This window comes from Uliginosibacterium silvisoli (assembly GCF_036017035.1).
GTDB classification, from domain to species: Bacteria; Pseudomonadota; Gammaproteobacteria; order Burkholderiales; family Rhodocyclaceae; genus Viridibacterium; species Viridibacterium silvisoli.
The window spans coordinates 1,979,429-2,094,771 of sequence record NZ_JAYXHS010000001.1 but is presented as its reverse complement, the minus strand read 5'-3'; the positions used below and the strand labels follow the sequence as shown (position 1 = coordinate 2,094,771).

96 protein-coding genes and 1 tRNA gene (2 of these 97 running past the window's edge) are annotated in these 115,343 nt (G+C 61.4%); 58 read left to right on the top strand and 39 right to left on the bottom strand.

Annotated features, from left to right (window positions below; genetic code table 11):
• The 4 genes from VVD49_RS09495 to VVD49_RS09480 all read left to right on the top strand — a co-directional run.
• Nucleotides 1-351, top strand: the 3' portion of a protein-coding gene (locus tag VVD49_RS09495; RefSeq protein WP_327598901.1) for a DNA polymerase III subunit chi. It extends 81 nt beyond the left edge of the window; only the last 351 of its 432 coding nucleotides appear in the window; its start codon lies off the left edge, out of view; its stop codon occupies nucleotides 349-351.
• 50 nt (nucleotides 352-401) lie between these two features.
• The gene (locus tag VVD49_RS09490; protein ID WP_327598900.1) at nucleotides 402-1,145 is read left to right on the top strand and encodes a FliH/SctL family protein; all 744 of its coding nucleotides are present in this window, start codon (nucleotides 402-404) and stop codon (nucleotides 1,143-1,145) included.
• 94 nt (nucleotides 1,146-1,239) lie between these two features.
• Nucleotides 1,240-4,062: a valine--tRNA ligase gene (locus VVD49_RS09485; RefSeq protein WP_327598899.1), complete on the top strand. Its 2,823-nt coding sequence runs from the start codon at nucleotides 1,240-1,242 to the stop codon at nucleotides 4,060-4,062.
• A gap of 212 nt (nucleotides 4,063-4,274) precedes the next feature.
• Nucleotides 4,275-5,828: a pectate lyase family protein gene (locus VVD49_RS09480; RefSeq protein WP_327598898.1), complete on the top strand. Its 1,554-nt coding sequence runs from the start codon at nucleotides 4,275-4,277 to the stop codon at nucleotides 5,826-5,828.
• Nucleotides 5,829-5,898: 70 nt separating this feature from the next.
• On the opposite strand, the gene VVD49_RS09475 is transcribed toward VVD49_RS09480, so the two are convergent.
• Both VVD49_RS09475 and VVD49_RS09470 read right to left on the bottom strand, forming a co-directional pair.
• Nucleotides 5,899-7,530 carry a methyl-accepting chemotaxis protein gene (locus VVD49_RS09475; RefSeq protein WP_327598897.1) on the bottom strand — a complete coding sequence of 544 codons (1,632 nt, stop codon included), beginning with the start codon at nucleotides 7,528-7,530 and terminating at the stop codon, nucleotides 5,899-5,901.
• A gap of 166 nt (nucleotides 7,531-7,696) precedes the next feature.
• Nucleotides 7,697-8,974, bottom strand: coding sequence for a GGDEF domain-containing phosphodiesterase (locus tag VVD49_RS09470; protein WP_327598896.1), 1,278 nt, complete (start codon nucleotides 8,972-8,974; stop codon nucleotides 7,697-7,699).
• A gap of 188 nt (nucleotides 8,975-9,162) precedes the next feature.
• Here VVD49_RS09470 and folD point away from each other — a divergent pair, with 188 nt between their 5' ends.
• From folD to VVD49_RS09425, 9 genes are all read left to right on the top strand, one after another.
• Nucleotides 9,163-10,017 carry a bifunctional methylenetetrahydrofolate dehydrogenase/methenyltetrahydrofolate cyclohydrolase FolD gene (folD, locus tag VVD49_RS09465; RefSeq protein WP_327598895.1) on the top strand — a complete coding sequence of 285 codons (855 nt, stop codon included), beginning with the start codon at nucleotides 9,163-9,165 and terminating at the stop codon, nucleotides 10,015-10,017.
• A 3-nt stretch (nucleotides 10,018-10,020) separates the two neighbouring features.
• On the top strand, nucleotides 10,021-10,521 hold the full coding sequence (gene purE / locus VVD49_RS09460; RefSeq protein WP_327598894.1) for a 5-(carboxyamino)imidazole ribonucleotide mutase: 501 nt from the start codon (nucleotides 10,021-10,023) through the stop codon (nucleotides 10,519-10,521).
• A gap of 19 nt (nucleotides 10,522-10,540) precedes the next feature.
• The gene (locus VVD49_RS09455) at nucleotides 10,541-11,698 is read left to right on the top strand and encodes a 5-(carboxyamino)imidazole ribonucleotide synthase (RefSeq protein WP_327598961.1); all 1,158 of its coding nucleotides are present in this window, start codon (nucleotides 10,541-10,543) and stop codon (nucleotides 11,696-11,698) included.
• 136 nt (nucleotides 11,699-11,834) lie between these two features.
• Nucleotides 11,835-12,680: a dienelactone hydrolase family protein gene (locus VVD49_RS09450; RefSeq protein ID WP_327598893.1), complete on the top strand. Its 846-nt coding sequence runs from the start codon at nucleotides 11,835-11,837 to the stop codon at nucleotides 12,678-12,680.
• A 10-nt stretch (nucleotides 12,681-12,690) separates the two neighbouring features.
• The gene (locus VVD49_RS09445) at nucleotides 12,691-13,659 is read left to right on the top strand and encodes an L-threonylcarbamoyladenylate synthase (protein ID WP_327598892.1); all 969 of its coding nucleotides are present in this window, start codon (nucleotides 12,691-12,693) and stop codon (nucleotides 13,657-13,659) included.
• Between the two features lie 502 nt (nucleotides 13,660-14,161).
• Entirely contained in the window at nucleotides 14,162-14,971 is an 810-nt protein-coding gene (locus VVD49_RS09440; protein ID WP_327598891.1) for a formate/nitrite transporter family protein, read from the top strand.
• 73 nt (nucleotides 14,972-15,044) lie between these two features.
• Complete coding sequence (locus tag VVD49_RS09435; RefSeq protein WP_327598890.1) at nucleotides 15,045-16,778, top strand: bifunctional protein-serine/threonine kinase/phosphatase; 1,734 nt, start codon at nucleotides 15,045-15,047, stop codon at nucleotides 16,776-16,778.
• Nucleotides 16,779-16,892: 114 nt separating this feature from the next.
• A complete protein-coding gene (locus tag VVD49_RS09430) occupies nucleotides 16,893-17,816 on the top strand; it encodes an ABC transporter ATP-binding protein (protein WP_327598889.1) in 924 nt (307 codons plus the stop codon).
• A complete protein-coding gene (locus VVD49_RS09425) occupies nucleotides 17,813-18,583 on the top strand; it encodes an ABC transporter permease (RefSeq protein ID WP_327598888.1) in 771 nt (256 codons plus the stop codon). The genes VVD49_RS09430 and VVD49_RS09425 overlap by 4 nt, the downstream gene beginning before the upstream one ends.
• 15 nt (nucleotides 18,584-18,598) lie before the next feature.
• Here VVD49_RS09425 and VVD49_RS09420 read toward each other — a convergent pair whose 3' ends face one another.
• The gene (locus tag VVD49_RS09420) at nucleotides 18,599-19,135 is read right to left on the bottom strand and encodes a hypothetical protein (RefSeq protein WP_327598887.1); all 537 of its coding nucleotides are present in this window, start codon (nucleotides 19,133-19,135) and stop codon (nucleotides 18,599-18,601) included.
• 208 nt (nucleotides 19,136-19,343) lie between these two features.
• Between VVD49_RS09420 and VVD49_RS09415 the strand changes: the two genes are divergently transcribed.
• Nucleotides 19,344-21,305 carry a DUF4914 family protein gene (locus tag VVD49_RS09415; protein ID WP_327598886.1) on the top strand — a complete coding sequence of 654 codons (1,962 nt, stop codon included), beginning with the start codon at nucleotides 19,344-19,346 and terminating at the stop codon, nucleotides 21,303-21,305.
• A 107-nt stretch (nucleotides 21,306-21,412) separates the two neighbouring features.
• The gene (tyrS, locus tag VVD49_RS09410) at nucleotides 21,413-22,687 is read left to right on the top strand and encodes a tyrosine--tRNA ligase (protein WP_327598885.1); all 1,275 of its coding nucleotides are present in this window, start codon (nucleotides 21,413-21,415) and stop codon (nucleotides 22,685-22,687) included.
• 71 nt (nucleotides 22,688-22,758) lie between these two features.
• On the opposite strand, the gene VVD49_RS09405 is transcribed toward tyrS, so the two are convergent.
• Nucleotides 22,759-23,757, bottom strand: coding sequence for an alginate lyase family protein (locus VVD49_RS09405; protein WP_327598884.1), 999 nt, complete (start codon nucleotides 23,755-23,757; stop codon nucleotides 22,759-22,761).
• 182 nt (nucleotides 23,758-23,939) lie between these two features.
• Between VVD49_RS09405 and VVD49_RS09400 the strand changes: the two genes are divergently transcribed.
• A complete protein-coding gene (locus VVD49_RS09400) occupies nucleotides 23,940-24,842 on the top strand; it encodes a LamG domain-containing protein (protein ID WP_327598883.1) in 903 nt (300 codons plus the stop codon).
• A gap of 59 nt (nucleotides 24,843-24,901) precedes the next feature.
• Here VVD49_RS09400 and VVD49_RS09395 read toward each other — a convergent pair whose 3' ends face one another.
• From VVD49_RS09395 to VVD49_RS09385, 3 genes are all read right to left on the bottom strand, one after another.
• Nucleotides 24,902-25,831, bottom strand: coding sequence for a hypothetical protein (locus tag VVD49_RS09395; protein ID WP_327598882.1), 930 nt, complete (start codon nucleotides 25,829-25,831; stop codon nucleotides 24,902-24,904).
• A gap of 82 nt (nucleotides 25,832-25,913) precedes the next feature.
• The gene (locus VVD49_RS09390; RefSeq protein ID WP_327598881.1) at nucleotides 25,914-26,723 is read right to left on the bottom strand and encodes a carbon-nitrogen hydrolase family protein; all 810 of its coding nucleotides are present in this window, start codon (nucleotides 26,721-26,723) and stop codon (nucleotides 25,914-25,916) included.
• Between the two features lie 34 nt (nucleotides 26,724-26,757).
• Nucleotides 26,758-30,840 (bottom strand): YhdP family protein, encoded by a 4,083-nt coding sequence (locus VVD49_RS09385; protein ID WP_327598880.1) that lies wholly within the window; start codon nucleotides 30,838-30,840, stop codon nucleotides 26,758-26,760.
• Nucleotides 30,841-30,952: 112 nt separating this feature from the next.
• On the opposite strand from VVD49_RS09385, the gene glnE reads away from it, so the two are divergent.
• The 18 genes from glnE to VVD49_RS09295 all read left to right on the top strand — a co-directional run bounded on the left by glnE (nucleotide 30,953) and on the right by VVD49_RS09295 (nucleotide 55,362).
• On the top strand, nucleotides 30,953-33,637 hold the full coding sequence (gene glnE, locus VVD49_RS09380; RefSeq protein ID WP_327598879.1) for a bifunctional [glutamate--ammonia ligase]-adenylyl-L-tyrosine phosphorylase/[glutamate--ammonia-ligase] adenylyltransferase: 2,685 nt from the start codon (nucleotides 30,953-30,955) through the stop codon (nucleotides 33,635-33,637).
• A gap of 426 nt (nucleotides 33,638-34,063) precedes the next feature.
• Complete coding sequence (nirB, locus tag VVD49_RS09375; RefSeq protein WP_327598878.1) at nucleotides 34,064-36,514, top strand: nitrite reductase large subunit NirB; 2,451 nt, start codon at nucleotides 34,064-34,066, stop codon at nucleotides 36,512-36,514.
• A 112-nt stretch (nucleotides 36,515-36,626) separates the two neighbouring features.
• A complete protein-coding gene (nirD, locus tag VVD49_RS09370; protein WP_327598877.1) occupies nucleotides 36,627-36,938 on the top strand; it encodes a nitrite reductase small subunit NirD in 312 nt (103 codons plus the stop codon).
• Nucleotides 36,939-36,982: 44 nt separating this feature from the next.
• Nucleotides 36,983-37,822 (top strand): type IV pili methyl-accepting chemotaxis transducer N-terminal domain-containing protein, encoded by an 840-nt coding sequence (locus tag VVD49_RS09365; protein WP_327598876.1) that lies wholly within the window; start codon nucleotides 36,983-36,985, stop codon nucleotides 37,820-37,822.
• Nucleotides 37,823-37,992: 170 nt separating this feature from the next.
• Nucleotides 37,993-39,207, top strand: coding sequence for a nitrate/nitrite transporter (locus VVD49_RS09360; RefSeq protein ID WP_327598875.1), 1,215 nt, complete (start codon nucleotides 37,993-37,995; stop codon nucleotides 39,205-39,207).
• A 70-nt stretch (nucleotides 39,208-39,277) separates the two neighbouring features.
• Nucleotides 39,278-40,978, top strand: a complete 1,701-nt coding sequence (locus tag VVD49_RS09355) for a bifunctional protein-serine/threonine kinase/phosphatase (RefSeq protein WP_327598874.1) — start codon at nucleotides 39,278-39,280, stop codon at nucleotides 40,976-40,978.
• A 578-nt stretch (nucleotides 40,979-41,556) separates the two neighbouring features.
• Entirely contained in the window at nucleotides 41,557-42,699 is a 1,143-nt protein-coding gene (locus VVD49_RS09350; protein WP_327598873.1) for a methyl-accepting chemotaxis protein, read from the top strand.
• 106 nt (nucleotides 42,700-42,805) lie between these two features.
• Nucleotides 42,806-43,174: a response regulator gene (locus tag VVD49_RS09345; RefSeq protein WP_327598872.1), complete on the top strand. Its 369-nt coding sequence runs from the start codon at nucleotides 42,806-42,808 to the stop codon at nucleotides 43,172-43,174.
• Between the two features lie 46 nt (nucleotides 43,175-43,220).
• Nucleotides 43,221-43,538: an STAS domain-containing protein gene (locus VVD49_RS09340; protein WP_327598871.1), complete on the top strand. Its 318-nt coding sequence runs from the start codon at nucleotides 43,221-43,223 to the stop codon at nucleotides 43,536-43,538.
• A 2-nt stretch (nucleotides 43,539-43,540) separates the two neighbouring features.
• A complete protein-coding gene (locus tag VVD49_RS09335; protein ID WP_327598870.1) occupies nucleotides 43,541-45,712 on the top strand; it encodes a chemotaxis protein CheA in 2,172 nt (723 codons plus the stop codon).
• A gap of 258 nt (nucleotides 45,713-45,970) precedes the next feature.
• Nucleotides 45,971-48,262 carry a methyl-accepting chemotaxis protein gene (locus tag VVD49_RS09330; protein WP_327598869.1) on the top strand — a complete coding sequence of 764 codons (2,292 nt, stop codon included), beginning with the start codon at nucleotides 45,971-45,973 and terminating at the stop codon, nucleotides 48,260-48,262.
• A gap of 14 nt (nucleotides 48,263-48,276) precedes the next feature.
• On the top strand, nucleotides 48,277-48,831 hold the full coding sequence (locus VVD49_RS09325; protein WP_327598868.1) for a chemotaxis protein CheW: 555 nt from the start codon (nucleotides 48,277-48,279) through the stop codon (nucleotides 48,829-48,831).
• A gap of 72 nt (nucleotides 48,832-48,903) precedes the next feature.
• Nucleotides 48,904-51,117, top strand: coding sequence for a HAMP domain-containing methyl-accepting chemotaxis protein (locus VVD49_RS09320; RefSeq protein ID WP_327598867.1), 2,214 nt, complete (start codon nucleotides 48,904-48,906; stop codon nucleotides 51,115-51,117).
• Between the two features lie 37 nt (nucleotides 51,118-51,154).
• Nucleotides 51,155-51,961: a CheR family methyltransferase gene (locus VVD49_RS09315; protein ID WP_327598866.1), complete on the top strand. Its 807-nt coding sequence runs from the start codon at nucleotides 51,155-51,157 to the stop codon at nucleotides 51,959-51,961.
• Between the two features lie 11 nt (nucleotides 51,962-51,972).
• Nucleotides 51,973-52,515 (top strand): chemotaxis protein CheD, encoded by a 543-nt coding sequence (locus tag VVD49_RS09310; RefSeq protein WP_327598865.1) that lies wholly within the window; start codon nucleotides 51,973-51,975, stop codon nucleotides 52,513-52,515.
• Nucleotides 52,512-53,585, top strand: coding sequence for a protein-glutamate methylesterase/protein-glutamine glutaminase (locus VVD49_RS09305; protein WP_327598864.1), 1,074 nt, complete (start codon nucleotides 52,512-52,514; stop codon nucleotides 53,583-53,585). The genes VVD49_RS09310 and VVD49_RS09305 overlap by 4 nt, the downstream gene beginning before the upstream one ends.
• On the top strand, nucleotides 53,575-54,804 hold the full coding sequence (locus VVD49_RS09300; protein ID WP_327598863.1) for an EAL domain-containing response regulator: 1,230 nt from the start codon (nucleotides 53,575-53,577) through the stop codon (nucleotides 54,802-54,804). The genes VVD49_RS09305 and VVD49_RS09300 overlap by 11 nt, the downstream gene beginning before the upstream one ends.
• Nucleotides 54,805-55,026: 222 nt before the next feature.
• Nucleotides 55,027-55,362, top strand: a complete 336-nt coding sequence (locus VVD49_RS09295) for a hypothetical protein (RefSeq protein ID WP_327598862.1) — start codon at nucleotides 55,027-55,029, stop codon at nucleotides 55,360-55,362.
• Nucleotides 55,363-55,417: 55 nt separating this feature from the next.
• On the opposite strand, the gene VVD49_RS09290 is transcribed toward VVD49_RS09295, so the two are convergent.
• The 8 genes from VVD49_RS09290 to VVD49_RS09255 form a co-directional block, all read right to left on the bottom strand.
• Nucleotides 55,418-57,034: a methyl-accepting chemotaxis protein gene (locus VVD49_RS09290; protein WP_327598861.1), complete on the bottom strand. Its 1,617-nt coding sequence runs from the start codon at nucleotides 57,032-57,034 to the stop codon at nucleotides 55,418-55,420.
• A 103-nt stretch (nucleotides 57,035-57,137) separates the two neighbouring features.
• Nucleotides 57,138-57,599, bottom strand: a complete 462-nt coding sequence (locus VVD49_RS09285; RefSeq protein WP_327598860.1) for a cache domain-containing protein — start codon at nucleotides 57,597-57,599, stop codon at nucleotides 57,138-57,140.
• Nucleotides 57,600-57,899: 300 nt separating this feature from the next.
• Nucleotides 57,900-58,691: an ABC transporter ATP-binding protein gene (locus VVD49_RS09280; RefSeq protein WP_327598859.1), complete on the bottom strand. Its 792-nt coding sequence runs from the start codon at nucleotides 58,689-58,691 to the stop codon at nucleotides 57,900-57,902.
• A 15-nt stretch (nucleotides 58,692-58,706) separates the two neighbouring features.
• Nucleotides 58,707-59,648, bottom strand: coding sequence for a nitrate ABC transporter permease (gene ntrB / locus VVD49_RS09275; RefSeq protein ID WP_327598858.1), 942 nt, complete (start codon nucleotides 59,646-59,648; stop codon nucleotides 58,707-58,709).
• Between the two features lie 92 nt (nucleotides 59,649-59,740).
• Nucleotides 59,741-60,934 (bottom strand): CmpA/NrtA family ABC transporter substrate-binding protein, encoded by a 1,194-nt coding sequence (locus tag VVD49_RS09270; RefSeq protein ID WP_327598857.1) that lies wholly within the window; start codon nucleotides 60,932-60,934, stop codon nucleotides 59,741-59,743.
• Between the two features lie 397 nt (nucleotides 60,935-61,331).
• A complete protein-coding gene (locus VVD49_RS09265) occupies nucleotides 61,332-61,910 on the bottom strand; it encodes an ANTAR domain-containing response regulator (RefSeq protein ID WP_327598856.1) in 579 nt (192 codons plus the stop codon).
• 199 nt (nucleotides 61,911-62,109) lie between these two features.
• Nucleotides 62,110-62,186: transfer RNA gene (locus tag VVD49_RS09260), tRNA-Pro, on the bottom strand.
• A 46-nt stretch (nucleotides 62,187-62,232) separates the two neighbouring features.
• Nucleotides 62,233-63,171: a polyprenyl synthetase family protein gene (locus VVD49_RS09255; protein WP_327598855.1), complete on the bottom strand. Its 939-nt coding sequence runs from the start codon at nucleotides 63,169-63,171 to the stop codon at nucleotides 62,233-62,235.
• Nucleotides 63,172-63,392: 221 nt separating this feature from the next.
• Here VVD49_RS09255 and rplU point away from each other — a divergent pair, with 221 nt between their 5' ends.
• Both rplU and rpmA read left to right on the top strand, forming a co-directional pair.
• Nucleotides 63,393-63,704 (top strand): 50S ribosomal protein L21, encoded by a 312-nt coding sequence (gene rplU / locus VVD49_RS09250; RefSeq protein ID WP_327598854.1) that lies wholly within the window; start codon nucleotides 63,393-63,395, stop codon nucleotides 63,702-63,704.
• Between the two features lie 16 nt (nucleotides 63,705-63,720).
• Complete coding sequence (gene rpmA, locus VVD49_RS09245; protein WP_327598853.1) at nucleotides 63,721-63,987, top strand: 50S ribosomal protein L27; 267 nt, start codon at nucleotides 63,721-63,723, stop codon at nucleotides 63,985-63,987.
• Here the strand turns inward: rpmA and VVD49_RS09240 are convergent.
• The gene (locus VVD49_RS09240; protein WP_327598852.1) at nucleotides 63,984-64,154 is read right to left on the bottom strand and encodes a hypothetical protein; all 171 of its coding nucleotides are present in this window, start codon (nucleotides 64,152-64,154) and stop codon (nucleotides 63,984-63,986) included. The genes rpmA and VVD49_RS09240 overlap by 4 nt on opposite strands.
• Nucleotides 64,155-64,165: 11 nt before the next feature.
• On the opposite strand from VVD49_RS09240, the gene cgtA reads away from it, so the two are divergent.
• Entirely contained in the window at nucleotides 64,166-65,314 is a 1,149-nt protein-coding gene (gene cgtA, locus VVD49_RS09235; RefSeq protein ID WP_327598851.1) for an Obg family GTPase CgtA, read from the top strand.
• Nucleotides 65,315-65,334: 20 nt separating this feature from the next.
• Nucleotides 65,335-66,450: a glutamate 5-kinase gene (gene proB, locus VVD49_RS09230; RefSeq protein WP_327598850.1), complete on the top strand. Its 1,116-nt coding sequence runs from the start codon at nucleotides 65,335-65,337 to the stop codon at nucleotides 66,448-66,450.
• Nucleotides 66,451-66,483: 33 nt separating this feature from the next.
• Here the strand turns inward: proB and VVD49_RS09225 are convergent, their stop codons facing one another.
• The 4 genes from VVD49_RS09225 to VVD49_RS09210 form a co-directional block, all read right to left on the bottom strand.
• On the bottom strand, nucleotides 66,484-68,115 hold the full coding sequence (locus tag VVD49_RS09225; RefSeq protein ID WP_327598849.1) for a tetratricopeptide repeat protein: 1,632 nt from the start codon (nucleotides 68,113-68,115) through the stop codon (nucleotides 66,484-66,486).
• Nucleotides 68,116-68,294: 179 nt separating this feature from the next.
• Entirely contained in the window at nucleotides 68,295-69,482 is a 1,188-nt protein-coding gene (locus tag VVD49_RS09220) for a porin (protein ID WP_327598848.1), read from the bottom strand.
• A gap of 265 nt (nucleotides 69,483-69,747) precedes the next feature.
• Nucleotides 69,748-70,911 carry an oligogalacturonate lyase family protein gene (locus VVD49_RS09215; protein ID WP_327598847.1) on the bottom strand — a complete coding sequence of 388 codons (1,164 nt, stop codon included), beginning with the start codon at nucleotides 70,909-70,911 and terminating at the stop codon, nucleotides 69,748-69,750.
• A 272-nt stretch (nucleotides 70,912-71,183) separates the two neighbouring features.
• Nucleotides 71,184-72,662 (bottom strand): DEAD/DEAH box helicase, encoded by a 1,479-nt coding sequence (locus VVD49_RS09210; RefSeq protein ID WP_327598846.1) that lies wholly within the window; start codon nucleotides 72,660-72,662, stop codon nucleotides 71,184-71,186.
• A gap of 625 nt (nucleotides 72,663-73,287) precedes the next feature.
• Here VVD49_RS09210 and VVD49_RS09205 point away from each other — a divergent pair.
• The 4 genes from VVD49_RS09205 to VVD49_RS09190 are packed head-to-tail and all read left to right on the top strand — an operon-like array spanning nucleotide 73,288 to nucleotide 78,499.
• Nucleotides 73,288-74,100, top strand: coding sequence for a transporter substrate-binding domain-containing protein (locus tag VVD49_RS09205; protein WP_327598845.1), 813 nt, complete (start codon nucleotides 73,288-73,290; stop codon nucleotides 74,098-74,100).
• Nucleotides 74,101-74,111: 11 nt separating this feature from the next.
• Nucleotides 74,112-74,978, top strand: coding sequence for a transporter substrate-binding domain-containing protein (locus VVD49_RS09200; protein ID WP_327598844.1), 867 nt, complete (start codon nucleotides 74,112-74,114; stop codon nucleotides 74,976-74,978).
• Nucleotides 74,975-76,000, top strand: coding sequence for a TRAP transporter substrate-binding protein (locus tag VVD49_RS09195; protein ID WP_327598843.1), 1,026 nt, complete (start codon nucleotides 74,975-74,977; stop codon nucleotides 75,998-76,000). The genes VVD49_RS09200 and VVD49_RS09195 overlap by 4 nt, the downstream gene beginning before the upstream one ends.
• Nucleotides 76,001-76,006: 6 nt before the next feature.
• Entirely contained in the window at nucleotides 76,007-78,499 is a 2,493-nt protein-coding gene (locus VVD49_RS09190; protein WP_327598842.1) for an ATP-binding protein, read from the top strand.
• Nucleotides 78,500-78,610: 111 nt separating this feature from the next.
• Here VVD49_RS09190 and VVD49_RS09185 read toward each other — a convergent pair whose 3' ends face one another.
• Nucleotides 78,611-79,519 carry a pirin family protein gene (locus VVD49_RS09185; protein WP_327598841.1) on the bottom strand — a complete coding sequence of 303 codons (909 nt, stop codon included), beginning with the start codon at nucleotides 79,517-79,519 and terminating at the stop codon, nucleotides 78,611-78,613.
• A 92-nt stretch (nucleotides 79,520-79,611) separates the two neighbouring features.
• Entirely contained in the window at nucleotides 79,612-80,211 is a 600-nt protein-coding gene (locus VVD49_RS09180; RefSeq protein ID WP_327598840.1) for an FMN-dependent NADH-azoreductase, read from the bottom strand.
• Between the two features lie 144 nt (nucleotides 80,212-80,355).
• On the opposite strand from VVD49_RS09180, the gene VVD49_RS09175 reads away from it, so the two are divergent.
• Nucleotides 80,356-81,366 (top strand): LysR family transcriptional regulator, encoded by a 1,011-nt coding sequence (locus VVD49_RS09175; protein ID WP_327598839.1) that lies wholly within the window; start codon nucleotides 80,356-80,358, stop codon nucleotides 81,364-81,366.
• Here the strand turns inward: VVD49_RS09175 and VVD49_RS09170 are convergent.
• Entirely contained in the window at nucleotides 81,363-81,719 is a 357-nt protein-coding gene (locus tag VVD49_RS09170; RefSeq protein WP_327598838.1) for a hypothetical protein, read from the bottom strand. The two genes, VVD49_RS09175 and VVD49_RS09170, sit on opposite strands and share 4 nt — an antisense overlap.
• A 212-nt stretch (nucleotides 81,720-81,931) precedes the next feature.
• Here VVD49_RS09170 and VVD49_RS09165 point away from each other — a divergent pair, with 212 nt between their 5' ends.
• The 3 genes from VVD49_RS09165 to eutC are packed head-to-tail and all read left to right on the top strand — an operon-like array spanning nucleotide 81,932 to nucleotide 85,282.
• Nucleotides 81,932-83,017, top strand: a complete 1,086-nt coding sequence (locus tag VVD49_RS09165) for a response regulator transcription factor (protein ID WP_327598837.1) — start codon at nucleotides 81,932-81,934, stop codon at nucleotides 83,015-83,017.
• A 34-nt stretch (nucleotides 83,018-83,051) separates the two neighbouring features.
• Nucleotides 83,052-84,485, top strand: coding sequence for an ethanolamine ammonia-lyase subunit EutB (locus tag VVD49_RS09160; protein WP_327598836.1), 1,434 nt, complete (start codon nucleotides 83,052-83,054; stop codon nucleotides 84,483-84,485).
• Nucleotides 84,482-85,282 carry an ethanolamine ammonia-lyase subunit EutC gene (gene eutC / locus VVD49_RS09155; protein ID WP_327598835.1) on the top strand — a complete coding sequence of 267 codons (801 nt, stop codon included), beginning with the start codon at nucleotides 84,482-84,484 and terminating at the stop codon, nucleotides 85,280-85,282. The genes VVD49_RS09160 and eutC overlap by 4 nt, the downstream gene beginning before the upstream one ends.
• A gap of 8 nt (nucleotides 85,283-85,290) precedes the next feature.
• Here eutC and sodC read toward each other — a convergent pair whose 3' ends face one another.
• From sodC to VVD49_RS09130, 5 genes are all read right to left on the bottom strand, one after another.
• Nucleotides 85,291-85,815 (bottom strand): superoxide dismutase [Cu-Zn] SodC, encoded by a 525-nt coding sequence (gene sodC, locus VVD49_RS09150; RefSeq protein ID WP_327598834.1) that lies wholly within the window; start codon nucleotides 85,813-85,815, stop codon nucleotides 85,291-85,293.
• Nucleotides 85,816-86,030: 215 nt separating this feature from the next.
• Nucleotides 86,031-86,645: a trimeric intracellular cation channel family protein gene (locus VVD49_RS09145; RefSeq protein WP_327598833.1), complete on the bottom strand. Its 615-nt coding sequence runs from the start codon at nucleotides 86,643-86,645 to the stop codon at nucleotides 86,031-86,033.
• A gap of 8 nt (nucleotides 86,646-86,653) precedes the next feature.
• The gene (locus tag VVD49_RS09140) at nucleotides 86,654-87,157 is read right to left on the bottom strand and encodes a heme-degrading domain-containing protein (protein ID WP_327598832.1); all 504 of its coding nucleotides are present in this window, start codon (nucleotides 87,155-87,157) and stop codon (nucleotides 86,654-86,656) included.
• Nucleotides 87,158-87,298: 141 nt separating this feature from the next.
• On the bottom strand, nucleotides 87,299-88,654 hold the full coding sequence (locus VVD49_RS09135) for a TldD/PmbA family protein (RefSeq protein ID WP_327598831.1): 1,356 nt from the start codon (nucleotides 88,652-88,654) through the stop codon (nucleotides 87,299-87,301).
• A complete protein-coding gene (locus tag VVD49_RS09130; RefSeq protein ID WP_327598830.1) occupies nucleotides 88,651-90,081 on the bottom strand; it encodes a TldD/PmbA family protein in 1,431 nt (476 codons plus the stop codon). Before VVD49_RS09130 ends, VVD49_RS09135 begins: the two co-directional genes overlap by 4 nt.
• A gap of 148 nt (nucleotides 90,082-90,229) precedes the next feature.
• Between VVD49_RS09130 and VVD49_RS09125 the strand changes: the two genes are divergently transcribed.
• Both VVD49_RS09125 and VVD49_RS09120 read left to right on the top strand, forming a co-directional pair.
• On the top strand, nucleotides 90,230-91,006 hold the full coding sequence (locus VVD49_RS09125) for an alpha/beta fold hydrolase (protein WP_327598829.1): 777 nt from the start codon (nucleotides 90,230-90,232) through the stop codon (nucleotides 91,004-91,006).
• Nucleotides 91,007-91,107: 101 nt separating this feature from the next.
• Nucleotides 91,108-91,491, top strand: coding sequence for a GNAT family N-acetyltransferase (locus VVD49_RS09120; RefSeq protein ID WP_327598828.1), 384 nt, complete (start codon nucleotides 91,108-91,110; stop codon nucleotides 91,489-91,491).
• 243 nt (nucleotides 91,492-91,734) lie between these two features.
• On the opposite strand, the gene VVD49_RS09115 is transcribed toward VVD49_RS09120, so the two are convergent.
• From VVD49_RS09115 to VVD49_RS09090, 6 genes are all read right to left on the bottom strand, one after another.
• Nucleotides 91,735-92,445, bottom strand: a complete 711-nt coding sequence (locus tag VVD49_RS09115) for an alpha/beta hydrolase (protein ID WP_327598827.1) — start codon at nucleotides 92,443-92,445, stop codon at nucleotides 91,735-91,737.
• 203 nt (nucleotides 92,446-92,648) lie between these two features.
• Entirely contained in the window at nucleotides 92,649-93,911 is a 1,263-nt protein-coding gene (locus tag VVD49_RS09110) for a tetratricopeptide repeat protein (protein ID WP_327598826.1), read from the bottom strand.
• A gap of 366 nt (nucleotides 93,912-94,277) precedes the next feature.
• Nucleotides 94,278-95,048 (bottom strand): class I SAM-dependent methyltransferase, encoded by a 771-nt coding sequence (locus tag VVD49_RS09105; protein WP_327598825.1) that lies wholly within the window; start codon nucleotides 95,046-95,048, stop codon nucleotides 94,278-94,280.
• Nucleotides 95,049-95,373: 325 nt separating this feature from the next.
• On the bottom strand, nucleotides 95,374-95,748 hold the full coding sequence (locus VVD49_RS09100) for an HPF/RaiA family ribosome-associated protein (RefSeq protein WP_327598824.1): 375 nt from the start codon (nucleotides 95,746-95,748) through the stop codon (nucleotides 95,374-95,376).
• A gap of 378 nt (nucleotides 95,749-96,126) precedes the next feature.
• Nucleotides 96,127-97,125, bottom strand: a complete 999-nt coding sequence (locus tag VVD49_RS09095; RefSeq protein WP_327598823.1) for an SdiA-regulated domain-containing protein — start codon at nucleotides 97,123-97,125, stop codon at nucleotides 96,127-96,129.
• 37 nt (nucleotides 97,126-97,162) lie between these two features.
• Nucleotides 97,163-97,837, bottom strand: coding sequence for a lamin tail domain-containing protein (locus VVD49_RS09090; protein ID WP_327598822.1), 675 nt, complete (start codon nucleotides 97,835-97,837; stop codon nucleotides 97,163-97,165).
• A 378-nt stretch (nucleotides 97,838-98,215) separates the two neighbouring features.
• Between VVD49_RS09090 and VVD49_RS09085 the strand changes: the two genes are divergently transcribed.
• The 3 genes from VVD49_RS09085 (at nucleotide 98,216) to VVD49_RS09075 (ending at nucleotide 100,860) form a co-directional block, all read left to right on the top strand.
• Nucleotides 98,216-98,914 carry a pirin family protein gene (locus VVD49_RS09085; protein WP_327598821.1) on the top strand — a complete coding sequence of 233 codons (699 nt, stop codon included), beginning with the start codon at nucleotides 98,216-98,218 and terminating at the stop codon, nucleotides 98,912-98,914.
• A gap of 106 nt (nucleotides 98,915-99,020) precedes the next feature.
• Nucleotides 99,021-99,299, top strand: a complete 279-nt coding sequence (gene grxC / locus VVD49_RS09080) for a glutaredoxin 3 (RefSeq protein WP_327598820.1) — start codon at nucleotides 99,021-99,023, stop codon at nucleotides 99,297-99,299.
• 337 nt (nucleotides 99,300-99,636) lie between these two features.
• On the top strand, nucleotides 99,637-100,860 hold the full coding sequence (locus tag VVD49_RS09075) for a porin (protein ID WP_327598819.1): 1,224 nt from the start codon (nucleotides 99,637-99,639) through the stop codon (nucleotides 100,858-100,860).
• Between the two features lie 93 nt (nucleotides 100,861-100,953).
• Here VVD49_RS09075 and VVD49_RS09070 read toward each other — a convergent pair whose 3' ends face one another.
• Nucleotides 100,954-102,165 (bottom strand): AraC family transcriptional regulator, encoded by a 1,212-nt coding sequence (locus VVD49_RS09070; RefSeq protein WP_327598818.1) that lies wholly within the window; start codon nucleotides 102,163-102,165, stop codon nucleotides 100,954-100,956.
• A gap of 347 nt (nucleotides 102,166-102,512) precedes the next feature.
• Here VVD49_RS09070 and VVD49_RS09065 point away from each other — a divergent pair, with 347 nt between their 5' ends.
• Together VVD49_RS09065 and otsB are read left to right on the top strand one after the other, a co-directional pair.
• Complete coding sequence (locus VVD49_RS09065; protein WP_327598817.1) at nucleotides 102,513-104,699, top strand: alpha,alpha-trehalose-phosphate synthase (UDP-forming); 2,187 nt, start codon at nucleotides 102,513-102,515, stop codon at nucleotides 104,697-104,699.
• Nucleotides 104,700-104,747: 48 nt separating this feature from the next.
• Entirely contained in the window at nucleotides 104,748-105,506 is a 759-nt protein-coding gene (gene otsB / locus VVD49_RS09060) for a trehalose-phosphatase (RefSeq protein WP_327598816.1), read from the top strand.
• Between the two features lie 4 nt (nucleotides 105,507-105,510).
• On the opposite strand, the gene VVD49_RS09055 is transcribed toward otsB, so the two are convergent.
• Nucleotides 105,511-107,718 (bottom strand): diguanylate cyclase domain-containing protein, encoded by a 2,208-nt coding sequence (locus VVD49_RS09055; protein WP_327598815.1) that lies wholly within the window; start codon nucleotides 107,716-107,718, stop codon nucleotides 105,511-105,513.
• Nucleotides 107,719-108,090: 372 nt separating this feature from the next.
• Between VVD49_RS09055 and VVD49_RS09050 the strand changes: the two genes are divergently transcribed.
• On the top strand, nucleotides 108,091-108,387 hold the full coding sequence (locus tag VVD49_RS09050) for a hypothetical protein (RefSeq protein ID WP_327598814.1): 297 nt from the start codon (nucleotides 108,091-108,093) through the stop codon (nucleotides 108,385-108,387).
• A gap of 68 nt (nucleotides 108,388-108,455) precedes the next feature.
• Here VVD49_RS09050 and VVD49_RS09045 read toward each other — a convergent pair whose 3' ends face one another.
• Nucleotides 108,456-110,672, bottom strand: coding sequence for a RelA/SpoT family protein (locus VVD49_RS09045; RefSeq protein ID WP_327598813.1), 2,217 nt, complete (start codon nucleotides 110,670-110,672; stop codon nucleotides 108,456-108,458).
• Nucleotides 110,673-111,021: 349 nt separating this feature from the next.
• Between VVD49_RS09045 and VVD49_RS09040 the strand changes: the two genes are divergently transcribed.
• Nucleotides 111,022-111,429 (top strand): host attachment protein, encoded by a 408-nt coding sequence (locus tag VVD49_RS09040; protein ID WP_327598812.1) that lies wholly within the window; start codon nucleotides 111,022-111,024, stop codon nucleotides 111,427-111,429.
• Between the two features lie 75 nt (nucleotides 111,430-111,504).
• Here VVD49_RS09040 and ispF read toward each other — a convergent pair whose 3' ends face one another.
• Together ispF and ispD are read right to left on the bottom strand one after the other, a co-directional pair.
• Nucleotides 111,505-111,999: a 2-C-methyl-D-erythritol 2,4-cyclodiphosphate synthase gene (gene ispF, locus VVD49_RS09035; protein ID WP_327598811.1), complete on the bottom strand. Its 495-nt coding sequence runs from the start codon at nucleotides 111,997-111,999 to the stop codon at nucleotides 111,505-111,507.
• 71 nt (nucleotides 112,000-112,070) lie between these two features.
• The gene (gene ispD, locus VVD49_RS09030; RefSeq protein WP_327598810.1) at nucleotides 112,071-112,808 is read right to left on the bottom strand and encodes a 2-C-methyl-D-erythritol 4-phosphate cytidylyltransferase; all 738 of its coding nucleotides are present in this window, start codon (nucleotides 112,806-112,808) and stop codon (nucleotides 112,071-112,073) included.
• 146 nt (nucleotides 112,809-112,954) lie between these two features.
• Between ispD and VVD49_RS09025 the strand changes: the two genes are divergently transcribed.
• The 3 genes from VVD49_RS09025 to VVD49_RS09015 all read left to right on the top strand — a co-directional run.
• Nucleotides 112,955-113,671: a dienelactone hydrolase family protein gene (locus VVD49_RS09025; protein ID WP_327598809.1), complete on the top strand. Its 717-nt coding sequence runs from the start codon at nucleotides 112,955-112,957 to the stop codon at nucleotides 113,669-113,671.
• A gap of 79 nt (nucleotides 113,672-113,750) precedes the next feature.
• A complete protein-coding gene (locus VVD49_RS09020) occupies nucleotides 113,751-114,896 on the top strand; it encodes a pectinesterase family protein (protein WP_327598808.1) in 1,146 nt (381 codons plus the stop codon).
• Nucleotides 114,897-115,181: 285 nt separating this feature from the next.
• Nucleotides 115,182-115,343, top strand: the 5' end (the start) of a protein-coding gene (locus VVD49_RS09015) for a hypothetical protein (protein WP_327598807.1). The gene runs 834 nt beyond the window's last position; 162 of the gene's 996 nt are visible here — the first part of the coding sequence; it begins with the start codon at nucleotides 115,182-115,184; its stop codon lies beyond the right edge, outside the window.

Sequence of the window (115,343 nt, the reverse complement as noted above, 5' to 3'; positions counted from 1 at the left end):
GGGCATCGCGTACTGGTGCACGCACCGGATCCGTCACTCGCCCAGCGTTTCGACAGCCTGCTGTGGACGGCACAGCCGCTCTCCTTCGTGCCGCATGTCGCCGCAGACTCTCCGCTCGCAGCTCGCACGCCCGTGGTCATCGCCTCGCGACTGGACAATCCGCCTCATACGGACGTATTAGTGAACTTGAGCGACGATCCTGTGCCGGAAGCGTTCAAGCACTTCGGCATGCTGGTTGAAATCGTCTCCACGCAGGAAGGTGATCGCCAGCAGGCACGGCAACGCTGGCAGGCCTTCAAGGAGCAAGGCCATGTCATTACGGCATTCGACCTTGCGAAGAAGCCTGACTGAAACAACGAGACACATTCTGAAAACACGGCAAGAACACCGACCCTGACAAGATGAACCCGATTTCCTCGCTGAACGAGGCTGACCTCTCCGACGAATTGCTCACCAAGGCCGATGCGCTGATCAAGCGCAACCGGCCCGATGGCGTCAATTCCGAATCTGAGGAGCTGCCCATGCTCACCGAGGTGATCGACGACCTGCCTGAGCTCACCGACGTGATGGACGTCATGGAAGTGCCAAAGGTCATGGCGCTCGAAGACGAGGAAGACCAGCCGGCCACGAGTGGCTTGTCTTCCGAACAGGTGAACATCCTCATCAACGACGCTATCGAGCGCACCCAGCGCGAGATGCTCAAGAACCAGGACAGGGCGATCCAGGACGCGCTCGACCGCGCCCGCCTCGGCAATCCACTCGCCGTCCAGAACGCCCTCGCTCAAGGACGCAAGGAAGGCCGCGACGAGGCCTACAAGGAAGGCTTCGCGCAGGGCATGTCGCAAGGCCGCGTGGAAGGTCGCAACGAAAGCCTGACGCAGCACCAGCTCGCGCTTGAGTCAACGCGGCGCGAAACCCACCACGACGTCGTGCTGCAATTCTCCGAGCAGCTGATCGAGCTGGACGCCTATATCTCGCAATCCATCGATGCCTGGCTGGCACGCGAGCTCCCCCAGGTCATCGCCGGCGCGCTGGACAATGTCGCGGAGCGCATCCGCATGCAGACCTCGGCGCACATGCGCGCGACCCTGCTTCCCGAGCTCTCCAACAAGCTCTCGACACTGCTGGATACGAAGCCACAGTAGTCCGGCAGCCATCGGCCTGCCGCCTCGCGGTCCTGTATGCGCGTTGCGCCGGTATAATCACCGGCTCTCCAGCATTCACACGCATCCAGCAAAAATGGAACTCGCCAAGAGCTTTGAACCGGCCGACATCGAATCGCGCTGGTATCCGAAATGGGAACAGTCCGGCTATTTCGCCGCCGGTCTCGACACCAGCAAGCCCGCCGACCAGTCTTTCTGCATCCTGCTGCCACCGCCGAACGTCACCGGCTCGCTGCACATGGGTCATGGCTTCAACCAGACCATCATGGATGCGCTGACGCGCTATCACCGCATGCTCGGCGTCAACACGCTGTGGCAACCGGGCACGGACCACGCGGGCATCGCCACGCAGATCGTCGTCGAACGCAAGCTCGAAGGCGAAGGCATCAAACGCCTCGATCTCGGTCGCGAGAAATTCCTCGAGAAAGTCTGGGAGTGGAAAGAGTATTCCGGCGGCACCATCACCAAGCAGATGCGCCGCCTCGGCACCTCGCCCGACTGGAAGCGCGAGCGCTTCACGATGGACGCGGGCTTATCCAAGTCCGTCACCGAAACCTTCGTGCGCCTCTACAACGAAGGCTTGATCTATCGCGGCAAGCGCCTTGTTAACTGGGACCCGAAGCTCGGCACGGCCGTGTCCGACCTCGAAGTGGAATCGAACGAGGAAGACGGTTCGCTGTGGCATCTGCGCTATCCCCTGGCTGATGGCTCAGGCCATCTGGTCGTTGCGACGACGCGTCCCGAAACCATGCTTGGCGATACCGCCGTCATGGTGCATCCGGAAGACGAGCGCTATGCGCACCTCATCGGCAAGATGATTGCGCTGCCGCTGTGCGATCGCGAGATCCCGATCATCGCCGATGACTATGTCGACAAGGAGTTCGGTACGGGCTGCGTGAAGGTCACGCCGGCGCACGACTTCAACGACTACGCCGTCGGCCAGCGTCACAAGCTGCCGATGATTTCGGTATTGACGCTGGACGCGAAGATCAACGGCAACGCGCCGGAGAAATATCGCGGCCTCGACCGCTTTGAAGCACGCAAGCAGATCGTCGCTGACTTCGAAGCGCTCGGTCTGCTCGACTCGATCAAGCCACACAAGCTGCAAGTGCCGCGCTGCGAGCGCACCAACGAAATCGTCGAGCCGATGCTGACGGACCAGTGGTTCGTCGCAGTCAACAAGCCGGGCGCGGATGGCAAGAGCATCGGCCAGAAGGCCATCGAAGTCGTCGAATCCGGCGAAGTGAAGTTCGTGCCGGAAAACTGGGTGAACACCTACTACTCGTGGATGCGCAACCTGCAGGACTGGTGCATCTCGCGCCAACTCTGGTGGGGCCACCAGATACCCGCATGGCATTCAGACGACGGCCGCTGCTGGGTTGCGCACGACGAAACCGAAGCGAAAACGCTGGCCGCAAAAGACGGCTACACAGGCGCGCTCAATCGCGACAATGACGTTCTCGACACCTGGTACTCGTCCGCGCTGTGGCCGTTCTCGACGCTCGACTGGACGCCTGACTATCCGGCGAAGAGCAACCCCGCCCTCGACCTGTACCTGCCCTCCTCCGTGCTCGTCACGGGCTTCGACATCATCTTCTTCTGGGTCGCCCGGATGATCATGATGACCAAGCACATCACCGGCAAGATTCCGTTCAAGCACGTCTATGTGCACGGCCTGATCCGCGATGCGGAAGGCCAGAAGATGAGCAAGTCGAAGGGCAATGTGCTCGACCCGATCGACCTCATCGACGGCATCTCGCTCGAAGACCTCGTCGCCAAGCGCACCACCGGCCTGATGAACCCGCGCGACGCGGCGAAGATCGAGAAGAAGACGCGCAAGGAATATCCCGAAGGCATTCCCGGCTTCGGCACCGATGCGCTGCGCTTCACCTTCGCCTCGCTGGCCTCGCCCGGCCGCGACATCAAGTTCGACATGAACCGCTGCGAGGGCTATCGCAACTTCTGCAACAAGCTGTGGAACGCCACGCGCTTCGTGCTGATGAATTGCGAGGGCAAGGATTGCGGTCTGGACAGCCACACGCAGGCTGACTGCGTCGGGGGCTATCTCGACTTCTCGTTTGCCGACCGCTGGATGACCAGCCGTCTGCAACGTGTCGAGGGCGAGATCGCGCAATTCTTCGCCGACTACCGCCTCGACCTCGCCGCGCGCGCCGTCTATGAACTGGTATGGGACGAGTACTGCGACTGGTATCTCGAACTGGCCAAGGTGCAGTTGCAGAACGGTTCCGATGCGCAACAACGCGCAACGCGTCGCACGCTGGTGCGCGTGCTCGAAACCATCCTGCGCCTCGCTCATCCGCTGATCCCGTTCATCACGGAAGAGCTGTGGCAGACGGTGTCGGTCGTTGCGGGTCGCAAGAGCCAGGACTTCATCGGCACGACCAGCTACCCGACGATGGAAACTTCACGCATCGACGAAGCGTCGGAAGCGAAGGTTGCGCAGCTCAAGGACATGATCAATGCATGCCGCAGCCTGCGCAGCGAGATGAACCTGTCGCCTGCTACCAAGGTGCCGTTGCTGGTGTCGGGTGACGAAGCGACAGTTAAAGCCATCGCGCCGTACCTCGCCGCGCTCGCCAAGCTCAGCGCAGTCACCGCCGTCGGTGCCGAGCTGCCGCAATCGCCCGCGCCGGTTCAGGTCGTCGGCGAGTTCCGCATGATGCTAGAGATCGAAGTCGACATCGGCGCCGAGCGCGAGCGCATCGGCAAGGAAGTCGCGCGCATCGAAGGCGAAGTCGGCAAGGCCCAAGCCAAGCTTGGCAACGAAGGCTTCGTCGCACGCGCCAAGCCGGAAGTGGTCGAACAGGAGCGCAAGCGCCTGGCCGATTTCACGTCGACGCTGGAGAAGCTGCGCGATCAGCTTGCACGATTGGGCTGAGCCTGATTGTGATAAGAAAGGGCCGCAAGTCGCGGCCCTTTTTCTTTGGCGCTGCGCCAGGCGGGAATTCGATTCTTCTTGCCTACGCGAAGCTGTCTGCCTACAAAGATGCACGGACCGTCGAGTTTCTTCCGTCATCGAGAGGGAACGGGATCCGGCCTGGCGTCGCAGTGCACCGCAGCGACAGCACAATAATTCCAAGGAGACACTTCATGCGTAATTCCCGCTTCCTGCTGGGCTTCGCCGCATTGGCGCTGACCAGCACCGCCTTCGCGGCCAACCGGCCCGCCGGTTACACGACGCTCTGTACCGAAGGCAAGACCTGCACAGTCACCTCGGCCACCAGCGTGGCCTATGGTCGCTCCGACAAGTTCACCTACAAGACACTCACCGGCAGCTTCGTCTGCGGTGAAGTCACGTTCGGCGCCGGCACAAAGGTTGCCGGCGGCACGAACGAGTGCTCGGTACCGAACGGCACCAGTACCAGCTCGGCCAGTTCATCGAGCTCCAGCAAGTCCAGCTCTTCCAGCAGTTCGTCATCCTCATCGAGTGCGCCCTCCAGCAGCTCATCATCTTCGAGCGCACCGTCGAGCTCGTCATCCAGCTCCTCCTCGATAACGCCGCCAAGCGGTGACGGTGTCATGGGCTGGGCGACGAAGGCCGCAGGTGGATTCCCGACCGGTGGCGCAGGCGGCCAGTCCTGCACGGCAACCTCGATGGCCACGCTGACTTCATGTATCGCGACGGCTAGCAGTGGCGCCAACAAGGCGATCCCATGGACGATCTATGTGAAGGGCTTCATCAACGGCGCGACCACTGCGGATGGCACGGGCTTCACCGAGCAACGCATCTCGCGCCCCAACACCTCACTGATCGGCATCGTCGAGAACGGCGCAATCCCGACGCTGAACGCGGTGTGGATCCACATCAGCGGCCAGAACAACATCATCGTGCGCAACGTGCGATTCATCAACGGCAAGGACGCCGGCTGGGCCTATGAAGATTTCGGCAAGTGCACCTATGTCGACAAGGACTATTGCCCGTCCAATGCCGAGCCGGATGGCCTGACGTTGCAAGGTGTGACACGTGGCTGGGTGGATCATTGCGAATTCACCGATGGCGCGGATTTCAACGGTGTGAATCCGAACAAGGCCTTTTACAAGATGTACGACGGCCTGCTCGACATCAAGTCGGGCGCGGACTACATCACCCTGTCGTACAACAAGTTCAGCAATCACGACAAGAGCATTCTGATCGGCTCCAGCGACGTGAATGACGGCGAGTACCGCATCACTTTCTACCGCAACTACTTCCAGTACACAGGCCAGCGCACGCCACGCGTGCGCAACGCCCACGTGCACATCCTCAATAACCTGTACGAGAACGTGAAGAAGACGGAAGAAACGCATCCGTACTACTCCAGCTACGCGATCGGCCTCGGCTTCAATGGCAAGGCCTACTCGGAGCGCAATGCCTTCGACATCTCCGGCGCAGTAGCGACAGATCTGCTGTCGGCCAACTTCGATGCGTGGAGCCAGTACTTCACGGATGTCAGCTCGTGGCTGAATGGCGCGGTAGTCGACCTCAACGCAGCTGCAGCGACGGTGGTGAACGCCACGAACGCAGTAAAGAACTCCGGCAAACCATTCATCGGTCTTGTTGATTGGGCGCCTTCGGCGTATTACACATATACGCCGCTGACGACGCCCGATGCCGTGCGCTCAACCGTGAAAGCCAATGCAGGAGTCGGCAAGATCGCGCCATAACGCAGCAACAGCGCAAGAAAAAGCCCGTCCGGTTTTCCGGGCGGGCTTTTTTATTGGTTGCAGAAACGCGCTAGACCGTAAATCGCTTGATCGTCGAATCCAGTCGCTCAGCCACGCCGAACAGCGAGCTGGAGTGACGTTGCGCTGAGGATGCGGTCTCGCGGTTCTGCTCGCTGACGCTGGCAATGCGCTCGATGTGCGTAGCGATCTGGTGGCTTGCGTGGCTTTGTTCGTCGATGGCGCTGGAGATGTCGGCGATGTGCGAGGCGGTGTTCTGCGACAGCGCTTCGATGTTGCGCAGCGACTCGGCGACTTCCTGCGAGCAGCGCACGCCGCTGACGACGATTTCGCTTGCTGTTGTCATGCCTTGTGCGGCAGCGCCGGTTTCGCGTTGAACGGCTTCGATCTTTTCATTGATCTGAGTCGTTGCCAGCGTGGTGCGTTCGGCGAGCTTGCGCACTTCGTCGGCCACCACGGCAAAGCCACGGCCCTGCTCGCCTGCGCGTGCGGCTTCGATGGCGGCATTCAGCGCGAGCAAGTTGGTCTGGTCGGCAATTTCCTTGATGACCATGACAATCTCGCCAATTTCACCGGAGCGCTGATCGAGCACGCGAATCACTTCGGTGGATTGCGTAATGGCCTCCGCCACCTTCTGGATTTCATCCGCGGCACGACGTGCAGCTTGCGCACCATTGCCTGCAGTTTCGGAGGCGTGTGCGGTCTCATGCTGCAGCGTGCGAGCGCTGTCGGCAATATGCGAGACGCTGCTCGTCATTTCCTGCACGGCGGCAGCCGAGGAGGCAGCCGCGTCGGATTGAGAGATGGACGCCGAGGCAATGCGGTCGGCAGCGCCATTGAGTTCGCGCGCGACCTGCAAGAGCTCGGTGGAATTGCCGGTCGCGGCGCCGATGATCTGGCTCATGCCTTCGAGAAGATGGTTCACCGCTGCCGAGGTCTGGCCGATTTCGTCTTGCGCGCCGACCGGCATGCGCTTGCTGATGCGGCCGGTCTTGCTGATCTCGAGAATCGCGGCCTGCATCTGCGACAGCGGGCTGCGGATGCTGGCGATGATGCGCCATGCGGCGATTACGCCAACGGCCAGGCCTGCCAGCATGAGCACGACGGCCCAGGTCGATGCACTCGAACGAATGGCGGCGAGCTGCCCGTCAATGGCCTGCACGCGTGCCTCGGCCGCCTTGGAGAGCTCGTTCACTGAACGCAGCGCATCCTGCATGAGCTTCTTCTGCGGCTCGAAAGCCATATTGGCGTCGTTTGCCGTCTTGTAGCTGCCGTCATTGATCTTGCTGACGGTGTCCTCCATGCCACTGAAGTAGCCTTTGAACTTGTCATCGAGGTCGGTGAGCTTGCCACGCTCCTCGTCACTGGCTTTCTTGCGGATGTCGCCGATGATGTCGATCACGCCGTCGTAGGACTTGCCCCACTTTCCGCGGTATTCCTTGATCTTGTCGGCAGCCCCCACGGACAGGAACACGTCCTTCTCGTCGCGGCGCATCTTGGAGATCTTCATCTGCGCATCAAGCATGGTCAGGTGCATGTCAAGATCGCGTGCCAGCAGGGACTTCACCTGCTCGTACTGACGGTTCAGGCCGATCAGGCCAACCACGCCAACGGCGATCATCAAGACCAGCATGAACGCGAATCCAAGACCCACGCGCTGGGCGACGCTATTGCTTGAGGGCATTACTTACTCCTGAGGAAGATCGGGGCGCGCAGGAAAAAGCCGCGGCAAGATATGCAACTAGGGGAATTAACGTCCGCAAGGCACAAACATGAAGAGCCCCGCCGCAGACGTAACAACTCGTGACAAGCCGGCAGCCACGGCCTGACGCCCCCTTCCTCAGCCGTGATCAGCCATATGGCTGGCCGCGCCAGTCCGGCAGGGCTTCGGCTTCGAGCGGTTTCGAGAAATGAAAGCCCTGCCCGCCTTCGCACCCCAGTTCGAGCAGACGATTGCAGACAGCTTGCGTCTCGATGCCCTTGGCTATTACGCGGCGCCCGAGGTCACGGCACAGGCCGATGAGAGACGCCACGATGGCCGCATCTGCCCGACTGGCCGCGACGGACTGGATGAAACAGGGATCTATCTTGATTTCATGCACGGGTAGATCACGCAGCGCCAGCAGGGAGGCCGCGCCACGACCGAAGTCGTCAATGGCGATTCGTACGCCCGCATTGGCCAGCATGAAGATGTTCTTCATGGCTGCGGCCGACAGGCGCGTCAGCTGGTCGTCGCGCAGTTCGATGGTCAGGCTGTCCGGCGGCAAGGCCATGCTGTGCAGGCGCCCCACCAGGGCGCTTTCCAGTTCAGGGTGCTGCAGGGTCGTTGCCGGCAGGTTCACCGAGATCGGCAGATTGCTACCGCCATCGCGCCAGGCACGCGCCTGCATCATGGCGTACTCGACGAACTTGAGGGATAGCGTGTCTATCGTGCCGTCGCGCTCGGCGAGGTAAAGAAACTCGGCAGGAGGCAGCAAGCCCAGCTCCGGGTGACGCCAACGCACCAGGGCCTCGGCACTCAATAGACGACCACTGCCCAGCTCGGCCACCGGTTGATAGCGCAACAGGAATTCGTTCTGAGTGACAGCACTTCCTATGCGCTTGCTCAGATCTGGCCGCATCGGAACAGACAGCGGCTCGTCGTCATCGACCGGCGTTTCGTCTCGCGTGGCCATGACGATACCGCGCCGGTTGCGTCGCGCCTGGTATTGCGCGCCGTCGGCGGCACGCAATAGTTGATCGCGACTCGTGCCGTGCGTTGGGTAGATGGCAATGCCGATCGCCACGTCTTGCGCGGCGATACCGCCGCACGCTGCGACCAGCGACTCGGTGATCTTGCCGGCCACGCGCTGGGCTCCGCCTTCGCTGCCCACCGCCAGCAGCACCGCGAACTCGCGTGGCCCCAGCATGGCAACCATGTCGTTGAGCCGCACATTGGCGCGGATGGCCGTAATCGCCTCACCCACATTCGCGACCGCCTGCTCCGCCGCGCCACCTACCTCGACCTTGAGCACGGCGAAGCCCCCACGCTGGCGTTCGCTTGCGCGCAACGCCATGTCGATCCCTTGCAAAAAGCCATCGCGGTCAGCTGCGTTTGTTGTCTGGACTGCAGGCGTGGATTCGATCATGACGCTCTCCGGCGGTTGAGTGGCTTACCTCCAAAAACGGCAATTTCAATAAAAACATTAGATTTGGCGACTCGTGGCAAACCCCTACCCAACGCCTTGCCTCTCACGCCGGAGCAGCACAAACCCTGTTGCCGCCCCTGTGTGCACAGGTATACTGTGCGGTTTTTCCGCAACAGGCAGTAAGCCCCATGACCGCACGTATTCTTGATGGCAACGCCCTCGCCGCAAAGGTCCGCGAAGACATCGCAACGAACGCCCGGACACTGACCGAGCAAGGCACCCAGCCCTGCCTCGCCGTGATTCTGGTAGGCGAAAACCCCGCCTCGGCCGTCTACGTGCGCAACAAGGTTGCCGCCTGCGAGAAAGCCGGTTTCCGCTCACTGAAGTTCACCTTCGCCGTTGATGTCGCGCCAGAGGTCGTCTTTGCCAAGATCGCCGAGCTGAATGCCGATCCGGGCGTGCACGGCATCCTCGTGCAACTGCCGCTGCCCAAGCATTTCAACGAAGACCAGGTTCTGGAAGCCATTTCGCCGGCCAAGGACGTCGACGGTTTCCACGCCGAAAACCTCGGCCTGCTGCTGCAAGGTCGCAAGAGCTTCTACCCGTGCACGCCCTGGGGCGTCATGAAAATGCTGGAATCAGAGAACGTACAGATCAAGGGTGCCGAGGCCGTCGTCATCGGTCGCAGCAATATCGTCGGCAAGCCGATGGCCGTGATGCTGCTGTCGCAGGGCGCGACCGTCACCGTATGCCATTCGCAAACCAAGGATCTGGCTTTTCACACCCGCCGTGCCGACATCGTCGTTGCCGCCGTGGGCAAACCGAAGTTCCTCACCGGCGACATGATCAAGCCGGGCGCCGTCGTCATCGACGTGGGCATCAACCGTCTGGATGACGGCAAGCTCGCGGGCGATGTCGATTTCGACTCCGCCAAGGAAGTCGCTGGGCTCATCACCCCGGTGCCGGGCGGTGTCGGCCCGATGACCATCACGATGTTGCTCGCCAACACACTCGAATCCGCCAAGCGGACTGCAGGGAAGTAAGCAATGGAAAACGAAAACGCCGTCATCGGCATCGTCATGGGCTCCAATTCCGACTGGCCCACCCTGCAAGCCGCGGCCAAGATCCTCAAGGACTTCGGCGTGCCCTACGAAGCGCGCGTCGTCTCCGCACACCGCACGCCGGACCTGATGTTCGAATACGCCGAAGCGGCGCGCGACCGGGGCCTCAAGGCCATCATCGCCGGTGCCGGTGGCGCCGCGCACCTGCCCGGCATGCTGGCCGCGAAAACACCCGTGCCGGTGCTCGGCGTACCGGTGCAGAGCAAGGCGCTGTCGGGCGTCGACTCACTGCACTCCATCGTGCAGATGCCCAAGGGCATTCCTGTCGCAACCTTCGCCATCGGCGAAGCCGGTGCCGCCAATGCCGCGCTGTTTGCGGTGGCTTTGCTCGCCAATGAAGACAAGCGCCTCGCGCTGATGCTCGATGCATTCCGCGCACGCCAGACGCAAGCCGTGCTGGACATGACGCTGGACGACCCGCAGTAAGGCCACGCACACGATGAGCATGATTCTCCCCCCCGCCACCCTCGGCATGCTCGGTGGCGGCCAGTTGGGCCGCTTCTTCGTTCTGGCCGCGCATGAACTCGGCTACAAGGTGTGGGTGCTCGACCCCGACACCAACAGCCCGGCCGGCAAGGCGGCAGACCGCCACCTGTGTGCCGCCTACGAAGACTTCGCCGCACTCGACCAGCTCGCGCAAAACTGCGCAGCCATCACCACCGAATTCGAGAATGTGCCGGCCGACACGCTGGACTACCTCGCCAAATTCCTGCCCGTGCGCCCGTCCGCAGATGCTGTCGGCATTTGTCAGAACCGCGTCGCAGAGAAGATGTTCCTGCGCAACAACGACATCCCGCACGCCGCCTTCATCGCCGTGAACAAGGCGGACGATCTGCGCAACGCGCCGGACGAGCTGTTCCCCGGCATCCTGAAAGTCGCGCGCTTCGGCTACGACGGCAAAGGCCAGGCCCGCGTCACCAGCCGCGAAGAGGCGCTGCACGCCCTGCAAGGCTTCCATAACGAGCCCTGCGTGCTCGAGCAGATGCTCACGCTGGACTACGAGATTTCCGTCGTGCTCGCGCGCGACGAACATGGCAACACGAAGAGCTTCGCGCCGAGCGAGAACGCCCACGCCAAGGGCATCCTCGACGTGTCGATCTCGCCTTCGCGCTTCACTGCAGAGACGGCGCAGCAACTCGCGGAACGCATCGCCGAACAGCTTGGCTACATCGGCACGCTGGCCGTCGAGTTCTTCGTCTCGCGCGGCGAGCTCTATGTGAACGAGATGGCGCCACGCCCGCACAACAGCGGCCACTACACGGTCGATGCGTGCGCCACCAGCCAGTACGAACAGCAGGTGCGTGCCCTCACCGGCCTGCCGCTCGGCGACGCGCGCGCGCATAGCGCTGCGGTGATGGTGAACCTGCTTGGCGACATCTGGTACGACCCGACACAGCCCGGCCCCGACTCGCACGGCCATTACCGCGAGCCGGACTGGGGCAAGCTGCTCACCTATCCCAACCTCAAGCTGCACCTGTACGGCAAGCACCACGCTCGCCCTGGCCGCAAGATGGGGCACTTCACCGTGATCGATGCAGATCCCGCGAAGGCACATGAAGTAGCGATGGCGGCGCGTGCAGCGATCGGGATCAGCGACGAGTAGTTCGGCTTTCTCAAGGGCGAAAAGCATGCAGGCAACGACCACACTACGCAGCGTTTCGAACATCGTAGGGTGGGTTCGGAGCGCGGCAACACTCCCCCCATCCATCGGGTCGCGCCGCGCTAGCCTGACCTGCGCAATGCGACTCGCTTCGCTGCTGTTCGCGGCGTGCATACCGACCGCACACGCCTCCGAACAGATCAGCATCCCCACGGCAGGCATCTCTTCCTCGCCCGAACCCCTCGTCGCACACCTCTACAAGCCTGCCACGCCCGGCCCACACCCTGCCATCGTGATGCTGCACGGCTGCGGTGGCATGTATGGCAGCAAGGGTGCTGTCGGTGCGCGCCAGAAGATGTGGGGCGAGTTCATGGCGAGCCAGGGGTATGAGTCGCTGGTGCTCGACAGCTTCACCTCACGCGGCATCAAGGAAGTGTGCACCATCAAGTTCGGCGAGCGCACGCTCAAGGAAGCCGACCGTGTCGGCGATGCCTACGCCGCACTCGCCTGGCTACGCCAGCAGACCGATATCGATGCCAAGCGCATTGCCGTGCTCGGCTGGTCGCACGGAGGAGGAGTGACGCTGGACACCATCACACGCAAACCCAAAGCCGTGACTACTGAAGGTTTCAAGGCCGCGGTGTCCTTCTACCCCGGCTGCACCGCACGCAACAAACGCGCAGACGGTTTCCATCCCTACGCACCGCTGCTGCTCCTGATTGGCGAATCGGACGACTGGACACCCGCAGCGCCCTGCAAGGAACTTGCTGCCAGCGTGGCTGCACGCGGCGAACCGATGAGCATCGTCACCTATCCTGATAGTTATCACGACTTCGACAACCCCGGCATCACGAGCAAACGCGTGCGCAAGGAAGTGCCGAATGGCGTCAATCCCGGCCAAGGCGTGACCACCGCGCCGAACCCCGAAGCACGTGAAGATGCGAAGAAGCGCGTCCTCGCCTTCTTCGCCGAACAGTTGAAGTAAGAGCCAGCAGATGAACGCAACACCTGAAGACATCGCCCGTGCCGCCGCCCTGCTCCGCGCAGGCGAACTCGTCGCCCTGCCCACCGAAACCGTCTACGGGCTCGGCGCAGATGCGTCGAATGCGCAGGCTGTGGCGAAGATCTTCGCAGCGAAAGGCCGCCCCGCCGACCACCCACTGATCGTGCACCTTGCCGATGCCGATGGCATTGTGGAGTGGGCGCGTGAAATCCCGAAAGAAGCCATCGCACTGGCGCGTGCCTTCTGGCCGGGCCCGCTGACCATGATCCTGAAGAAGGAAGCCGACGTCTCCGATCTGCTCACGGGCGGACAAGACACCGTCGGCCTGCGCGTGCCGGATCATCCCGTAGCCCTGGCCCTGCTGCGCGCCTTCAACGGCGGCATCGCCGCGCCCTCGGCCAACCGCTTCGGCCGCATCAGCCCGACCACGGCTGCGCATGTCGCCGAAGAGCTGGGCGAATCGGTCGCCCTGATCCTCGACGGCGGCGCCTGCCAGGTCGGCATCGAATCCACCATTCTCGACCTCTCGCGCGGCGAGCCTGTGATCCTGCGCCCCGGCATGATTGGCGCGGACGCCATCGCAGCGGTGATCGGCCGCCGCCCGCGCCTGCCACAGCATGCAGAGAACGCGCCGCGCGTCTCCGGCGCACTGGCGGCTCACTACGCGCCACGCACAGCCATGCGCATGGCATCGCGCGCGGAACTGCTCGACCCGATCGATCCAACAGGCGAGCATGCCGTACTGAGTCATAGCGTCGAGTCGCCAGGCGACCAGCCAGGCCCGTGGATCGTCTCCGGCCCTGACGTGGCCCACTTCGCGCACGACCTGTATGCCAATCTGCGCGCGCTCGACGCCAGCGGCGCACAACTCATCCTCGTTGAGGAGCTACCTCCCGACGCAGCCTGGGATGCCGTGCGCGATCGCCTCGGCCGCGCAGTTGTAGGCTCAGGCGGCGAGTGACAAAGACGTAGGTCGGAAAAGCCGCAGGCGCCTTCCGACATTCGCGAGAGTGCTGGCGCGAGAATTCAAGCGTCGGAAGGCGCTGCGCTTTTCCGACCTACAAGTCGCCGCCATGCCGGACGGAGTGGTCGCGGCTTCGTCGCGCCACCAACTTGCTTGAACACCAAGGCAAGCACGCAGAGTTCCACAGCCCTCATGGCGCCGCAGCGCAACACAAACGCCTGCACCAAGTCCGGTTGGTCGCGCACTGCACCGGTGCTGCGGCATTGCAATAAAAGCGCTTTAATCAAGGCCAAACCCAGCGCTCACGGCAGCATGTCGCCGTGGCGCGGAACCTGCTTTATGAGAGCATCAGGCAAACGACTGTCTGGTAGCGCGAGGTGACTCGCACCGATTACCAAAATTATTCAAATAGACGATGGCGTCTATTTCCGTGACCTCAACCGAGGCCCGGAAATAGGCGCCTTTTTGTTTTGCTTTTTGTGTTGTGCAAGGAGAAGTCATGTCTTATCTCGTCCCTTCGGAATTCGTTACGAAGATGATTGATGCAGGTGAATCCAAAATATTCATGTCCACGCGGGACACGGTAATTCGCGCCTTCATGGCCGGCGCCATCCTCGCGCTGGCAGCATGGTTCGCGGTCACCATCAACGTGCAGACCGGTCAGCCACTGCTGGGCGCAGTGCTGTTCCCTGTCGGCTTCTGCATGCTCTATCTGTTCGGCTTCGATCTGCTGACAGGCGTGTTCGTGCTCGCACCACTCGCACTGATCGACAAGCGCCCGGGCGTCACCCTCGGCGGCGTGCTGCGCAACTGGGGCTTGGTATTCGTCGGCAACTTCCTCGGAGCTTTCACGGTGGCCGTGATGATGGCGATCTACGTCACATACGGCTTTTCGCAAGAGCCCAATGCGGTGGGCAAGGCCATCGGCATCGTCGGTGAGAATCGCACGCTGGGCTACCAGGCACACGGCGCAGCCGGCATGCTGACACTGTTCGTGCGCGGCATGCTGTGCAACTGGATGGTGTCGGCCGGTGTGGTCGGTGCGATGATCTCAACGCATGTCAGTGGCAAGGTGATCGCGATGTGGATGCCCATCATGCTGTTCTTCTACATGGTGTTCGAACACTCCATCGTGAACATGTTCCTGTTCCCGTCAGGCCTGCTGCTGGGCGCACATTTCACAATCATGGACTACCTGATCTGGAACGAAATCCCGACCGTGCTGGGCAACCTGGTGGGCGGCCTGGCATTCACTGGCCTCACGCTTTATGCAACGCACGTGAAGACGGCACCGAAGCGCAACGCCTGATCCGCGCAAGAGGAGAAGCGCGCCGCATGCGATCATGCGGCGTGTTTTTTGGTGACCACCTCTGGCAGCCCCGATGTCCAGTGAACTGAAAATTTCTGTCGGGCAGCACTCCGATAAAGGCCGCAAGGAAATCAACCAGGATTTCCATGGCATCTGCATTCCTGCAGAGACGCAGTTGCGCTCGAAGGGCATTGCCATCGCGCTGGCTGATGGCATCAGCAGCAGCGACGTGAGCCAGATCGCCAGCGCCTCGGCGGTGAAGGCCTTCCTCGAGGACTACTACTGCACTTCGGAAGCCTGGTCGGTTAAAACCTCGGCGCAGCGCGTGCTCACGGCTACCAACTCCTGGCTGCACTCGCAGACACAGCGCAGCGAGCATCGCTACGAGAAGGACAAGGGCTACGTCTGCACGCTGAGCGCGCTGGTCATCAAGTCGACCACGGCACACATCTTTCACGTCGGTGATTCGCGCATTTACCGGCTGCGCGGCAAGAAACTCGAACAACTCACTCACGATCACCGCATCTACATCTCCGGCGAGCAGAGCTATCTGGGCCGCGCGCTTGGCATCAACCCGCAGGTCGAAATCGATTACCAGTCCGATCAGATCGAGAAGGGCGACATCTTCTTGCTAGCCACGGATGGCGTGTACGAGCACGTCGACGCGGCAGCAATCATCGAGGCCATCGAGAGCGATCCCGACCATCTCGATGAGGTCACGCGACGCATCGTGGCCGCTGCCTACGAGAACGGCAGCGCCGACAACCTGACGCTGCAGATCGTGCGCATCGACGAACTGCCCAACGCCGAGGTTGGCGAGATCCACCAGCAGTTCGCCAAGCTGCCACTGCCGCCCCTGCTCGATGCACGCGCGGTTTTCGATGGCTACCGCATCGTGCGCGAAGTGCATGGCAGCAGCCGCAGCCACATCTACCTCGCGGTCGACATCGAGACCGATGCAACCGTCATTCTCAAGACGCCCTCCATCGACCTTGGCGGCAATCCGGACTATCTCGAGCGCTTCCTGATGGAAGAGTGGGTCGCTCGGCGCATCAACAGCGCACACGTGCTCAAGCCTTGTTCGCTGACGCGGCAGCGCAACTTCCTGTACGTGGTGACGGAGTACATCGAGGGTCAGACGCTGACGCAGTGGATGATAGACAACCCGCGGCCCGACCTCGAAGCAGTGCGCGACATCGTCGAACAGATCGCGAAAGGCCTGCGCGCCTTCCACCGGCTGGAGATGCTGCACCAGGACCTGCGGCCGGAGAACATCATGATCGACGCCACCGGCACGGTGAAGATCATCGACTTCGGCTCGACACGCGTGACAGGTGTGATCGAATCTGCGCCCGCCGCTGATCGCGGCGACATCCTCGGCACGGTGCAATTCACCGCGCCAGAATACTTCCTCGGCGACAACGGCACGTCGCGCTCCGACCTGTTCTCACTCGGCGTCATCGCCTACCAGATGCTCTGCGGCAAGCTGCCATACGGCGCAGAGGTCGCCCGCGCACGCACGAAGGCGGCGCAGAAGAAACTGCGCTACCGCCCGGTGCTCGACGACGACCGCGAAATCCCCGTGTGGGTCGACGGCGCCCTGCGCAAGGCCGTACACCCCGATCCGTACAAGCGCTACGCCGAGCTGTCGGAATTCATCTTCGACCTGCGCCACCCCAATGTCGACCTGATGGATCGCAGCCGACCGCCACTCATCGAACAGCACCCCGAGGCATTCTGGAAAGGCGTATCGCTGGTGCTGGCCATCATCATCGTGCTGATTGGCCTGCATTCGGCGGTCCGCTAACCCGCAAGTCCTGCTGCAGGACCTTACCGGGCGCAATCCCCTTTCCTCAACATGGAAACCGCGGAGCCGAACAGGGAGTAAGATCGCTCCGCCCCCCTGTTCTCTCCCGCCCCCATGCCAGCCATCATTTCCGTCAGCAAGCTCTTCAAGACCTACGCGTCCGGCTTCCAGGCGCTCAAGGACATCCACCTCGATATCCGCCGCGGCGAGATCTTCGCGCTGCTGGGCCCCAACGGCGCGGGCAAGACGACGCTGATCAGCACGATCTGCGGCATCGTCAATCCGAGCGAGGGGCAGGTGCTGGTCGATGGCCACGACATCGTCAAGGACTACCGCGCGGCGCGCACCGTGATCGGCCTGGTGCCGCAGGAGCTGACCACGGATGCGTTCGAGACGGTGTGGGACACGGTGACCTTCAGCCGCGGCCTGTTCGGCAAGTCAGCGAACCCGGCGCACATCGAGAAGACGCTGAAGGATCTGTCGCTCTGGGAGAAGCGCGACAGCAAGATCATCACCCTGTCCGGCGGCATGAAGCGCCGCCTGATGATTGCCAAGGCGCTGTCGCACGAGCCGCAGGTGCTGTTCCTCGACGAACCGACTGCGGGCGTCGACGTCACCCTGCGTCGCGACATGTGGGAGCTGGTGCGCAAGCTGCGCGCCTCGGGCGTGACCATCATCCTGACCACGCATTACATCGAAGAAGCCGAGGAGATGGCCGACCGCATCGGCGTGATCAACAAGGGCCAGATCGTCCTCGTCGAAGACAAGGCCGAGCTGATGCGCAAACTCGGCAAGAAGCAGATGACGCTGCAGCTCGACGCGGCGCTCGAGGCCGTGCCTGCCGGTTTCGATCACTACCAGCTGAGTCTCGCCCAGAACGGCAACGAGCTGGTCTACACCTATGACGCGGGAGAGAAAGTGGAGATCGCCGACCTGCTCAAGCAGCTCGATGATGCCGGCATCCGCTTCAAGGACCTGCACACGACGCAGAGTTCGCTCGAAGACATTTTCGTGAGTCTCGTGGAGGGCAAGCAATGAGCCGCCTCAACATCCACGCCATCCGCGCCATCTACAAATTCGAAATGGCCCGCACCTGGCGCACGGTGATGCAGAGCATCATCTCGCCGGTCATTTCCACCTCTCTGTACTTCGTGGTGTTCGGCGGCGCCATCGGCACGCGTATCCCCGAGATCGACGGCGTGAGCTATGGCGCTTTCATCGTGCCCGGCCTCGTCATGCTGTCGTTGCTCACGCAGAGCATTTCGAACGCGTCCTTCGGCATCTATTTCCCGAAGTTCACCGGCACGATCTACGAGCTGCTGTCGGCGCCCGTCTCGTATGTGGAGATCGTCATCAGTTACGTCGGGGCGGCGGCGACGAAGTCCATCATCCTTGGCGTGATCATCCTCATCACGGCGGCGATGTTCGTGCCGCTACGCGTGGAGCATCCGTTGTGGATGATCCTGTTCCTGCTGCTCACGGCCATTACCTTCAGCCTGCTCGGCTTCATCATCGGCATCTGGGCAGACAGCTTCGAGAAGCTGCAGGTCGTGCCGCTCCTGATCATCACGCCGCTGACCTTCCTCGGCGGCAGCTTCTACTCGATCAAGATGCTGCCCGGCATCTGGCAGACGATCTCGCTTTTCAACCCGGTCGTCTATCTCATCAGCGGTTTCCGCTGGAGTTTCTACGGTATGGCCGATGTGGACGTCGGCATCAGCCTCACCGTCACGCTGGGCTTCATGCTGGCCGGCATGGCCGTCGTGGCCTGGATGTTCCGCACGGGGTACAAGCTCAAGCGCTGACGCGCGCGGGCAGCGTCAGAACTTCGGACCGGCATTCGGATCGACGACCGAACAGTTTGCGTTGAACTCGGCGAAGCCGCTGCTCAACGTGAATTGTCCGCTGACGCGATCGATACGGATCTTCGGCTTGTTGAACAGGTTGAAGCGCAGCGAGCCCGTTATCTCCTTGTCGCCGACGAAAGCGTCACCGAGCGTGTACCACGCGTCCTTGCCATCGCTCAGCGGCGGCACGAGATCGTGCGGTAGCTTCATGCGCACCGAGCCCTCCGACAACTCCACGTTGGCCGTACCGGAAAAAGGCTTCTTCACGGTGGTCGAGCCCGTCGTGCTCTTTTCGAAAGAGTGGCTCTGGTAGCTGTATTCCTGGGAGCTGGTCATCTGCGTATCGGAGACCGAGCCGTTGCCGGCGCATGTCAGTATCGTGCTGGCGATAGCCGGTGCTGCCAGACCGCCACAGATGACGAGGGGTACGACAGCGGAAACGAGTTTCTTCGTGGTGATCATGTCCAGCTCCTGCAGATCGAGGGCGAGACCGGATGGTGGCAAGGACACGCCATGGCGGCCTGTTCTTACTTTAGGTCGTCCCGCGCCGCCGTTCTTGATCAAGGTCAAGAATCAGCCCGGCATACGCGCATCGAGAACGAGACTTCCAGGTGGCACCGCAGGCTACGTTGTTGCGGGGTTTCTTAAGCTGCCTCAAATCCGCAGACCGTTGCAGCCAGTAAGGTCTGAGCTCCCCTGAAATGGATCGAGCCCAACCATGTCACGCAACACAGAAACCGTCGACGTCCTGAACTTCAAGAAGGATTGGTCTCACCTCGACCTGCCCGCGCACGTCATCGAGGTACTCAGCGCAGCGCCCGCGCTCTTCGTGCCGGAGTGCCGCGAAGATCTGCTCAACTGGGCGCTCGGCCGCGAAGCCGGCGCTACGGACTGGACGCTTGGCAATCGTGAAGACAAGGGCGAATACGAAGTTGCCTTCGAGGTGCCGACATTCGGCCGCGTCGTGGAAGCCACGGTCACCAAGGCGCGCAACGGCCTGGCGGTGAACTTTCCCGAGCCGGCGATGCGCCGTCGCGACCCGGATGCCATGGTCATCGGCGACGCTCTGCCCACGGACAAGCCAACCTACCTGCAGCGCTTCGGCGAGAGCTTCGACAAGACGCGCCAGAAGACGCTGGACTGGCTGAAGACGCAGGAGCTGATCGTCGTGCCGTTCTACGCCGGGCCTGATGATCTCCGTTACGGCGCGCTGCTGATCTGCCCGAAGCGGGCGGGCTTCTTCGCGGGCGCGCTGGCCGACTTGCAGGGCATGATTCCCGGCAGCGAAGTGCCTGCCGACTTCCGCCTCACTGCCGGCGTGCAGTTCATCGCGCCGCCGCTGCGGCATACGCATTTCGATCGCAAGCAGGTCGTCGTGCATGCGCGTTGCGGCACACATCAGGAAATCTACGCCTACAACCTTTACCCCGGCCCGAGCGCCAAGAAGGGTGTGTATTCGCTGCTGCTGGACATCGGCGAGCGCGAAGGCTGGACGACCAACCACTGTGCAGCTGTCGGTGCCGTCACGCCGTATGACAACCAGCTGGTCATCATGCACGAGGGTGCATCGGGTGGCGGCAAGAGCGAGATGACCGAGCACATCCATCGCATGGAAGACGGCCGCCTGCTGCTCGGCAAGAACGTCGTGACCGGCGAGGAGCGCACGCTGGTGCTACCGGAAGCCTGTCACCTGAACCCGATGGCCGACGACATGGCCTGTGCCCATCCTCACTACAACGAGGGCAAGACCAAGCTGCACATCGCCGATGCGGAAGCCGGCTGGTTCGTGCGCGTCGATCACATCAAGCGCTATGGCACGGCACCGCAGCTGGAGCGTCTGTGCATTCACCCGAAGAAGCCGCTGATCTTCCTCAACCACCACATCGTGCCTGGCGGCAGCGTGCAGATCTGGGAACACATCGAGGATGCGCCGGGCAAGCCCTGCCCCAACCCGCGCATCATCATTCCGCGCGACATGATCGAGGGCATCACCAGCGGGCCGGTCGCGGTGAACATCCGCAGCTTCGGTGTGCGTTGCCCGCCCACGCACAAGGACAGCCCGCAGTACGGCATCGTCGGCATGCTGCACGTTCTCAATCCCGCCCTGGCCTGGCTATGGCGCCTCGTCGCGCCCCGCGGCCATGCCAATCCGAGCATCCAGGACACGAAGGGCATGCAGTCGGAAGGCGTCGGCTCCTACTGGGCGTTCTGCACAGGGCGCCGCGTCGATCAGGCCAACCTGCTGCTGCGCCAGATCGTGGAGAACACGGACACACGCCACGTGCTGATCCCGAACCAGTACATCGGCGCGTGGAAGGTCGGTTTCATGGCCGAGTGGATCGCCCGCGAATACCTCGCGCGGCGCGGTAGCGCGCGCTTCTCGCGCGAGCAGCTGATCGAGAGCCCGTGCGCCCTGCTGGGCTACGTGCCGAAGCAGATCAAGGTGGAAGGCTCGATGATTCCGCCCGTACTGCTGCACGTGGCCAGCCAGCGCGAAGGCGGCGAGGCAGTGTTCGACGAAGGCGCACGCCAGTGGCGCGAGTTCTTCAAGCGCGAACTGGCGCCCTTCCTGACCGAAGACCTCGACCCGCTGGGCCGCAAGATCATCCAGGCCTGCATGAACGACGCCACGCAGGAGGACTACTGGCAGCTGATTCCGCACAGGATCTTCAAGGATTGAGAGAACTGAAGCACCGGACCCGCGCGGGCAGAACGCCTCGCCCCTGTTAGAATCGCGGGTTCATTTTCCGGCACGCCCGTGCGTGCCACCCGCCCGGAGAGTAAGTCATGTACCAGTCACCCCTTGTCCAGGATCTGCACGATCGCGGTCTGATCGCGCAGACCACCGACGCGCAAGCGCTCGATGAATTGCTGGCGAAGGAATCGGTGACGCTGTATTGCGGCTTCGATCCGACGGCAGACAGCCTGCATCTCGGCCATCTCGTGCCGGTGCTGGTGCTCAAGCGCTTCCAGCAGGCCGGTCACAAACCGATCGCCCTCGTTGGCGGCGCCACCGGCATGATCGGCGACCCGAGCTTCAAGGCCACCGAACGCAAGCTCAACACGCCTGACGTGATCGCCAGCTGGGTAGAGAAAATCCGCGGTCAGGTCTCACCCTTCCTGAGTTTCGACGGCAGCAACGCGGCCATCATGGCCAACAACTACGACTGGTTTGGCGGCATGGGCGCGCTGGAATTCCTGCGCGACATCGGCAAGCACTTCTCGGTCAACGCCATGATCAAGAAGGAGTCGGTGCAGCAACGCCTCAACCGCGACGACCAGGGCATCTCGTACACCGAGTTTTCGTACAGCCTGTTGCAGGGCTACGACTTCGCCAAGCTCAACGAACTGCATGGCTGCGTGCTGCAGATCGGTGGCTCGGACCAGTGGGGCAATATCGTTGCCGGCACGGACCTCACGCGTCGCCTGCATCAGAAACAGGTGTACGGCCTGACCCTGCCGCTAGTGACGAAGTCCGACGGCACGAAGTTCGGCAAGACCGAATCCGGCGCGATCTGGCTCGACCCGAAGAAGACTTCGCCGTACGCGTTCTACCAGTTCTGGCTCAACACGGCCGATGCGGACGTGTACAAGTTCATGCACTACTTCACCTTCCTCAGCGTGGCCGAGATCAAGGCCATCGAAGAGGCGGACAAGGTGAGCGGCAAGAAGCCGGAAGCGCAGCGCATCCTCGCCGAGCAGGCGACGGAGCTGGTGCATGGCAAGGCTGCATTGGCAGCGGCGCAGCGCATCAGCGAAAGCCTGTTCTCGGGCAGCCTCGATGCGCTGACTGAATCGGACCTGGAACAACTCGCGCAGGACGGCATGCCCGGCGTGCAGATCGAGAAGTCGGCAGGCAGCCTGATCGACGCGCTGGCAACGAGCGGCCTGGCCAAGTCGAAATCGGAAGCGCGTACCTTCATCCAGAGCGGCAGCGTGACGATCAATGGCGCAAAAGCCGATGTGCTGGAACACCAGTTCAACGACGCCGAGCGCCTGTTCGGTCGCTTCAGCGTGCTGCGTCGTGGCAAGAAGAACTACGCGCTGATCAGCTGGCAATAAGCGAAGGCTGGATCAAGAAAAAGGGGCCGGAAATCCGGCCCCTTTTTTATTCATATCTCATTCTGGAAAAATCACCATTCGGGCTTCACACTCTTGCACGTCATCTCCGGGTTGCCACCCATCTGGCTGTTCATGAACGGCCCGCGACGGGCAAGTTCCTTGACCTTGTCGGCATTGCGCAGCGGCATGTCGGCCATCCACACGGTCCAACTCAGGTTGCCACCCTCCGGCACCTTCTGCGCCTTGCCCGTCTTCTGCGCAAACCAGCTCGGGTCCAGCAAGCCATCTGCAACCAGCGAAGCCAGACGGAACAAGGCACCGTCGCCGCGCGTGTACCAGTTCTCGCCACGCGCGCGTGACAGCTCGGCAATCGTGGAAAGCGGCATCAGCGCGTAGTTGTGATAGTGCAGCGCCATGCCGGCGCGCGCCATTTCCGCCTCGAGAGAACCGTCGGCAGCGATGTGCGACAGGCCTTCGTCATACATGGCGCGCGCGGTGTCCCACAGCGCTTCGTCGCGCGTCGCGACCGACGTCGCCATCACCGCCATCGCCACCCAGTAGTAGTGGTTGTTGTGCTGGTGCTTGGGGTTCTTCCAGAAGTCGAGCGCTCGCAAGGCCTGCGCATGCAGCCACGGGTCGAGCAGCTTGTGATCGTCGGCGGTGAGCAGGTCGCGCACTTTGTATTGCGCCATGGCCAGGCCACCGAGCGTCCATTTCTGGATGTAGTTCGCCTGGTAACCACGCTCGTTCACGATCTCGCCCAGCAAGGCGCCGTTGCTCGCCCAGTGCCTGAGCCAGCCGACTGCGCACAGGGCGGTTTCGCGATCGCCTTTGGCAACGTACTCGTCGGCCATCGCCAGCACCTTGCGATGAAACTCGACGATGGGTCCGATGTTGCGCTCGTAGGTTTCGTGCAAGGCCTTGTCGACGACGGAGCCAGCCGCGTCCGAGTAATACGAGTTGGCGCGAATGTCGCGCACCGGCGCAGGCGCGGCCGGGCAGCCCGCCGCCATCGCGCTCGGGTGACAGCCGAAGCCAAGACAGAACAGCAAGATCGACAAGCTACGCATGGACGGCTCCGGTTTTGGGTCGGCGCATCCTAGCACGCGAAAATCGCAAAGGTAAACGTTTACTAAAGTTTTGCGCCTGTGCTACCGTCCGGCCTCGAAATACCAATAAAAGCTGGACGTTAACCGATTACCTTTGGCGCTCCCAGCCAGCCGCGACAGCCCATTTCAAGGAGGAAGAAACCATGTTTGCAGAATTCATGAACCGCCACAGCCGTGGCGCGTGTCCAGGCCTGTTCCTGCCACTCGCGTTTGCACTGTGCCTGAGCGCATGCGGTGGTGGCGGCGACAGCCCCTCAGCAGGTTCCGACACCAGTACGAACGTGAGCTCCAGCTCGAAATCCAGTACGGCATCGAGTGCAGCCTCGAGCGCTGCGTCGAGCACCACCTCCACCAGCAGCGTGGCCGTTCCCGATCCGGCGCTGGCCTACAGTTTCGACAGCACCGCCACCACCGACTTCAAGACCATCACGCCCTACTTCGGCGGCACGAACATGACAGCCGCGTCGGCTGCCAACGTGAGCGTTTTCTCCTTTGCGGCGAACAAGGCTGGTGCGGCGAGCACAGCGACCCGGATCACGCCGACAGCCAGCGTGGACGACTACTACCGCATCGTGGCCGCATCGGTTCCTGCACCACTCAAGACACCAGCGGCCATCACGCTGGAGGCAATGATCCAGTTCTCGTCCGTCACCACCTCATCGAACATCGTGCTTGCGAAGCACATGGACACAGGCAACACGCAGGGCTTCAACCTGTATGTGAAGACGGGTGGCGGTTCGCTGGGTTTCCGTATCAACAACGGTGCGGCCTATGAGCAACCCGTGACACTCGCCACGGACGGGAGCTGGACGCACATCGTCGCGACCTACGACGGCGCGAACATGCATCTCTACGTCAATGGCGTCGAACTGGGTACCGGCGTGGCCCAGACCGGCGCGCTGCTGGATTCCAGCACCGACTTCCAGGTGGGCGGCAACAGCACCAGCAACCCGAATGCGGCGGTGAACGGCGTGCTCGACGATCTGCGAATCTACAACGTAGGCCTGACGCTGGAGCAAGTGCAGGCACGCTACGCAGCGTACTGAAGCCAAGCTTCGAGGCAGAATTGAAAAAGCCCCGGGGTCTTCCGACCCGGGGCTTTTTCTTACTGGAGCTTCGAGGCAATTTGAGGAGTGTTCAACCAGCGTGCAATACGCTCTGCCATATTGTCGCTGAGAGATTCGAGCGCGCCACAAGCAGTCATTCGAGGCGACGTCTCTCGCTGAGTCGCATCAAAGCTCCCCAGCAACATTTCTCCGTCCAGTAATTCACCATGCATGTTGATCCATTTGGGTCCGGTCCAACCCCCGCCACCCATTACGTGGATATTATCGACCGACAAGATCAGTCGTCGGCCCGAGCCGATACTGGCCCCCTTGCCGAGAACTTTCAATTTGCCTCGCGGCGCAAGCTCTGCGTCGTTGAACTCATGCACCACTTTGCCAACCATGTACGTCGGCCAGCCACAACCGATGACGGTTTCGTTGATCGATGACGCATGGACTGTGGGCACTTCGGGCAAGACAGCAATGTCTTCGTCGGGATGTATGCCAGGGCATGCAGCATCGCATTGCGGCAAGCTCACTCTCGCAATCCAGTCAGCCAGATCCTCGCCCAACTCGCTGCCAATATCCCGGAGTCCATCGCAAAAGGGTGTGGCGGCAGCGACCGTGTCATCGCGACTGATATCTGTGGTGGCAATCAATTTGCCATCATTGAAAACATTTGCTCGTACCGCGATCAGATTGGTCCGCTTGCCGGGAGCGCCAGACGCCACAACTTTCGTTGCCTCCACGAGCATATATCTTCCCGTCATTTTCTCACTCGTCGAGAAAACCACCTTGCCCTTGGCCTGAAGGACCAGCTCCTTGGCTAGCGCGACATTCCAGTCGCAGCTACTGAGCAGTGGATTATCTGTCTGGAAGGCGCTGGCATAGCCAGCCGCGCGGGGTGTGCTGACTGCGCCTCCTTCTATGGCTAGCGCCGCCTGCACGAACAAGGCCAGGCTCAACGCAACCAGAATTGTTTTATGCATGCTTTTCTCTTATGTGATCGGTCAATCGTAGCCATGCCGGCGAGAGGAGGACAGTCTCACCGCCTGCGCTCTTCGAAGCGGATTATACGAATTTGCGGTGCTTCAACGCAGGAAGACTTTCCCGGATGTCATGAATGCGCTGCAGATCGAGCGTGCCAACTGCCACGCCCGGGCCGCTATCGTAGTGCGCGACGATCTCGCCCCACGGGTCAATCAGCATGCTGTGGCCGAAGGTGCGACGCCCGTGCGGATGCGTGCCGCCTTGGGCGCTGGCCAATACGTAGCACTGGTTCTCGATGGCGCGTGCGCGCAGCAGGACTTCCCAGTGCGCACGACCGGTGGTCTCGGTGAACGCCGCCGGCAAGATGATGAGATTGACTTCGCCCAGCTGGCGGAAGAGTTCGGGGAAGCGCAGGTCGTAGCAGATCACCAGCCCGGTCTTGCCCCAGGGCGCATCGAAGGTCACTGCATCGTGGCCTGCCTCGATGGTCCGTGACTCGTTGTAGCTCTCTTCACCTCGCGTGAAGCCGAACAGGTGGATCTTGTCGTAGCGCGCCACGCGCACGCCTTCTGGATTGAAGACCAGCGTGGTGTTGCGCACGCGCCCGTCGTCGTTCGCCACCAGCGGAATCGTGCCGCCAACCAGCCATACCTTGTAACGACACGCAGCATCGGCGAGAAAGGCTTGCAGCGGCCCTTCGCCATCCGGCTCGCGCAGCTTCACCTTGGCCGTCTCGTCGGGCGACAACAGGCAGAAGTACTCCGGCAAGGCCACGCATTGCGCGCCCTGTGCAGCCGCCTCGGCGATCAGACGATCCGCCTCATGCAGATTGGCATCGACATCGGCGCCGGAGATCATCTGCACGGCGGCCAGCTTGAATGTGTTTGTCATCTCGGGTCCTGACTGCACACGGGGTGTGCCGGAATCATTTCTTGCCGGAGAGCGGCACGCTGGGGACGGTTGTCGTCGTCACGCCTTCCTTCTCGATCTTCGGATCATTCCAGGAGCCCGTGACGGCGTACTCGAAGCTGAAAATCTTTTCGAAGGGATCCTGCAACACCTTCTGTGCCAGATATGTCGCCACACCGAAAACCGGGTTGACCATGGTGACGCCCAAGGCAATCCCCTCTGACAGGGTGGGCTGCACGGTGAGGCGCAAGGCATGCGTTTCACGCGCAATATCCGTACTGCCCTTGATGTAGACACGCGCTGCGGGGCCACGCACCTGCAGATCATCGGTCTTCATCACCCCTTGCTCGATATGTATGTCGCCCCGAATCGAGTCGAAGGCAAACCCTTCGCTGAACACATCACGGAAGTCCAGCGTGATACGGCGTGGCAAGGACTGCAGACTCAGAATCCCGAGCAGACGTGCAGCGCCTGGCTCAAGCTTGTTGAACTGGCCGTCGGTGACATTCATGCGCAACTCGCCATTCAAGGACGAGTAGTCGAAACTCGATACGGCGGCATTCCAGACAAGCTGCCCCTTGAGCGTAGCCTTGCCGCGCAAGACTGCATCGGCATAGCCAAGGCGGCCAAGGAATCCGCCTACATTCTCGCTGGTAACGTCGAGCTTGACCTCGGTCTGCTTGCCGCCCCCCGCCAGCGCCCGGCTGTCGCCCTCTCCGGTAATCACGGCGTCCGGACTTTCGATACGCAACTCCGAAAGATGCCAGTGTCCTGCCTGATCCTCCGAATGCAGGGACAGCTTGCCGAGCTTCATGTCACGCAGCTCGAACTGCTCGGCAGTAATGTCGAGCGTAGGCAATTTCTCATCGCTGTCGCGACTCGACACGGTCGGCGTACCCGGTGGCAACGGTTTGGCCGGCAAGGGGTGCAGCTTCAGCACGCTGAGCCGCGCCCCGAGGCGAGCGGCCTGCCCGCTGGCCGTCTGGCCCGTCCAGTTGATGTCGCCCGCAATGTCAGGGCCTTCCAGTCGCAGCACCCAGCGCTCACCCTGCTGCACCACACGCGCTATCACGCGCGTGAAGCGATGCCCGCGCACCAACACTTCGTTCGCTTGCAGGACGCCACCGGAGAGGATGGTCGCGTCACGCTTGGCCGTGCTCTTCTGGCCCTCCATGGCCTCCTGTATCACAGGCAACCACTGATCCGCATCGAGCGTCTGGAAGCGCCCGGAAACACGCAAGCCGCGCGTGGGCAAGCTGATACCGTCGTTGAGCGCCACCGCGCCGCGCAGGAAGCTGCAGGTGTCCTTGCCGCAACGATCCTGCCACTGCGCACTCCCCCGCGTATCGAGCGAAATGCGCCAATCCTGCAGGCTGCTGTTGGCGACACCGGGCTCATCGCTGAGGCTCCAGTTGAAAACGAAAGGCAGACGCGTATCAGCACTCTTGGCAAACGGCGCAGGCAGGGACGAACTGACGCCGAGCAGGCTGGAGTCGACCGTCACGTCAGCACGCTCCTTGGTGATCGCAATGCGCGCCGTGACAGGCGTGATGCCAGCCAGCCGGTTCCAGACCGGGGTGTCGATCAACTGATGCAGCCCCGTCACCGGGATCTGCCCGCTCGCATCGAACAGGATCGTCCCGTCGGCTGCGGTACGCCCCGAGGCATTGACCTGGCCGCCGAGGAATTCGGCAATCACCTGCGTCGGCGCAATACCGTTCTCGGTAAATCCGACGGCGCCACGCACCTGTGTGAAAGGCGGCAGTTCCGGGATCAACGACAGCTTGCTGTTCTCGAAGCGATAGCTGCCTTGTACGCGCGTGTGCTCCGCCTCCATCAGCGGCACGCTGAGCTTCAGATCGAGAGAACCCTCGCCTTCCTGGCGCATGCCCTGGATGAAGCTGCCCAGATGCTCGGCCACTGGCGAGGCCTGCAAGTAGTGCAACAGATCGGCCCCGGAGCCCGCGGCGCGTCCATTGATCACCAGCGGCTGCTGACGCACATTGGTCAGATCGGCAAGCTGGGCCTGCACCTCGCCCAGCTTCGCCTGGCGATAGTTGCCGCTGTGCGACTTGATCAGCATGCGTGTGCGGTCGAACAACAGCTCGCCCGTGAGGTTGTTGAGCACCGGCCAGCCGTCGGCGAAATCCAGATTGATACCGGCAAAGCCCCCCTCTACGCGGAATATGCCTTTGGGATCATTGCGAAACGGAAACTTCGCCAGGTCGCCCGACAGGCGCACCCGCACGTTCTCGCCTGTACCGGTCGTCAGCCCGCGCTTGAGCCACTCGCTGGTCTCGATCGGCACCACCGACGGAATGTAGCGCCACGCCGATGGCGCCTTGAAGCCCTGCACGCGCCCCGTCATGTCGATACTGCCTTCCGGGCCCGGTGCTGCGCGCCAGTCTGCCGAAAACTCGGCGCTCTGCATGTCGCGATTGACGACGCGCAACTTGCCCACGTTCACCGTCAGCGCGCCAGCGTTGTCGCGCCCCCAATTGCCGTTGGCATCCAGCGCATCGAGCGGGATGTGCGACTCGTGCATGATGCCGGGCAGATCCAGCGCGCCATTGCGCACCTCGAAGCGGAACTCGCCCTTGCGATCGCTACCCGTGACGCGCCCGGACAGGCGTGCGAAACCGGGATGACCGTCGCCGGGTTTGAGCGTGAGCTTGTCGAAACTCGCGTCGATGTCGAAGTGCGCAAAAGGGAGCGTGGAGGAAGACGCTGCATCCGCATCTTCCCAGCTTGCCTGCAGCAGGGAGACCTCACCTTGCGGGTCAGCATCCGCCAGTGTCTTGCGTGCTGCCTGCGGGAAAGGCAGGTAGGCCGCCAGCTGTGCCAGCACGCGCATGTCGAGCTTCTCGGCACTGATCTCGCCGCCGGGCTTGCGACGCGTCCTGTCCTTGAGAGCCTCGCCGCTTGCCGGACCGACACGGCGCATGGAGAACTTCGTCGGCGCGATCTGCAGACCATCCGTAGTCGTCAGCGCGAGGCGTTCGGCCGCGAAGGAAAAATCATTCTCGCGCGCGGCCAGGCGCACGCGCCCCGACGCCGTCCTCAAGGACAGCATGGGCAGATCGGGGGCGAAGCGCACCTGTACGTCGGAGAGCGCCAGGTCGGCCGTCAGCCCACCGATGCGTGCGCCTTCGAAATTGAGCCAGGTGCGCAGCGCGCCGCGCCCGTGCGGCACGGTAATCGGGTAGTCCACCCACTGCCGCCACACGGCCAGATCCGTCCGCTCCAGTGCGAGGTATATCGTGCCGCGCCAGTCCGCGAGCGTCTGTGGCGCCTTCTGCGTCCAGTCGCCGCGCAGATCGCCACGCAGGTCGATCGGGCCGGACAGATTACCCGCCGGCGTCGCCGCAACGGAGAATCGATGCGTATCGCCGCGGTTCTGCAGCAACAAGGACAGCTTGTCGAAGACCAATGGTGGCGCCTTGCGCACCTGGTCTTCCCAGAGCACGCGCGCATTGTCGATGTGGATCTCGTGCTGGCTCAGCAGCAGTTCGCCAAGCTTGCTGTCGTCCTGTTTCTTGTCGAGCCGCACCGCGATGCCCGCCACGAAAACCGTACCGTCGGCTTCGCGACGCAAGGCCAGCTCGGGCCGATCGAGCCGCAAGCGCTGCAGCTCCAGTTGCCAGCGCAACAGCGAGCTCCATGCCACCACGGCATCGACCCGTGGCAGCGCCAGCGCGACGCGCTGCTCCTTGTCGAAGATGCGCATGCCACGCATCTGCAACTCCGGGCGCAAGCCATTCCACTGCGCCTGCAAGGCATCGATTTCAACCTTGAGCCCCAAGGCTTGCGACAGCGCGCTCGCAATCTCGACGCGATGCTCGGCCACCTGCGGCATGGCCACGTAGCGCACCAGCAGGAAAGCGGCCGCCAGCACCAGCCAGGTGACCAGCACGCAGCGCCACACCACCGCCCAGGCGATGTGCGGCAAGCGCAAACTGAAGCGCCCGATATGCAGACAGGTCGTCAGCAGCGGGTGCCTGCGACGCGCCGGCGACACCGCCGACACGTCTGGCGTGTCGCCGGCGGGCGGGGCAGAATGCTCGGCAGGGGTGGGATGATCGGGAGCTTCGCGAGACACAATAAGTGCAGACCGGGGCTCGCCATGACTGCAACGCCCCGCTTCATGCCGACTTGATCAGACGGCAATTCTAACTGAAGACCCCAGCCTTCTTTGTTACCTCGACCCTGTCATGAACCAGACCGATCAGTACTTTGCCCGCGCCACCGGACACAGCCGCTTCCTGCTCACCCAGCTGACAGCCCGCCCGTGGCTCGCACCGCGCGTGGCAAAGCAGCTCGACCGACCCCTGGAGCGCGCCGATCTGCTCGCTTTTCTCAACGAGGAAGTGCTCACCGAGGCCAATCTGGGCCAGCGCCTGCGCCGCCTGCGGGCCTACGTGTACGCCCACGCCATGGTGCGCGACCTCAATGGCCTCGCCCCGCTGCCCGAAGTCACCGGCGCCATGACCTTGCTGGCCGAAGTAGCTGTCGAGACCTCGCAACGCGTACTGACGGCGCATCTCGCCGAGCGTCACGGCCTGCCGCGCAATGCCGAGGGCGAAGAGCAGGCAATGATCGTCGTCGGCATGGGCAAGCTAGGCGGTGGCGAGCTCAATGTCTCTTCTGACATCGACCTGATCTTCATCTACCCCGAAGATGGCGAGACCGACGGCGCGCGCCAGATCGGTGCCTTCGAATTCCACACCAGGCTCGGCCGCGCCATGATCGCCGCCATCTCCGAGATCAATGCCGAAGGTTTTGTCTTCCGTGTCGACATGCGCCTGCGCCCGAACGGCGACTCCGGCCCGCTGGTGGCCAACTTCGACATGCTGGAGACCTACTTCATCAGCCAGGGCCGCGAGTGGGAGCGCTATGCCTGGATCAAGGCGCGTGCCCTGACAGGCTCCCGCCATGATGAGCTGGATGCCATCGCGCGTCCCTTCGTATTCCGCAAATACCTCGACTTCGGCGCCATCAACGCCATGCGCGCCCTCCATGCGCAAATCCGCCGTGAAGTCGCGCGACGCGAGATGGCCGACAACATCAAGCTCGGCCCGGGTGGCATTCGCGAGATCGAATTCATCGCGCAGGTGTTCCAGCTGATTCGCGGCGGCCGCGATGCCGGGCTGCGCGTACGCCCCACGCTGCAAGTACTCGATGCCCTTGCCCAGCGCGGCCTGATGCCGGACGACACGGTGGCCGAACTCAACGGCGCCTACGACTTCCTGCGCCGCCTCGAGCACCGTATCCAGTACCTGGACGATGCACAAACCCATATGCTGCCGACATCTCTGGACGATCGCCTGCGCGTCGCGACAGCCATGGGCTTCGAAACCACCGAGGCGCTGATGGCCGCCCTCGACGCCCACCGCGTCATCGTCAGCCGTCACTTCGACGCCGTATTCTCTGAGCCGACGGCAGAGGAAGATGCGCAGGACAATGTGCGGGTCGATGCGTGGTCTGCCGACGGCGAAACCGACAGCGTCTGCAGTGCGCTGGAGCAATTCGGCTATCACGACCCAAAGCAACTCTGCGTCCGGTTGCGCAGCTTCCGCGACGGTCCGCGCTATCGCGCGATGAGCGAGGAAGCTCGCTCGCGCCTCGACGCCATCGTGCCGCGCATGCTGGCCCTTGCCGCAGCACGCCCGAACCCCGATCAGGCGCTGACCCGCAGCATCGAACTGCTCGAAGCCATCTGCCGTCGTTCCGCCTACCTGGCCCTGCTGCAGCAATACCCGCAGGCGCTGTCGCGCGTCGTCGAGTTGGTATCGACCTCCAGCTGGGCGGCCAATTACCTGAATCACCACCCGGTGCTGCTCGACGAATTGCTCGACAGCCGCAACCTCAGCGAACACACCAACAGCACGCGTTTCGCCACTGAGCTGTCGCAAACGTTGGAAGCGCTCGGCGATGACACCGAGCGCCAGATGGATCTGATGCGCGAGGCGCATCACGCGCAGCTTTTCCGCCTGCTCAATCGCGACCTGGCCGGCGACCTGACCGTGGAGTCCCTCTCGGACAAGCTCTCCGAGCTGGCCGACATCGTGCTCGAGGAGACCCTCAAGCAATGCTGGAACAAGCTCACCAAACGCCATGCCGAGCAGCACCGCTTTGCCATCATTGGTTACGGCAAGCTCGGCGGCAAGGAGCTGGGCTACGCCTCGGACCTCGACATCGTGTTCCTCCACGATGACCCCGATCCGGAAGCGCAAGTCGTCTACGCGCGCCTCGCCCAGCGCATCAACACCTGGATTTCCAGCCGCACCAGCGCCGGCATGCTGTTCGAGACCGACCTGCGCCTGCGCCCGAATGGCGACTCGGGCCTGCTGGTCAGCTCGCTCGAAGCTTTCGAGGAATACCAGCGCGGCTCAGCCTGGGTGTGGGAGCACCAGGCGCTCACGCGCGCCCGCTTCTGTGCCGGCAATCGCGAGGTGGGCGCGCGCTTCGAGCGCCTGCGTCACGAACTGCTGTGCCAGCCGCGCGACACCTTCAAGCTGCGCGATGAAGTGGTCGCCATGCGCAAGAAGATGATGGACGCCCACGCCAACAAGGGCGCGGGCTTCCAGCTCAAGCACGATGCGGGTGGCCTGATCGACGTCGAGTTCCTCGTGCAGTTCCTCGTGCTGGCTTTCGCCAACCAGTGGCCCGAACTCGCCGCCAACAGCGGCAACATCGCCCTGCTCAAGCTGGCTGCCAACGTCGGCCTGCTGCCGGCCGATATCGCCCACGATGCGGCCAACGCCTATCGCCAGCTACGCCACGCACAGCACGCCTTGCGCCTCAACGAACATGACAGCCGCATCGACGACGACAGCCTCGCCGGACCGCGCGCGGCCGTGGAGCGTTTGTGGCAGTGCGTGTTCGAGTTGCTTTGATGGCCGGTCGGAAAAGCGCGGCGCCTTCCGACGGTTCGGACCTACAAACAACCCAGGCGACTTGAGCGTTTGATGTCGGAAGGCGCCTCGCCTTTCCGACCTGCGTGACCACCAGGGGCGCGCACCAGCGTCGCGCCATCCTGGTGCCGGAGCGCACCCCGACAGCGCACCACCGTTTACCCCTACTCCCCCAGCCCAGGCGCCAGCCACAACCAAACCCAATGCCGTCAATGACTTGGGTGGGCCAAGTACCCCTACAGGCAGAATGGCATAGGCTTTGCTTTAACTGCGTCATAAGCGACTCCTGCCTTCAAAGGCACGTTAGCTTTCAGCAACGACGCTGGGAGCTGCGGATCAACGTCGATCTCTGTCAGAGCTGAATTCGATTCACAGGGGGATAACCCCGGCTTTTTACAGAGGTATCAAATGCGCAAGCTCAAGCTCGTGATGGTTGGCAACGGCATGGCCGGTGTCCGTACGATTGAGGAAATCCTCAAGATCGCTCCGGACATGTACGACATCACTGTCTTCGGTGCGGAACCCCACCCGAACTACAACCGGATTCTCCTTTCGCCCGTGCTCGCCGGCGAAATGACCATTCAGGACATCATTCTCAATGACCTGGACTGGTACAAGGACAACAACATCGATCTGCGCGTCGGCAAGAAGATCACGACGATCGACCGCAAGAACCGCAAGGTCATCGCCGACGACGGCACCGAAGCCGAATACGACCGCCTGCTGATCGCCACCGGCTCCAACCCGTTCATCCTGCCGATTCCCGGCAAGGACCTGAAGGGCGTGATTTCCTATCGCGACATCGCCGATACCGACGCGATGATTGCCACGGCTGCCACGCACAAGCACGCTGTCGTCATCGGCGCCGGCCTGCTCGGCCTCGAAGCGGCCAACGGCCTCGCCATTCGCGGCATGGATGTGACCATCGTGCACATCGGCGAATGGATCATGGAGCGCCAGCTCGACAAGACCGCTGGCCTGATGCTGCAGAAGGCACTCGAAGCCAAGGGCATGAAGTTCAAGCTGCCAGCGCAAACGGCAGAGCTCGTCGGTGGTGAAGATGGCCGCGTGAAGTCGGTCAAGTTCAAGGATGGCGAAGAGATCCCGGCTGACCTGGTGGTCATGGCTGCAGGTATCCGCCCCAACACCGAACTGGCAGAGAAGGCCGGCCTGCACTGCAATCGCGGCATCGTCGTCAATGACACGATGCAGACCTACGACCCGCGCATCTATTCGGTCGGCGAATGTGCCAACCACCGTGGCATCGCCTACGGTCTGGTCGCGCCGCTGTTCGAGCAAGCCAAGGTCGCAGCCAATCACCTCGCCATGTACGGCATCGGCCGTTATCAAGGTTCCGTCACCAGCACCAAGCTGAAAGTCACCGGCATCGACGTGTTCTCCGCCGGCGACTTCTCGGGCGGTGAAGGCACGGAAGACCTGATCCTGTCCGACCCCGGCATGGGCATTTACAAGCGCGTCATCATCAAGAATGACAAGATCGTGGGCGCCGTGATGTACGGCGACACAGTGGATGGCTCCTGGTACTTCCAGCTGCTGAAAGATGCCCAGGGCATCCACGAGATCCGCGACCATCTTCTGTTCGGCAAGTCCAACCTGGGTGACGTGGGTCACAAGGGTCAGAACTCTGCAGCTTCCCTCCCCGACACTGCTGAAGTCTGTGGTTGTAACGGTGTGTGCAAAGGCACCATCGTCAAGACAATCAAGGAAAAGGGTATCTTCACACTCGAAGACGTACGCAAACATACGAAAGCCTCCAGCTCTTGCGGCTCATGCACCGGGCTTGTCGAACAGATCCTCGCCTCCACCATCGGTGGCGCCTACACGCCTGCCGATTCGAACACCAAGGCGGTGTGCGGCTGCACGGATCATTCGCACGGTGAAGTACGCAAGACCATCGTCGATCTGCACCTGATCTCGATTCCGCAAGTCATGGAATCGATGGGCTGGAAGACGCCTAATGGTTGCGCAACCTGCCGCCCTGCACTCAACTACTACGTGACATCGAGCTGGCCGCACGAAGCAATCGATGATCCGCAATCGCGCTTCATCAACGAGCGCGCACACGCCAACATCCAGAAGGACGGCACCTACTCCGTCGTGCCACGTATGTGGGGCGGCCTGACCACGCCGAACGAATTGCGTGCGATTGCCGACGCGGCCGAGAAGTACAAGGTGCCGACCGTCAAGGTCACCGGCGGTCAGCGCATCGACTTGCTCGGCGTGAAGAAGGACGACCTGCCGAAGATGTGGGACGACCTGGCGAAAGCCGGCATGGTCTCGGGCCACGCCTACGGCAAGAGCCTGCGCACGGTGAAGACCTGCGTCGGTGCGGAGCACTGCCGCTTCGGCACGCAGCTGTCGATGAGCATGGGCGTCAAGCTCGAGAAGATGCTGTTCGGCATGTACAGCCCGCACAAGGTCAAGCTGGCCGTCTCCGGTTGCCCGCGTAACTGCGCGGAAGCCGGCATCAAGGACGTGGGCGTGATCGGCGTCGATTCCGGTTACGAGCTATACGTGGGCGGTAACGGCGGTATCAAGACCGAAGTCGCCGAGTTCTTCTGCAAGGTGAAGACGGATGACGAGGTGATGGAGTACTCCGGCGCCTTCATCCAGCTCTACCGCGAAGAAGGCTTCTACCTCGAGCGCACAGTGCATTACATGCAACGTGTTGGCCTCGACTACATCAAGGCCAAGGTCCTCGAGGACGCACCGAACCGCAAGGCGCTCTACGAACGCCTGCTCTACACGCTGCAGGGTTACAAGGACCCGTGGCTGGAGCGCAGCACCAGCGCCGGCGAAGCCGAGCTGAAGAAGCCGTTCGAAGACCTGACCGTCTAATGCGCTCCCCTCATTCCCGCGAAGCGGGAATGCGGGGGTTGCCTTGCCCAACACCAGAACAATCCGTGCGTAGCGGCAACGCCTGCGCCACAAGAAGCCTCAAGGATTCGATATGTCCGACTGGAAAAAAATCTGCGCACTCACCGACATTCCCGTACTGGGCTCGCGTGTGGTGAAGAGTGAAAAGCATGGCGACATCGCCGTATTCCGCACCTCCGACGACGAAGTATTCGCCGTGCATGACAAGTGTCCGCACAAGGGTGGCCCGCTGTCGCAAGGCATCGTGCATGGCAAACAGGTCACCTGCCCATTGCATAGCTGGAAGATCGAACTCGACAGCGGCAATGTCGTCGCGCCCGACGTGGGCTGCGCCAAGGCCTTCCAGGCCAAGACCGAGAACGGCGACGTTTTCCTGACCGTCTGAACGCCTTTTCGCTCACATCGCTCGCAACACGCTTGATCGCACCAATGACCTTGCCCGCTTACAACGCCCTTCGCCGTCGCCTGCTACAAGCGGGGGGCAGTGTTGCCCTCCTCGGCCTCCTGCCCTCCGCTTCGAACGCAGCGCCCAGCCCCGCCTCCGGGATCAGCATGCTGGAAGCCATCAACCAGGCGGGGCGCCAGCGCATGCTGTCGCAACGCATGGCGAAGCTCTACGCGCAGATCATCCGTGAAGTGCGGCAGCCCGAAGCGCTCAAGCTGATCGGCGAGTCGATGATGCTGTTCGAGAAGCAGCTCGGCAATCTGCGCAGCTTCGCGCAACAGAAGAATGCCACCGAGATCATTACCACCTACGAGCAACTCGGCGCGCGCTGGCTGGAGTACAAGAAGGTCATCGGCGCACCACCAACCGGTGAGGGCCTGCGCCAGGTTGCGGTCCTCAACGAACAGGTGCTGGCGAGCGCGCACGCGGGCACGCAACAACTCGAAAAGCTGCATGGCGGTTCGCTCGGCAAGCTGGTCAATATGTCCGGGCGTCAGCGCATGCTGTCGCAGCGCATCTCGAAGTTCTACTTCTTCCGTCGCGACGGCATTGCCACGCCCGAGATCATCAAGGGGCTGGACACCGCGCGTGACGAATTCATGGCCTCCATGAACACCTTGAAGCAGGCGCCCGAGAACAACAACGACATCAACTCGTGGATCGGGTTGGCCGAGTCACAGTGGGTATTTTTCGATCAGGCCGTGCGCTCCGACCCGAATGCGAAGCAGGAACTGATCTACCACGACAACAATGTTGCCGTGACTTCGGAAAACATCCTCCAGGTCATGGATAAGCTGACCAATCTTTACTCGCAGCTCAGCTGAGTCCGCAGCCACACGCAGCTCATCACGTCATGTTGCGACACTCGCGTCCGCAACATGGCAAAAGAATCATGCAAGGCCCCGCAACGGCGCGGTGAGCTGCGCAACATTTCTCCGCAGCCCCCGGCAATGACGCCGGGCACCGCTGCAGCCAAATCAACGGAGTTACGCATATGGACAAGAAGTCCTTCCTGAAGGCTGGCCACACCCCGACCCTGCTCGCAGCCTTTCTCTATTTCGACCTCGCCTTCATGGTGTGGGTGCTGCTCGGACCACTGGGCGTACAGATCGCCAAAGACCTTGCGCTGACTCCTGCGCAGAAGGGTTTCATGGTTGCCACGCCGCTGCTGACCGGCGCCATCCTGCGCATCGTCATGGGCACCCTGGTCGACCAGATCAAGCCGAAGAATGCCGGCATCATCGCGCAGCTGATCGTCATGGGCGCGCTGTTCTGCGCATGGCATTTCGGCATCCATAGCTACAAGGAAGTCCTGATTCTCGCCGGTTTCCTCGGCGTGGCCGGCTCCTCGTTCGCCGTCGCGCTGCCGCTCGCTTCTCGCTGGTATCCACCGGAACATCAGGGCACGGCCATGGGCATCGCCGGCGCCGGCAATTCCGGCACGGTGCTCGCAGCGCTCTTCGCGCCAAGTCTCGCCATTGCCTACGGCTGGAACAACGTCTTCGGCATCGTGCTGATTCCACTCGCCATCGTCTTCGTGTTCTACCTCATCGTCGCCAAGGATGCGCCGAACTGCCCACCCCCCAAGCCGATCGGCGACTACTTCAAGATCCTGCGTGACAAGGACGCCTGGTGGTTCATGTTCTTCTACTCGGTCACCTTCGGCGGCTTCTCGGGTCTCGCCTCCTCGCTGACGATCTACTTCAATTCAGAGTACGGTCTCGACCCGAAGATGGCAGGCTTCTTCACCGCCGGCTGCGTCTTTGCAGGCAGCCTGGTACGCCCTATCGGCGGGAACGTTGCCGACCGTATCGGCGGCATCAAGATGCTTACCGTCATGTACGCAATTGCGGCAGCTTTCCTCGTGCTCGTCAGCTTCGGCATGCCAAACGTGTGGCTGGCCGCAGCCGGCTTCGTCGGCGCAATGCTGGCTCTGGGCATGGGGAACGGCGCGGTCTTCCAGCTGGTGCCGCAACGCTTCCGCAAGGAAATCGGCGTGATGACGGGGCTCGTTGGCATGGCTGGCGGCATCGGCGGCTTCTACCTGGCCTCCAGCCTCGGTTATTCCAAGCAGGTAAGCGGCTCTTACCAGAACGGCCTGCTGATTTTCGCCGCACTTGCCGTGCTGGCACTGATCGGTCTCACGGGCGTGAAGAATCGCTGGCGCACCACCTGGGGCGCTGCGCATCTGACCTCCGCCAAGATCTGATCGCCACCCGACAGGCAACACCCAGGGGTATCGCACGAGCGATACCCCTTTCACGTTTACCATCCCGCCCATGACACTCTCCGTCTCCCTCGGCCACGCCTCTCTCACCGGCCCGCGCGCACGTAACGAAGACTTCGTCGGTGCAGTCACCCCGGAAGGCGCCGAACTCGAAAACAAGGGCCTGCTGGCCGTCGTTGCCGATGGCGTCGGCGGTCATGCCAATGGGCGCGAGGCTGCGGAATTCACGGTGCGCAGCCTGCTCTGCGATTACTACGCCACGCCCGACACCTGGGCCATCCCGAAGGCACTCGACAAGGTCATCAGCGCCGCCAATCGCTGGCTGGTGTCGCAATCGCAGAAGCGCAGCGATACGGCCGGCATGGCCACCACCCTGTCAGCCATCGTCTTGCGCGGTCGGCGCTGGGTCAGCGCCCACGTCGGCGACTCGCGCATCTACCTGTTGCGCGGTGGTGAGCTCAAGCGCCTGACGCAAGACCACGTGTGGGAACACCCTGAACTCAACAGCGTGCTGTCACGTGCGGTCGGCCTCGACCCGCGCCTGTCGATCGACTTCAGCGAAGGCGACCTGCAGGAGAATGACAGCCTGATATTGCTCACCGACGGCGTGTGGGGCTCGCTCCAGGACGCGCGCATCCAGAGCATTGTCGAGAAGCATGCCGACGCGCAGGAGGCTGCCTTCGCGCTTGCTGAAGCCGCCGTCGACAACAACGCGCAGGACAACTGCACGGCACTCGTGCTGCGCGTCGCCGAATTGCCGCGCGACACGCTGCGTGACTCCCTTGCACGCATCCGCGAGCTCCCGCTACCGCCGACGCTCAAGCCCGGGCAGGAAATCGACGGCCTGACGACACTCGACGTGCTGCACGACTCACGCGTCACCCTGCTCTACCGCGTGCGCAACGCAGCAGGTGACATCTACGTGCTCAAGACCCTGCACGCCAATGCAGACCCGCATGACGCAGCGGCACTGGCGCATGAAGAATGGATTGCACGTCGCGTCACCGATGCGGCCTTCCCGCAGGTGGTGCCGTGGCAGGCACGCAGCCACCTTTACTACCTGATGAGCTGGCATGAGGGCGAATCGCTGAAACAGCGCCTGGCGCGCGGCCACCGCTTCAGCGCTGCGGAAGTAGCCGATCTCGGCGCCCGCCTGCTCAAAGGCATCTCGGCCCTGCATCGCCTGGCGATCATTCATCGCGACATCAAGCCTGACAACATCCACCTCGGCGCCGATGGCCGCCTGCGCATCCTCGACCTCGGCGTCGCGGAGTCCGACGGGCAAGGCGAAGGCGAACGCTTCGGCGAGATCAACAACCCGGGCACGCCCTCCTACATGGCCCCCGAGCTGTTTACGCAGGGAGGCGAGCGCGCCCGAGCCAACGAATCCAGCGATCTTTATGCCGCTGGCGTGACGCTTTACGAACTCGCCACGCGCAAATATCCCTACGGCGAGATCGAGCCCTTCCAGCGACCGAAATTCGGCGACCCGACGCCGCCGACACGTTTCCGGCCAGACATTCCCGAGTGGCTGGAATCCATCCTGCTCAAAGCCGTCGCCCGTGAACCGGAACGCCGTTTCGAGACAGCCGAGGAATTCCTGCTCGCCCTTGAACGCGGCGCTCATCGCCCCCTGCAAGTGGCGCGCAAGCGTCCATTGATGGAACGCGATCCGCAGTTCGCGCTGAAGCTGGTGTGCGCCGTGTCCTTGGTTGCCAACGTTTTCCTGCTGGTGGCCTTGCTGATGCGCTGAGCCTGGCCTGACCTGCTTTCCGAACGCAAGGGCCCCAGTTCCAGACATGGAACCGGGGCCCTTGCGCATTCAGGACAGGAGACAACTTCATATTCCAATGTCACATCAAACCTGTCAGCCATCCGCGAATCGCTGGCAGCCCGGAATATGCACTTGTATTTCAAGGTAACGACTTTCCGGCAATCGTCGTCCCGCACAAGACGACCACCGTTCTACGTGGCCGCACGCTTCCAACATCGGCGCAATGCGCCCGCTTCTCATTTCGCAGCCTTCGGGAGAGGAAGCACTCTGTGCGCACCCCAAAAAGCGCCAGGTCCTGCTGGGTAGAACTACTCAGCAGGCAGCACCTACGCCTGCGGCGCACAGAAAATAATCACTATAAAAACAGCGAGTTAAAAACAATCCCGCTGATTTTTGCCACAAACGGAAAGCCAATAAAACCTAGCGATCCGACATAAAGTTTCACCAGATCCGACCGTCAACCCTGTTGCCACCTGTGACTTTTCGCAGGGGTTGTGACCGGCAGACAAGCCAAACCCGGTTGCAGACGTCTTGCTTCGCTGTTTAGTGCGACCGCCATGAAAAATAGTCGTTATCTCCTGATCGCCATTGGCGCCATCAACCTCGTGCTCGCAGCAGTCATTGCCAGCAACATCTGGATCGGTCTGGTTTGCGGCGCTGCCGCCTTCGCCGCGCTGTTCTGGGTCGGGCAAACGCTGCCGAAGGATTCGCCGACCATCGAGATCAAGCCGCAAGGCCTGAGCTTCAGGGAGCCGACCCCAGCCGCTGCGCAGAACGCCAACATCAATGGCCTGGTCTCCGAAGTGGTGCCGCTGTGGAACCGCCATGTGACGCTGGCCCAAGGTCAGGTCAAGGAAGCCATCGAATCTCTTGCGCAGCGCTTTGCATCGCTGGCCCAGCGCCTCTCCAGCAGCTCGGCTGCCGACAAGCGCGGCGGCGACAGCACGGCCCTGCAGACCATCCGCGAAGCAGAGGAAGGCCTGCGCGGCATCATCGACACGCTCAACTCCACGCAGGACTTCCGCAGTGCCCTCGTCAATGAAGTGGCCGGCGTCGCCTCCCACACCGACGATCTGCGCAAGATGGCCGAGGAAGTGGCGAATATCGCCAAGCAGACCAATCTGCTGGCGCTCAACGCCGCAATCGAAGCCGCCCGCGCCGGCGAATCAGGCCGTGGTTTTGCCGTGGTTGCAGATGAAGTGCGCAAGCTCTCCACCCAGTCCGGCGAAACCGGCAAGCGCATTCATGACACCGTGAATACGGTCAGCGAGGCGATCGCCCAGGCCTTGCAGCTATCCGAACAGTTTGCCTCGCGCGAGGCAACGGCAATTGGCAGCTCGCGCCAGACAGCCGAAACCATCATCAGCAACTTCAACGCGACCGCGCAATCACTGAACCAGTCGTTGCAGGCCATGCAGGACGAACGCCACGAGGTCGAGGCTGACGTCAGCGAAGTGCTGGTCAACCTGCAATTCCAGGATCGCGTACATCAGATTCTCGACCATGTCCTGAGCGACATGGACCGCCTGTCGGCTACCGCCAAGACGCTCAACACGACGCCCGGCACACCCGCCCCCAATACGCAGGACTGGCTCGCCACGCTATCGCGCAGCTACACGATGCACGAGCAGCGACAGCAGCACGCCGGCGACGCGAGCACCAGCGCCAAGCCTGCTGGCGGCGGCATCACGTTCTTCTGATTGACGTCTGCCCGGGCCCTGCATGCCATGTCTGTCAGCAACACCGACCTCGGTTGCCGGCCGGGCTTCACCCTTCCTTCACCTCTAGCTACTGGACTCTCTTGTCATGAGTAAAACTCTATTGATCGTGGATGACTCCTCCAGCATGCGTCAGACCCTCGGCATCGCCTTGCGCGGCGCCGGCTACGAAGTCGTCGAGGCCTGCGACGGGCAAGACGCCCTCGGCAAGCTCGACGGGCGCAAATACAACCTGATCATCTCGGATGTGAACATGCCGAACATGGACGGCATCAGCTTCGTCAAGGCGGCCAAGGCCCTGCCGAACTACAAGTTCACGCCCATCATCATGCTCACCACCGAAGGCGATGCCACCAAGGTGCAGGCCGGCAAGGATGCCGGCGTGCGCGCCTGGGTGCTCAAGCCCTTCCAGCCGCCAGCACTGCTCGACGCAGTGGCCAAGCTGGTCTCGCCCTGAGCGCCATCCGCTCCATTCACCTTGATATCTCGCCGGAGCCTCGCCCATGCCTGCCTGCGCCATTACCGAAACCACGCCTGGTCAGATTGCCGTTGAAGGCGACCTGACCATCTACGATGCCGCGCGCATGAAGGACGAGCTACTCGCCCGGCTGCATGCCAACTCGAAGCTGGCCGTCGACCTCTCCGGCGTCACCGAGCTCGACACCTCCGGCGTGCAACTCCTGCTGCTGCTGCAACGCGAGGCCGGCGAGGCGAACAAACCCCTGCAGTGGGGCAAGCACAGTGCCGCAGTCAGCGAAGTGCTGACGCTTCTCAATCTGGGCAGCACCCTTGGTGAGCCCGTATCCATTGTCTGGAGCTGAGCATGGACTTATCCGCCGCACGTGACGCCCTCGTCGAGGAATCGCGGGAGCTATTGGCCAATATGGAAAAGGCCTTGCTCGAGATCGAGACCGAAGGCCCGACACAGGAACGTATCAATGCAGTGTTCCGCGCCGCCCACACCATCAAGGGCTCGGCCGGGTTGTTCGGCCTCGACCTGATCGTCAGCTTCACGCACGTCATGGAGAGCGTGCTCGATCGCGTGCGCAATCAGGAAGTCGCCATCGACGACGCCCTGCTCTCCGTCCTGCTGCGCTGTGGCGACTACATCGCCAAGCTGGTCGATGCCATCGAGACGGGCAGCGATCGGGAAGAGCCCGACCCCGTCACGCGGGCGGCCTTGCTCGACAAGCTCGAAACGCATCTGACGCCGACGCCATCGGCACTCGCACCGATTGCAGAACATGCAGTCACGCCTGCCGACGCAAAACTCGAACGCGACAACGACGGCGCGGCTGTCAGCAATGAGAACTGGCACATCTCGCTGCGCTTCGGGCGTGACGTGCTGAAGAACGGCATGGATCCGGTGTCATTCATCCACTACCTGAGCGGCATTGGCGAGATCGTGCATCTGCACACCATTGCCAGCGACCTGCCGCCCGCCGCAGAAATGGATGCGGAGGAGTGCTACCTCGGCTTCGAGATCGACTTCCGCAGCGACGCTGACAAGGCAAAGATCGAAAGCGTTTTCGAGTTCGTGCGCGAAGACAGCCGTATCCGCATCCTGCCGCCGCGCGCAAAGATGTCGGAGTACATCGCCGTCATCGACGCTATCGCCGTGACCGGCCAGAAGCTCGGCGAGATCCTCGTGCAAGGCGGCACGCTGACGCAATCCGAGCTGAACGAGATACTCGCCCTGCAACGCACGACTTCCGTTGGCGGCAATACCGCGCGCCTGGGCGAGCTGCTGATCGAAGAGCACATGGTGCAGGCGCCGGTCGTAGCGGCCGCGCTCTCCAAGCAAAAGCACGAAGAGAAGCGCAGCGCCGAAAGCCGTGTCATCAAGGTCGAAGCGGCCAAACTCGACCAGCTCATCAACCTCGTCGGCGAGCTGGTCATTGCCAGTGCCGGCGCACGCATCCTCGCCGATCGCTCGCGCCAGGTCGTACTCTCAGAGGCGCTGGCCGAAGTCGGCGATCTGGTCGGCCAGATCCGCGATGGCGCACTGAACATGCGCATGATTCCCATCGGTGAAGTATTCCAGCGCTTCCCGCGCGTGGTACGCGACGTCTCGCAGGAGCTGGGCAAGAAAATCGATCTCGTCATCACCGGCGCCGATACCGAACTCGACAAATCCATGGTCGAGAAACTGGCCGATCCGCTGATGCACATCGTGCGCAACGCCATCGACCATGGCATCGAACCGATCGATGTACGCGAAGCCGCAGGCAAGTCAGCCCAGGGCAAGGTGCGCCTGCACGCTTATCACGAGTCCGGTTGCGTCGTCGTCGAGATCAGTGACGACGGCAAGGGCCTCGACGCCCAGCGCATCAAGGCCAAGGCCATCGAGAAAGGCATGATCGCCGCCGACGCTGTGCTGAGCGACAGCGAGGCCTACAAACTCATCTTCGCCCCGGGTTTCTCTACGGCAGAACAAATCACCAACATCTCGGGCCGCGGCGTCGGCATGGACGTCGTCAAACGCAGCATCGAGGCGCTGCGCGGCGACATCGAACTGGAAAGCACGCGCGGGCAAGGCACCACGCTGCGCATCCGCCTGCCCCTTACCCTGGCCATCATCAACGGCTTCCAGGTCGGCGTCAGTGGCTCGGTCTTCGTCGTGCCGCTCGACATGGTCGAGGAGTGCGTCGAATTCTCGGCCGAAAGCGGCCACGACTACACCAACCTGCGCGGCCAGATCCTGCCCTTCATCCGCCTGCGCGAGCTCTTCGACGTGCAGGGCGAAGCGGGACCGCGCGAGAACATCGTTGTCGTCAAGTACGCCAACCGCAAGTTCGGCCTGGTAGTCGATGAGCTGCTGGGAGAAGCGCAGACCGTCATCAAGCCCCTGTCGAAGATCTTCAACAATGTCAAAGGCATCAGCGGCTCCAGCATCCTGGGCACCGGCGATGTCGCGCTCATCCTGGATGTACCGACGCTCATGCAACAGGCGCAGTCCTCCCGGGCGCCAGACAAGCTGTCTCAAGCCCAGTAAACGTACATGTCATTTTCATTTTGCATCGCATATAAATAATACAAAGCGCTTGCATTCCCGGACTCCAGCCTGTTTTTGACCCCGATCAAGCCGGAGTTTCAAGAAATCGTTCAAGACCTGAAAAAGAAAGACGAAAAGAAGACATCGCCTGTATGACAGGCGGGCAAATTGCAGGACGTTCGTGGTGTGGCACGGATGATTTCTCAATCCGTGAATGAATTTTCCTTTCATTGAAATAAAGCCAAGCAGGAGTTAGCCATGCTTTCAATCAAAACCACCCGTCAACTGCAAACTGAAGAAGCCGCCCTGTGCGAGCGGATCGAGAAACAACTGACGCGGGTCGTGACGAGTGCCGCCGCGGGCGATCTCTCGCAGCGGGCCGACCCCGCAGGCCTGCCGCCTTCACTCGAGCAGACCGCCGTGGCGATCAACCGCCTGCTCGATCAGATGCAGGGTCTGCGCTCCGAAATGAATCACATGAGCGCCGAGCACGCGCGGGGTGATATCGACGTCATCATCGACACGCAGAAATTCGATGGCGACTTCCGCGACATGGCAAACGGCATCAACTCCATGGTGGATGCACACATTGCTGTGAAGAAGCTGGCAATGGGCGTGGTCAAGGAGTTTGGTCGCGGCAACTTCGACGCACCGTTGCAGCAACTGCCGGGCAAGAAGGCCTTCATCAACGAGATCGTCGAACAGGTGCGCAGCAATCTCAAGGGCATGATCGCCGAGATCAACCACATGTCCGCCGAGCACGAGAAGGGCGACATCGACATCGTCATCGACACGCAGAAATTCGAAGGCGACTTCCGCACCATGGCGCATGGCGTCAACAACATGGTGGCCGCGCATATCGCGGTGAAGAAACTGGCGATGGGCGTGGTCAAGGAATTCGGCCGCGGCAACTTCGATGCGCCACTGGCGCAGCTGCCGGGCAAGAAGGCCTTCATCAACGAGATCATCGAGCAGGTGCGGAGCAACCTCAAGGGGCTGATCGCCGAGCTCAACAGGATGTCGTCTGAACACGAGAAGGGTGATATCGACGTCGTCATCGACACGCAGAAGTTCGAAGGCGATTTCCGCACCATGGCGCACGGCGTCAACAACATGGTGGCCGCACATATCGCGGTGAAGAAACTGGCGATGGGCGTGGTCAAGGAATTCGGCCGTGGCAACTTCGATGCACCGCTGGCGCAGCTGCCGGGCAAGAAGGCCTTCATCAACGATACCATCGAACAAGTGCGCTCGAACCTGCAGGGCCTCATTACCGAGCTCAACAAGATGTCCTTTGCGCACGACGCGGGCGACATCGATGTCGTCATCCAGTCCGACAAATTCCAGGGCGAGTTCCGCAGCGTGGCCGAAGGCATCAACAACATGGTCGCGGGCCATATCTCGGTGAAGAAGAAGGCCATGGCCTGCGTCGCCGAGTTCGGTCGCGGCAATTTCGATGCCCCGCTGGAACAGTTCCCGGGCAAGAAGGCCTTCATCAACGACACCATCGAGCGCGCACGCGGCAATCTCGCCAGCATTGCCGATGTCATCGTGATCATGAAAGCCGTATCGGAGGGTGATCTGACCCTGTCGATCAACAAGAGCTACGAAGGTCAGTTCGGCGTGCTCGTCCAGTACATCAACAGCACGATCTCCAAGCTCGCGCAGGTGGTGACGGACGTCAACGATGCCGCGCAGGCACTGGGCAGTGCATCGGACGAGGTCAGCGCAACCGCGCAGTCCCTGTCCCAGGCCTCGAGTGAGCAGGCGGCCGGCGTTGAAGAAACCAGTGCGTCGATCGAGCAGATGACGGCCTCGATCTCGCAGAACACCGAGAACGCCAAGGTCACCGATGCCATGGCCAGCCGCGCGGCGAACGAAGCCACGGAAGGCGGCGATGCAGTACGTGCCACCGTTGCGGCGATGAACCAGATCGCACACAAGATCGGCATCATCGACGACATCGCCTACCAGACCAATCTGCTGGCACTCAATGCTGCTATCGAAGCGGCTCGCGCCGGCGAACATGGCAAAGGCTTCGCCGTCGTTGCGGCCGAAGTCCGCAAACTCGCTGAACGCAGCCAGGTCGCGGCACAGGAAATCGGCACGGTCGCCAGCAACAGCGTGGCGCTGGCAGAGAAAGCCGGAAAACTGCTGGACGAGATGGTGCCCAACATCAAGCGCACCTCCGACCTCGTACAGGAGATCACGGCCGCCTCCGAGGAACAGTCGTCAGGTGTAGGCCAGATCAATTCCGCCGTCAGCCAGCTGAGCCAGACCACCCAGCAAAACGCATCCAGCTCTGAAGAGCTCGCTGCGACAGCAGAAGAGATGAACAGCCAGGCCGAGCAACTGCAAAGCACCATGGCCTTCTTCAAGACCAGTGCCATGGCGGATACCCGCAACGCCGCGCATCCGGCACAGCGACGCCCTGCCGAGCCCAGAGCTGCCAGGGCAGTGGCCACACCGACGAACAGGCGCGCGGCAAATGGCGGCAAGCATTTCATCAGTGCCGTCGGCCCTGAGGACTCGGACTTCGCGCGCTTCTGAAAAGGGGAATGAAGATGAATGCAATAGTTCCAACGCAACAAAGTGCCGGTGCGCTCCCTGCGACGCTCGCACCACAGGAAGCGGCGCAGTACCTCACGTTCATGCTGGCGGGCGAGATATTTGCCGTCGGCATTCTGGCCGTGAAGGAAATCATCGAGTACCAGAAGATTACCGAGGTGCCGATGATGCCGGAGTGCGTACGCGGCGTGATCAACCTGCGTGGCGCAGTCGTCCCCGTCATGGACCTGCTGGCACGCTTCGGCCGCCCCTCCTCAGACGTCAGCAAACGCACCTGCATCGTCATCGTCGAGATTCATCCGGATGGTGATGCCGGCGAGCAGCAGATCATCGGAGTCGTCGTCGATGCCGTCAATGAAGTACTCGACATCGCTGCCTCGGAGATTGAGCCTGCGCCGGCATTTGGCGCAAAGATCCGCACCGACTTCATCCAGGGCATGGGCAAGGTGAACGGCAAGTTCGTCATCCTTCTCGATGTCGACCATGTCTTGTCGCTCGACGAGAACACGCTGGCAACACTCGAAAACAGATCCATGCAAGAGGCAGCCTGAAGCTGACCGAGGACGCAGCACCGGGGGCAATCTGCGCGGCAGGGGTGCCGCCTTCACATGGAGCGCTACCGCATGTTCACTAACATGAGAATCGGCACACGATTGATCACGGGCTTCGTCCTCGTCAGTGCCATCAGCGTCATCGTCGGCCTGATCGGCGTGTCGAATGCCAGCAAGCTCGACCACATGGCCGAGCAGATGTATGCGAATGAACTGATGGGGCTCTCCTACATCAAGGAGGCCAACATCAATCTCATCTACATCGGCCGCGCCCGCTCCAACTACCTGCTTGCGACAACGCAGGAGGAGCGCAACAAGCACCTGGCCTCGATGAAGAAGAGCTCTGCCGCCGTCCAGGAGTATCTGGCCAAGGCCAAGCCCCTGTTTGACAGTGCCAAGGCCGGGCAGGTCTTCGCGACCTTCGCGCGCGACTGGACGGACTACCAGAATGAAATGGACCGTGCCCTGAGCGCGGCAGGCGCCAGGAAACTCGCGGAGCGCGACGAGAATCTCATCGCAGCGCTCAACGGCGTCCGGCAGAAAGCTGATGCCCTCGACCGCCTGCTGGATGAACTCATCGAAGAGAAAGAGCTGCTCGCAAAGCATGCTTCGGATGCCACCTCCGAGCTTTACCGGAACAGTCGCACCCTGATGATCGCCTTCATCATCGGTGGCGTAGCACTCGGCATCGCCCTCGGGCTATCGATCAGTCGTAGCGTCACCCGACCTTTGCGCAAAGCGGTCGAGGCGGCCGATCGACTGGCAGCGGGCGACCTCTCCGGCACGATAGAGGTCACTTCTCGCGACGAGACGGGCCAACTGCTGCAAGCCATGCAGAACATGTCCGGCAAACTCAAGACGGTGATCCAGGGGCAGCAACGCGTTGTCGAGGCGGCCAATCATGGCAACTTCGAAGCACGCATTGACCAGACGGGTCTCGCCGGCTTCCAGCTGGAAATGGCACAGGGCCTGAACGCGCTGGTGACCGTGACCGGCACGGGGCTGGACGACGTCGTGCGCGTCATGGGCGCCGTATCTGGCGGAGATCTGAGCAAGAGCATCGAAAAACCATACGAAGGCTCGTTCGGCCGTACCAAGGAGTACGTCAACAGCACGGTGGAAAAACTCAACCAAGTGATCGCGGGCCAGAAGCGCGTCGTCGAAGCGGCGAATCGTGGACGCTTCGACGAGCAGGTTGACTACACCGGCCTCGCCGGCTTCCAGCTGCAGATGGCCCAGGGGATCAACTCGCTCGTCGTGACGACTGGCGCGAGCATCCATGAAGTCGTGCAGGTGATGGGCGCCATGTCTGAAGGCGACCTCACCCGACGCATCGACAAGGACTACGAGGGCGCTTTCGCGCAGATGAAGGACTTCGTCAACGCAACGGTTAGCCGCCTCTCGGATGTCGTGAGCGAGGTGAACAGCAGCGCCGAATCCCTGGCAGGAGCCTCCGAAGAAGTGGCGGCCACCGCCCAGGCACTCTCGCAGGCCGCCAGCGAACAAGCTGCAGGCGTCGAGGAAACCAGCGCCTCGCTCGAACAGATGACGGCCTCGATCGCACAGAACACGGAGAACGCCAAAGTCACCGATGGTATCGCCACGCGTGCCTCGACCGAAGCCAATGACGGCGGTGCAGCCGTGAAAGAGACCGTCGCAGCGATGAAGCAGATTGCACAGAAAATCAGCATCATCGACGACATTGCTTACCAGACCAATCTGCTCGCCCTCAATGCCGCCATCGAAGCGGCGCGCGCCGGCGAGCACGGCAAGGGCTTCGCCGTCGTTGCCGCCGAGGTACGCAAGCTCGCCGAACGCAGCCAGGTCGCCGCACAGGAAATCGGCACCGTTGCGAGCAGCAGCGTCGATCTCGCCGAGTCGGCCGGCAAGCTGCTCGACGAGATGGTGCCGAGCATCAAGCGCACTTCCGATCTCGTGCAGGAGATCTCCGCTGCATCGGAAGAGCAGTCATCCGGCGTCAGCCAGATCAACGCTGCCGTTGGCCAGCTAAGTCAGACCACGCAACAGAATGCCTCCAGCTCGGAAGAGCTCGCTGCAACCGCGGAAGAGATGAGCACGCAAGCCGAACAGCTGCAACAGACGATGGCGTTCTTCAAGCTCGACAGCGACCGTGGCGTGAAAACCGGTTCGCCGACTGTGCGCCAGGCCGCTCCGGTCAGGCAAAGCAAACACGGCCTGAAGGACGGGAGCACGCGCCCCCATCGCAACTCGCCCGTCATGTCGATGGCGAGCGAGCCCAATGAAGCGGAGTTCACCCGGTTCTGAACATGATGCGCCAACGCGCCAGCAGGAGACTCATGCCATGAGCATGATTGCAATAACAGACAAGGAGTTTGCCTTCTTCCAGCGCTTCATTCATGAGGAAGCGGGCATCACACTGAGCCTGGCGAAGAAGCCGTTGGTGTGTGGCCGCCTGGGCAAGCGCCTCAATCAGCACGACTTCCGCAGCTACACGGAGTACTTCAATTACCTGAAGAGCGGCCAGTCGCCCGCCGAAGTGCAGATGGCGATCGATCTGCTGACGACCAACGAGACTTACTTCTTCCGCGAGCCCAAACACTTCGAGCTGCTGCGCGAACTGGCAACGGCAGCGAAGGCACGCAGCCAGCCTTTCCGCGTATGGAGTGCCGCCAGCTCGAGCGGCGAGGAGGCGTACAGCATCGCCATGGTGCTGGCGGACTGCATCCCCTCCAACAACTGGGAGATCATGGGGTCGGACATCAGCCTGCGCGTCCTCGAGCGGGCACGCTGTGGGCACTATCCGATGGAGCGCACCAAGCACATTCCCCTGCACTACCTCAAGCGCTTCTGCCTGCGCGGCATAGGCGAGCAAGAGGGCACGCTGTTGATTGAACGCAGCCTGCGCAGCAAGGTGGAGTTCCTGCAGGTCAACCTCAACGAGAAGCTGCCCGACCTCGGCAAGTTCGATGTCATTTTCCTGCGCAATGTCATGATCTACTTCAACGGCGAGACCAAGCAGCAGATCGTTGCGCGCGTACTCAGTCTGCTCAAGCCCGGCGGGCATTTCTGCATTGGCCACTCCGAAAGTCTCAACGGCATTTCCGACGCTGTTCAACCCATTGCGCCTTCCATTTACCGCAATCCCTGAGGCGATGACAGATGCCGGACAAGCACAAGTCCAAAGAGGTCTTCCTGCAGCCTGGCGAGTTCTTTGTCGGCAATGAGGATTACCGCGTGCGCACCGTGCTGGGCTCCTGCGTCTCCATCACCATCTGGCACCCGACGCTGCGTACGGGTGCCATGTCGCACTTCCTGCTGCCCTCGCGCGGGCGTGCCAAAGCCCAGCCACCTGACGGGCGCTATGCCGATGAAGCGCTGTGGCTCATGCTGCATGAGCTGGCCTTGCGCAACGTGCCGCAGACGCAGTGCGAAGCCAAGATTTTCGGTGGCGGCAACATGTTTCCCCTGCACGGTTCACGCAACCGCATGAAGGTGGGTGAGAACAATGGCCACGCGGCACGCACCCTGCTGACAGCCTGCGGCATTCCCATCGTCTCGGAGAGCCTTTTCGGCGAAGGCCACCGGCATATCATTTTCGATATCGGCACCGGCGATGTCTGGTCGCGCCACACCTCGCCAGACACCACCTCCCTACATCAACCGCACCCAGCGGTTCGACCCAAAGCAAAGGGACTCGCATGAAGCCCATCAAGGTTCTGGTGGTCGATGATTCGGCCGTCGTCCGTCAAGTCGTCAGCGGCATGCTGGCCGAGTCAACCGGCATCGAAGTCATTGCCACCGCCACTGATCCGCTGCAGGCCATGGAGCGCATGAAGGTCCAATGGCCCGATGTCGTAGTGCTGGACGTGGAGATGCCACGCATGGACGGCATCACCTTCCTGCGCAAGCTGATGGCCGAGCGCCCGACGCCGGTGATCATCTGCTCCACGCTGACGGAAAAAGGGGCCAAGACCACCATGGAAGCGCTGGCTGCCGGCGCGGTAAGCATCATTACCAAGCCCAAGCTCGGCCTGAAGCAGTTCCTCACCGAATCATCCGACGATCTCGTCGCCGCCATACGTGCGGCCGCCGGCGCGAATGTGCGACGTCTCGCAGCGCGTTCGGCTGCGCCGACGCATGTCGAAGCCAAGAACACGGCCGATGTGATCCTCGCGCCAGCGTCGGGGCGTGCGATGACGCAGACCACCGAGCGCGTGATCGCCATCGGTACCTCGACTGGTGGCACGCAGGCGCTTGAGGAGGTGTTGACCGCCCTGCCCGGCGTCACGCCCGGCATCGCCATCGTGCAGCACATGCCGGAGAAGTTCACAGCCGCTTTTGCGGCACGACTGGACAGCATCTGCCGCATCAAGGTCAAGGAGGCGGCCAATAACGATCGCATCATCCAGGGGCAGGCGCTGATTGCGCCAGGTGGTCGCCACATGCTGGTCAAGCGGAGTGGCGCCCAGTACTACGTTGAAGTCGTCGACGGCCCACTCGTGTCACGCCACCGCCCTTCGGTAGATGTACTCTTCCGCTCAGTTGCGAAGTCGGCCGGCAGCAATGCCATGGGCATCATCATGACCGGCATGGGCGACGACGGTGCGCGTGGCATGAAGGAGATGTTCGACGCCGGCGCTCACACCGTCGGCCAGGACGAGCAGAGCTGTGTTGTGTACGGCATGCCCAAGGAGGCCGTGCGCCATGGTGGCGTGCGCGAAGTGGCATCGCTTGAAAAGATCCCGGAAATCATTACTCGTTATGGCAGATGAATGTGTTCTGAGTACGTCGCTGATCAATAGCGGCGTACTGATCGTCGATGACAGCGCGGTGCAGCGCCAGCACGCCGCGGAGGCGCTGGCGCGCCTTGGCATCGTCAATATCATGCAGGCGCCTGACGGCAGCGCCGCGCTCGACATGCTGGGCCATATGTCGCCCGCCCCCGCCGTGCTGATCGTCGATCTGGAAATGCCCGTCATGGATGGCGTGGAGATGATCCATCGCCTGTCGAAACTCGCGGTGTGCCCGGCCATCATCGTCGCCAGCTCGCGTGAAAGCGTGCTCATCGAGTCCGTGGAAAACATGGTGAACGATCTGGGCATTCCGCTGCTGGGCGCCGTGCGCAAACCGATCAGCGAAGACACCATGCGGCAGCTCCTCAGCCGCGCCAACAGCATGCTCAGCCCGTCGCCCAGCAATGCAGCGGCATCGCCGGAGATCTGCGCGAACGAGCTACGCCGCGCCCTGGATGCCGGTGAGATCGTGCCGTGGTTCCAGCCCAAGGCCGAGCTGGGTAGTGGCCTCATCCACAGCGTCGAAGCGCTCGCACGCTGGGTCAAGCCGGATGGCTCGGTCATCCCGCCCATGCAGTTCATCCACGTGGCCGAGAGCAGCGGCCTCATGTTCGATCTGACACTGAGCATCCTCGACCAGACCATCGCTGCCCTGCAGCGCTGGAAAGCCCAGGGCCACGAGCTTTCCGCAGCGGTAAACCTGTCCTCGTCCTCGCTCGGCGACATGCGCCTGGCCGACGCTCTCCTGCAGAAAATGGAAGACGCGCAGTTGCCCACGCAACTGATCACGCTGGAGATCACCGAGAGCATCATGGTCGAGAATGCCGCTGCGCTGCGCGACCTGATCCGCCTGCGCCTGCGCGGCTTCGGCTTGTCCATCGACGACTATGGCACCGGCTTCTCGTCGATGCAGCAACTCTCGCGCGTACCCTTCTCCGAGCTGAAGATCGATCGCTCGTTTGTGGATGGCGCCCATCACCGCGCCCACCAACGCGCCATCCTCGAATCGGCGATTGACCTGGGCAAGCGCCTGGGCCTGGCCACCGTCGCCGAGGGCATCGAGACGCGCGAAGACTGGCATCTGCTCAAAAGCCTGGGCTGCCAGCTGGCCCAAGGCTACCTGATTTCGAAGCCCGCTCCGGCCGATCAGATCCCGGACATTCTCGCTAGGCTGCAGCAAAAGCTGCAATCGCTCTAAGCCACGACGCCCCGACACGGCCTGGTTTCCTGACTTTGCTGCGGGTCCCGCAGCAAGGGATGTCGCTCCTTCCTGTGAAACTTCGTGACAATCCGCACAACGACGGATGCGACCAATTCATTAGAAACTACAACTTTAGTACTATCCGTCTGCAACTATAAAAAAATGGATGCTGGCGAACTCCGCACGGCAACCGTAAAAACGGACGAGGTCAGACGCTCGATGGCATTCGAAATCGAAACGACATCCTATTGTGAAAACGGGATCAGCCCGCGCTGGGTATGGTGGATACGCGGCATTGCCGGTACGCAGCGCTTTGGTCTCGTAGGGACCGATGAACAGGGGCGTGGCCTGTTCCTTTACGAGCACGACGGCGACAAGCAGCCGCGTCGCGAAGTGCTCGTAGCTGCCGATCTGTTCGGCCTCCCCCCCAACTGTGACAAGGCCCAAGCGAATGAAACGCTGCGTCTGACGCTGGCGGGACTGGGCTGGCACGTTGGCGTCGCAGGCAAGCCACTCCCGGCGAGCACCCAGGCACCCGGCGCCCTCGAGTGCTGATTCACGTCGACGACTGAGCTGCAGCACAGGCCGGGGACTTTCATCCCGCGCGTCGTTACACCTTGAATCGCTCGATGCCTTCGCACAACTGGCGCGACAGCATCTGCAAGGCATCGACAGTCTGCTGACTGCGTTGTGCCGCGCCTGCATTCACTTCGCCCATCCCGGCAATACTCTCGACGTTCTTGGCGATGCTGTTGCTCGCATTGAATTGTTCGCGGGTCGAGTTACTCAACTCGCGCATGCTGTGCAGTGCCTCATCGGCGCCACGCTCCAGCGTCTGCAGCGGCTCACGCAAGCTCTCCATGACACGTACGCCCGCCTCTACGCGTGTGCGCACGTCCGTCATCTCCGCCACAGCCTCGCTCGACTGAGTACCGATCTGCTCGATCACGTGCTTGATGTCCAGGGTGGCGCTGCTGGTCTTTTCGGCAAGCTTGCGCACCTCGTCTGCCACGACCGCGAAACCGCGCCCTGAATCCCCTGCTCGCGCCGCTTCAATGGCCGCATTCAGGGCCAACAGATTTGTCTGCTCGGCAATTTCACGAATGACGTTGGCAATTCCGCTGATGTGCTCCGAACTCTTGCGCAAGGCCTCGATCGACGCAGCCGATGCCTCCACCGTATGCGCGATACCACGCACTTCGGTCGTAACCTGTTCGACGAGGCGCACACCTTCGACAGCTGTCTGCGAGGTCTGCTCGGCGGTGCGCGTCACGGCGCTGGCACTGCTTGAGACCTCGGAGATACTCACCGCAAGCTCTTCGACGAGCGCCGCAGCACTAGCCAGCGCATCTGCCTGCTTGTTCACACTCTGACTCACGGAGGTTGCCGCATCACCCACGCCTTGCGAAGCCGTCTGCAGCTCCCGTGCAGTCTGGGATGTCTTGGCGATCATGCTGCGCAAACTATCCTGCATGGTATTCAGCGCAGTCGCCAGCGCGCCAATTTCGTCCTGCGCGCCAACTTCGATCTTGCGCGACAGATCGCCCTGCGCAATGTTTTCCGCCAGTCTGATCGAACGCTGCAAGGGCAGCGCAATGGCCCGTGCCATCACCACACTGAGACCGCCGGCAACGACGATGGACACCACCAGCAGGAAGCCGCACAAAACGTAGGCGGTATGACGCGCCGCCGTCGCATCGGCATAGCCTTTGGCTGCAGCATCGGTTTCGAGACGCACGAGTTCCGCCACGCTCTTGTCCACGACGGCAAACACATCGTCCGCCGTCTGCATGCCGGAGCGCCCCATATTGGCATCCATCGTCGCCATGTCGATTGCGGTACCGATAGCCTTCTTGTACTTCCCCACGCTTTGCATGACGTCGCGATAGCGCGTCGCGGCTTCGGCATCAACACCCTCCGCCGCGGCGGTCTTCTCCAGACCAGCCGCCATCGCATCAAGTTTTTCGTTGGAGGACTTGATGCGCGCCGCCACCTTGGCCTCACTCATGCCGTCGAGCGACGAGAACAGGGCATAGGTACCGGCATGCACGTTCAGCAAGTCGGTTTCGACTGACTTCGCAGCGATGACGCGCGTGAAATGCGCGTTGTACAGATCATCCAGCGCATTGCTCGCCACGACCAATGCATAGCCACCCGCCAGGCCTACGGCGATCAGCATGCCCACGCACGCCACGGGCGCGATCAACATTCGGTGAACCAGTCGCATCTGAGTCTCTTTCATGCCCCGGCAGCGTCGCCGGTTGCGTGTCCGGACAAAGCCGCAAAGAGCTTCGCCCGGCCCACATCAGGGAGGCAACGCCTCCCGGTCTTCAGCGCGTATAGATGCCGGCGCAGACGATCATGTCGCCAGTGAGCTGGCAGTAGGCCTTCTTCGGCAGCACTTTCTTGGTCACGGGATCCGTGAACGCATAGTCTTGCCAGAATTTGCCCTTGCTCTTGGCCAGATCGACGCGCTCCTTCACGTACAGCTTGCCCTCCGGATCCTTGAAATCGATAAGGTCTTTGTCGACCATCTTGGGGTTCTGTCCATGCGCCAGGACCTTGCCAGTCGTGTCATAGACGACCGGATACAGATCGCGATCCACCCATTTGGCATCCTTGTCGGTGATTTCCTTGAAGGTGCCAGCCTTGTTGGCCTTGATCGCCGCGACAACCTTGACCACCATGGCCTCGGCCTCCTTGGCCGTTGCGAACTCGTCGGCCGCCACGGCGGCGCCACTTCCCAGCAAACCCCAGACGAGGGCACTGGCTATCAATGTCTGCTTGTTCATCACGGTCTCCAGATCAATTCCGGTTTGGACGACCCTTGCCTCCTTTCGCTCTGGATCGAGCGCAGCAAGGGGCGCGCAGGGGACCCTGCACAAGCATGCTAACGGCCACGGAGTCGTGCATCTTTAGGGCATTGGGGTAGCCCCGGACAGCGAGTTCCAGCAAACGAAACCGTCAGGAAAAACGATGACGTCATTCTTTCGGAAATCACTGGAAACACCTGCCTTGCACCAAGAAAAAGGCCGGCGTCTCCGCCGGCCTTTCCCTGCCTTTTCCTGCCTTTTCCTTCCGCTTGCCACGACTCAAGCTGCGTGCTTGAGTTGCTTCTGGTACAGGAACTCCAGAATCGCCGCACGGTACTCCGCAAATTGCGGGTCATGCGCCAGCTTGAGGCGATCACGCGGCTTTTCGAGCTTCACCTCGAGGATTTCACCGATGGTTGCAGCAGGTCCGTTGGTCATCATCACCACGCGATCCGACAGCAACACCGCTTCATCCACGTCGTGCGTCACCATCACCACGGTGGCGCCAGTCTTGCCCATCACCCCGATCAGCTCGTCCTGCAGGCTGGCGCGTGTCAGTGCATCCAGAGCACCGAAGGGCTCATCCATCAGCAGGATCTTCGGCTCCATCGCAAAAGCGCGTGCGATGCCGATACGTTGCTTCATGCCGCCAGAGATCTCGTGCGGGAACTTGTTCATGGCATGTTCCATGTGCACCATCTCAAGCGCAGCCTTGGTACGAGACTTCAGCTTCGCCTTGCCCTCCTTGGCACCAAACACGCGCTCGACCGCGAGCATGACGTTGTCAAAGCAGGTCAGCCACGGCAGCAGCGAGTGATTCTGGAACACCACGGCGCGTTCCGGGCCTGGGCCTGCGATCTCGCGGCCGTTGCAGATCAGCCCGCCATCGGTAGGCAAGGTCAGCCCGGCGATGAGATTGAGCAGCGTTGACTTGCCGCAGCCCGAATGGCCGATCAGCGTGATGACTTCGCCTTCGCTGATATCCAGATTGACGTCGCGCAGTGCGATGAAGCTGCCCTTCTTCGTATCGAAGCGCATGCCGACATCCTGTACTTGTACGAGTGGTTTCATTTTGGCTACCTCGACTCAGGAGCTTGCGTAGGAGAAGCGCTTGGCGATCTGCAGCAGGAACAGCTCCAGCAGCAGGCCGACAATGCCGATGACGAAAATCGCGATGATGATGTGTTCCACCTTGAGGTTATTCCACTCATCCCACACCCAGAAGCCGATACCCACGCCCCCGGTCAGCATTTCCGCCGCCACGATCACCAGCCATGCGGTACCAATGGAGAGACGGATACCCGTCAGCATGTAAGGCAGCACGGCAGGGAACAGGATCTTGGTGAGAATCTTCATCTCGCTCAGATTCAGCACGCGCGCCACGTTCATGTAGTCCTGCGGCACACGCTGCACGCCGACGGCTGTGTTGATGATCATCGGCCAGATCGAGCAGATGAAGATCGTCCACGTCGCAGCGGGGTCAGCGCGCTTGAACACCAGCAGGCCGATCGGCAACCATGCGAGCGGCGACACCGGACGCAGCAGCGAGATGATCGGATCGATCATGGAGTTGAGGAACTTGGAGCGCCCCAGCGCGAACCCCAATGGAATACCGACCGCTGCTGCAAAGCCGAAACCGATGGCAACCCGCTTCAGTGAGGACAGGATGTTCCAGCCGATGCCCTGGTCGTTCGGCCCGTTGGAGTAGAAGGGGTCGGAGAAAATCACGACCGCCGCTTGCCAGGTCTTGTACGGACTGGGAATGCCGGTAGTCTTCATTGCGACGATGGCCCAGATGCCAATCAACAATGCGATACCGATCAGGGGAGGCAGCACAGCGCGCACGAACACGCTGAAGCCTTCACGAAATTTTCCACGCCCCGCCACCTTGGCTGGCGCCGCAACGCTCGCGTCATTGGCCGCCACCGTGGCGATCACGGATTCCGCAGCTTTCTCACGGCCCGCTGCGGCCGGCTTTTCCGGCGAGGCGTCCGGAACAGGGGAAATACTCATACTTGCTGTTGTCATGATTCGATACTCCTGCTTTCATGGGTCAGGTTGCTGGCTGGGCCAGCGACACGCGCTTTTGGCGCGCACTCGCCAGCCCGGCTTGCGACAGCTCAGGCTTTGATCTTGAAGCTGGCTGCGTACTTCTTCGGGTCCTTGCCATCCCAGACGGCGCCGTCAATCAGCTTCGATGTACGGAAGTCAGACTTCGGTACGGGCGCCTTGACGATGGCTGCGGCCTGCTTGTAAAGCTCGGTCTGATTGATCTGCTTTGCGATAGCCAGATAGTCCGGATCTTCCTTCAGCAAGCCCCAACGCTTGTGCTGGGTAAGGAACCACATGCCATCAGACAGGTATGGGTAATTCACCGCGCCGTCGTTGTAGAACTTCATGTAGTTCTTCTCCGACCAGCTCTTGCCGAGACCGTTTTCGTACTGGCCGATCATCCGGCTACGAATGACATCCGCATCCGTATTGACATAGGACTTGGCAGAGACGACATCGGCCGTCGTGCTGCGGTTGGCGGCGCTGGCATCGATCCACATCGATGCCTCGAGAATCGCGCACATCATGGCGCGCGCCGTATTGGGATACTTCTTGACGAAATCGGCCGTACAGCCGAGAACCTTCTCCGGGTGATCCGTCCAGATGTCTTGCGTCGTGACAGCAGTAAAACCGATCTTGTCGACGATGGCGCGCTGCCCCCAGGGCTCACCCACGCAGTAGCCATCCATATTGCCGACACGCATGTTGGCCACCATCTGCGGAGGTGGCACGACAATGTTCTTCACATCCTTGAACGGGTCTATGCCATAGGTCGCCAGCCAGTAGTACAGCCACATGGCGTGGGTGCCGGTCGGGAAAGTCTGCGCGAAGGTGTACTCCTTCTCCTTCTTCGCAACGACCTTCTGCAACGAGGCGCCATCGACCGCACCCTTATCCTTGAGCGCATTGGACAACGTGATGGCCTGACCATTGTTATTGAGCGTCATCAGCACCGACATGTCCTTCTTGGGACCGCCGATACCCATATGGACGCCATAGATGAGCCCGTAGAGGACATGCGATGCATGCAGCTCGCCATTGACGAGTTTGTCGCGCACGGCGGCCCACGAGGCCTCCTTGCTGACGTTGATCTTGATGCCGTATTTCTTGTCGAAGCCCTTGACCGCAGCCATGACGACCGAGGAACAATCCGTGAGAGGAATGATGCCGACTGTGACTTCTTCAAGTTCAGGCTTGTCCGAACCCGCCGCCCAGGCACCATTCACTGGCAACACACTGGCTGCCGCAACTGCACTACTCATGGCTGCTCCCTTTTTGAGAAAACCGCGCCGCCCTGCGTGATCATCAAAACGCTCCGTCATATCCATCTCCGTTGGTGAATCATGCTGAAAAACATTGCCAGTGCAAACGGACAAAAAAAATGGCGTCACGACGTGAAGTGACGGTCTCCCAATCTCCTCACATCGGACGCCCTTGTCCGCGTCGGATCATCGTTGACCCGCACTTGCAAGAGTTAAAGCACGCCGCATGCCATATCCAACAAACCTATATCTATCAACTACTTGAGTGGGCGCCCAGTGCGTTTAGCAAGCAAGCGCGCCCATGGCAAGCCGCACTGCAGCGGTGCGGGCGCACCAAAGCGGATTCACTTCAGGGGTGTTTTTCAGATATCGCACGCAGGGCTGCGTGCAACAAACGCTAGCCGAGCAGCAAGCGGGCGCTTGCAAGCACTTCTTCGGCAACTTCCACCAGCTTGCGGCCACGCTCCATGGCGAGCTTGCGCAAGGCGTGATACGCCTCATCTTCATCCATGCCGCGCGCTTTCATGAGCACGCCCTTGGCGCGATCAATGATCACGCGCTCGGACAGCTTGCGTTGCGCATCATCGCGCTCCTGGCGCAGCGCCATGAACTGATCGAAATGCACGGTCGCCACGCGCAACAGCGACTCGAGGCGCTCAGGGGCCAGACCGTCCACCACGTAAGAAGAGACGCCGGCACGCATCGCCAGACGGATCACATCGTCTGCATCATCTTCCGAGAACATCAATACTGGGCGCGGGAAGTTCTGGTGCATGACCGCAAGATTCTCGAGCGTGTCACGACTTGGCGAGTCGGTATTGATCAGCACCACGTCAGGGCGCATCTCCTGCATCTTGCTGTTGAGCTGAAATGCATCGGACAACACCGCGGCCACCTCATGCCCGGCAGTGGTCAGCGCCTTGCATATATCAAGCGCGCGCTCCTGGATTTCATCGATGACCAGAATCTTCAGCATCCGCAGAATCTATCGCTCGAATTGAGATGAGAGGCGCCAGGCGCCCCGTTTTGGGCAAGTGTAACAAGCAATTCACGCACCAAGCATGGGGCAAAGCCCGCGCACGCGAGGACAGAAACAATAAAGGCCACGCAAGGTGGCCTCAACTCAAAATACTCTCAAACCGTGATGCTGATTATGGAGCCTGCACCCGCAATGATGGTCGGGGTGAGAGGATTCGAACCTCCGGCCTCTACGTCCCGAACGTAGCGCTCTACCAGGCTAAGCTACACCCCGATTGACACGATGGCTACCGGCACGGCGCGTGTATTTCTTGTAATGCTCAGTAATTACGCGCCACCGCAAAGTCGCACAATTGTAGCAGCGAGTCGGCAAAAACGGAAGGCGGCAGCCCTGCCAGAGCGGCTCGCGCAGCCGCTGCTTCGCGCTGGGCGAACTCGCGCGTGGCGGCCAGTGCATTGGTTTCCTGGATCGCCAGCATGACTTCCGCAAAATCTTCGCGACCCGCCTCTTCGATCGCCCGGCGCACGACAGCGGCCTGCTTCGGCGTGCCATGACGCATGACATGGATCAAAGGCAAGGTTGGCTTGCCTTCAGCCAGATCATCACCGAGATGCTTGCCAGTCTTGCCTTCGTCGCCGGAATAGTCGAGCACATCATCAATCAGCTGGAAAGCCGTACCGAGATGACGCCCGAACAGGGCCATGCGCTCCTGCCCCGCCTCGTCCAGCCCACCCAGGATGCCGCCCAGACGCGTTGCCGCTTCAAACAGCATGGCTGTCTTGAAATGAATGACACGCAGATACTCCTCGACCGTCGCGTCAGCATTGCGAACGTTCAGCAGCTGCAGCACTTCGCCCTCGGCGATCACGTTGGTTGCATCCGCCAGCACACGCATGACGCGCATGTCATCGACGCCAACCATCATCTGGAAAGCGCGCGAATAGAGGAAGTCGCCTACCAGCACCGAAGCCGCGTTGCCGAAGGTCGCATTTGCCGTCAAACGCCCGCGGCGCAGATCGGACTCATCCACCACGTCATCGTGCAACAAGGTCGCCGTATGGATGAACTCCACCACAGCCGCCAGTTCATGATGGCGCGTCTCGCCCGTGCTGCCGTAGCCCCAGGCATCAGCGACCAGCAGCACCAGCGCCGGTCGCAGACGCTTGCCGCCGGCCCCGATGATGTATTCAGCGACCTGGCGAATCAGCACGACATCGGAATGCAGCCGCAAGCGGATGACCTGATCGACCGCAGCCATATCGGAAGCGATGGGAGCGTACAGCTGTTCCAGCGAAGCGGCGGGGGATGGGGCGAGAGAGGACAAAAGGAGGTGAGGCAAAAGTTGGACGCGGGATGTTATGTGTGCAGGGCAGCGAACGTCAAGCCGGGCTCCGGGCGCAAAGACCGAAAGGGCTTGACGAGAGACTCCACCTAACACATAATCGCGGGTTCTGCAGTCCCTCGTAATGGAGTTCCAACATGTATGCGGTCATAAAAACCGGCGGCAAGCAGTATCGCGTTGCAGCTGGCGAAAAAATCAAAGTAGAACAGATACCGGCAGACGTTGGCGCTGAAATCAATTTCGACCAGGTTCTCATGGTTGGTGCAGGTGAGTCGGTAACAATCGGCGCACCTCTGGTTTCCGGCGCCTCGGTGAAAGCAGTTGTGCTTTCACAAGGCCGTCACGACAAGGTCAACATCTTCAAAATGCGTCGTCGTAAGCATTATCAGAAGCATCAAGGCCATCGTCAAAACTACACCGAAGTTCGCATCGAAGCGATTTCGGCCTAACAGGAGCTAATGCGCCATGGCACACAAAAAAGCAGGCGGCAGTTCCCGTAACGGCCGCGAATCCCATGCAAAACGACTTGGTGTGAAGCGCTACGGCGGTGAGCTGGTTGCTGCGGGCAACATCATCGTTCGTCAACGTGGCACGGAATACCACCCAGGCGAAAACGTCGGCATCGGCAAGGATCACACCCTGTTCGCGCTGATCGAAGGCCGCGTGCAGTTCCAGGTCAAAGGCGCCCTGCGTCGCCGTACCGTCGTGATCGTTCCGGAAGCACAGGCTTAATCAGCTTCCGCGCGATTGACCGAAAGCCCTGTCGCGCCGCGACGGGGCTTTTTCATTTGCAGCCGTGCATCTTGCGGTCCTTGGTACATCTTCGTATCTTTGGCAGTAAGACCTGCATGCTGTTGTCGCAGCCCGATGATCAATATCTGATCACCTGTTTTAAGCATTCGAGATCCTCATGAAATTCTTCGACGAAGCCCGCATTGAAGTCATTGCCGGAGACGGTGGCAATGGCGCGGCGACGTTTCGCCGCGAGAAATACATCCCCTTTGGCGGCCCAGATGGTGGCGATGGTGGCCGCGGCGGCAGCGTAATCCTGGTAGCCGACCGCAATATCAATACCCTCGTCGATTACCGCTTCACGCGCACTTACCATGCACAGAACGGTGAAAAAGGGGGAGGAAGCGATTGTTATGGCAAGGGCGGTGAAGACGCCGTCTTGCGCATGCCGGTCGGCACGGTCGTCAAGCATCGCGAAACCGGCGAGATCATGGCGGATCTGGATGAAGACGGTAAAAGAGTCGTCATCGCTCGTGGCGGCAAGGGTGGTCTCGGTAATCTGCACTTCAAATCCAGCACCAACCGCGCACCACGCCAGAAAACACCAGGCGAGCCCGGCGAACGCTTCGAGCTGGCGCTTGAGCTGAAGGTACTTGCCGATGTGGGCCTGCTGGGAATGCCCAACGCGGGCAAATCCACATTCATCCGGGCGGTTTCCGCAGCCAAACCCAAGGTTGCCGACTACCCCTTTACGACGCTCGCTCCGAATCTTGGTGTGGTGCGCACCGATGAAGGCCGCAGCTTCGTCATTGCTGACATCCCCGGCTTGATCGAAGGCGCAGCTGAAGGCGCTGGCCTGGGCCATCGTTTCCTGCGCCATCTGCAACGCACACACTTGCTGCTTCATCTCGTGGATCTCGCGCCGTACGATCCGGACGCCGACGTCGTGCATGAAGCGCGAGCGATTGTCGAAGAACTGCGCAAGTACGATGAAAGCCTGTTCCTCAAGCCACGCTGGCTGGTCCTGAACAAGCTCGACCTCATCCCCGAAGCAGAACGTGAAGCGCGTGTCCGCGCCTTCCTCGACGCTTACGGCACGCCCGATCACTGGTTCGCCATTTCCGGCATGAAGGGCGAAGGCTGCAAGGGTCTGGTCTTCGCAATTCAGGACTACCTCGATGCACAACCCCGGCGCACAACCGAAGAAAAGCGCGCAGACATCGAAGGCGGCCCCGCAAACACTCCGCAAAATGTCGCCGATCAAGGCGATGAAGACGACGATGATGATGACGATTACGACGGCGAAATCATCTACGTTCGCGACTAACAGACCAGAGAAACGCAACAATGCGTGATGCCATACGTAAAGCCCGCCGTCTGGTTGTAAAAGTCGGCAGCGCACTGGTAACCAACAACGGCCAGGGCCTGGACCTCGCAGCCATCGCTGGCTGGGCCAGGCAAATTGCGCAACTGCGTGCCGAAGGCCGTGAAATTGTCATGGTGTCGAGCGGCGCAATTGCGGCCGGCATGCAGCGCCTCGGCTGGGCCACCCGCCCCAGCGAAACGCATGCACTGCAGGCAGCCGCAGCGGTCGGGCAGATGGGCCTCGCCCAGGCCTACGAAGGCGCTTTTGCCGCGCATGACCTGAAGACAGCGCAGATCCTCCTCACGCATGCGGATCTCGCCGACCGCTTGCGCTATCTCAATGCGCGCTCCACCCTGTCAGCCTTGCTCGAACTAGGCGTCGTCCCTATCATCAACGAGAATGACACTGTCGTTACGGACGAGATCAAGTTCGGCGACAACGACACACTTGGCGCGCTGGTCGCCAACCTGATCGAGGCCGATGCCCTGATCATCCTGACCGATCAGAAGGGGCTTTACACCGCAGACCCCCGTCGCGACCCCAATGCCACGCTCATCTCCGAGGGGCGTGCGGAGGACACCGCTTACGAAGCCATGGCCGGCGGCGCAGGCAGCGGCATCTCGCGCGGCGGCATGATTACAAAGATCCGCGCAGCACAGCGCGCAGCACGCAGTGGCGCGCATACCCTCATTGCATCCGGTCGCGAAACCGATCCGCTGCTACAACTCGCGGCCGGTGAAGCCATGGGCACTCTGCTCTATGCCAGCAGCACCCCCCTGGCTGCGCGCAAGCAATGGATGGCCGATCACCTGCAACTTGCAGGCAGCTTCTCACTCGACGCCGGCGCGGCCAAGGCCCTTGGCAATGGCGCAAGTCTGCTGCCTATCGGCGTCGTCTCCGTCGAAGGTGACTTCGAACGCGGCGCCGTGATCGCGTGCCGCAACAGCGCGGGGATCGAAATTGCGCGCGGGCTCAGCAACTACTCCAGCTCAGAAGCCCGTCGCATTGCACGCCGCGCCTCTACCGAAATAGAGTCCATTCTCGGCTACATCGAAGAGTCCGAACTGATCCACCGTGACAATCTGGTGCTGCGCTAGCCCGCCAGAATCAGCACCCTCTGCTCCACCGAATTACTCGACACGCTCAATCAGGTCGTTCAACGCTAGCTTGACCCGCTGGACTACCGAGTTCCAATCCGCGGCGCTTGACTGCCGGACCAACCTGACCGTTGGGTACCATGGCGAGTCTTCTCGCCCTTCGAACCATCGCCAATCCGCAGCAACGTGCAACATGATCCACGCACGCAACCCCAGTGCCCCAGCAAGATGCGCGATCGAGGTATCTATCGTGACAACTCTATCCATAAGCGATAACAGCGCCGCCGTATCACAGAAATCTGATAGTTCGTCACTGACAATTCGCACGTTTGGGTAAGACTCAAGCACTACCCTGTCGCTCTCGCGTATGTCTTTTTGCACGACAAAGAAATCGCAGTTGCAATCGAACAACTCGCTCAGAACACTGATAGGCAGTACTTTCTTTGTATCCTTGGTCGTAGTCCCCCAAGCAATACCGATGCGCCGTCTGGCAGAAATACCTATCTTGCGTGCCCATTTTTCATAGGAATCGTCTGGCACGTACAGGTAAGGAGTCTCCGCCGGGATACTCGCTACTCTCGTCTTTACCAGCAGCGGCACACTCAGTAGCGGGCAGTGAAAATCGGCGTCTGGAAGCGCAGCGCCATGGGCAAGCACGCGCTCAACACCATCTAATTTCTCGAGCAACCGAACAAGCGACGGAGGGACCTCCAGAACAACGTTCGCTCTTCGCTGCGCCAATAACGATGCATATCTGCAAAACTGCAGCGTATCTCCAAAACCTTGCTCGGCATGCAGCAGAATCCTCTTGCCGGCCAAGTCTTCTCCATTCCAGCGAGGGATCTCAAATTGCCGATTCCCTCTTTCTTGCGGACCTTTCCAGCGCCACTCGTACTTCTCGAGGCCAACTTCAAAATCCCCTTGCTTGAGCCGGCAAAACCCTTCATTCAAGTTTGCACTCACATCGTCCGGAGCATGGCGCTGCGCAAGCAGATAATGCTGTAAAGCCTCCTCCGTAAACCCCTTTCCCTCCAAGGCTGAGCCACGATTAACGATCGCCACGACGTGATCCGGCTGTCGCGACAAGACCCGTTCATAAAGCTCAAGCGCCTCATCATCCCTCTCCAGCTTTTCCAACGTGCTGCCTTTATTGATAAGGGCATCAAAGTGGAAGGGGTTTATGGCAAGCGCCCCATCAAAATAAGGAAGAGCTTCTTCATATTTGCGGGCCTTCCAGAGCATGGAGCCGCAATTATTACGAGCGTCGGCGTCATCGGGGTCAAGTCTGGCGGCCTCGCAAAAGCTGTCGAATGCCTCCTCAAGCCGCGTCATATCACGCAGTACATTGCCTCGATTGAAATGCGCAAGGGCTAGATCTGGTTGCACGGCAATCGCTGCGTCATAGCTATCAAGCGCTTCGTCCAATCGACCCAGCCGCCGCAACGCCGAACCAAGATTCACATGGGCATGAGGCACTCGCGGATTGATCGCCAAAGCTTTCCGGATGTACTGCACGGCAAGAACGCCGTTGCCACGCTCATCTTCCAGCACCCCCATGAGGTGGAGAGCATCAAAATACTCAGGGGCAAATTGCAAGACAGATTGATAAAATTGCTCCGCCTTGCCGTATTGCCCTGCCTGGTGCGAGGAAAGTGCCTGCGTCATCAAGCCTTGCACGACTGCCTGGTGTATCTGTGCCATACGTCACCGAAAATCTTGAATTTCGATATTTTATCTTCTGCAGGCAGGAAGAAGCGGCAACCAACGGCACCGGGCACGAGAGCGTATGGCAAAAAAAAGCAGCCCGAAGGCTGCTTTCTTTTTCTGTTCGTTCGTAAAAACGATCAGAACTCCTTGACCAGACCGAAGCGGGTGTAGTTGCTGTCGACCTTCGATGCCGTGCCACTGAAGCCTGGCGCGGTACCGTCGTACTTGCCGCCGTAAGCGGAGGCATTCGACTGCCAGTCAGCCTTCTGGAAGGCAGCATAGATGTAGGTGTTCTTCGACAGGAAGTAAGCACCACCGAACATGTAGCCATGGCCGCTGTTACGGAATTCGCCCACGTCACGCACGATCGAGTATTCCGCGCCGATTTCCAGCTTGTCGTTCAGGTTGTAGCTGATGACAGCGTTGGTAACCTTGTCGGCCCAGCCGCTACGCTGCGAGTTGACCGTGTTCTGGCCATAACCACGTTGATCGATGTAGGTACCGGCGATCTTCAGACCCTTGACAGGCATCACGCTGGTGTAGAAGCGCCAGAAGTTGAAGCCTTCGACGGCAGTGACGCCAGGAACAGTTCCGCCGTTGGTGCTTGGCGTACGATGGAGGTAGTCGAAACCACCATTGACCACGTCGCCGACCTTGTATTCAAAGCCGCCGGACAGGGCGTCACCGCTGTTAGCAGCGCTGATGTTGCTGTCGCCGCTCTTACGGTTGTCGCCGAATGCGTATTGACCCTTGAACAACAGACCGACCGGGCCCATGTTGATCGTCGGGGTGCGGATGTCAGTCACGCGGCTGGTCAGAGCCGTGATACGGTACGTTGCGATACCGTACTTGACGATTTCCAGGTCCTTCGGGCTGACCATGTATGGCTTTTCGGCCAGGTAGAAGTTGTCGCCAGCGTTGATCACGCCCCACTGCACAGTACCGATCGGAGTCGTCAGGTACAGAGCCTTCTTATCGTTGCTGTTGATACCACCTTGACCGTTGATGGTCTTGGTCGAATCTTGCGTGAAACCCTTGCCTTCTTCGATCGTGCCGAAACGCAGATCCAAGCTCACACCTGCTTCCCAACCTGGGGACAGGGTTTCCTTGGCACCAACCGTGATACGCGAGGTGCTGGCTGCGCCGTCACCCAGGGTCTCGGTGGTCGAGCCGCCGTTCGGGCCACCAGCGGCCGTATCGGCCTTGGAGGTACGCTTGAACTGGTAGCCAGCGTCGAACTTGCCGCCGATGGTGACGGAAGTTTGCGCGAAAGCGGCGCCGGACATCAGGCCAGCGACGGCAAGGGCGATGAGTTTCTTCTGCATTGAGTTTCTCCTCAAAATTGAATTCGACCAGGGGAAACATGTTGCCTGATCGCCTTACCTCTCCAAAGACCGAGAAGTGGTGAAGCATTCTTGCAAAGGCTTTGCGCTCACAGCAAGGCAGACAACGATTAAAGAGAGACGTAAACAGCGGTTTGTTGCGTTCATGCAACACACGTTTGAATTGTGCGGCGCAGAACAAATCGCTTCGTACATACAAATGAAAAAGGCCGCAAAGCGGCCTTTTTCATTTTGCGAGAAGCGGTGTTTATGCAGGCAGATCAGCCAGGTACAGAGCAGGCTCACCCTCAAAATCGCTGGTAAACAAGACGCGCTTGTCATCAGGCGTAAATGATGGGTGCGGGTGCGTGACTTGACGGTCTTCGCGATAAACCTTCCAGGACGTGCGGTGCTCGCAGATCTTCTTGGTCGTCTTGTTTTTCAGATCGAACAAGTACAGGAACGGATCGTTCTCGTGGGTGTGAGCCGCTGTATCCGCCACGTCCGGCGGTGTATCGCAGCCATCGCCAACAGCCAGGGAACCGTCGTAGTTGCTGTACAGGTGCGAACACGCCGGCATGGTGAGAAGCGCTTCGTTTTCCAGGGTGACGGGGTCCGCAGCGCAAATCCAGCGCTCGGTGCTGCCCTTTTTATAAGAGACGTAAAGCATCTTGGAGCCGTCCGGCACGAAGAACTCGTGGGTGCAGCTTTCGCCTTCCTCATGTTCCTTGACCTTGCGCACGTTCTTGCCGTCTTCATCGACGAACCACATACGGGCATCGACCAGGTCGTGCGGACCTTCATGGCAGAAAGCGACCGTGTGGTCATCGAACGGACGGTACAGCGGGTGGCCCATCCATTTGGCTTGTTCGAAGATGACCTTGCTGGTGCCCGTCGCAATATCGATGACTACGAGACGGCAGCGTGGCTTGTTGTGGTACTGGACCGCGAACTCTTCCCAGGTCTTGAGGGGCAGCAAGTCGCCTTCGACCACTTCAATACCGACCAGCTTGGTGCATTCCGAGTTGGAGACCCAGGTGCCGTAACCCTTATAGCCTTGCGGCACGGTGTAAAGAATGTGCTCTTCGAGCGAATCCAGTTCGACACGGCGCAGTTCGCGGCCGCCCTTGACGTAATAGAGGTACTTGTCGTCAGGCGACAGGAAGTTACCGAAGGTGTTGTCGACCTTGCCCTTGCCGTCGGTGATCTGGCGTGCGGTCTGGGTCTTGAAGTCGAGCAGGTACGCGTTCCAGCTATCGTTGTCGAACAGGCCACCGAACAGCAGCTTGCTGCCGTCGTTGGTGAAACACTTCTGATAGAAGTAATTACGGTGACAGGTCACATCGGTGGGCGTGAGGCGGGTGACACGTGCGCCGGTGGACGGGTCTTGGAATTCGTGAAACTTGAGCTGAATGATGTCGCCCTTGGCCATGGAAAGCGTCTCCTGTATGTGAGGTCACGAAACTGCCGGAAGCAGGTTGCCTTGTATTCTTCGGCAAGAACGCGGCAAGCCTTTAATTCTACGACAAAGCACGCCACAGGCCACGACTTGCTACAAGGGTGGATATGACGAGGCGCAATGGCGGCGCGCCTCACGCGGCCTTGAGCTGCAAACCAGCCCACCGCCCCAAGGCATGAAAACCAATGAAAAACGGCGCGGAATCTTGCGATCCGCGCCGTTTTCATGAGGCCATGAAACCTTGTTTAACGATCGTCACGGCGTGGCGGACGGCTGTCGCCACTTCCGGAACGCGCCGGGCGGCTGTCAGACGAGCCTTCACCGAACTGGCGACGCGGCGCGTCAGCGTTGAAGCGTGGCTTGGCATCGTTGAAGATGCGTGCCGGGCGATCACTGAAGCTGCGTGGCGCGCGATCATCACCAAAACTGCGCGGTTTGTCGCCGAAGCTACGTGGCTTGTCACCAAAGCGCGGGCGATCGCCGAAACCGCGGCCATCACTACGCCCTTCACGGCGCACAGGCGGCTTTGGCTCGAGACCGGCGATTTCACTCGGCGCGATGCGTTGCTGCGTATAGCGCTCGATTGCCATGATCTTCGAACGGTCGCGGTATTCGGCCAGCGTGACCGCAATACCGGTGCGGCCGGCACGACCGGTACGGCCAATACGGTGAACATAGTCCTCCGCCTTCATCGGCAAACCGAAGTTGATGACGTGACTGATGGTCGGCACATCGATGCCGCGCGCAGCAACGTCAGTGGCGACCAGCACACGGATGCGGCCGTCGCGCAGGCTCTTCAGACGACGATTACGCACCGCCTGTGGCATGGCTCCGTGCAGTGCTGCTGCCGCGTGACCTTCGGCTTCGAGTTCGCCAGCCAGGAGATCGGCGTCCGCCTGGGTGCTGGTGAAGATGAGGGCCTGATCGATCGAGGTATCCGCCAGCCAGTGCGCCAGCAGCTTGCGCTTGTGTGCGAAGCCGTCGACCCAGTGCAGGGTTTGGGTGATATCGGTGTGCTTGTCTTGTGCAGTTGCCAGTTCGAGACGGCCCGGCTCGTTCATCAGGCTGGATGCCAGTTGCATGATGCGCGGCGCAAACGTCGCCGAGAACATCAGCGTCTGCGAACGGCCGCGGCACAGGTCGTGAATGGCTTCGAGGTCTTCGGCAAAGCCTAGGTCCAGCATGCGGTCGGCTTCGTCGCAGACCAGGCAGGCCACGTTGTCGAGGCGCAATGCGCGGCGATTGGCCAGATCCAGCAAACGGCCCGGCGTTGCGATCACAACAGCAGCACCGCGCAGGGACGCGATCTGCTTCGGGAAAGGCATACCACCAACGACGGTGGCAATGCGGATGCCACGCGCCTGCTTGACGAGATTGATGGCATCGGTCGCAACCTGGGCGGCCAGCTCACGCGTCGGACACAGCACGAGGATGCGCGGGCCAACGGCCTGGCTCAGCTTCGACGTGTCTTCGTTCATCAGCACGTTGAGCGTCGGAATCAGGAAGGCCGCGGTCTTGCCGCTGCCGGTCTTGCTGCTGACCATCCAGTCACCGCCTTGCATGGCGGCCGGTACGGCTGCAGCTTGCACAGGGGTCGGGGTCGTGAAGCCGAGCGCGTGAATGGCGTTCAGCAAGGGCTGGGCCAGGCCCAGGCTTGCAAAAGTCGGGGAATCTGACGTGTCGGGGGAGGTGCTATTGGTATTGTTTTCTACTGCGTTGCTCATTGATGCGTGTATCACCCGCTTGCATCCGGCCAGCTCCGATTGCGTCGCCTGTCCAAAGTCGTGGACAAAAGCGGCCCTTACGCCGTAACTGAAGGCGCGATCGGGACTGGAGGCTACTGAGGGCGCTCCGTCGGGGCACAGGCTCCTTTGTAAGGACGTGCCGGGTTGGTCACAACATCGACCAACAGACGGAAAATGCAGCTCTACGGCGCTGCAAGATCGACCCGCTTCGGGGTCATGCTGGGGACGATGCTACTAGTCATTTGTTGCAACGCGGCGTTGGTGCGTTGCACAAGGGTCAGCATCATTTCATAAAACCGCCTGTTTTCCTAGTACTTTTTACACTTTCGACATGCATGGACACACTTCTGGACGCCCTCTGTGCACGCCGTCGAACCTTTGCCTGGAATGCCGCTAGTCCTCGTCGGCCGGCACCCCCAGCCGCTCTGTCGAGGGTTTGCCCCCCGTAGCGTCACCGGCCGGAATCGTGCCATATTGCACATCGGGCCCCGTTTTGCCATGCACCCGGCAATTCAAGATCAAGCAACAGCGCTCGTTAAAACAGGACAAGAAGATGAGCTGGCATGAACCGGCTCGTGCCATCAAAGAATGGAGACAAATCCCGATGAGCCACTCACGCCCCATCCACCAGGCCTTGCGCTGCGGACTGCTTCTGCTGGGCCTGCTTGCGTCAGGCGCGGCAAGCGCTGACCAGCTGGCGGACATCAAGGCTGTAAACCGCATCCGCGTCGCGATCATCAACGGCTTGCCCAACTTCAGTTATCAGGATCCAAAGCTCGGCTTCACCGGTTCTGATGTCGATACGGCCAAGCTGCTCGCCAAGGATCTCGGGGTGGCCATCGATTTTGTCTATGTAGCGAATGCCGACCGCATCGACACCCTGTTGTCGAATAAGGCTGACATCATTCTTTCAGCACTCTCCATCACGCCGGAGCGTGAACGGGCCATTTCCTTCTCGGTCCCCTACTCTGTCATCGCGCTGGTCATTGGTGCGCCGAAGAAATTGCAGGTCACCGGCTATCGCGACCTGGTCGGCAAGAAGGTCGGCGTCGGGCGCAATACCTCCAACGGCGCTCAGCTCAAGCAGAACACCACAGGCGTGGACATCGTCGAGTACGAAGATGAGCATGCCCTGCTCGATGGCTACGTCAAACGCCAGTTCGACATCATCTCGGCACAACGCGCCGATATCGACGAGGTCAATCGCCTCGCGCCGGATCGCCCTATCGAGGAAAAATTCATCCAGAGGGAATTCGAGGTCGCAGTCGGCATCCGCAAGAGCGAGCGCAGCCTGCGCGAGTGGATCAACGCATGGGTGGCGAAGAATCTTGGCAACGGCAAGCTGAACACGATCTACCGTCGTTACCACGGGCAAGACCTGCCTGAAACAGTCATGCCGAAGGCATTGGTGCGCTGAAGCCGGCAGCCATGCATAGTCTTGCGAACACCTCCCGCAGGGTAGCGGCCACGCCATGCAGATGGTTGCGCAGGCTGACTGCAAGCTGCCTGACGCTGCTGGCGGTTACGCAGGCCCACGCCGATCTGCTCGCCCGGATCCGGGCTGATGGCAAGGTGCGTGTCGCCATGTCAGCCGCCACGCCACCTTTCAACTATCTGGATGCCAACAACAATCTCGTTGGCTCGGAGATCGATACGGCCCGCCTTCTGGCTCGAGGCCTCGGCGTCAAGCTGGAGATCGTCCGCATTCCCGCCAGCGAGCGCGTCACGGTGTTGCTGGAACGGCGCGCTGATCTTGTCTTGTCCACGCTGTCGATCACACCGGAGCGCGAGCGCCAGATTGCCTTCTCGGTGCCCTACTCGCAAATCCCCGTTGTCATCGCCGCGCCGCAGGCGCACCAGTACAACTCCATGCTGGATCTCGATGGCAAGACCGTCGGCATCCTGGCCAACAGCTCGAATCTCACCTCCTTGATTCATGATGCGCCGGGTGCCATGCCTCTTGAATACCCGGAGAACACGAAGATGCTCGCAGGGTACGCCGCCGGCGAGTTCGACATCCTCTCGGCGCCGCAATCACTGGTCGATCGCTACAACCGTGACAAGCCGAAGCGCCCCATGGTCATCCAGTTCATGCAGAGCGTCTTCAATATCGCGGTTGGCATGCCCAACGGTGAGAAGCCGCTGCGTGACTGGATCAACGACTGGGTCGTCGCCAATCTGCGCAACGACAACCTGGGCGCTATCTACCGCAAACATCACGGCGGCAGCCTGCCCACGACCATTGCACCGGCCGACTCCGGCAAAGACGCCAGGAAGGACGCAGTCCGCAAATGATGATGGCCGGAAAACTCCGCAGCAACGCATGCGCCCGCGTGGTGACGCTCGTAGCTGCGGCAATCATCGCCATGGCAGTCGGCACTGGCACACAGGCGGCTGACGCGAAGCGCGTGCTACGCAGCGCCGACGTGCATACCGAAGACTATCCGACCGTGCAGGCGGTGATCTTCATGGGACAGATCGTCTCGAAGAAAACCAACGGCAAGCTGGGCATCCGCGTATTCGACTCCGGCCTGCTCGGCGATGAGGGCCCGCTGCTGGACCTGGTCAAGGCAGGCAAGCTGGACATGACACGCATCAGCGCCCAAGCGCTGGACCCTGCCTCGCCGCAGATGCGCGTGCTGTCCCTGCCTTACCTGTTTCGCGACATCCAGCACTTGCACAAGGTACTGGACGGGCCGATCGGCAAGGAGATTCTCGATTCGCTGCGCCCCCAAGGCCTGATCGGCCTTGCCTACTTCGATGCGGGCGTGCGCAATATCTACACGGCCAAAAAGCCCATCCGCACGCTGGACGACATGAAGGATCTCGCCATCCGCGTCCAGCCCACGCCTCTCGCAACCTACGTCTTCGAGTTGCTGCAGGCCAGGCCCGTGCGCCTGCCTTTCGTGCAGACCGGGCGCGCGCTCAAGACCGGCATCGTCGAGGCTGGAGAAAACAACTCCCCCACCTATAGCAGCGAAGAGCATTTCCGCAGCGCGCCCTTCTACTCGCTGACCCATCACAGCATGTCGCCGGATGTCCTCGTCATTTCGCGCCAGGTATGGGACAAGCTGTCGGTTGCAGAGCAAAACCTGCTGCGCAGCGCAGCGCGCGAATCGATGACGATGATGCGCGACATGTGGGTGCAGCGCGAGGAGCGCGTCGAAGCTTCGCTGAAGCTGGCCGGCATCAAATTCAATGACATTCCGCCGCAAGAGCTGGCGCGCTTCGAAGCCGCCGTGCAACCAGCCTATGCACGCTTTGCCGCCGACCCCGTACAGCAGGACCTGATCCGGCGCATCCGCGCCGTGCAATGACGCTCGATGCAACTCAGACTGCGCGCCCTTCGTGACGGTATCTCCAGCTGGCTCAATGCCATTCCGATCAGGCAGCGCCTGCGCCACCTGTTCCTGCTGAACGTCGTTGGTCTGAGTCTGTTGCTGGCACTCAGCATTCTCAGCAGCGTGATCAAGGATCGCTATTTCACGGCCATCGAACGACTCAACACCGAACAGCGCCAGCTGCGCCGCTTCGACACCGAGACGGCTCGCCTGCAAGCCAGCATCCGCGAATACATCACGATGCCGAACGAAGACCTGATCCTGCAGATCGACAAGTCGACGGCCACGCTGTTTGCCGACCTGGAGAAGATCGAGCAAGAGAACGATGAAAACGCCGCCAGCTTCACGGCCATGCGTGACGGGCTGCGCTCCTTCATCGAGGGCTACCGCGAGCTCAGGTCGCTCAACGCAGAGATCGACAATATCTATCAGACCGAGCTGCAGGACCCCAGCGAACGCGCAGCCGATCTGCTGGCCCTGGTGATGGGCGAAACCGTGCAACAGCACAAGCAGACGCTGGTTGGGCCAGCCTCGCTATCGCTGATCAATACCTTCATCGAGTCCCTGCTGAAGATCAACTCGTTCTATGTGAAACGCGAGACCAAGACGAGCCTGAGCACCCGCGCCTCGCTCGAGCGCGTGGCGGCGCTTGCACCGGTCCTGGAAGAGTTCGCACCAGGCGAGATCGAGCGCTCGGCGCTGCGCCAGCTACAGAGCAAAGTGCATACGATGATCTCCGGCCTGGGCAGCCTGCAACGCGCCTCTGCGAAACGCAATCTGGTGCTCGACCGAAAGATCGAAGCCGGCCAGCAGACCATCGCACAGGCGGCGCGCCTGCTCGACCAGCGCTACGCCGCCATCGAGCTGAGCCTGAGCAGCCGCTATGCGCATCAGCTGATGGTGATCAATGTGTCCACGGTGCTGGTCGGCGTTCTGGTCGTCGCGATCACCTTCCTGTTCAGCGCGATGATCGCGCGCTCCATCCGCAGCCCACTGGCCCAGCTCATGCAGTCCGTCGAGGCCTTCTCGAACAACAACTTCGAGCATCCGGTGCCGGATCTCGGCAAGAACGAACTGGGGCAGCTCGCCGGCTCGCTCACCTCGTTCCGCGAAAGTGCGCTGGAGCGCGTGCGCGCCGAGAATGCGCTGCGCAACAGCGAATCTCGCTTCCGCAGCCTGTCCGACATGTCGAGCGACCTGCTGTGGGAACAGGACGCGGAGTACCGCTACATCTCCTTCACCGGCAACCGTGCTGACGAGTTGCTGGAGAAGAACGTCCTGCGTCTTGGCGCAACGCGCTGGGAGAGTGCCTGGCCACACCTGCGCACGCCCGAGCAACGCGAGAAATGGCAGGAGCACAAACGGCGCGTGGAAGCGCACGAACCGTTCCGCAACTTTGAATTCTCGGTGCCGATGCCCGATGGCTCCATCCTGTACCTGCAGTCGAACGGTGATCCGCTGTATGACACCGAAGGCCGCTTCCTCGGCTACAGCGGTACCGCCAAGGACATCACCGCGCAGAAAGCGTCGGAACAGGAAATCCTGCGCCTCAACCAGGGTCTGGAACAGCGCGTGCATGAGCGTACAGCCGCACTGGAGCGCTCGAACCAGCAACTCTCGCAAGCCATGGATCAGCTCGTACATAGCGAGAAACTCGCTTCGCTGGGCAGCCTTGTGGCCGGCGTCGCGCACGAACTCAACACGCCGCTGGGCAACGCCCTGATCGCGTCGACCTCGTTGCGTGAGCACATGGCAGAGTTTGCGAAGCTGACCCTGTCCGGTCAGCTCAAGAAGTCCGACTTCGCACGCATGGTCGAGACCTGCGTGGAAGGCTGTTCGCTGATCGAACGCAATACGCATCGCGCGGTATCGCTGGTCACCAACTTCAAGCAGGTCGCGGTAGATCAGACCAGCGAGCAGCGGCGCCGCTTCAACCTAGCCAAGACCATCGCCGAGGTGGTGGCCGCCATGGGGCCGGCCATCCGCAAGGCGCAGCACAGCATCACCATCGACATTCCGGATGACATCGAACTCGACAGCTATCCCGGCCCGCTCGACCAGGTGGTCAGCAATCTCATCATCAATGCCATGGTGCACGGCTACCGGCCCGGAGAGAGCGGCGACCTGCATGTCTCGGCGCGCCTGAGTGCGCCGGGCGAAGTGCGCCTGACCATTGCCGACAATGGCATCGGCATCCCCAAGGAACGCCAGGGCCGTGTCTTCGACCCCTTCTTCACGACACGCATGGGCGAAGGCGGCAGCGGGCTGGGCCTGTACATCGTCTACAACATCGTGACGACCTTGCTCGGCGGCCAGATCCAGCTCGACAGCACGCCCGACGAAGGCACGGCCTTCATCCTGTACATTCCGGTCGAAGCGCCGGCGCAATCGCTCAGTGAAGTACCAGCCGAATCCGTGAGTGCTGCCGTCATGAGCGCTGCTGCGATCGACAAGGCTTCTGGCCGCAGTAGCTGAAATCAAGTTTGTCATCCCGGCGAAGGCCGGGATGACAAGGATTTTTTGGGACTCTGAAAAAGAAAAACGGCGGTCTGGATCAGACCGCCGTTTCATTTCATCACCTCATCTTCAGCCTGCCAGCGCCTGCACCGTCACCCTGTCGAACTTGCCGTCATGGTAGTCCTGCAAGGTCTGCTGGATCTGCTCGGCAGTGTTCATCACGAACGGGCCGTACTGCGCGATCGGCTCGTTGAGCGGCTTGCCGGCGATCAGGATCACGCGTGTCGGCACGCTGGCCTCGATCACGACACCATCGCCGCCATCGTTGGCAAGAATCGCCATGTGACGATCCGGCACTGCTTTGCCACCCACCGAAGCTTCGCCGCGATAGGTGTAGATGAAGGCGTTATGCCCCACCGGCAATTGCTGCGCGAAACGCCCACCTGCAGGCAGATGCACGTCGATGTACAGCGGCTCGGTATCGGGACGCGTCACCGCGCCTTCCACGTCGTGGCTGGCACCCGCAATCACGCGTACCTTCACATCACCTTCAACCGCGAACTCGGGGATGTGCTCGGTCGGGATGTCGCGATAGAACGGCGCGATCATCTTGTTCTTCGCGGGCAGGTTCACCCACAGCTGGAAGCCTTCCATCAAGCCATCTTCCTGCTCCGGCAATTCGGAGTGGATCAGGCCGCTACCCGCCGTCATCCACTGCGCGCCACCGGGGCCGAGCAGGCCTTCATTGCCCGCGTTGTCGTGATGACGCATGCGACCGGCGAGCATGTAGGTAACCGTCTCGAAGCCACGGTGCGGGTGATCGGGAAAGCCGCCCATGTAGTCTTCCGGATTCTCGTTGCGGAATGCATCGAGCATGAGGAAAGGATCGAGGCGACGTTGCAGGTTATTGGTCAGCACGCGCGTCAGCTTGACGCCGGCGCCGTCCGAAGTCGCCTGACCTTGCACCAGGCGCTCCACGGCACGCGAGCGTGCGACGCTCGTTGCGGTCACGGTCTGCGTTGTTTGTGGTGCGTTCATGTTGCTCTCCTCAAGTGATGGGGCCGCCCGCAGGCAGCCCCGGTTCAACAACTCTTGTACTACTGCATTACTGCAAGCGCCTCAGGCGCACTTCAGGCGGCGATCGCCTTGATGTCCTTGCGTGCTTCGGCCAGGGCCTTCTGCGCAGCTTCTTCACCCATTGCAAGGCCTTCAGCATAGATGAACTCGACGTCGCTCATGCCCAGGAAACCGAGCACGGTGCGCAGGTAAGGCACTTGCGAATCCGCTGCCGTGTCGCGATACAGACCACCGCGGGCCAGCACCACGTACACCTTCTTGCCGGTCAGCAGACCTTGCGGGCCCTTGTCGGTGTAGGTGAAGGTCACCCGGGCACGCGAGATTGCGTCGATCCAGGCCTTCAGCTGCACAGGCACACCGAAGTTGTACATCGGCACGCCGATCACGACGATATTGGCAGCCTGGATTTCAGCGATCGCGGCATCGTCGATGGCGACGCGAGCGGCTTGTTCAGGGGTGCGTTGCGCTTCTGGCGTAAAGAGCGCGCCGAGAGCGGCTTCGTCCAGTACGGGGAAAGGTTGGCGGGCCAGGTCGCGGACGACGACATTCGCATCGGGATGTGCGTCGAGCAGATGGACGACCACTTCCTTGGCGAGATGGGTGGATTGCGAACCTTCGCTACGAGCGCTGGCATTGATTTGAAGGATGTTCATGATCGTTCTCCTGTTCGGTTGGCTGCGGCCCTGTGTTGCACCGCCATGGAACGAACTTTAGTCGCCTCAAAAACAAGACAGAAGCCCGTAAACTGGATTACATTGTTCCATCAATGCAACAGTCTTGCAGCCTTGGAGAAACACATGGAACTCGATGCCAACGACCTGATGCTGTTTGCCAAGGTGGCCGAAGCCGGCAGCTTCTCGCGTGCGGCCGATCAGGTCGGCCTGCCCAAATCCACGGTCTCCCGGCGCATTGCGGGGCTCGAAACGCGCCTCGGCGAACGCCTGCTCGCCCGCAGCACGCGCAAGCTCGCCCTGACCGAATTCGGCCAGGGCATCTTCGAGCACGCGCGCCGCCTGCAGGAGGAGACGGAAGCCGCCATCGCCTACGCCCAGCATCGCCAGGTGCTGCCGCGCGGCCGCCTGCGCGTGACCATGCCGCCGGGCTTCTCCGACAAGCTGATCCTCAGCACCTTCTTCCTGAAGTTCTGCGAGAACTATCCCGAGGTGCGGCTGGAGCTGGACATGTCACCGCGCCGCGTCGACCTGCTGGCCGAACAGTTCGACCTTGCCATCCGCATCGCCTCCAGCCTGCCGGACGACGCCACCCTCGTCGCACGGCGCCTTGCCGATATGTCGAACTCCCTCTACGCCAGCCCGGCCTATCTCAACCGCTATGGCCGGCCGAAAACGCCTGACGAGTTGCTGAAACACGTCGGCCTGCACATGTTCGGCAGCTCCGGCGATATCGCTCCCTGGCAGCTCGTGCGCAATGACACGCAGGACACAAAGAACAAGGAGAAGTGGGAAGGTCTGCCAGACGGCCCGCTGGCCGCCAACGCCATCGATCTCGTCATGCAACTGACATCTCACGGTCTCGGCATCGCGCTGTTCACCGATCGCTTCGCCCAGCCTGCCGTCGACGCCGGGCTGCTGGAACGCGTACTGCCCGACTGGTCCGGCCCACCGGTCACCGTGTGGGGCGTCATGCCGGGCCGCAAGCTCATGCCGACCCGCACGCGCGTGTTCCTCGACGCGCTGGTCGCCGAACTGCTGGCCTGCTCGGAAGTAGAACGCAGCCACGCCCAAGCCTTGACGGGCAAGGCCGTGTCACAGCACCCGGCATTCGTGGCTGCAGCAAAACGCCGCTAGGGTCGCAAAGCGGCCCCGCGCCCGGCGAGTCGCTCGCGCTTTGCATCGCCAGGCTCGTGTCGCGGCAGTCGCAAACGCGCGATGAGGAATGCCGTCACGAAGCACAGCAGCATGTTGAGGATGCTCACGACGAGCATCGCGTTGATCTCGTAGTTGCCCTGCTCCAGCAGCATCAGGACGAATGCCAGATGACTGAACGCCCAGATCATCCAGGTCTGCAGGGAATAGTCGTCGCCGCGCGCCCCCGGCCGCATGAGCCGCCGGCAGGTCGGCACGTAGGCGCAGATGCGCAGGTAGCTGAGGATGGCGAACGCCCACTGCAGAACGAAGACATAAATTTCGTGAATGCTCACGGCACCGCCTCGCTGGCAGGGGGCCCACGCCCGAGGCCTGCATACTTGCGCGAAATCCGCCCGAGGCGCCCCCATGCAGAGGGGGTATCGGCAATGCAGGGACGTACCCTTTCAGGCAAAAACGGGGACACATCACCCTAACGGGCAGGATGCAAGGCTGCGCCTGTCAGCGTCCTATGCTGGAAGTCGATCCAGACAGCACGAGACATGACATGAGCAACTACAAGTCATCCCGCACCAGTGCTTATGTGCGCCACTTATGCTCGTTGGGACTGCCGGACGCGACGGTGATGCCGGAAATCGTCGAAGGGCTGCGCAGCATCGTCGACGCAGATTCCGGCAGCTTCTTCTGGGCCGGCGAGGACTTCGACATCGCCGCCGTCTACGCGCAGAAAGAAGCGGTCTACAAGACCTACCCGGCTTATGCCGCGCTGCGCGCCAACGGCCATGTCCGCAAGCTACAGGGAGATTTCACGGACTGGATGAAGGGCGGACGCTACGTTGCGAACACCGCACATATCGACCGGGAGTTCGTGAACAGTGCGTTCTACTCCGAAGTCGTACGCCCCTGTCATTGCCGGCACGTCATCGTCTCCATCGTCGATGATGGCCGGCGCGGCTGGGGGGCGCTCATGATGACGCGCGAAGAGAGCCAGACGCCATTCTCCGACGCAGACTGGGCTACGCTGGAGGGCTTCAAGACGCATGTCATGCATGCGCTGCGCCCGCCACTGAAGGCCATTCACGACTGGACCGACAGCAACAACTCGGCGACCACCCTGGTGGACTGGAACGGGCGCATCCTGCATTGCAGCCCTTCCTTCAGCCGCCTGTTGCGCTTCGCGCGCGACGAGACGCTGGGCCCCTCCCCCAGCACGCTGCCACCCCTGCTGATGCCCTTGCTCAAACGCCTGCAGCATCTGCACAAGGGCGAGCCGGCGGCTGAAGCACGCCTCGATACGCAGAACCGCTGGGGGCTGTTCCTGTGGCGCGGCTATCCACTGGAGGCCGGCCCGACCATATCGAGCCCCGGTTTCATCATCTACGGTCAGCACCAGCAACCCCGCCTGCTGACGGCGGCGCGCGGCGCGCACCAGCTCGGGCTCAGCGCGCAACAACAACTGGTCAGCCTGCACTGGGCCAAGGGCCGTACCCAGCGCGAGATCGCCCAGGATCTGCGCGTCAAGGAAAGCACCGTCATCGATCACCTGCGGCGGGTGTATGAGCGGCTCGACGTGCGCGACAGCACGGCACTGGCCGAGCGCCTGATCGTTGCCGGCAGCGCGGCCCTGAACTGAGCCGTCACGCAGGCGACACGCCAGCGCACGATACTTGCGTGCAGGCAAGCGCACACCGCTCGCCGCGCAAGGGATCGACATGCCGGAATACCGCCACACGCTGGATGCGCACACATGGAAGTTTGCCGACCTCGCCACGGTGATGGCACGCGCCAGTGCGCGCAAATCGGGCGACGAGCTGGCGGGCATCGCTGCAAGCACCGATGAAGAGCGTGTCGCCGCGCGCATGTGCCTGGCCGACATACCACTGCAACACTTTCTCGACGAAGCACTGATCCCCTACGAGGCAGACGAAGTCACGCGGCTGATCATCGACACGCACGACAAGGCCGCGTTCGCACCGCTCAGCACGCTCAGCGTCGGCGCGTTTCGCGACTGGCTGCTCGCCTACGAGACGGACAGCGCGACGCTCGCCGGCGTCGCGCGCGGCATCACGCCCGAGATGGCCGCGGCCGTGGCGAAGCTGATGCGCAACCAGGACCTGATCCTTGTCGCCAGCAAATGCCGCGTCACTACGCGGTTCCGCAACACGCTGGGCCTGCCCGGGCGCCTGGCGATCCGCCTGCAACCCAACCACCCGACGGACGATGCCCGGGGCATTGCAGCCTCGATGCTCGACGGCCTGCTGTACGGCGCGGGTGACGCGGTCATCGGCATCAATCCCGCGTCAGACAGCCTGCAGAACGTCATCCGCCTGCTCGGCATGATCGACGAAGTGCGCCAGCGCTACGACATCCCCACCCAGTCCTGCGTGCTGACGCATGTCACCAGCAGCATCGAGGCCATCGCGCGCGGTGCGGCGGTCGATCTCGTGTTCCAGTCCATCGCCGGCACCGAGGTGGCCAACCGCAGCTTTGGCATCGATCTCGCCGTGCTGGGTGAGGCGCGTGCCGCTGCGCTGTCACTGGCGCGCGGCACGCTCGGCAATAACGTCATGTACTTCGAGACCGGGCAAGGCAGTTGCCTCTCCGCCGGCGCGCATCACGGCCTCGACCAGCAGACTTGCGAAGCACGTGCGTACGCCGTCGCGCGCCACTTCGAGCCGCTGCTGGTCAACAGCGTCGTCGGCTTCATCGGCCCCGAGTACCTGCACGACGGCAAACAGATCGCCCGCGCCGGGCTGGAAGATCATTTCTGCGGCAAGCTCCTCGGCCTGCCAATGGGCTGCGACGTCTGCTACACCAACCACGCAGAGGCCGACCAGGACGACATGGACAATCTCATGACCCTGCTCGCCGTCGCCGGCTGCACCTACTTCATGGGCGTGCCGGGCGCCGACGACATCATGCTCAACTATCAGAGCAGTTCGTTCCATGACGCGCTCTACCTGCGCAAGCTGCTCGGTCTGCAGCCCGCACCGGAATTCGCCGACTGGCTGGCGCGCATGCGCATCATGGATCAGGGGCTCCTGCTCGGCGTAGACGCGCAACATCCCCTGCTCGGCATGGGTACAGGAGGTGCCGCTTGAGCACGTTCGTTGAAGACGCCTGGCAAAGCCTGCGCAGCTTCACTGATGCACGCATTGCGCAAGGTCGCAGCGGTGCCAGTCTGCCAACGGCACCCATGCTCGCCTTCCAGCTTGCCCATGCCCGCGCCCGCGACGCAGTGCATCTGCCCCTCGACGTACAAGGCCTGCGCACCGCATTGGGAGATCTGGAAGTCGTGGAGGTGGCCAGCGCTGCCGCGTCACGCGACATCTACCTGCGTCGCCCGGACCTTGGGCGCCGCCTTGACGACAGCTCACGTGCGCGCCTCGAAACGCGCACCGCGCCAGAGCTGCCCTATGACGTTGTTTTCGTCCTGGCCGACGGCCTGTCGGCCCTCGCCACCCAGCAACACGCTGCAGCGGTGAGCCTGCTCGCTCGTGCTGCGCTGGCAGGCAAAGGCTGGCACATCGGCCCCCTGGTGATTGCGAAGCAAGCACGCGTGGCACTCGGCGACGAAATCGGCGAATTGCTCGGCGCGCGTCAGGTCGCCATGCTGATCGGCGAACGCCCCGGCCTGTCTGCTGCCGACAGCCTCGGCATCTACCTCACCTGGACGCCACGCGTCGGCCGCAAGGACGCCGAACGCAACTGCATCTCCAACATCCGCCCGGCAGGCGGCCTGAGCTACGAACAGGCCGCGCACAAGCTGCTATGGCTGATGGGAGAAGCACGCGCACGACGATTGACCGGCGTTGCGCTCAAGGACGAGAGCGATGCGGAAACTGAACTGGAGACGCGGCCCGTCAGCGAGGCGCTACCAGAGCGCGGTGAAGGCTGACCGGCGCCTCACCAGATCACGCCGCAGTACAGCCGCGCACCGCCACCGCCCAGCGGGGCCGGATGATCGGCGTGGTTATCGCCCCCGGCATGAATCATCAAGGCGTGACCACGCACGTCCTCCACCTTCAGGCGCGGCGCCAGGACCGGTGTACGCGCCGAGCCATCCGCAAGTACCGTCAGCGCCGGCAGGTCGCCCACATGACCATCGCCCCAGGGCGTGCCGTGCTTCTTGCTGCCTTGTGGGTCGTAGTGCCCGCCTGCAGCCAGCGCAGGCACCAGCTTGCCGTCCTGCTCCGCGGCATTGCAGCTCGGCTTCTCGTGCACGTGAAAGCCGTGCGCCCCCGGCGGCAAGCCCGATAGCGCTGGCGTCAGCACCAGCCCGTACGCCGACTGTTCCAGCGTCACGGTGCCGACATCCCAGATCACGCCGTCAGTACCCACCATGTAGATCGTCGTGACGGCGCTTTCCGCGGCGGCGACACTGCCAACCAGGGCCCCCATCGCCAGCACTACGAACAGCTTTACGAGCATTGCATACTGCTTGAAGTGAGTCATCGCCAGCCCCCGAACAGACCGTCGCAGCCTCAATCGGGAATCCCGCCGAGACATCCGACCATGCCATCAGGGTAAGCAGGTGCCGTAGCGAGAATCCCCCCTGCGCTGGGGGTATGTCGTCACCCCGTCAATGCACCTACGGGCAGACGCGCGTGACGCGGGTCGCACGGCCTGCGCTCAAGAACCACATCTCACGCCATGTGGAACACCGGCAATTGCCAACCATGGGCCAGCGCCAGCAGGCGCATTGCCGCAACGACGACAAAGCCGGCGACGAACGCCCAAGCCTCCGGTACGCGCATGGCCTTGAGCAGCAGGTAGACGCAGATGCCGGCAATGGCCGCCGATGCATAGACGTCCTTGCGCAATAGCAGTGGCACGTGCGCGCTGAGCACATCGCGTATCACGCCACCCGCCGTGCCGGTGAGCGTACCCATCAACACCACGATGATGCTGCGGTAGCCCGCCGCTTCGGCCAGTTGCGCGCCACAAATGGCAAACAAGGCGAGGCCAAGCGCGTCGGCAATCAGCAAGGACTGCGCGGGTATCGGCAGGTACTGCACCCACAGCACCGTCAGCAAGCCGGTCACGCAAGTCAGGTAGAGATAGCGCGGGTCGCGGATCCAGAAAATCGGGTGCCGGTTCATCAGCACATCGCGCACGGAGCCACCGCCGATGGCCGTGATGGTGGCGATCACCATCACGCCGAAGAAATCCAGCCCGGCCCTGCCTGCCGCCAGCGCGCCGCTGACGGCAAAGACCGCGCAGCCGATCAGATCGAGCACGTAGAGCATCTGCGGCAACACGCTATCGCCTACCGCTCTTCTGGCCCGAGTGCCAGCTCGGCAATGTTCTGCCCGAGCACGTCAGCCAGCACTTCGACGATCACGCCATGGTCATCGCGCTGCGGCAGCCCGGAGACGGTGATCGAACCCACCACGCCCGAATCGCGCAAGCGTATCGGGAAGCCGCCGCCCGCCAGCACGAGCTGGTCCGGCCCGGCGCCGAAGCGCTCCATCAAGGAGTGGCCGTTCTTCTGCACGCCAAGCGAGAAGGCATACGAACTCTTGTGGAAACGCATCACCACGTTGCGCTTGCGACGGATCCATTCACCGTTGTCCGGCGTCGTGCCGAGCATGGCGTAAAAGAACAGCGGATGCCCGGCCAGCTGGATGTCGATGGCCGCCTTCTTGCCACGCGACTCGATCAAGGCCCTCAAGCGCAAGCCGATATCGAGCGCGGTGGTGGCATTGAAGGCGTCGAATTGCAGACGCTCTTCCTGAATAGCGATCTGGTTCAGGTCTGAGTCGAGAGACATGGAAAACTCCGCAGATGTGAGGACGCAGAGTTTAGCGCGCCCGGCTTTGCGTAGCCCGGATGCAGGTTTGCCGAAATCCGGGGCCTCGCGTTGATCCACAACCAGCCCCGGATGCCGTCTCACTGCATCCGGGCTGCCAATTCAAAGCGTGAACGTGAAACTCTCGATCAAGGCCCCTGGCGTACGGCAACCACCCAGCGCGCGCCGGTGATAGGTGTCCGTCGCCGGGTCGATCTCCACGTGCGAGGTCAGTGCCAGCAGCTTGTCACCGAGCGCGTTGTAGAGGCTCTCGTCCCAGCGCAGATCCTTGATCGGCCCGACGATCTCGCCACCTTCCACCCAGAAGCACGCGTAGCGTGTCATGCCGGTTACACGTGCCGACACCGGGTCGCTCCAGTTCAGGTAATGCAGATTGGATAGGTACAGGCCCGTACCCAGAGCTTGCAGTACATCCTCTTCGCGCAGGCTCCCGCCAGCCACATCCATCGCACGCGGACCTTCCCCGCCGGAAGCACCATTGGCTACCAACCCGAACTCCCTCGCGGTGCGCGAGCTCACCAGCAGTGTCTTGAGTTCGCCCTGGGCGATCAGCGGCAGATGCGTGGCCGACACCTCGCCAAGCCCGTTGAAGCGCGGCGTCAGGCCCAATTCGAAATTCTCCGCGATGCTCAGCAAGGGCGACAGGCGCGCTTCGTTTTCGGCCAGCTTCCTGAACGGGCTATGGCCCTGCTTCCAGGCCGACGCAGACAGCGCGCTCCAGCCCAGCATGCCGAGCAGATCGGAGAACGCGCGCGGCGCGAGATAGGTGCGATATGCACCCGGCTTCACGCTCTGTTGTGGTTTGGCCAGCAGCGCGAGCAAGGCCTTGGTGCGCGTGAGATTGGCCGCCCAGGCCGCGTCGTCCCAACGCGAGTCGGCATAGCAGCCCTTGGCGGCCTGCGGCCCGTTGTAGAGCGAATAGTCGAGAAAGAAAGTCTCGGTCGCGAACCAGTGACGCTGGCCCGCTGAATTGCAATTGGCACGCACGATGATGCCGCCCGCGTACAAGCCGGCAAGGTCGCAGCCCACGGCAGGCGCGACGACCGCCTCGAGCACGTCCTGCGAGGCCAGCAAGGCGCCGCGAAACTCTTCGTTGCTGCTGCCATTGTTCGCTATCGGCACCTGGTACGGATCGGGCGGCAACACTGCCACCTCGTCGCGGCATTGCACGAGCAGATGCGCGAGCGCCGGGCCATCCATTTCGACGTCACCACTCAGCGTGCGGCTCTTGCTCACCGTGCGGCCGTTGCACTGCAACTGCAGTGAGATGCCGATCTGCTCCACGTCCGTGTTCTGACGCACACGGTTGTTGTTGAAGCGAACGAACAAGGACTCTTCGGCAGACAGATTGAGGGTCAGCGCCTCGCCATCGGCCAGCTGTGCCAGCACCCGCGCCGACAAGGCGTCGAACAGCGCGCGCACACGCCCCATGAAATCCGTGTTTTCGCGGGCGCTCATGATTGGCCTCCGAACACTTCGACATCGCGGAACAGGCAGGGCGGCGAAGCATGGCCGACGCGGATCACCTGGCTCGGCTCGCCCTTGCCGCAATTCAGCGTACCGAACACTTCGTCGTGACTCCCTACGCCCGCGAGGCGATTCCAGAAGTCCACCGTCACGCCGCGATAATTCGGGTTGCGCACGACGCGCCCCAGCCGACCGTTCTCTATCAACTGCCCGTACTCGCAGCCGAACTGGAACTTGTTGCGATAGTCGTCGATGGACCATGAGCGATTGGTATGCATCAACACACCGTGCTCGACCTGCGCGATCAGGGCCTCAAGCGAAGAGGAGCCGGGCTCCAGATTGATGTTCGCCATGCGGTCGATCGGCGCGCGATTCCACGAGGCCGAGCGGAAATTCGCTACGCCCGACAAGCCCGACCGCAGCTGCGACTCCAGCGAGCCAAGGCCGCGCTTGAGCACGCCGTTTTCAATCAGCATTTCGCGCGTCGCAGGGTTGCCGCCATCGTCGAAATCGTAACTGGCAAGTTCATTCGCCCGCGTCGGGTCGAATGACACATTCATGAGCGGCGAGCCGTACTGCAGGCGACCGAAATCCTCAGGCTTCACGAAGCTCCAGCCGGCGTAGTTGCGTTCATCGCCGAGGATGCGATCCAGCTCCAGCGGATGACCGATCGACTCGTGAATCTGCAACATCATCTGGTCCGGCATCAACACGAGATCCATGCGGCCGGATGGACAATTCTCGGCAGCCAGCAAGGCCAGCGCCTCGCGCGCCGTGCGCTCGGCATGCGCGATCAGCGTGGCGCGATTGAACACCTCACCACCCAGCTGCCCGGTGCGCGACCAGCTGCGCGTCTGCGACTCGGCCGCATCGACCGCCGTCGCCGAGAGCGTCACATCCAGCATGTCGAACGACTGATGCGTCTCGGAACCATTCGAGGAGTAATAGTCGATCCGTGTCTGCACCAGCGTCGCACTCGCGGTGCGATTCACCAGTTGATCCGACAACTGCATCGCCTGCGAGGCGGCCAGCAGGCAGTCCGTGATCTCGCCCAGACTCAAGGCATCCAGATCGCGCCCGCGCGCACTGCGGTAATTGCCCAACGCACGCGGTCGCTCGCTCACGGTAAAGGCCTGCGCCTTGTGCCGGCTCGTCGCACGTGTCGTCGCAATCGCCCGATCGAACGCGCGCTGCAAACCCGCCAGACTCAGATCCGCTGTCGCCGCATAACCGAAATGCCCATCGACCAGTACTTCGCACATCGCGCCCTCATCGAGCGACGTGTCGTTACCCTCGGGCTTGTCGTTGCGGATCGAACGCCAGGTCGTGGTTTCACTGGAGTAGCGGATGGCGGCCCAGTCGGAGTGCCGGAGCGCGTAGTTCAGCGCTTGTTGATGTGTGCTTGCGGGAGCGGGCATGGCAGGAAACGGGCTGCTTGGACGAAACCGGATTTAAACACGGATCCCCCTGCCACCCGTGTCGATGAGCATGTCATGCGGTATCGTTCGCTACCTCCAGCCCACGCGGCAACATCCTTCATCGCTATCAACAATGAGAGAAAAGATCATGTCCTGGCATCGCCGTCTCACGCTTGCTCTGGCCCTGACCATCCCTGTTTTCCATACCGTCTATGCAGCCGACAGCGTCGAGACAATCGAACTTGCCTCGGGCGGCACACAGAAGTACGCGGTATTCCGCAATGACGACGGCAAACCCGTCACGCGCTTGATGGCACTCTTTACGGGCGGTGACGGCGAAGCGCATGTGGGTTTGCTCGACGGCTCTCCGGTCTTTGTCGGCCGCGGATTCATGGTTGACGGCCGTCGATTGTTCCTGCGCGAAGGCACAGCGGTCGCGGTGATCGACTCGCCGTCGTCGATGCCGAAGATGGCTGCAAAGTATCGGCAGGAGGAGACCTATCTGGCAGGTACGGAGAAAGCACTCGATGCATTTCGCGCACAATTCCCGACTGCCCGGCTCTACCTGATCGGGCACAGCAACGGCTCGATCTCGGCGATGGCGCTTGCATCAAGAATGAAAGAGCGCGTGGCCGGCGTGGTGTCTTTGGGCGGAGTAATACGCCGCAGCGAAGACTTCGGCGATATCAAGCTCGCACAGCCTATCCTGTTCATGCATCACCGCAAGGACGCCTGCGCCAGCCCGACCTACAGCGCCGCGTTCATCGATCTATACCACCCGATCTTCGTCGAAGACATCGGCGCCTATTTTCCCTCGCGCTGCGGCCCCTATTCCGCGCACCACTTTCATGGCCAGGAAGGCGCGGTCGTCGACACGATCTATCGCTGGTTGAACGGCGCAACCTTGACCGAGAGCATCCGTTAGGCCCTCATCTATCACCCATGAACCTCGCCGTCCGCCTCGCCACCATTGAAGACGCAGCAGCCTCCTGCGCTGCAGTCCGCAACTCCATCACGGAATGCTGCGTGCTCGATCACGACAACGACGCGCTCGTGCTGGAAAACTGGCTGAAGAACAAGACGCCGGAAAATTTCTGCAGCTGGATAGCCAATACCGAAAACCTCTCGCTTGTCGCGGCAACGCAGACCGGCATCGTCGGCTTCGCGATGGCTACATCCTCCGGCCACATCCGCCTCTGCTACGTGATGCAGGAAGCGCTCTTCCAGGGAGTGGGCAAAGCCTTGCTGGCGGCACTGGAGGAAATGTTGAGCGCCTCGGGGCTACGCACGCTCACGCTTGAAAGCACACTGACGGCGCGTCCGTTCTATGAGCGAAATGGCTTTGTTAAAGCCGGTGACCCCGTGCGCCGGATGAGCTTGATGGCGACGCCGATGGTCAAGCATCTCTGACAGTGCAGCTCAGCCTTCAGGACTCCGTCGTTCCCGCAAAGGCGGGAACCCAGTGGCTTTGCGCACGAACTAACGCCGCAGGATTCCCGCCTTCGCGGGAACGGCAAGGTTATTGGTTCGCGTGACCGCCCCCACAGCCCTGTGGCCGTGCCAGGGGTGGGGTCGCGGAGCAACCCAGCGCTTTTCGTTCCATCCCGATCGCGGGACCGGAGGTGATCGACGGTGGCCTCGGGCTCTGCTTCTTCATCTCGGCAATCCAGATCCCACGGCGTTGAAGACTTGCCCCACCCAAGCCAGAAAATCCTGCCGCATCTCCACGCTCAAGGTGTGGTCCACCGGATAGCGATGCGTCTCGTAGGCCACATCCAGGTCGCCTAACCACTTCTCCGAGCGCTCTGCCCAGCTCACCGGCAGCTTGCTGTCGAACTCCCCATGAGCGATGAACGCACGCAGATGGGCCAGACGTTCGCGACTGGCGATATGCGGTTCGAGTTCTGGCAGCATGCGGCCCGACAAGATGGCGAATCCGCGAACGGACTCCGGCGCGCTCAGGGCAACGCTTGCGCTCATGATGCCGCCCTGGCTGAAGCCGGCGACAAGGGTGTTGCCCGGCTGCAGTTCGTAGGCGGTTTCGAGTTGCGTGATGAACCGGGTCAGGGTCTGGCGCGCTGCGTCGGCCTCAGCCGGGTCGATGCGTGGGCCCTGCGCAAAGAACACCACACGGAACCAGCCGTACTGGTCAGGCCCGAACTGCAGCGGGCCGCGTGCAAGGACGACGAGCACCTCCGGGTCAATGCCCGCAGCGAGTGATGCGAGATTGCTCTCGTTGCTGCCCACGCCATGCAGCAGGATGACGCAGGCCTTCGGCTTGGCTGGTAGAGGCTGGCGCAGACGGTGGGACAACACGAACACCGTGTCAGCCTGCCGTAATTCGCTGATTTCCCCTGTTTGCATGTCGTCTCCATGTGGTGCGAGTTGGCACAAGCACGCAGCCCTTGCGCCACGAATGCGGTCGTGGCCGCGCATCAAGAGACTTTAGAGGGGCTCCACCCGCAGATAAATAGCGATTCGCGGCATCTGCTTTTGCATAAAGCGGGACAATGGCGCGTTGCGGCTTGAAGCAATGCCGCCTAGCAGCGAGCGTCGTCCGCTACAGATCAGCCCGGAATAAATCTGCGGACTTCTTCTTCCACCTGAGCCATGACCGCCGACCAATCGCCCATGGTTGGTTGGCGTATCAATGTGGCGGTTGGATACCACGGGCTGTCATCGCGATCCAACAACCAGCGCCAGTCCGGCGAGTACTGCAGCAAGACATACACTTTCTTTCCCAAGGCTCCCGCCAGGTGGGCCAGCGATGTATCGACACTGATGATCATGTCCATGCACTCGACAATGGCGCCGGAGTCCTCGAAATCCTCGATCGCGCTCCCAGTCAGCGTGATGCCGGGATTGCGCTCCAGGAAAGCCCTGTCCTCATCCCTGATGTCTTTCTGAATGAGGAACAGATTGGCTATGTCCATCAATGGCGCGAACACAGCCAAAGGGGCAGGACGATTATTTCCGTGCTGCAAATCGAAGCTAAGGCTGCCGGAGCATGCAATGCCGATATTCAGCCGTCCTTCCGACAGCGGGAGCACTCTTTTCCACTCGGATACTTCTTGAGGCGGAATGCTGATGTAAGGAACCGCTGCCGGAATGGAGTTGGCGTCCGTCTCGAACAACAAAGGCAGGCTGAGTAGCGGTATCTGAAAGTCAAAATCGTCGCGCGGAACATCGCGCGAAACTACGACGCAGTCGAACTGTCTGGCAAACAATGAATGGAGCGACGGAGGGGTTACAAACGTTACTCTGGCACCTCGCTGCACAAGAAGCGGGACATAGCGCGCGAACTGGATGGTGTCGCCAAACCCTTGCTCATGCCAGACAAGAATGCTCTTCCCATGGATGTTCTCTATTCCCGCCAACCTTGGTGCGGTGGATTGAAAAACGGGATCGGCATTCGTCATCCTCCAGCGGAACTCGTAGTTCCTCCAGCCGTTTTCAAAGTCACCTTCAACGAGTTGGGCCAGAGCTTTGTTCCAGTAACCGTCATAGTAGTCAGGCTGGCGCTCGGTAGCTTTGTCAAAAAAAAACAGCGCCTTCTTGTAACTGCCAAGTTCGTGCTGAATCAGGCCGAGGTTCAGCCATGCCTCGGCCAACCCATCATTCAGAGACAAGGCGCGCTCTGCCGAAGCAACCGCCTCGTCGTATTTTTTCAGTTTGAGCTGCGCACTCGACAGGTTGGCAAGGGTAGAGGCTCTATCTGGGACAAAGCTGAGTGACGCCAGAAATCTGGCTTCCGCTGCACCATAATCATAGGCCGCCAGCAGATCCAGCCCCTCGAAGAAGAGCTGCTTTGCCGCTTCGAAATTGCTCATATATGTAACCAGTCCGCCAATACTTCAGAGAATAATGCCGCGCCCTTGAGTATTGGCGCTTCCGTGGGCGAAGGCATGAGTTGCTCGATCCACGCAAGTCCGCAATCGCATGAGCGCGGGAGATTCTCCGGCAACAAGCAATGGACACCAAGCCCCCATCCAGTCGAATGCAGGTTTGATGTGTGAATGATCTGCGCGGAGTTACCGCCTTCGGCAATGCCGAAGTGCGATGACTCCGAAAAATTCCAGGAACATAAACATATCAACGCACGAAACTGGAGGAAATTTCCTGGCTGCGGGACAGATCGTCTGGCACACAACACCATGCGCTACGGCATCGCGATCGCAGTGGAGGAGCCCAGCCCCCTACTCCGGCTTGGTTGCCTGATACTCGCCCAGGATGTTCATGCCCTTCTCGACGTGGCGACGCACATTGGTGAAGCCAGCGGCCTCCAGCGTTGCAATCACTTGTGCGGGCGGCACGCAGGCTTCGATGGTGTCCCAGTAGTACTGCCACAGCTTGCGCGTGTTCTGCTTCTTTCCGACCACGCGTGCCAGCAATGGCACGAAACCCTTCATGTAGATCTTGAGCAGGAACTTGCCCCAGGCGCTTTCCGGGCAAGTGATCTCCAGCAGGCACAGCTTTGCGCCGGGCTTCATGACGCGATGGTATTCGGCGAAGGCCACCGAGAGGTCACTGACGTGCCGCAGGGCGTAGCCCATGCTGAGGAAATCGAAATGCGCGTCCGGGAAAGGAATATTCTCGGCACGACCTTCAAGAAGCGTCACGCCGGCGGGCACCTTGGCGTTGGCCATCATGCCGGGGCTAGGATCGACGCCGGTCACGAGTGTGGGGTCGCCCACGATCTGCGCCGCACCACGCGCCACCATGCCAGTCCCCACCGCGACGTCGACAACGCGCATGCCGGGCTTGAGTCCGGCACGCACCAGAGCTTCGGCGCGGTAGGTCACGCCCTGTCCGAAGCCCAGGATGTGCTCCATGCGGTCGTAGTCTTCGGCTGTGCTGTCGAACATCTCGCGCAGGAAGCCGATGCGGACTTTCTCCTCGGCGTAATAGTCGGTCAGCGGTACATGAGGGAGATGGGCGACAGCGCTTGGTTCAGGAGCAGTGGTCATGAAGGTCTTCCAGTAGGTCACGAAATGTCCGGGAAATGCCAGGTCGAGCCGAAACGAGCAGGCAGGAATCGGGCGCAAAGGGCCTTTTCCGGGATCAGTATATATTCGCCTTGGGTGAAATCTGGAAAACGGAATCAGCAGCCAGCAGTGGGCTGCCGCGCAGCGACGGCAGATCGGTCACTGCCAGGCGGGTAATGAAGTGTTCAGGCAGATGCGCTGCACCGGTTTGGGCAAGGCCCGTGAGGGGATCACATCGGGCCTCGCGGCATTGCAAGCCAGCACGGCGTTGCGCCGGCTTGCCGACATGCCAACAGGGTAGGTCATGTCAATCGGCCGCCACCAGCTCGGCATCCGCATCCACGCCAGCCGGTACCTTGGCACGCGTTTTCTGTGCGTGCGCACGGCCCAGGTTGCTATCGAGCAAGCGGATCAGCTTGTAGGCCGCGCCGTCGATAGCTTGATGCAGGTTCGCTGCATGGTGCGTGACGGCAACCGGCTTCTTGCCTTCGAGACGGGCCTCCATCACGCAACGTTTGTCGTTCTGGCCGCTCTTGTTGCCATTCTCATCGCTCAGATAAACCTCTACGCGTGTGATATGGGTGTGCACGCGGTGAAGCGCGTGTTTGACAACATCTCCCACGTGAGTCTGCAAGGCATCGCGACCGACAATATTGCTGTCCGTATTGACTTGAATCTGCATATCGAACTCCTGTCTTCAACGTGAATAAATGGGTCAGCAGCATTCGCGCCGCTCCTTGGCACCAAAGCGCATCGCGAGGCCACCTGAAAGTTGGAGACGGCATGCAGGACTTGGTTCCGCGAAATTTGTTACGCCGATTTGTCCTGGCGCAAAGCGCGGCGACACAACACGGAGCAAGGAGCGTACTGATCAGGCCGTCTCGATTAATTCCATAGGCATCGTTCTGCCAGAAGGCAATTCGCGCGAATCGGTGCAGCGGCCTGCGCCTTGCTTACGCTTGACGCTGGTGACCTGCGGCACCCTCCGCACAGCCATAGTCAGAAATGAAAACGGGAGCCGAAGCTCCCGTTTTTTCTGGCGTTGCCCCGCTCGCGGCTATTACGCCTTCTTGCGACGAGCCACAAAACCAAGCAGGCCGAGACCAGCGAAAAGCATGGCGTAGGTGCCTGGCTCTGGCACAGCGGCCGCACTCAGCACGATGAGTTGCGACGCCGAGTTTGCCGGAGCCCCATCGATCTGGAGCTGCTCCGCGACCAGGTAGATCGTGCCTTTCTCGTCGACCGTCACGCCTTCGATGCCGTTGTTCGGCAGGATGTTCGACAGGTCGAGGCTGCTCAGGACCTGACCGCTGCGATCCACCTCGAGCAACTTGCGCGACACGAGACTCAGGATCAGCAGGTTGTCAGCGGCCGTCGTGCCAACCAGTGCATCCACAGGCGACAGGGTCTGTACGTCGGAGAAACTTGCGACGCCAAGCAAAGCGGGGTTGAACAGGTTGGTCAGCGTAGACGTACCACCCAGGTTCGCACCGAAGCTCAGGCTGCCTGCGAGGATGTCTTCCGGCGCCTCCTGCTTGACGGTCACGAACGTGCCGTTGCGTGGGTCGTAGCTGATGCCTTCCACGCCACTGTTGCCGACATTGGCATTGCTGATCGATACGCCGTTATTCACCAGGCTCGCGGTACCGCCCGCCACGTAGCTGAACTTGTAGGCATCGTAGAGGCGCTCTTCGGTGACGACGAGCTGGCCATTTCCAACGTAAGTCAGGCCTTCGGTGTCGTGCTTGCTGCTGCCGGTACCACTCCAGTCGAAGCTCATGGCGCCGATGGTCTGGCCGGTGAGCGTGGTTTCAATGACGCCGAAACCTTCATCGCCGACGAAGAACAGCGTGCCGCGATCGCGGGCATAGGTCACCGCCGAGGCTTCGAGGCCGGAGACAGAGCCGCCGGTACCTGCAGTCAGACCCAGCGAGTAGATGCCGGTCACGCTGTAGTTGGCGAGATTGATCGAACTGCCCGCCGATGCGGGCACGGATGCCATTGCGGCAAGCGCTGCAACGGCGGCAGAAATGAGGCTACGTGCAATTGTTGATTTCATGACTCTCTTCCCGATGAATAGCTGAACGGCGCGGCGCTCAGACAGCCCGCTTGCGCACGATGACGCCCATCAAGCCGAGCCCTGCCAGCAGCATGGCGATATTGGTGGGCTCTGGAACAGCGGCGATGCTGCCCGGCGAACCGATCTCGCTCGCATCATTCAGCGCCACGAATGCGCCATTGACGCCTGCAACGCTCAGCTGCGAGATCGTGGTGTTGTCGAGGCCGGCCCGATTGTCGAAGCTCTGGTACGGGGTGCTGCCATCGGCAACGCCGAAGCTCACGCTGGCTTGCAACACACCGCTGGCGTTGTAGATGTTGACCGCATCACCGTCAGTGCTGAGGCCAACGCCAGAGCCAACATAGGTACCGAATTGCAGCGACGGGCTGGCCGTGCCGAACCAGGTGCTCAGGAAGCTGGCACTCACTGATTTCTCTGCAAAGATGACCGACTCGCCCGCGGCGATGCTGGTGATGCCGGCGAGGGCGACGGCCGAGGCAAAGCTTGCCGAGCTGTCATCCATCTTCCAGCCTGCAATGCTCACGGCCGAGCTGCCGAAGTTGGTGAGTTCGAACCAGTCGCTGGCGTAAGGTGCGTTGCCGCTGGCCCATGGCGCTACTTCGGTGACCCGGACCTGCGCGTTGGCCATGCTTGCGCCAGCGATGAAAAAAATGGAAACAAGGCCCAGCAAGGGCTTCTTGATGCTCTGCATGCTCTACTCCAGATGGATTGGACCCCGGCGCGCTTGGCCCTTCGGATGCCTGGGTCACCAGAAATTGACCTGAATTTTTTTGGGGCCGAAGTAAGAGGAGCGTAGCGAGCCCATGTGTCACGGCTGTTACAGCTTCGTGACAACGCGGGCGCGAGACCGACGGACGGAGCACGTGCCAGACAGGGGCTCGGAGAGCCTTGCAGCACGCCGCCGGATTGTTCCATGCGCGGAACAATCGTTCCCGGCCCAGGGGATTCTCAGGAATTCCTGCGCGCCTACACTGTGTCTGTCGGTGGCGATGGATACATCCGATGGAGCAATCAACTCCCGCCACCAACTGCCTGAGAACAGGCAAACCGCAGATTGCAGGAGAACGAAATGATCGAACGCAGACCTTTCGCTGAACTGGGTGGTGCTGACCATGGCTGGTTGAACGCGAAGCACCACTTCTCATTCGCCGAGTATCACGACCCGGCACGCATGAGCCACGGTGCGCTGCGTGTGTGGAACGATGACGAGATCGCCCCGGGCACGGGCTTCCCGCCGCACGGTCATGCCAGTATGGAAATCATCACCTACGTGCGTGAAGGTGCGATCTCCCATCAGGACAACCAGGGCAACAGCGGCCGCACCGAAGCGGGTGACGTACAGGTGATGAGCGCTGGTAGCGGTATTCGCCACGCGGAGTACAACCGTGAGGCCACGACGACGCGCATCTTCCAGATCTGGATCATGCCCGACCGCCAAGGCGGCGAGCCGAGCTGGGGCGCCAAGCCTTTCCCGAAGGCGGAGCGCTCAGGCAAGTTCGCAGTGCTGGCAAGCGGCATCGCCGGTGATGAAGACGCGCTGCGCATTCGCGCCAACGCCCGGGTTCTGGGCGTAACGCTGAAGGCCGGGCAAACCGCCGAATACGAACTGGGTGCAAATCGCCGCGCCTATTTCGTGCCGGCCGTGGGCGTGGTCGAGGCCGATGGTGTGCGCATCGAGGCACGTGATGGTGCCGCGGTCAGCAACACTGGCGTGCTGAAAATCACGGCCGTGGAGGACGCGGAAGTGGTGCTGGTAGATGTGGCCTGACGCAGGCCCCGCCGCATGCAGGAAGGCGACAAGCAACCTGCATGCGGCTTGATGTTCGCGTACTCGACCCGACATGAAGAATGTCGGCTCAGGAAAGGAAACAGCAATGAATCACGTCAGGATGTATCGCACCGAGGCCTGCCCCTATTGCGAAAGTGCCAAGCACTTGCTGGCGCGCAAAGGGGTGACCGGAATCGAGAAGATCAACGTCGACGCACTCCCCGAGGAGCGCGTGAAGATGATGGAGATCACAGGCCGCCGCACGGTGCCGCAGATCTTCATCGGCGATCACCACGTCGGTGGTTACGACGACCTCGTCAAGCTGGAGCGCGCTGGCAAGCTGGATGCGCTACTGGGGCTTGGCGTCGCCCCAGACCACGTTTGACGCAAATCGTAACCAGCATGTTTTTTTGAACCGGGCTCTGCCCGGTTTTTTGTTTTCTGCTCCCACCTGACACAGGTCAAACAACGCTGCACAGCACGTGCAACGCGATGCGGCGCACCAAATTCATGTGACCGGTTTTCACAACGACACAGACCGGAAAGTGAAATTGAGAGGGGCTAGTGCATTTGCTCAAATGCGCCCAGAGCCTGACACGCCCACGTCTGCCACAGCCAACACGGGACGCGCACACAAGGAGACGTGTATGGGCTGGAACTTCCGCACCGTGTGGGCATGGTCGCGGAGGGGATCAACAATCGAAAACGTGAGGAGAAACACAGTGATCGCAACAACGGCACGCCGCAATGCACGCGCTGGCAATATCAAACTACTGGCAATCGCCATCGCTGGCCTGATGTCCGGCGCCGCTTTCGCGCAAACTTCCGTCACCATCGGCGGCAAGTTCGACGCTGGCTACCAGTTCAAGCGTACCTCCAAGGCCGATACGGCCGCTGGTGGCCCGAACGGCGGCTCGACCACCGAGACCCTGGGTGACGGCGCAGCCAGCACCTCGCGTATCACGGTTGGTGCCAAGGAAACCCTGATGCCCGGTTGGGAAGCAGGTGTGAGCCTGGATCTGCGTTTCGGCACGATCGAAGAAGGCAAGGGTTTCACGCAAGATTCGACCAAGACCATTACCGGTCAGGGTGGTATCAACAGCAACGATAAGAAGGCCATGTACCTGACGACTCCGATCGGTACGGTGCAGTGGGGCGTGATCAACGCTGGCGACAACTTCTACCTGGCCGAAAAGCCATACATGGTCAGCCCGAAGGACCTGGAAATCGTCAAGTACGGTATCGCAACCTACCGTATCACCGCACTGACCAACCGCGTGACGGACATCCGCACCCCGACGATCAACATGGGCCCGGTCGGGCTGTTGTTCAAGGGTCAATACGCATTCGGCGACAACCGTAAGAGCGGCGACAGCAACATCAGCAGCGCCAACAGCGGTGACGCCCTGTCCGGCGGCCTGGAATACAAGGTCGGCGACATGGTCAATGGTGGTTTCGACTACCTCCATCGCACGCCAAGCACCAACGGCGGAACTGTTCCTGGCGTCAATGCCGTCGAAGGCTTCAACTTCTGGCGCTTCTACACCAGCGTCAAACCACTCAAGGGTCTGAAGATTGCCGGCACCTACATCGATCAACGTGGTTATGGCCAGAACACGGTCAACTCGCGCCGCAGCGGCTGGGCCGACAAGGTGACCAATGCCGTCGTCAGCTACAACCTGAACGACAAGCTGGAAATCGGCGCGGAATACTCGATCGTGCGTGACGTGGGCGAATTCCGTAACAGCGGCCATGGCTACATGTTCGGTGGTGCTTACTTCCTGTCGAAGAACACCTACGTCTACGCGGCTTACCAGAAGAATGACTGGCAATCCAACGGCTCCGCCTATGGCGGCAAGTACGACGGCACCTCGCCAGGCTTCAGCGGCACGGCATCGAAGACCGACAGCAACTACACCCGCTTCGGCATCGTCAAGGAATTCTGATCATCCACGGGATGTTCCGAAAAGAAAGGCAGCCCACGGGCTGCCTTTTTTCATTTACACCTGACGTGCAGCTCGCGCACGCCATGACGGACATCAACCGGCACTGAGCTTCTGTTCCACGCCATGCCCCGAACGCTGCGCCTGGTATTCACTTGGCGTACATCCCACCTCACGTTTGAACACCACGTGCATGTATTGCAGAGTGCGGAATCCGCAACGGATCGCCACCTCGGAAGCGCTCAGCTTGCCCCCTTTCAGCAGGTGCTGCGCCATGTCGAGACGCACACGCAGGATCTCGTCATGCACCGAACAGCCGCACTCCTGATGAAACAGGCGCTCAATCGTCGAGCGCGAGACATTGACGTGATGCGCCACCTGGTCGGATTTGATGCCATGCCCGACGAACTGCACGATGAACGCCCGGGCGCGCGTCACCAACGGATTGGTCCCTTGCAGATACATGCTTGATGCGCGCACGGCGAGGCGTGCCGGCGGCACGTGAACGCGCGTCTGCATCGGCCCCGTCCGCCTGAGACAAGCGTGCAGCATCTGCGCTGCAATCTTGCCGATACGCTCGGTGTCCTGCACCACGGAAGAAATTTCGACACGCGACAGCGAGGCAGCCACCTCGTCATTGTCGATACCTACCACGGCAATTTCGTCGGGCACGCTCAAGCCCGCGGCAGCACAGGCCTGCAACAACTCCTGCGCACTGGAATCATTCACGGCAACGATGCCGCATGGTTTGGGAATGGCTCGCAGCCATCGCGCCAGATCGTTCAGTACGATCTGCTGCGCAGTCGTAGCGTCGCGCATCGCCCCGTCACTGAATACATGCGTGCTCATGCGCATGCTGCCGACCTGTTTGCGAAACGCATCTTCACGCTCCTCGGCCCAAGCCATGCCGACATATCGCGGCCGTCCGTAGAAAGCCAGATGCGGCAGACCGCGTTGCATCAAGTGATCACACGCAAGCGCGATAAAAGCCTGATTGTCGGACATCACCAGCGGGATCTGCGCCGGGCACTGCGCCGCAGCACTGCAGGCACTGGCAACAGCAATGACGGACTTCTGGTGCGACGCCAGCGCGTCAAATACCGGACGATTGTCGAAGTCGCCAATACAGCCGTCCCACACCAGCCCGGGCATCTGCGCCTCGGCTGGCGTGATCAACTGCAGGCGCCAGTCGAGACTGCTGGCACGCACATACTGCCCCACCCCTGCGACAATGCCACGCGCATAACTTCCGCCCTTGTCGAACTGCAGGGCGATACGCAGCAAGCCCTCCTGACCATCACTCATCATTAACCACGATCTGACTAGAAAAAATACGCAAAAGACGTCTTTTGATGACGCATTCGTGATTCACGCAAGAAACCTCAAAACCCGCGCCATTCCTCGACAATTCTGCCAGAAGCCGACACAATGAATCGATAAAATGCGCACGTTTCAGTTTGTGTTGACGCATGAAAAACCGTCAGCAAGAACACGAAAAACATGCAACCAAATCGTGCAAAAAGTGTCGCAACGGCACGCCGTCCTCGCCCGAAGCAACACCTCCACAACCTTGATACGGATTCCGTTTGATCACCGCACGCACCCTCATTCGATCACTACGCCTTCAGCTCAGGTTCATAGCGCCACTCATCCTGGTGCTACTGATCGCAGCGCTGATGGCCATTCCGCTGATCGACAACATGACGACGCACTGGGTCACGCGCGACCTCAACATGCGTGCCAGCGTCATATCCACGGCCCTCTCCGATTCGATTGCAGAAGCCGTCCAGGCCAATCGGCCGCAGCAACTCGACCCGCTCTTCAAACGCACCTTGCGCGACGAGAAACTGATGGCAATCGCCATCTGCGGGGCCGACGGCGAGATGCTGCACCGTACTGAAGAATTTCCAGCCACCCTCGACTGCAACGAAGCCCAGACCATTGCCGAGCACGATGCGCGGATCCTGCTCAAACAGGGCACGATTCACGTGGCAGTACGTCGCCTCGAATCCGAACGCGGTGGCGTGGCAAACATGATCCTGCTGCACGACATGGGCTTCATTGAGCGCCGCAGCCAGACAGTGCGCACCTATCTCGTACTGATCTTCGCAGCACTCGGCGCGGTGATCTCGATCACCGCCCTGCTGGTCGCACATCTGAGCTGGCGCAACTGGGTGAGTAGCGTCAAGGCAATCCTGCAAGGTGAGAGTCTTGAATCCAGACGCGCGGGTGCGCCGGAACTGGCGCCGCTGCAGGGCGACGTACGCAAGATGCTGCGCCAGCTCGAGGACGAACATCGGCGCGCACATGCCATCGGCGATGAGTGGAATGCCGTGCGCCTGCGTGCAATGCTCAAGTCCGACCTGCGCGATGAACATCTCATCGTCGTCTCCAACCGAGAGCCGTACATCCACGAGCGGCATGGCACACAAGTAGCGCTCGTGCGACCGGCGAGCGGCCTGGTCACGGCACTGGAGCCGATCATGCGCGCCTGCTCCGGCACCTGGATTGCCCATGGCAGCGGCGCGGCCGACCGCGAACAGGTCGACAGCCACGACCACCTGCTGGTCCCCCCGCATCAACCCGCCTACACCTTGCGCCGACTATGGCTGAGCAAGGCCGACGAGGTTGGCTACTACTCCGGCTTCTCCAACGAGGGGCTGTGGCCGCTGTGCCACATCGCACACGTACGCCCCGTGTTCCGGCAGTCTGATTGGGAATGCTACAAGCGCGTCAATCGCGCCTTCGCCGATGCCGTCGTTGCCGAAGCGCGCAGCGAGGATCCACTGGTGCTGGTGCAGGACTTCCACCTCGCCCTGGCTCCGCGCATGATCCGCGAACGGTTGCCAAACGCCACCATCATTTCCTTCTGGCACATCCCGTGGCCCAATCCGGAGTCTTTCGGCATCTGCCCATGGCGCGAGGAATTGCTGCACGGCATGCTCGGCAGCACCATTCTCGGCTTCCACACCCGCTTCCATTGCAAGAACTTCATGGAGACGGTCGACCGCTTCCTCGAGACACGCATCGAGCAGGAGCACTCCACGGTCTCCTTCCTCGGTGAGCAGACCCTGGTGGAGAGCTACCCTATCTCGATCCACTGGCCATCGGATGAAGAACGCGCAGCCTGGCCATCCCTCGCGCAGTGTCGCAACAGCCTGCGCGATCGACTGGGCGTCACGCCAGACCACCTTGTGGCACTCGGCCTCGATCGTTTCGATTACACGAAAGGCATTGTCGAGCGTATGCAGGCCGTCGAGCGCCTGCTGGAAAAGCACCCCGAATTCATCGGGCGTTTCACGCTGGTACAGGTCGCCGCACCTACACGTGGTGAGCTGACGGAATACCAGACGTTCCGGAATCGCCTGGAAGCGCTGGCTTCGCAGATCAATCGCCGTTTCACGCGCGGCAACTACCAGCCGATCCACCTTATCGTCGAACACCAGGAAACAGAGGAAGTGACCAGCCTCTACCGCGCTGCTGATATCTGCCTCGTCACCAGCATCCACGACGGCATGAATCTCGTCTGCAAGGAGTTCATTGCGGCCCGCGATGACGAGCATGGCGTCCTCATACTCAGCCAGTTCGCTGGCGCGTCACGCGAGTTGAGCGAGGCCCTGCACATCAATCCGTATCACGTCGAGGAGACGGCCGATACCCTGCTGGCCGCCATCAACATGCCTCGCGTCGAGCAACGGGAGCGCATGCAAAGCCTGCGCAGCATCGTCCGCGAGCACAACGTCTATGGCTGGGCTGGCGCCATGCTTGCCGATGCCGCGCGCCTGCGTTTGCGCAGTCGCGTACAGGCACGCGTCCAGTCACATCGAAAACGCGCCAACTGATATGCCATACAACTATACAATGCAGCCTTCAGCCATCAGGTGTATTGCATGAAATACATTTTCTCGCCAGACAACCAGGCTGCGCTGCAACAGGCCCTGACAGGCAAAGTCCTGTTCGCCTTCGACTATGACGGCACGCTCGCGCCCATTACGGCGCACTACGCAGACACCAGCACTCCGTCGGTCGTCATCCAGTCGCTGAAGGAGCTGGCAGCAACGCAGAAGGTCGTGATCATTACGGGCCGCTCGGTTGCCGACGTCTCATCACGACTGGGCTTCACGCCGTATGCCATCGTCGGCAATCACGGAGCAGAAGGGCTCGGCAACGCGAATGCGGGCAAGTACGCAGCGCTCGTTGCAGCTTGGCGTACCACGATAGAGACAAGCCATGCCGACGACTTCCGCGCAGCAGGCATAGTCCTCGAAGACAAGGGCTGTTCGCTGTCCCTGCATTACCGGCAGGCGCATGACCTTGCCGCCGCCCGACAACTCATCCTGCAGGCCTGTGCCGCTCTGTCACCACCGGCACGGATCTTCGGCGGAAAATGCATCGTCAATATCACGCCGCATGACGCTCCGGACAAGGCCGACGCCTTGCTCACCCTGGCGCGCACGGAAGGCGTGGACACCGCCGTCTTCGTTGGCGATGACCAGAACGATGAGGTCGTTTTCGAGCGCGCCCCCACGCACTGGCTGACTGTCCGCGTCGGCGAGACGCCGCGTTCAGCCGCCCGTTACTACCTCGAGCGCCAGGCCGAGATGGCGACCTTCATCGAGACGATCCTGCTTCTCCTCGCGCAGCGCTGAGGCCTCAGCCAGCCGGCCGCGCCTCGGCTGCGGGGCCCGCCTCGCTGAGGTGCCAGCGGTTCTTGCCCGAGTGCTTGGCCACATACATGGCGGCATCTGCGCGCGCGAGCAGCGCGTCGATCGACCCCCTCTCGTGCGGCATGTGCATCGCGATGCCGATGCTGGTGGACATCTGCACGGCATGCGCACCGAGCTGGAATGGCATCTGCATCGAGGCAATGATCTTGCCAGCGACGGCGCGGGCATCTACCTCGGCAGCCGTCAGCGCTTCGAGCAGCACCATGAATTCATCGCCCGCCAACCGGGCGACCGTATCGGTCTGACGCACGCTACCCTCGAGGCGGCGCGCAAACTGCCGCAACAGCTCGTCGCCGGCGTCATGGCCCAGCGTGTCGTTGATCTTCTTGAAACCATCCAGATCGAGAAACAACAGCGCGATCGGCTTGCGCCAGCGATCCGCGCGTGCCATGGCATTCGGCAAGCGTTCCAGCAGCGCACGCCGGTTGGGCAACTCCGTCAGCGCATCCTGCAGCGCCTGCCGCTCAAGTTGCATCTCCATGGCCTTGCGCTCGCTGATGTCATGCATCAGGCCGCTGATGACGAGCTCATCGCCGCGCTTGACCACCGACGTACTTAGCTCGACAGGAAACTCGCTGCCATCGCGGCGCAGGGCGATCAGCTCGACGCGTTTGTTGATGATGGGACCCTCACCCGTCGCCAGAAAGTGCGCCATGCCACGACTGTGCGCCTCGTGCTGATGCGCGGGAATGATGGTATCGGCCAGCGAGCGGCCTATCGCTTCGTCGCGCGTCCAGCCGAAGATGCGTTCGGCCTCGCGATTCCAGCCTGTAATCTTGCCCACCGCATCCGTGCTGACGTAAGCCTCGTTGGCATTGCGCAGAATGTCACTGAGCATCGCTTCGCTTTCGCGCGCGGCAACCTCGGCTGCGGCCTGTTCAACCAGCGCACGTCCGAGATGTTCGTTGGCCTCGAACAGGGACTGCGTGCGTTCTTCGACGCGCGCCTCCAGCGAGGCATTGATGCCCTCGAGCTCACTGCTGTGGCGATGCTCGGCCTCGACCATATTGCTGACAGCACGCGAGAGCACGAAAACCTCGTGATAGTCGCCGGCCATGGGAATGTCCGCATGCAGATCACCAGCCCCATAGCGGTCAGCTGCACCGGCAAGTGCGTTCAATGGACGGGCGATGCGTCGCGCCAGCAGGTTGGCCAGCACGAACACCAACAGGCACATGACAGCACTGACCGCCAGCAGGCGCAGTTGCAGCTGCCTGAAGGCTGCAAAGGCAACACCTTCAGGCTGACGCGCCAGCACGATCCAGCCCAGGCCGGGATAGCGCTGGTGTCCCTGGGTGCGGATGTAGCTGGTGGCGTAGCGCTTGCCGTCGGGCCATTTCTCGAAGACATAACCTCGCTTGCCCATCTTGGCGGCTTCCAGGCTGGCGAGCTGAAGCTTGCCACCATCCCGCCCGACAGGGCCCAGCAACACCTCTCCGTCAGCCTTGACGATCCAGATCTCCGTGCTCAACAACTGCAGGCGTGGCTCTATCAGCGCCTCTTGTATGGCGCGCGCCCAAGCCCAGCTCAGATGCGCGCCGAGCGTGCCGAACAATCTGCCGTCGGCCGACCGCACAGGCATGGCGATATCGACGAATCGCCAGGGCTCACGGGCTTGCGGCAGCTTCGCGGCCAACAGCACGGCTGCGTGCACATCGCCCACGAACGGCCCATTCAGCGCGCCCTTGAACCATGGCCGGGCACTGACATTCACGCCCTCAAGAAGCCCCCCAGTCGCGGCCAGCACCTTGCCTTCGGGGTCGGTCACGCCGATCCACGCATAGTCCGTATCACTTTCCTGCAGGCGCTCCAGCGCGCCACGCGCGCTCCCCGGCTCGATGCCCTTGGAGAAAATATTTGCCCCTCCAAGCCGCAGGATGTCTTCGTAGCGCTCCGCCATGCCGCGATCCAGCGAATCGCGCATCTGCCAGGCAATCTGGCTGAGTGAATCGCCCGCTTGCCGCTCTGCATAGTTTTCGGCAAAGCGATCAACGAGAAACAGTAGCGGCAGGATGATGAGAAAGGCGGTTGCCACCACGCCGAGATTGATCCACGCGAACAACCCGAACTTCGGCCTGCCATCGCCGGCACCGGGCTGCTGATTGACTGTGTTCGAGGGTGTATCCAGGCTCACTGTGTCGCCGTCATGACAGGTTGAAAACACGCGCCCACGGCGCCTCTCGAGCAGCTAACGGCAAATGAGGGGCTAGAGTGAAGGGGCGGACAATCTTGCACGCTCCTGTCCTGCAGCTGGTCGCGAGGTGTACCGACGCATTCGCGCGCGGCCAGAGCAAGCGCCAGGTATGAAGATTGCTGATAACGATTTTCTATGAGTAGGATATGGCCGCCGCTCCGGGCACCGCTCTGCAGGCAAGTCGTGCTTTCGAGCCGCTCGTTAACAATTCATACGCATATCTGCTGTAGAGTAATTACAGGAGCATGACGCGTAAGCAGAATGTCGCCTGAACCCTGATCGATTCATAAATTTTCCTGTTGGGAGGTTATTGTGAAAACACTCATTGCTACGCTGATCCTGGCTACGGCCGCAGTATCGACAACGGCTTTCGCACAATCCACCGATCCGGTCGTGGTGAACCGCGAAGCGACCAAAGCCGCCTCCAAGGCTTATGACGAACGCGTTGGCGCGGCCAAGAAGGTTTACAAGGATGCGGTTGCCGCAGCCAAGAAGACCTACGATGCTGAAGTCGACGCCGCCAAGGGCGAAAAGAAGACCGCCGTGGATGCAGCCAACAAGACTCTGGCCGCAACGTCAAAGAAGAACCCCGACGGCACAGCCAAGTAAGACAGTCAAAAAACAGCCGCTTCAGGAGGCCTGAAGCGGCTGTTTTTTTATCGCTACTGCAATCCAGTTCAACAGCGCCGCGCCGAAACAACACCTTCGACTTCGCTGACCTGTTGCAAGATGCGCTGCACCAGTTCGACGCTGCTTACCTCCACCGTGAACTTCATGTAGGCCCGCGGCCCGCGTGAGACCGTGTTAACCCCGATCACGTTGAATTTGTCGCGCGAGAATACGTCCGAAATATCGCGCAACAAGCCCTGGCGATCGTTCGCGTCAATCGCGATGTCGACCGGATAGACCTCGCCCCGTCCGCCGACTTTCGCCACATCCTTCTTGACGAGGCCACCCCACTCCGTCGGCACAAGGCGTTCGGGATGACGCTGCGCGATATTGAGGAAGCTGCGGCAATCGGCACGGTGGATGGAAACACCTCGCCCACGCGTGACGAAGCCCTGTATCGGATCCGGCGGCACGGGCTTGCAGCAACGCGCCAGCTGCGTCAGCAACTGCCCGACACCGACCACCAGCACGCCTTCTGCCGAATGTCCGGCACGGCTCTGGCCGATCACCAGCTCCGGCGCAGTCGGCGCCGGTGCCTCGGTCTGGAAGGCATTCTGGATCTGACGCGTACTGACGTCACCTCGCCCGACACCCATGAAGAAGGTGTGCGTGTCCTTGAAGTTGAGCCTGCCCGCGAGGTCATCGAGATTGGCCTGCGTCTGGCCGAGACGCTGCAGTTCGCGCGTGACGATCGCGCGCCCTTGCGAAGCGGTCTCGTCCTCATCTTGCTGCACGAACCAGCGACGCACTTTCGCACGCGCATTCGACGTCACCAGATAGCCCAACTGCGGATTCAGCCAGTCGCGCGAAGGCGCCCCCTGCTTGATGGTGATGACTTCGACCACCTCACCGTTTTTCAGAGGCGTATCGAGTGGCACCATCACTCCATTCACCTTCGCACCGCGGCAGCGATGCCCCAGATCGGTGTGCAGCCGATATGCGAAATCTATTGGCGTAGCACCCGCCGCCAGATCAAGTACGCGCCCCTGTGGCGTCACGACATAAATCGTGTCATCCAGCGCAGCACGCCGCGTATTCTCTTCCCACTGCGTGACGTCGGACACCTCGTCGCGCCATGACAACAACTGACGCAGCAAAGCAATTTTCTCGTCGTAGGCGCCGTCCGCCTTCTCGCCGCCTTCCTTGTAACGCCAGTGTGCAGCCACCCCCAGTTCGGCATGACGATGCATGTCATAGGTGCGGATCTGCACTTCCAGCGCACGGCCATCGGCGGCACGCACAGCGGTGTGTAGCGACTGGTAGTTGTTGCCCTTGGGCTGACGGATATAGTCGTCGAACTCGTTGGGAATCGGCGTCCAGATGTCATGCACGAGCCCCAGCACGCCATAGCAGTCCTTGACGTCATCAACGATTACGCGCAATGCCCGGATGTCATACACCTGATCAAAATCCACGTTCTTCGAGCGCATCTTGTTGCAGATACTGAAGATGTGTTTTGGCCGGCCATAGATTTCCGCCTTGATGCCATGTTCGGCAATGGCGTTGCGCAGGCGCTCGATGGAATCGGCAATGAAAGCCTCGCGTTCGACACGACGCTCATCCAGCATCTTCGCTACGCGCTTGTAGGTCTCCGGCTCGAGGAAGCGGAAAGAAAGATCTTCCAGCTCCCACTTCAGCTGCCACACGCCCAGCCGGTTGGCCAGTGGGGCATACAGATCGATGCTCTCGCGCGCGATGTCGGCGCGCACCTGTTCCTTGTTCTCGGTGAAGTAGCGCAGTGTCTGCACGCGCGAAGCGAGGCGCAGCAAGATGACGCGCAGGTCCTCGGCCATGGCCAGCACCATCTTGCGCAGGGTTTCCGTTTGAGCGTGCAGATCGGCGGCCGTGGCATTCGGCGCAGGCTTGCTGAGCATGCGCAGACTGTTCAGGCGCGAAAGCCCCTCCACCAGCCGCGCGACAGGTGCTCCGAAACGCGATTCGATCTGCTCGACGTCGTGGTGGCCGTCCGCCCCCACGGCAAACAACAGGGCGGCCAGGCGCGCATCGATATCGAGCTTGAGCGAAACGGCAATCAGCGTCATGCCAAGCGCATGCTGCCAGACGCCTTCGCCACTTCCGAGCGTATGCCCGTGATAGGCGGTCTGTGCCCAATCGATGGCTTGCGCCAGCTGGGCACGTTCGGTTGGCCCAAGGCCTTCGGCCAGCAGGTCTGGCAACGATGCGTCGCCCTGTGTATTGGCGACTGAGTGTTGTACTGAAACCATGCCGAATTATCCCATAGCAGTGGCACCGGGCCCGGCGGCCTTCAGGTATTTGCCCCAAAGTACCTGCCGCCAGAATGCTGCATCGCAGCACAAGCAGGGTGACCCGGAGCGCTGCCGGGCCTCATTCAGACGCACGAATCAGGCCAGTAAGCCGCCCCCGACATGCCTCGTCTCTGGCAGCACACCACTGCCGTAAACCCCATAGTCCGCAGACTATGTTTTTGCCAGCACTCTTCGCACGAACAACTGTAATTATTCTGGTGGCTGAGGGCAGATTGGCTTCCTATGCTTTGAAGTGCTGCGTTCGCAGCGCACATCACATTCCTTGCATCACCTGCCGGAGGCCCGTATGACCACCACCTGGATTCTTGTCGCCAATGCCCGCAATGCACGCCTGTTTGCCAACCATGGTCCGGACAAAGGACTTGAACTGGTGCAGACCTGCGAAGCAGAGGAAGCCGAGACGAGCCCTCCACAAAGTGGTCGCCTTTCGCGTCGCATGGACATGCCCAGACAGACCGCGCGCGGTTTCGCGCACCGATTGGCGAGCGATCTTTATATGGGGCGAAGTCGAGGGCGTTACGCCAAGGCCATCATTGTCGCGCCCCCCTCCTTCATGGGCATGCTCAATGCCGAGCTGGACGGCCCGACGGACAAGATGGTCAGCACGCGCGTGGCCAAGGACTACACGCGAGACGAAGAGCGCGATTTGCGTCAGCACCTGAAGTCCTGCCTGCGTCCTTGGGCCCGCGAATAGCGCAAAGTCAGGCTGATCAATCACAAGAAAAAGGGCGTCCCGCGGGACGCCCTTTTTCACGCACCCGACCAAGTTTCAACCTGCGGAGCGCGCAAGCAAAGCCACCGCCTGTGTCGCGATACCTTCCTGACGGCCCGTAAAACCGAGTTGCTCGCTGGTCTTGCCCTTGATGTTCACGCAGGTCGCCGCGACACCGAGGTCGGCGGCGATATTGGCCACCATGGCGGGCGCATGGGGTGAAATTTTCGGTGCCTGGGCAATGATGGTGGCATCGACATTAACTACCTCCCAGCCAGCGTCGCGCACGCGACTCATCGCCTCCCGCAACAGCACACGACTATCTGCCCCCTTGAATGCAGCGTCGGTGTCAGGAAAGTGTCGGCCGATGTCCCCCAAGCCAGCGGCGCCGAGAATGGCGTCAGTAATGGCGTGCAGCAGGGCATCGGCGTCAGAATGGCCGAGCAGCCCTTTATGGAAGGGAATATCGACGCCGCCAAGGATCAGCTTGCGGCCTTCGACCAAGGCATGCACGTCAAAACCCTGACCGATGCGAAAAGGAACCTGATTCATCTACACAACCTCATAACGGCACACAGAGTGCTCAATACGTTTGCTGGAACGACTCCACGAAGCGCGGAGCGTCATTTTCTCGATTGCAGGATCTGCGCTGCCAGCGCCAGGTCCTGCGGATAGGTGACCTTGAAATTGGTGACGTCGGCGGCGACCAGACGAGGACGCAAACCCAATGCTTCGACGGCACCCGCTTCGTCCGTCACCTGATCGTGATGCGCAAGGGCGCGGCGCAGCAGACCATAGCGAAACATCTGCGGCGTCTGCGCCTGCCACAAGCCATCGCGCGGCACGGTCGCCCCGACCAGAGTGCCATCCCCCGCGTGCACGCGCTTGAGCGTATCGGCGACCGGCACAGCCAGCAGGCCACCGACGGGATCATCCTGCACAGCGTCAATCAGCCCATCGACCTGCGCGACGCTCAGACAGGCTCGCGCCGCATCGTGCACCAGCACCCAATCCCCGTCATCCACCTGCATGGTCGATTGCATGTGTGCCAGCGCATTGCTCACGCTGTGGGCACGCGTTGCGCCGCCCACGAACATCGGCCTCAGGGCGTCACCCAGCGCACTCCAGTCAAAACTGGGCCACCACTCATCATCGGGCGCAAGCACTACGCACACCGCTTCGATACGCTGCACACGCGTCAGCGTCTCCAGTGCATGCCAGAGCAGCGGCCGTTGATTGAGATCAATGTATTGCTTGGGGCGCTCCGCCCCCATGCGACTACCACTACCGGCGGCTGGCACGATGGCGATATGACGGGGAGCGCGGGAAATGGAAGAAGCCGAGTGTGATAGAGCTGACATGGCGGGATTTTACGCCGCGTTTCCGCGCCTCGGTGCCTCCCGCAGTTGGGCTATGCTTCGCCCACTGCGGTTCTTGTACCCGTCAGGCTGGATGCCTGCTCGTGCCGCCCTGGACCGCTTGACCTGACCACCCGCCTACCGAACCGATGAAATTCGCCCTTCGCCATGCCGACATCCGCATCCAGGCCGAACGCGTCTGGCTCGATGCCCTGCTTTCGCACGCACCCGATGTGCGGGGTCTCATCATCCAGGCCGCGCCCTATATCAGCCAGCTGAGCGAATCGCGCGAGAATCATGCCGCCCGACGCTTGCGAGAGGCCGGTTTCGGCACCCTTGTGGTGAGCATGCTGACCCCGTATGAAGAGTCGCGTGACCCGGACGTACGCTATGACGTCTCCTTGCTCACGCGACGCCTGCAGGCGCTCCTCACATGGATCGACCAGCAGCCCCAGCTAACGGGCCTGCCCGTCGGCCTGCTCGCCATCGGTACTGTTGCCGCAGCCGGCGTGAGGCACATTGCACGCGAGCCCGAACGTATCAGCGCCATGACGATTCGCGGCGGCCGGGCCGATCTGGCCGGCGGCGAACCCCTGCGTCGCCTGAGCATCCCGACGCTCGTGCTGGTACCCGGCAGTGAACCTGAACTGCTCGGCCCCAACCAGCAGGCCTACGCCCTGATGGGCTCGCAGGTGAAGGGATGGCAGGAAATCCCGGGCGCCAGTGCCGACCTCATTGAGCCAGGCACGCTGGACTTTGCGGCGAAAGCCGCCAGCGAATGGTTCTCCGCACATGTGCCGGAGCCAAAGCCTGCGGAGGAAACCCCTGCCATTGACGATACGAACACCCCGCCCGCAGCGGACTAGCAACACGCAGCACAGAAAGCAGCATCAATGCAGATTACAAGAGACAAACTCACAGACAAGCATTCCCAAAGGAGAATCCATGAATCCCCATCGCCGTCTTTACCTTGGCGCAAGCCTCGCCTTTCCTCTGACAATCATGCTTGAAGGCTGCGCCAGCACGGCATTCCAGAGTGCGGCCAAGAGTGCGCTGGTAGATGCCGGATACAGCGGCAAGGCCGGCGCGATCGTGGACGGCGTTGCCCAGTTCAAGACGGTGCAACAGGCCCTCGACGCGGCCCCGGACAACTCACCGACGCCATGGCGCATCGCCATCCGCAATGGCCGCTATTACGAGAAGCTGGAGATCACAAAACCGAACATCCGCTTCATCGGCGAAAGTCGCGACAAGACCATCCTGACTTTCGATGCCTACTCGGGCCTAAACAAACCGGGTGGCGGTGGCGCCTGGGGCACCAATGGCTGTGCCACGCTGATCGTGCGCGCTACGGACTTCGCGGCTCTCGACATAACCATCGAGAACGGTTTCGACTACCCGGCCAATGACAAGAAAGACCCGAAAGACCCGACCTACACCAACGCCGGTCAAGCGGTTGCCGTGATGACCGCCAAGGGAGCCGACCGCAGCTTCTTCGCCAATGTGAAAATCACTGGCCACCAGGACACCCTCTTCGTCGACGCGGGTCGCAGCCTGTTCCGGAAGTGCTACGTCAGCGGCAACGTCGACTTCATCTTCGGCGCCGGCCAGAGCGTTTTCGAAGAATGCGAAATCGTCACCCGCCCGCGCACCAAGCCCGGCGTCAATCCAGTCGGCTACGTCACCGCACCCAGCACCCAGATCAGCAATCCTTATGGGCTCGTCTTCGTGCGTTGCAAGCTGATCAAGGAAAACGGCGACGTCCCAGCCGAGTCCAGTCCGTTGGGACGCCCCTGGCACCCCACCACCACCATGCCGGATGGCCGTTACGCCGATCCCAATGCCATCGGCAGCAGCGTCTTCATCGAATGTTTCATGGAGGACCACATCACCTCCGACGGCTGGGCCGCCATGGCAGGCACACAGAAGAGCGGCCCGGACCGCGTGTGGTTCCAGCCCGAGGATTCACGCTTCTTCGAATACAAGAGCAGCGGCCCGGGCGCGAAGACTGGCGCCAAGCGCCGCCAGCTCAGCGACGCGCAAGCAGCGGATTACGCCATTCCCAAGCTGTTGGGCGACTGGAAACCCTGAGCCGCTCATTACCTCTCTGCGCATGCGTGAGCCATGCCGCCGCCCCTGAACGCAGGGGCGGCGGCAGCTCTTCACGCTCGTCTGCGCATATGCCTACGGGCTTTTTATCCATTGAATTCGAGTATCGTTCTGCGGGGTAGCACCATAGCCAGCCCTTCTGGGCAGTGGCGTTTGCTGCGCGCACGATGAAGCGACAATACGCTGCGGCAGCCTGGCCGAAGTCGGCCAGAGCCACGCATCCGATTTGCGCTGCACGCAAGCAAACAACAATTCAAGGGGATATCCATGTCACACCGGCAACTGACTTTCAGAGTCATCATCGGCATCGCTGCGCTCTGCGTCAGCATCTCGAGCGACGCCATGAACTATTACAAGAACAATGGTGTACTAAAGCTCTCCGGCAAAGCCGACGCCTCCGACCTGACAAAGCTGAAGGAATCGCTCAGC

What these genes read in the sequence shown, in the direction of transcription:
- VVD49_RS09490 (WP_327598900.1), top strand. Translation starts at nt 402, where the DNA reads ATGAACCCGATTTCCTCGCTGAACGAGGCTGACCTCTCCGACGAATTG.
- VVD49_RS09485 (WP_327598899.1), top strand. Translation starts at nt 1,240, where the DNA reads ATGGAACTCGCCAAGAGCTTTGAACCGGCCGACATCGAATCGCGCTGG.
- VVD49_RS09480 (WP_327598898.1), top strand. Translation starts at nt 4,275, where the DNA reads ATGCGTAATTCCCGCTTCCTGCTGGGCTTCGCCGCATTGGCGCTGACC.
- VVD49_RS09475 (WP_327598897.1), bottom strand. Translation starts at nt 7,530, where the DNA reads ATGCCCTCAAGCAATAGCGTCGCCCAGCGCGTGGGTCTTGGATTCGCG.
- VVD49_RS09470 (WP_327598896.1), bottom strand. Translation starts at nt 8,974, where the DNA reads ATGATCGAATCCACGCCTGCAGTCCAGACAACAAACGCAGCTGACCGC.
- folD (WP_327598895.1), top strand. Translation starts at nt 9,163, where the DNA reads ATGACCGCACGTATTCTTGATGGCAACGCCCTCGCCGCAAAGGTCCGC.
- purE (WP_327598894.1), top strand. Translation starts at nt 10,021, where the DNA reads ATGGAAAACGAAAACGCCGTCATCGGCATCGTCATGGGCTCCAATTCC.
- VVD49_RS09455 (WP_327598961.1), top strand. Translation starts at nt 10,541, where the DNA reads ATGATTCTCCCCCCCGCCACCCTCGGCATGCTCGGTGGCGGCCAGTTG.
- VVD49_RS09450 (WP_327598893.1), top strand. Translation starts at nt 11,835, where the DNA reads ATGCGACTCGCTTCGCTGCTGTTCGCGGCGTGCATACCGACCGCACAC.
- VVD49_RS09445 (WP_327598892.1), top strand. Translation starts at nt 12,691, where the DNA reads ATGAACGCAACACCTGAAGACATCGCCCGTGCCGCCGCCCTGCTCCGC.
- VVD49_RS09440 (WP_327598891.1), top strand. Translation starts at nt 14,162, where the DNA reads ATGTCTTATCTCGTCCCTTCGGAATTCGTTACGAAGATGATTGATGCA.
- VVD49_RS09435 (WP_327598890.1), top strand. Translation starts at nt 15,045, where the DNA reads ATGTCCAGTGAACTGAAAATTTCTGTCGGGCAGCACTCCGATAAAGGC.
- VVD49_RS09430 (WP_327598889.1), top strand. Translation starts at nt 16,893, where the DNA reads ATGCCAGCCATCATTTCCGTCAGCAAGCTCTTCAAGACCTACGCGTCC.
- VVD49_RS09425 (WP_327598888.1), top strand. Translation starts at nt 17,813, where the DNA reads ATGAGCCGCCTCAACATCCACGCCATCCGCGCCATCTACAAATTCGAA.
- VVD49_RS09415 (WP_327598886.1), top strand. Translation starts at nt 19,344, where the DNA reads ATGTCACGCAACACAGAAACCGTCGACGTCCTGAACTTCAAGAAGGAT.
- tyrS (WP_327598885.1), top strand. Translation starts at nt 21,413, where the DNA reads ATGTACCAGTCACCCCTTGTCCAGGATCTGCACGATCGCGGTCTGATC.
- VVD49_RS09405 (WP_327598884.1), bottom strand. Translation starts at nt 23,757, where the DNA reads ATGCGTAGCTTGTCGATCTTGCTGTTCTGTCTTGGCTTCGGCTGTCAC.
- VVD49_RS09400 (WP_327598883.1), top strand. Translation starts at nt 23,940, where the DNA reads ATGTTTGCAGAATTCATGAACCGCCACAGCCGTGGCGCGTGTCCAGGC.
- VVD49_RS09395 (WP_327598882.1), bottom strand. Translation starts at nt 25,831, where the DNA reads ATGCATAAAACAATTCTGGTTGCGTTGAGCCTGGCCTTGTTCGTGCAG.
- VVD49_RS09390 (WP_327598881.1), bottom strand. Translation starts at nt 26,723, where the DNA reads ATGACAAACACATTCAAGCTGGCCGCCGTGCAGATGATCTCCGGCGCC.
- glnE (WP_327598879.1), top strand. Translation starts at nt 30,953, where the DNA reads ATGAACCAGACCGATCAGTACTTTGCCCGCGCCACCGGACACAGCCGC.
- nirB (WP_327598878.1), top strand. Translation starts at nt 34,064, where the DNA reads ATGCGCAAGCTCAAGCTCGTGATGGTTGGCAACGGCATGGCCGGTGTC.
- nirD (WP_327598877.1), top strand. Translation starts at nt 36,627, where the DNA reads ATGTCCGACTGGAAAAAAATCTGCGCACTCACCGACATTCCCGTACTG.
- VVD49_RS09365 (WP_327598876.1), top strand. Translation starts at nt 36,983, where the DNA reads ATGACCTTGCCCGCTTACAACGCCCTTCGCCGTCGCCTGCTACAAGCG.
- VVD49_RS09360 (WP_327598875.1), top strand. Translation starts at nt 37,993, where the DNA reads ATGGACAAGAAGTCCTTCCTGAAGGCTGGCCACACCCCGACCCTGCTC.
- VVD49_RS09355 (WP_327598874.1), top strand. Translation starts at nt 39,278, where the DNA reads ATGACACTCTCCGTCTCCCTCGGCCACGCCTCTCTCACCGGCCCGCGC.
- VVD49_RS09350 (WP_327598873.1), top strand. Translation starts at nt 41,557, where the DNA reads ATGAAAAATAGTCGTTATCTCCTGATCGCCATTGGCGCCATCAACCTC.
- VVD49_RS09345 (WP_327598872.1), top strand. Translation starts at nt 42,806, where the DNA reads ATGAGTAAAACTCTATTGATCGTGGATGACTCCTCCAGCATGCGTCAG.
- VVD49_RS09340 (WP_327598871.1), top strand. Translation starts at nt 43,221, where the DNA reads ATGCCTGCCTGCGCCATTACCGAAACCACGCCTGGTCAGATTGCCGTT.
- VVD49_RS09335 (WP_327598870.1), top strand. Translation starts at nt 43,541, where the DNA reads ATGGACTTATCCGCCGCACGTGACGCCCTCGTCGAGGAATCGCGGGAG.
- VVD49_RS09330 (WP_327598869.1), top strand. Translation starts at nt 45,971, where the DNA reads ATGCTTTCAATCAAAACCACCCGTCAACTGCAAACTGAAGAAGCCGCC.
- VVD49_RS09325 (WP_327598868.1), top strand. Translation starts at nt 48,277, where the DNA reads ATGAATGCAATAGTTCCAACGCAACAAAGTGCCGGTGCGCTCCCTGCG.
- VVD49_RS09320 (WP_327598867.1), top strand. Translation starts at nt 48,904, where the DNA reads ATGTTCACTAACATGAGAATCGGCACACGATTGATCACGGGCTTCGTC.
- VVD49_RS09315 (WP_327598866.1), top strand. Translation starts at nt 51,155, where the DNA reads ATGAGCATGATTGCAATAACAGACAAGGAGTTTGCCTTCTTCCAGCGC.
- VVD49_RS09310 (WP_327598865.1), top strand. Translation starts at nt 51,973, where the DNA reads ATGCCGGACAAGCACAAGTCCAAAGAGGTCTTCCTGCAGCCTGGCGAG.
- VVD49_RS09305 (WP_327598864.1), top strand. Translation starts at nt 52,512, where the DNA reads ATGAAGCCCATCAAGGTTCTGGTGGTCGATGATTCGGCCGTCGTCCGT.
- VVD49_RS09300 (WP_327598863.1), top strand. Translation starts at nt 53,575, where the DNA reads ATGGCAGATGAATGTGTTCTGAGTACGTCGCTGATCAATAGCGGCGTA.
- VVD49_RS09295 (WP_327598862.1), top strand. Translation starts at nt 55,027, where the DNA reads ATGGCATTCGAAATCGAAACGACATCCTATTGTGAAAACGGGATCAGC.
- VVD49_RS09290 (WP_327598861.1), bottom strand. Translation starts at nt 57,034, where the DNA reads ATGCGACTGGTTCACCGAATGTTGATCGCGCCCGTGGCGTGCGTGGGC.
- VVD49_RS09285 (WP_327598860.1), bottom strand. Translation starts at nt 57,599, where the DNA reads ATGAACAAGCAGACATTGATAGCCAGTGCCCTCGTCTGGGGTTTGCTG.
- VVD49_RS09280 (WP_327598859.1), bottom strand. Translation starts at nt 58,691, where the DNA reads ATGAAACCACTCGTACAAGTACAGGATGTCGGCATGCGCTTCGATACG.
- ntrB (WP_327598858.1), bottom strand. Translation starts at nt 59,648, where the DNA reads ATGACAACAGCAAGTATGAGTATTTCCCCTGTTCCGGACGCCTCGCCG.
- VVD49_RS09270 (WP_327598857.1), bottom strand. Translation starts at nt 60,934, where the DNA reads ATGAGTAGTGCAGTTGCGGCAGCCAGTGTGTTGCCAGTGAATGGTGCC.
- VVD49_RS09265 (WP_327598856.1), bottom strand. Translation starts at nt 61,910, where the DNA reads ATGCTGAAGATTCTGGTCATCGATGAAATCCAGGAGCGCGCGCTTGAT.
- VVD49_RS09255 (WP_327598855.1), bottom strand. Translation starts at nt 63,171, where the DNA reads ATGGCTGCGGTCGATCAGGTCATCCGCTTGCGGCTGCATTCCGATGTC.
- rplU (WP_327598854.1), top strand. Translation starts at nt 63,393, where the DNA reads ATGTATGCGGTCATAAAAACCGGCGGCAAGCAGTATCGCGTTGCAGCT.
- rpmA (WP_327598853.1), top strand. Translation starts at nt 63,721, where the DNA reads ATGGCACACAAAAAAGCAGGCGGCAGTTCCCGTAACGGCCGCGAATCC.
- VVD49_RS09240 (WP_327598852.1), bottom strand. Translation starts at nt 64,154, where the DNA reads ATGCTTAAAACAGGTGATCAGATATTGATCATCGGGCTGCGACAACAG.
- cgtA (WP_327598851.1), top strand. Translation starts at nt 64,166, where the DNA reads ATGAAATTCTTCGACGAAGCCCGCATTGAAGTCATTGCCGGAGACGGT.
- proB (WP_327598850.1), top strand. Translation starts at nt 65,335, where the DNA reads ATGCGTGATGCCATACGTAAAGCCCGCCGTCTGGTTGTAAAAGTCGGC.
- VVD49_RS09225 (WP_327598849.1), bottom strand. Translation starts at nt 68,115, where the DNA reads ATGACGCAGGCACTTTCCTCGCACCAGGCAGGGCAATACGGCAAGGCG.
- VVD49_RS09220 (WP_327598848.1), bottom strand. Translation starts at nt 69,482, where the DNA reads ATGCAGAAGAAACTCATCGCCCTTGCCGTCGCTGGCCTGATGTCCGGC.
- VVD49_RS09215 (WP_327598847.1), bottom strand. Translation starts at nt 70,911, where the DNA reads ATGGCCAAGGGCGACATCATTCAGCTCAAGTTTCACGAATTCCAAGAC.
- VVD49_RS09210 (WP_327598846.1), bottom strand. Translation starts at nt 72,662, where the DNA reads ATGAGCAACGCAGTAGAAAACAATACCAATAGCACCTCCCCCGACACG.
- VVD49_RS09205 (WP_327598845.1), top strand. Translation starts at nt 73,288, where the DNA reads ATGAGCCACTCACGCCCCATCCACCAGGCCTTGCGCTGCGGACTGCTT.
- VVD49_RS09200 (WP_327598844.1), top strand. Translation starts at nt 74,112, where the DNA reads ATGCATAGTCTTGCGAACACCTCCCGCAGGGTAGCGGCCACGCCATGC.
- VVD49_RS09195 (WP_327598843.1), top strand. Translation starts at nt 74,975, where the DNA reads ATGATGATGGCCGGAAAACTCCGCAGCAACGCATGCGCCCGCGTGGTG.
- VVD49_RS09190 (WP_327598842.1), top strand. Translation starts at nt 76,007, where the DNA reads ATGCAACTCAGACTGCGCGCCCTTCGTGACGGTATCTCCAGCTGGCTC.
- VVD49_RS09185 (WP_327598841.1), bottom strand. Translation starts at nt 79,519, where the DNA reads ATGAACGCACCACAAACAACGCAGACCGTGACCGCAACGAGCGTCGCA.
- VVD49_RS09180 (WP_327598840.1), bottom strand. Translation starts at nt 80,211, where the DNA reads ATGAACATCCTTCAAATCAATGCCAGCGCTCGTAGCGAAGGTTCGCAA.
- VVD49_RS09175 (WP_327598839.1), top strand. Translation starts at nt 80,356, where the DNA reads ATGGAACTCGATGCCAACGACCTGATGCTGTTTGCCAAGGTGGCCGAA.
- VVD49_RS09165 (WP_327598837.1), top strand. Translation starts at nt 81,932, where the DNA reads ATGAGCAACTACAAGTCATCCCGCACCAGTGCTTATGTGCGCCACTTA.
- sodC (WP_327598834.1), bottom strand. Translation starts at nt 85,815, where the DNA reads ATGCTCGTAAAGCTGTTCGTAGTGCTGGCGATGGGGGCCCTGGTTGGC.
- VVD49_RS09140 (WP_327598832.1), bottom strand. Translation starts at nt 87,157, where the DNA reads ATGTCTCTCGACTCAGACCTGAACCAGATCGCTATTCAGGAAGAGCGT.
- VVD49_RS09135 (WP_327598831.1), bottom strand. Translation starts at nt 88,654, where the DNA reads ATGAGCGCCCGCGAAAACACGGATTTCATGGGGCGTGTGCGCGCGCTG.
- VVD49_RS09130 (WP_327598830.1), bottom strand. Translation starts at nt 90,081, where the DNA reads ATGCCCGCTCCCGCAAGCACACATCAACAAGCGCTGAACTACGCGCTC.
- VVD49_RS09125 (WP_327598829.1), top strand. Translation starts at nt 90,230, where the DNA reads ATGTCCTGGCATCGCCGTCTCACGCTTGCTCTGGCCCTGACCATCCCT.
- VVD49_RS09115 (WP_327598827.1), bottom strand. Translation starts at nt 92,445, where the DNA reads ATGCAAACAGGGGAAATCAGCGAATTACGGCAGGCTGACACGGTGTTC.
- VVD49_RS09110 (WP_327598826.1), bottom strand. Translation starts at nt 93,911, where the DNA reads ATGAGCAATTTCGAAGCGGCAAAGCAGCTCTTCTTCGAGGGGCTGGAT.
- VVD49_RS09105 (WP_327598825.1), bottom strand. Translation starts at nt 95,048, where the DNA reads ATGACCACTGCTCCTGAACCAAGCGCTGTCGCCCATCTCCCTCATGTA.
- VVD49_RS09100 (WP_327598824.1), bottom strand. Translation starts at nt 95,748, where the DNA reads ATGCAGATTCAAGTCAATACGGACAGCAATATTGTCGGTCGCGATGCC.
- VVD49_RS09095 (WP_327598823.1), bottom strand. Translation starts at nt 97,125, where the DNA reads ATGAAATCAACAATTGCACGTAGCCTCATTTCTGCCGCCGTTGCAGCG.
- VVD49_RS09090 (WP_327598822.1), bottom strand. Translation starts at nt 97,837, where the DNA reads ATGCAGAGCATCAAGAAGCCCTTGCTGGGCCTTGTTTCCATTTTTTTC.
- VVD49_RS09085 (WP_327598821.1), top strand. Translation starts at nt 98,216, where the DNA reads ATGATCGAACGCAGACCTTTCGCTGAACTGGGTGGTGCTGACCATGGC.
- grxC (WP_327598820.1), top strand. Translation starts at nt 99,021, where the DNA reads ATGAATCACGTCAGGATGTATCGCACCGAGGCCTGCCCCTATTGCGAA.
- VVD49_RS09070 (WP_327598818.1), bottom strand. Translation starts at nt 102,165, where the DNA reads ATGATGAGTGATGGTCAGGAGGGCTTGCTGCGTATCGCCCTGCAGTTC.
- otsB (WP_327598816.1), top strand. Translation starts at nt 104,748, where the DNA reads ATGAAATACATTTTCTCGCCAGACAACCAGGCTGCGCTGCAACAGGCC.
- VVD49_RS09045 (WP_327598813.1), bottom strand. Translation starts at nt 110,672, where the DNA reads ATGGTTTCAGTACAACACTCAGTCGCCAATACACAGGGCGACGCATCG.
- VVD49_RS09040 (WP_327598812.1), top strand. Translation starts at nt 111,022, where the DNA reads ATGACCACCACCTGGATTCTTGTCGCCAATGCCCGCAATGCACGCCTG.
- ispF (WP_327598811.1), bottom strand. Translation starts at nt 111,999, where the DNA reads ATGAATCAGGTTCCTTTTCGCATCGGTCAGGGTTTTGACGTGCATGCC.
- ispD (WP_327598810.1), bottom strand. Translation starts at nt 112,808, where the DNA reads ATGTCAGCTCTATCACACTCGGCTTCTTCCATTTCCCGCGCTCCCCGT.
- VVD49_RS09025 (WP_327598809.1), top strand. Translation starts at nt 112,955, where the DNA reads ATGAAATTCGCCCTTCGCCATGCCGACATCCGCATCCAGGCCGAACGC.
- VVD49_RS09020 (WP_327598808.1), top strand. Translation starts at nt 113,751, where the DNA reads ATGAATCCCCATCGCCGTCTTTACCTTGGCGCAAGCCTCGCCTTTCCT.